112 protein-coding genes, 1 tRNA gene and 2 pseudogenes (2 of these 115 running past the window's edge) are annotated in these 112914 nt (G+C 62.0%); 73 read left to right on the top strand and 42 right to left on the bottom strand.

Translation table 11 applies throughout. From position 1 onward, the window contains the following. From KCG44_RS12955 to KCG44_RS12935, 5 genes are all read left to right on the top strand, one after another. A protein-coding gene (locus tag KCG44_RS12955) for a peptide MFS transporter (protein ID WP_218446529.1) crosses the window boundary here: on the top strand, nt 1–568 show its 3' end. Its footprint begins 1049 nt before the window's first position; 568 of the gene's 1617 nt are visible here — the last part of the coding sequence; its start codon lies off the left edge, out of view; its stop codon occupies nt 566–568. Further along, a complete protein-coding gene (locus KCG44_RS12950; RefSeq protein ID WP_218446528.1) occupies nt 568–1995 on the top strand; it encodes an amidohydrolase in 1428 nt (475 codons plus the stop codon). The genes KCG44_RS12955 and KCG44_RS12950 overlap by 1 nt, the downstream gene beginning before the upstream one ends. Next, complete coding sequence (locus tag KCG44_RS12945; protein WP_218446527.1) at nt 1992–3308, top strand: amidohydrolase family protein; 1317 nt, start codon at nt 1992–1994, stop codon at nt 3306–3308. The genes KCG44_RS12950 and KCG44_RS12945 overlap by 4 nt, the downstream gene beginning before the upstream one ends. A gap of 43 nt (nt 3309–3351) precedes the next feature. Continuing rightward, the gene (locus tag KCG44_RS12940) at nt 3352–3747 is read left to right on the top strand and encodes a DUF805 domain-containing protein (RefSeq protein ID WP_369411989.1); all 396 of its coding nucleotides are present in this window, start codon (nt 3352–3354) and stop codon (nt 3745–3747) included. Between the two features lie 69 nt (nt 3748–3816). Beyond that, nucleotides 3817–5217: a UdgX family uracil-DNA binding protein gene (locus KCG44_RS12935; protein WP_218446526.1), complete on the top strand. Its 1401-nt coding sequence runs from the start codon at nt 3817–3819 to the stop codon at nt 5215–5217. Nucleotides 5218–5362: 145 nt separating this feature from the next. Here the strand turns inward: KCG44_RS12935 and hemB are convergent, their stop codons facing one another. Then, the gene (hemB, locus tag KCG44_RS12930) at nt 5363–6367 is read right to left on the bottom strand and encodes a porphobilinogen synthase (RefSeq protein ID WP_218446525.1); all 1005 of its coding nucleotides are present in this window, start codon (nt 6365–6367) and stop codon (nt 5363–5365) included. 37 nt (nt 6368–6404) lie between these two features. Continuing rightward, nucleotides 6405–6857: a GNAT family N-acetyltransferase gene (locus KCG44_RS12925; RefSeq protein ID WP_218446524.1), complete on the bottom strand. Its 453-nt coding sequence runs from the start codon at nt 6855–6857 to the stop codon at nt 6405–6407. A 53-nt stretch (nt 6858–6910) separates the two neighbouring features. Here KCG44_RS12925 and murI point away from each other — a divergent pair, with 53 nt between their 5' ends. From murI to hemA, 4 genes are all read left to right on the top strand, one after another. Continuing rightward, entirely contained in the window at nt 6911–7705 is a 795-nt protein-coding gene (gene murI / locus KCG44_RS12920; RefSeq protein ID WP_218446523.1) for a glutamate racemase, read from the top strand. Between the two features lie 18 nt (nt 7706–7723). Continuing rightward, on the top strand, nt 7724–8164 hold the full coding sequence (locus KCG44_RS12915) for a PaaI family thioesterase (protein ID WP_218446522.1): 441 nt from the start codon (nt 7724–7726) through the stop codon (nt 8162–8164). Beyond that, complete coding sequence (locus KCG44_RS12910) at nt 8161–9195, top strand: enoyl-CoA hydratase/isomerase family protein (RefSeq protein WP_218446521.1); 1035 nt, start codon at nt 8161–8163, stop codon at nt 9193–9195. The genes KCG44_RS12915 and KCG44_RS12910 overlap by 4 nt, the downstream gene beginning before the upstream one ends. A gap of 176 nt (nt 9196–9371) precedes the next feature. After that, on the top strand, nt 9372–10586 hold the full coding sequence (hemA, locus tag KCG44_RS12905) for a 5-aminolevulinate synthase (RefSeq protein WP_218446520.1): 1215 nt from the start codon (nt 9372–9374) through the stop codon (nt 10584–10586). A gap of 18 nt (nt 10587–10604) precedes the next feature. On the opposite strand, the gene KCG44_RS12900 is transcribed toward hemA, so the two are convergent. After that, a complete protein-coding gene (locus KCG44_RS12900; RefSeq protein WP_218446519.1) occupies nt 10605–11429 on the bottom strand; it encodes a DUF5694 domain-containing protein in 825 nt (274 codons plus the stop codon). A 163-nt stretch (nt 11430–11592) separates the two neighbouring features. Between KCG44_RS12900 and rpiB the strand changes: the two genes are divergently transcribed. The 5 genes from rpiB (at nt 11593) to KCG44_RS12875 (ending at nt 15082) form a co-directional block, all read left to right on the top strand. Continuing rightward, nucleotides 11593–12036, top strand: a complete 444-nt coding sequence (gene rpiB / locus KCG44_RS12895; protein ID WP_218446518.1) for a ribose 5-phosphate isomerase B — start codon at nt 11593–11595, stop codon at nt 12034–12036. A gap of 3 nt (nt 12037–12039) precedes the next feature. Further along, the gene (gene glyA / locus KCG44_RS12890; protein ID WP_218446517.1) at nt 12040–13356 is read left to right on the top strand and encodes a serine hydroxymethyltransferase; all 1317 of its coding nucleotides are present in this window, start codon (nt 12040–12042) and stop codon (nt 13354–13356) included. A gap of 133 nt (nt 13357–13489) precedes the next feature. Further along, a complete protein-coding gene (gene nrdR, locus KCG44_RS12885; protein ID WP_218446516.1) occupies nt 13490–13987 on the top strand; it encodes a transcriptional regulator NrdR in 498 nt (165 codons plus the stop codon). 13 nt (nt 13988–14000) lie between these two features. Next, entirely contained in the window at nt 14001–14732 is a 732-nt protein-coding gene (locus tag KCG44_RS12880; RefSeq protein WP_218446515.1) for an RNA methyltransferase, read from the top strand. An 86-nt stretch (nt 14733–14818) separates the two neighbouring features. After that, complete coding sequence (locus tag KCG44_RS12875; protein ID WP_218446514.1) at nt 14819–15082, top strand: hypothetical protein; 264 nt, start codon at nt 14819–14821, stop codon at nt 15080–15082. A gap of 43 nt (nt 15083–15125) precedes the next feature. Here KCG44_RS12875 and KCG44_RS12870 read toward each other — a convergent pair whose 3' ends face one another. After that, a complete protein-coding gene (locus KCG44_RS12870; RefSeq protein WP_218446513.1) occupies nt 15126–17096 on the bottom strand; it encodes an alpha/beta hydrolase family protein in 1971 nt (656 codons plus the stop codon). A gap of 213 nt (nt 17097–17309) precedes the next feature. Between KCG44_RS12870 and rpsD the strand changes: the two genes are divergently transcribed. Further along, nucleotides 17310–17924 carry a 30S ribosomal protein S4 gene (gene rpsD / locus KCG44_RS12865; protein ID WP_218446512.1) on the top strand — a complete coding sequence of 205 codons (615 nt, stop codon included), beginning with the start codon at nt 17310–17312 and terminating at the stop codon, nt 17922–17924. Between the two features lie 97 nt (nt 17925–18021). Then, entirely contained in the window at nt 18022–18324 is a 303-nt protein-coding gene (locus KCG44_RS12860; protein ID WP_218446511.1) for a hypothetical protein, read from the top strand. Nucleotides 18325–18385: 61 nt separating this feature from the next. On the opposite strand, the gene KCG44_RS12855 is transcribed toward KCG44_RS12860, so the two are convergent. The 4 genes from KCG44_RS12855 to KCG44_RS12840 form a co-directional block, all read right to left on the bottom strand. Next, complete coding sequence (locus KCG44_RS12855) at nt 18386–19153, bottom strand: hypothetical protein (RefSeq protein WP_218446510.1); 768 nt, start codon at nt 19151–19153, stop codon at nt 18386–18388. Further along, a complete protein-coding gene (locus KCG44_RS12850; RefSeq protein WP_218446509.1) occupies nt 19150–20217 on the bottom strand; it encodes a hypothetical protein in 1068 nt (355 codons plus the stop codon). Before KCG44_RS12850 ends, KCG44_RS12855 begins: the two co-directional genes overlap by 4 nt. A gap of 78 nt (nt 20218–20295) precedes the next feature. Next, nucleotides 20296–21963, bottom strand: a complete 1668-nt coding sequence (gene leuA / locus KCG44_RS12845) for a 2-isopropylmalate synthase (RefSeq protein ID WP_218446508.1) — start codon at nt 21961–21963, stop codon at nt 20296–20298. Nucleotides 21964–22159: 196 nt separating this feature from the next. Next, on the bottom strand, nt 22160–22432 hold the full coding sequence (locus KCG44_RS12840) for a hypothetical protein (RefSeq protein WP_218446507.1): 273 nt from the start codon (nt 22430–22432) through the stop codon (nt 22160–22162). 209 nt (nt 22433–22641) lie between these two features. Here KCG44_RS12840 and KCG44_RS12835 point away from each other — a divergent pair, with 209 nt between their 5' ends. The 3 genes from KCG44_RS12835 to KCG44_RS12825 all read left to right on the top strand — a co-directional run bounded on the left by KCG44_RS12835 (nt 22642) and on the right by KCG44_RS12825 (nt 24914). Further along, nucleotides 22642–23037: a BLUF domain-containing protein gene (locus KCG44_RS12835; RefSeq protein ID WP_218446506.1), complete on the top strand. Its 396-nt coding sequence runs from the start codon at nt 22642–22644 to the stop codon at nt 23035–23037. 78 nt (nt 23038–23115) lie between these two features. Continuing rightward, the gene (locus KCG44_RS12830) at nt 23116–24168 is read left to right on the top strand and encodes a bifunctional transcriptional activator/DNA repair enzyme AdaA (RefSeq protein ID WP_218446505.1); all 1053 of its coding nucleotides are present in this window, start codon (nt 23116–23118) and stop codon (nt 24166–24168) included. Nucleotides 24169–24173: 5 nt separating this feature from the next. Next, nucleotides 24174–24914, top strand: coding sequence for an isocitrate lyase/PEP mutase family protein (locus tag KCG44_RS12825; protein WP_218446504.1), 741 nt, complete (start codon nt 24174–24176; stop codon nt 24912–24914). Nucleotides 24915–24958: 44 nt separating this feature from the next. On the opposite strand, the gene ctrA is transcribed toward KCG44_RS12825, so the two are convergent. Next, nucleotides 24959–25672, bottom strand: a complete 714-nt coding sequence (ctrA, locus tag KCG44_RS12820; RefSeq protein WP_218446503.1) for a response regulator transcription factor CtrA — start codon at nt 25670–25672, stop codon at nt 24959–24961. Nucleotides 25673–25855: 183 nt separating this feature from the next. Between ctrA and KCG44_RS12815 the strand changes: the two genes are divergently transcribed. Genes KCG44_RS12815 through KCG44_RS12800 form a run of 4 tightly spaced genes read left to right on the top strand, consistent with a single transcriptional unit; the run spans nt 25856 to nt 29330 of the window. Beyond that, entirely contained in the window at nt 25856–27004 is a 1149-nt protein-coding gene (locus KCG44_RS12815) for a flagellum-specific ATP synthase FliI (RefSeq protein WP_218446502.1), read from the top strand. Beyond that, a complete protein-coding gene (locus KCG44_RS12810) occupies nt 27001–27315 on the top strand; it encodes a hypothetical protein (protein ID WP_218446501.1) in 315 nt (104 codons plus the stop codon). The genes KCG44_RS12815 and KCG44_RS12810 overlap by 4 nt, the downstream gene beginning before the upstream one ends. A gap of 32 nt (nt 27316–27347) precedes the next feature. Further along, nucleotides 27348–28367 carry a threonine aldolase family protein gene (locus KCG44_RS12805; RefSeq protein WP_218446500.1) on the top strand — a complete coding sequence of 340 codons (1020 nt, stop codon included), beginning with the start codon at nt 27348–27350 and terminating at the stop codon, nt 28365–28367. A 36-nt stretch (nt 28368–28403) separates the two neighbouring features. Beyond that, entirely contained in the window at nt 28404–29330 is a 927-nt protein-coding gene (locus KCG44_RS12800) for a DMT family transporter (RefSeq protein ID WP_218446499.1), read from the top strand. Between the two features lie 49 nt (nt 29331–29379). Here KCG44_RS12800 and KCG44_RS12795 read toward each other — a convergent pair whose 3' ends face one another. Then, nucleotides 29380–30801 carry an amidohydrolase gene (locus KCG44_RS12795; RefSeq protein WP_218446498.1) on the bottom strand — a complete coding sequence of 474 codons (1422 nt, stop codon included), beginning with the start codon at nt 30799–30801 and terminating at the stop codon, nt 29380–29382. A 123-nt stretch (nt 30802–30924) separates the two neighbouring features. Between KCG44_RS12795 and ruvB the strand changes: the two genes are divergently transcribed. From ruvB to KCG44_RS12755, 8 genes are all read left to right on the top strand, one after another. Further along, a complete protein-coding gene (gene ruvB, locus KCG44_RS12790; protein WP_218446497.1) occupies nt 30925–31962 on the top strand; it encodes a Holliday junction branch migration DNA helicase RuvB in 1038 nt (345 codons plus the stop codon). A gap of 87 nt (nt 31963–32049) precedes the next feature. Continuing rightward, entirely contained in the window at nt 32050–32409 is a 360-nt protein-coding gene (locus KCG44_RS12785; RefSeq protein ID WP_218446496.1) for a hypothetical protein, read from the top strand. A 66-nt stretch (nt 32410–32475) separates the two neighbouring features. Next, on the top strand, nt 32476–32670 hold the full coding sequence (locus tag KCG44_RS12780; RefSeq protein WP_218446495.1) for a zinc-finger domain-containing protein: 195 nt from the start codon (nt 32476–32478) through the stop codon (nt 32668–32670). Beyond that, nucleotides 32667–33488: an SDR family oxidoreductase gene (locus KCG44_RS12775; RefSeq protein WP_218446494.1), complete on the top strand. Its 822-nt coding sequence runs from the start codon at nt 32667–32669 to the stop codon at nt 33486–33488. Before KCG44_RS12780 ends, KCG44_RS12775 begins: the two co-directional genes overlap by 4 nt. Further along, nucleotides 33485–35773 carry a xanthine dehydrogenase family protein molybdopterin-binding subunit gene (locus KCG44_RS12770; protein ID WP_218446493.1) on the top strand — a complete coding sequence of 763 codons (2289 nt, stop codon included), beginning with the start codon at nt 33485–33487 and terminating at the stop codon, nt 35771–35773. Before KCG44_RS12775 ends, KCG44_RS12770 begins: the two co-directional genes overlap by 4 nt. Before the next feature lie 237 nt (nt 35774–36010). After that, a complete protein-coding gene (locus KCG44_RS12765; RefSeq protein WP_255536559.1) occupies nt 36011–38056 on the top strand; it encodes a S9 family peptidase in 2046 nt (681 codons plus the stop codon). Between the two features lie 62 nt (nt 38057–38118). Then, the gene (locus KCG44_RS12760; RefSeq protein ID WP_218446492.1) at nt 38119–39336 is read left to right on the top strand and encodes a toxic anion resistance protein; all 1218 of its coding nucleotides are present in this window, start codon (nt 38119–38121) and stop codon (nt 39334–39336) included. 5 nt (nt 39337–39341) lie between these two features. Next, nucleotides 39342–40097: a hypothetical protein gene (locus KCG44_RS12755; protein ID WP_218446491.1), complete on the top strand. Its 756-nt coding sequence runs from the start codon at nt 39342–39344 to the stop codon at nt 40095–40097. Between the two features lie 21 nt (nt 40098–40118). Here KCG44_RS12755 and KCG44_RS12750 read toward each other — a convergent pair whose 3' ends face one another. Then, a complete protein-coding gene (locus tag KCG44_RS12750) occupies nt 40119–41726 on the bottom strand; it encodes a sensor histidine kinase (protein WP_218446490.1) in 1608 nt (535 codons plus the stop codon). A 216-nt stretch (nt 41727–41942) separates the two neighbouring features. On the opposite strand from KCG44_RS12750, the gene KCG44_RS12745 reads away from it, so the two are divergent. The 3 genes from KCG44_RS12745 to KCG44_RS12735 all read left to right on the top strand — a co-directional run bounded on the left by KCG44_RS12745 (nt 41943) and on the right by KCG44_RS12735 (nt 43755). Continuing rightward, complete coding sequence (locus KCG44_RS12745; RefSeq protein WP_218446602.1) at nt 41943–42740, top strand: response regulator; 798 nt, start codon at nt 41943–41945, stop codon at nt 42738–42740. Between the two features lie 88 nt (nt 42741–42828). Continuing rightward, a complete protein-coding gene (locus KCG44_RS12740) occupies nt 42829–42966 on the top strand; it encodes a hypothetical protein (RefSeq protein ID WP_218446489.1) in 138 nt (45 codons plus the stop codon). A 138-nt stretch (nt 42967–43104) separates the two neighbouring features. Then, complete coding sequence (locus KCG44_RS12735) at nt 43105–43755, top strand: sigma-70 family RNA polymerase sigma factor (protein ID WP_218446601.1); 651 nt, start codon at nt 43105–43107, stop codon at nt 43753–43755. Nucleotides 43756–43831: 76 nt separating this feature from the next. Here the strand turns inward: KCG44_RS12735 and KCG44_RS12730 are convergent, their stop codons facing one another. Continuing rightward, nucleotides 43832–44002 carry a NepR family anti-sigma factor gene (locus KCG44_RS12730; protein ID WP_218446488.1) on the bottom strand — a complete coding sequence of 57 codons (171 nt, stop codon included), beginning with the start codon at nt 44000–44002 and terminating at the stop codon, nt 43832–43834. A gap of 143 nt (nt 44003–44145) precedes the next feature. Between KCG44_RS12730 and glnE the strand changes: the two genes are divergently transcribed. The 6 genes from glnE (at nt 44146) to KCG44_RS12700 (ending at nt 50488) form a co-directional block, all read left to right on the top strand. After that, a complete protein-coding gene (gene glnE, locus KCG44_RS12725; RefSeq protein WP_369411988.1) occupies nt 44146–46773 on the top strand; it encodes a bifunctional [glutamate--ammonia ligase]-adenylyl-L-tyrosine phosphorylase/[glutamate--ammonia-ligase] adenylyltransferase in 2628 nt (875 codons plus the stop codon). After that, on the top strand, nt 46770–47240 hold the full coding sequence (locus KCG44_RS12720) for a peroxiredoxin (protein ID WP_218446486.1): 471 nt from the start codon (nt 46770–46772) through the stop codon (nt 47238–47240). The genes glnE and KCG44_RS12720 overlap by 4 nt, the downstream gene beginning before the upstream one ends. Further along, the gene (locus tag KCG44_RS12715; RefSeq protein WP_218446485.1) at nt 47237–48046 is read left to right on the top strand and encodes a ferritin-like domain-containing protein; all 810 of its coding nucleotides are present in this window, start codon (nt 47237–47239) and stop codon (nt 48044–48046) included. Before KCG44_RS12720 ends, KCG44_RS12715 begins: the two co-directional genes overlap by 4 nt. A 116-nt stretch (nt 48047–48162) precedes the next feature. Continuing rightward, nucleotides 48163–49278, top strand: a complete 1116-nt coding sequence (locus KCG44_RS12710; protein WP_218446484.1) for a M23 family metallopeptidase — start codon at nt 48163–48165, stop codon at nt 49276–49278. Between the two features lie 70 nt (nt 49279–49348). Continuing rightward, nucleotides 49349–49675, top strand: coding sequence for a HesB/IscA family protein (locus KCG44_RS12705; protein WP_218446483.1), 327 nt, complete (start codon nt 49349–49351; stop codon nt 49673–49675). Between the two features lie 24 nt (nt 49676–49699). Beyond that, a complete protein-coding gene (locus tag KCG44_RS12700) occupies nt 49700–50488 on the top strand; it encodes an exodeoxyribonuclease III (protein WP_218446482.1) in 789 nt (262 codons plus the stop codon). Between the two features lie 19 nt (nt 50489–50507). Here KCG44_RS12700 and KCG44_RS12695 read toward each other — a convergent pair whose 3' ends face one another. The 5 genes from KCG44_RS12695 to KCG44_RS12675 all read right to left on the bottom strand — a co-directional run bounded on the left by KCG44_RS12695 (nt 50508) and on the right by KCG44_RS12675 (nt 54944). Beyond that, entirely contained in the window at nt 50508–51245 is a 738-nt protein-coding gene (locus tag KCG44_RS12695; RefSeq protein WP_369411987.1) for an RES family NAD+ phosphorylase, read from the bottom strand. Continuing rightward, nucleotides 51232–51624 carry an MbcA/ParS/Xre antitoxin family protein gene (locus KCG44_RS12690; protein ID WP_218446481.1) on the bottom strand — a complete coding sequence of 131 codons (393 nt, stop codon included), beginning with the start codon at nt 51622–51624 and terminating at the stop codon, nt 51232–51234. The genes KCG44_RS12695 and KCG44_RS12690 overlap by 14 nt, the downstream gene beginning before the upstream one ends. A gap of 53 nt (nt 51625–51677) precedes the next feature. After that, entirely contained in the window at nt 51678–53060 is a 1383-nt protein-coding gene (locus tag KCG44_RS12685; RefSeq protein ID WP_218446480.1) for a glutamate--cysteine ligase, read from the bottom strand. Nucleotides 53061–53134: 74 nt separating this feature from the next. Then, on the bottom strand, nt 53135–54193 hold the full coding sequence (gene pyrC / locus KCG44_RS12680; protein WP_218446479.1) for a dihydroorotase: 1059 nt from the start codon (nt 54191–54193) through the stop codon (nt 53135–53137). Nucleotides 54194–54197: 4 nt separating this feature from the next. Next, entirely contained in the window at nt 54198–54944 is a 747-nt protein-coding gene (locus KCG44_RS12675) for a 16S rRNA (uracil(1498)-N(3))-methyltransferase (RefSeq protein WP_218446478.1), read from the bottom strand. Between the two features lie 71 nt (nt 54945–55015). Between KCG44_RS12675 and KCG44_RS12670 the strand changes: the two genes are divergently transcribed. From KCG44_RS12670 to KCG44_RS12655, 4 genes are all read left to right on the top strand, one after another. After that, nucleotides 55016–56074, top strand: a complete 1059-nt coding sequence (locus KCG44_RS12670; RefSeq protein ID WP_218446477.1) for a serine hydrolase domain-containing protein — start codon at nt 55016–55018, stop codon at nt 56072–56074. Beyond that, on the top strand, nt 56067–56969 hold the full coding sequence (gene ubiA, locus KCG44_RS12665) for a 4-hydroxybenzoate octaprenyltransferase (RefSeq protein WP_218446476.1): 903 nt from the start codon (nt 56067–56069) through the stop codon (nt 56967–56969). Before KCG44_RS12670 ends, ubiA begins: the two co-directional genes overlap by 8 nt. Before the next feature lie 171 nt (nt 56970–57140). Then, nucleotides 57141–58484: a TldD/PmbA family protein gene (locus KCG44_RS12660; RefSeq protein WP_218446475.1), complete on the top strand. Its 1344-nt coding sequence runs from the start codon at nt 57141–57143 to the stop codon at nt 58482–58484. Continuing rightward, on the top strand, nt 58481–59296 hold the full coding sequence (locus KCG44_RS12655) for an inositol monophosphatase family protein (RefSeq protein ID WP_218446474.1): 816 nt from the start codon (nt 58481–58483) through the stop codon (nt 59294–59296). Before KCG44_RS12660 ends, KCG44_RS12655 begins: the two co-directional genes overlap by 4 nt. A gap of 158 nt (nt 59297–59454) precedes the next feature. Here KCG44_RS12655 and KCG44_RS12650 read toward each other — a convergent pair whose 3' ends face one another. The 3 genes from KCG44_RS12650 to KCG44_RS12640 all read right to left on the bottom strand — a co-directional run bounded on the left by KCG44_RS12650 (nt 59455) and on the right by KCG44_RS12640 (nt 62108). Beyond that, the gene (locus KCG44_RS12650; RefSeq protein WP_218446473.1) at nt 59455–60573 is read right to left on the bottom strand and encodes an NADH:flavin oxidoreductase; all 1119 of its coding nucleotides are present in this window, start codon (nt 60571–60573) and stop codon (nt 59455–59457) included. Nucleotides 60574–60657: 84 nt separating this feature from the next. Then, nucleotides 60658–61083 (bottom strand): CoA-binding protein, encoded by a 426-nt coding sequence (locus KCG44_RS12645; protein WP_218446599.1) that lies wholly within the window; start codon nt 61081–61083, stop codon nt 60658–60660. Next, complete coding sequence (locus KCG44_RS12640) at nt 61083–62108, bottom strand: Mrp/NBP35 family ATP-binding protein (RefSeq protein WP_218446472.1); 1026 nt, start codon at nt 62106–62108, stop codon at nt 61083–61085. Before KCG44_RS12640 ends, KCG44_RS12645 begins: the two co-directional genes overlap by 1 nt. A 102-nt stretch (nt 62109–62210) precedes the next feature. Between KCG44_RS12640 and hflK the strand changes: the two genes are divergently transcribed. The 5 genes from hflK to KCG44_RS12615 all read left to right on the top strand — a co-directional run bounded on the left by hflK (nt 62211) and on the right by KCG44_RS12615 (nt 67727). Then, on the top strand, nt 62211–63284 hold the full coding sequence (gene hflK / locus KCG44_RS12635; RefSeq protein WP_218446471.1) for a protease modulator HflK: 1074 nt from the start codon (nt 62211–62213) through the stop codon (nt 63282–63284). Beyond that, complete coding sequence (gene hflC, locus KCG44_RS12630; protein WP_439651450.1) at nt 63284–64123, top strand: protease modulator HflC; 840 nt, start codon at nt 63284–63286, stop codon at nt 64121–64123. The genes hflK and hflC overlap by 1 nt, the downstream gene beginning before the upstream one ends. Before the next feature lie 13 nt (nt 64124–64136). After that, entirely contained in the window at nt 64137–64325 is a 189-nt protein-coding gene (locus KCG44_RS12625) for a DUF2065 domain-containing protein (RefSeq protein ID WP_218446469.1), read from the top strand. A gap of 64 nt (nt 64326–64389) precedes the next feature. After that, nucleotides 64390–65970, top strand: a complete 1581-nt coding sequence (locus tag KCG44_RS12620) for a Do family serine endopeptidase (RefSeq protein ID WP_218446468.1) — start codon at nt 64390–64392, stop codon at nt 65968–65970. A gap of 101 nt (nt 65971–66071) precedes the next feature. Beyond that, nucleotides 66072–67727 (top strand): helicase HerA-like domain-containing protein, encoded by a 1656-nt coding sequence (locus KCG44_RS12615; protein WP_218446467.1) that lies wholly within the window; start codon nt 66072–66074, stop codon nt 67725–67727. 221 nt (nt 67728–67948) lie between these two features. Here the strand turns inward: KCG44_RS12615 and KCG44_RS12610 are convergent, their stop codons facing one another. Genes KCG44_RS12610 through ileS form a run of 3 tightly spaced genes read right to left on the bottom strand, consistent with a single transcriptional unit; the run spans nt 67949 to nt 71773 of the window. After that, nucleotides 67949–68392, bottom strand: coding sequence for a DUF3035 domain-containing protein (locus KCG44_RS12610; RefSeq protein WP_218446466.1), 444 nt, complete (start codon nt 68390–68392; stop codon nt 67949–67951). Further along, complete coding sequence (gene lspA / locus KCG44_RS12605; RefSeq protein ID WP_218446465.1) at nt 68385–68882, bottom strand: signal peptidase II; 498 nt, start codon at nt 68880–68882, stop codon at nt 68385–68387. Before lspA ends, KCG44_RS12610 begins: the two co-directional genes overlap by 8 nt. Further along, entirely contained in the window at nt 68879–71773 is a 2895-nt protein-coding gene (gene ileS / locus KCG44_RS12600) for an isoleucine--tRNA ligase (protein ID WP_218446464.1), read from the bottom strand. The genes lspA and ileS overlap by 4 nt, the downstream gene beginning before the upstream one ends. Nucleotides 71774–71907: 134 nt before the next feature. Here ileS and KCG44_RS12595 point away from each other — a divergent pair, with 134 nt between their 5' ends. Together KCG44_RS12595 and KCG44_RS14605 are read left to right on the top strand one after the other, a co-directional pair. Further along, nucleotides 71908–73116, top strand: coding sequence for an FAD-dependent oxidoreductase (locus KCG44_RS12595; protein ID WP_218446463.1), 1209 nt, complete (start codon nt 71908–71910; stop codon nt 73114–73116). Between the two features lie 28 nt (nt 73117–73144). Further along, nucleotides 73145–73291: pseudogene (locus KCG44_RS14605) on the top strand (hypothetical protein); the annotation flags it as partial. A 41-nt stretch (nt 73292–73332) separates the two neighbouring features. Here the strand turns inward: KCG44_RS14605 and KCG44_RS12590 are convergent. Then, the gene (locus tag KCG44_RS12590) at nt 73333–74163 is read right to left on the bottom strand and encodes a class I SAM-dependent methyltransferase (protein WP_218446462.1); all 831 of its coding nucleotides are present in this window, start codon (nt 74161–74163) and stop codon (nt 73333–73335) included. A gap of 40 nt (nt 74164–74203) precedes the next feature. Here KCG44_RS12590 and KCG44_RS12585 point away from each other — a divergent pair, with 40 nt between their 5' ends. Further along, nucleotides 74204–74680: a helix-turn-helix domain-containing protein gene (locus tag KCG44_RS12585; protein WP_369411986.1), complete on the top strand. Its 477-nt coding sequence runs from the start codon at nt 74204–74206 to the stop codon at nt 74678–74680. On the opposite strand, the gene KCG44_RS12580 is transcribed toward KCG44_RS12585, so the two are convergent. Further along, the gene (locus tag KCG44_RS12580) at nt 74677–75228 is read right to left on the bottom strand and encodes a DUF924 family protein (protein WP_218446461.1); all 552 of its coding nucleotides are present in this window, start codon (nt 75226–75228) and stop codon (nt 74677–74679) included. The two genes, KCG44_RS12585 and KCG44_RS12580, sit on opposite strands and share 4 nt — an antisense overlap. After that, nucleotides 75210–75935 carry a class I SAM-dependent methyltransferase gene (locus KCG44_RS12575; RefSeq protein ID WP_218446460.1) on the bottom strand — a complete coding sequence of 242 codons (726 nt, stop codon included), beginning with the start codon at nt 75933–75935 and terminating at the stop codon, nt 75210–75212. Before KCG44_RS12575 ends, KCG44_RS12580 begins: the two co-directional genes overlap by 19 nt. Before the next feature lie 29 nt (nt 75936–75964). On the opposite strand from KCG44_RS12575, the gene dapF reads away from it, so the two are divergent. From dapF to KCG44_RS12555, 4 genes are all read left to right on the top strand, one after another. Beyond that, nucleotides 75965–76768: a diaminopimelate epimerase gene (gene dapF, locus KCG44_RS12570; protein ID WP_218446459.1), complete on the top strand. Its 804-nt coding sequence runs from the start codon at nt 75965–75967 to the stop codon at nt 76766–76768. A gap of 17 nt (nt 76769–76785) precedes the next feature. Then, on the top strand, nt 76786–78078 hold the full coding sequence (mtaB, locus tag KCG44_RS12565; protein ID WP_255536579.1) for a tRNA (N(6)-L-threonylcarbamoyladenosine(37)-C(2))-methylthiotransferase MtaB: 1293 nt from the start codon (nt 76786–76788) through the stop codon (nt 78076–78078). Next, nucleotides 78071–79045 (top strand): signal recognition particle-docking protein FtsY, encoded by a 975-nt coding sequence (gene ftsY, locus KCG44_RS12560; protein WP_218446457.1) that lies wholly within the window; start codon nt 78071–78073, stop codon nt 79043–79045. Before mtaB ends, ftsY begins: the two co-directional genes overlap by 8 nt. Before the next feature lie 134 nt (nt 79046–79179). After that, entirely contained in the window at nt 79180–79800 is a 621-nt protein-coding gene (locus tag KCG44_RS12555) for a septation protein A (protein ID WP_218446456.1), read from the top strand. Between the two features lie 27 nt (nt 79801–79827). Here the strand turns inward: KCG44_RS12555 and KCG44_RS12550 are convergent, their stop codons facing one another. Then, a complete protein-coding gene (locus KCG44_RS12550; protein WP_218446455.1) occupies nt 79828–82185 on the bottom strand; it encodes a TonB-dependent receptor in 2358 nt (785 codons plus the stop codon). A 113-nt stretch (nt 82186–82298) separates the two neighbouring features. Between KCG44_RS12550 and KCG44_RS12545 the strand changes: the two genes are divergently transcribed. Further along, nucleotides 82299–82913, top strand: coding sequence for a TetR/AcrR family transcriptional regulator (locus tag KCG44_RS12545; RefSeq protein ID WP_218446454.1), 615 nt, complete (start codon nt 82299–82301; stop codon nt 82911–82913). 10 nt (nt 82914–82923) lie between these two features. Here KCG44_RS12545 and KCG44_RS12540 read toward each other — a convergent pair whose 3' ends face one another. Next, complete coding sequence (locus KCG44_RS12540; protein WP_218446453.1) at nt 82924–84546, bottom strand: FAD-dependent oxidoreductase; 1623 nt, start codon at nt 84544–84546, stop codon at nt 82924–82926. A gap of 114 nt (nt 84547–84660) precedes the next feature. Between KCG44_RS12540 and KCG44_RS12535 the strand changes: the two genes are divergently transcribed. Beyond that, nucleotides 84661–86487, top strand: coding sequence for a sensor domain-containing diguanylate cyclase (locus KCG44_RS12535; RefSeq protein ID WP_218446452.1), 1827 nt, complete (start codon nt 84661–84663; stop codon nt 86485–86487). Nucleotides 86488–86499: 12 nt separating this feature from the next. Here the strand turns inward: KCG44_RS12535 and KCG44_RS12530 are convergent, their stop codons facing one another. After that, complete coding sequence (locus tag KCG44_RS12530; protein ID WP_218446451.1) at nt 86500–86928, bottom strand: hypothetical protein; 429 nt, start codon at nt 86926–86928, stop codon at nt 86500–86502. A 507-nt stretch (nt 86929–87435) separates the two neighbouring features. On the opposite strand from KCG44_RS12530, the gene KCG44_RS12525 reads away from it, so the two are divergent. Beyond that, complete coding sequence (locus tag KCG44_RS12525; RefSeq protein WP_218446450.1) at nt 87436–88248, top strand: amidohydrolase family protein; 813 nt, start codon at nt 87436–87438, stop codon at nt 88246–88248. Between the two features lie 160 nt (nt 88249–88408). On the opposite strand, the gene KCG44_RS12520 is transcribed toward KCG44_RS12525, so the two are convergent. After that, a complete protein-coding gene (locus KCG44_RS12520) occupies nt 88409–89275 on the bottom strand; it encodes a LysR family transcriptional regulator (protein WP_255536578.1) in 867 nt (288 codons plus the stop codon). 67 nt (nt 89276–89342) lie between these two features. Between KCG44_RS12520 and KCG44_RS12515 the strand changes: the two genes are divergently transcribed. From KCG44_RS12515 to KCG44_RS12505, 3 genes are all read left to right on the top strand, one after another. Beyond that, the gene (locus KCG44_RS12515) at nt 89343–90083 is read left to right on the top strand and encodes an FMN-dependent NADH-azoreductase (RefSeq protein ID WP_218446448.1); all 741 of its coding nucleotides are present in this window, start codon (nt 89343–89345) and stop codon (nt 90081–90083) included. 264 nt (nt 90084–90347) lie between these two features. Continuing rightward, a complete protein-coding gene (locus tag KCG44_RS12510) occupies nt 90348–91577 on the top strand; it encodes an amidohydrolase family protein (RefSeq protein WP_218446447.1) in 1230 nt (409 codons plus the stop codon). 40 nt (nt 91578–91617) lie between these two features. After that, nucleotides 91618–93753 (top strand): TonB-dependent siderophore receptor, encoded by a 2136-nt coding sequence (locus tag KCG44_RS12505; protein WP_218446446.1) that lies wholly within the window; start codon nt 91618–91620, stop codon nt 93751–93753. A gap of 268 nt (nt 93754–94021) precedes the next feature. Here the strand turns inward: KCG44_RS12505 and KCG44_RS12500 are convergent, their stop codons facing one another. The 5 genes from KCG44_RS12500 to KCG44_RS12480 are packed head-to-tail and all read right to left on the bottom strand — an operon-like array spanning nt 94022 to nt 100009. Beyond that, nucleotides 94022–95272, bottom strand: coding sequence for a DUF3526 domain-containing protein (locus KCG44_RS12500; RefSeq protein WP_218446445.1), 1251 nt, complete (start codon nt 95270–95272; stop codon nt 94022–94024). Then, the gene (locus tag KCG44_RS12495) at nt 95272–96708 is read right to left on the bottom strand and encodes a DUF3526 domain-containing protein (RefSeq protein ID WP_218446444.1); all 1437 of its coding nucleotides are present in this window, start codon (nt 96706–96708) and stop codon (nt 95272–95274) included. Before KCG44_RS12495 ends, KCG44_RS12500 begins: the two co-directional genes overlap by 1 nt. Next, nucleotides 96705–97424 (bottom strand): ABC transporter ATP-binding protein, encoded by a 720-nt coding sequence (locus KCG44_RS12490; protein WP_218446443.1) that lies wholly within the window; start codon nt 97422–97424, stop codon nt 96705–96707. Before KCG44_RS12490 ends, KCG44_RS12495 begins: the two co-directional genes overlap by 4 nt. Nucleotides 97425–97440: 16 nt before the next feature. Continuing rightward, a complete protein-coding gene (locus tag KCG44_RS12485; RefSeq protein ID WP_218446442.1) occupies nt 97441–99636 on the bottom strand; it encodes a TonB-dependent siderophore receptor in 2196 nt (731 codons plus the stop codon). Further along, complete coding sequence (locus KCG44_RS12480) at nt 99623–100009, bottom strand: MerC domain-containing protein (RefSeq protein WP_218446441.1); 387 nt, start codon at nt 100007–100009, stop codon at nt 99623–99625. The genes KCG44_RS12485 and KCG44_RS12480 overlap by 14 nt, the downstream gene beginning before the upstream one ends. A gap of 100 nt (nt 100010–100109) precedes the next feature. Here KCG44_RS12480 and KCG44_RS12475 point away from each other — a divergent pair, with 100 nt between their 5' ends. Continuing rightward, on the top strand, nt 100110–100763 hold the full coding sequence (locus KCG44_RS12475) for a DUF1826 domain-containing protein (RefSeq protein ID WP_218446440.1): 654 nt from the start codon (nt 100110–100112) through the stop codon (nt 100761–100763). On the opposite strand, the gene KCG44_RS12470 is transcribed toward KCG44_RS12475, so the two are convergent. From KCG44_RS12470 to KCG44_RS12455, 4 genes are read right to left on the bottom strand one after another with little or no spacing between them, the layout of a single operon-like run. Continuing rightward, a complete protein-coding gene (locus tag KCG44_RS12470; protein ID WP_218446439.1) occupies nt 100760–101269 on the bottom strand; it encodes a DUF3299 domain-containing protein in 510 nt (169 codons plus the stop codon). The two genes, KCG44_RS12475 and KCG44_RS12470, sit on opposite strands and share 4 nt — an antisense overlap. A 21-nt stretch (nt 101270–101290) precedes the next feature. Beyond that, nucleotides 101291–102643: an ABC transporter permease gene (locus KCG44_RS12465; RefSeq protein ID WP_218446438.1), complete on the bottom strand. Its 1353-nt coding sequence runs from the start codon at nt 102641–102643 to the stop codon at nt 101291–101293. Beyond that, nucleotides 102640–103299 (bottom strand): ABC transporter ATP-binding protein, encoded by a 660-nt coding sequence (locus tag KCG44_RS12460; RefSeq protein ID WP_218446437.1) that lies wholly within the window; start codon nt 103297–103299, stop codon nt 102640–102642. Before KCG44_RS12460 ends, KCG44_RS12465 begins: the two co-directional genes overlap by 4 nt. A 2-nt stretch (nt 103300–103301) precedes the next feature. After that, on the bottom strand, nt 103302–103640 hold the full coding sequence (locus tag KCG44_RS12455) for a hypothetical protein (protein ID WP_218446436.1): 339 nt from the start codon (nt 103638–103640) through the stop codon (nt 103302–103304). Nucleotides 103641–103876: 236 nt separating this feature from the next. On the opposite strand from KCG44_RS12455, the gene KCG44_RS12450 reads away from it, so the two are divergent. Further along, entirely contained in the window at nt 103877–105967 is a 2091-nt protein-coding gene (locus tag KCG44_RS12450; RefSeq protein WP_218446435.1) for a TonB-dependent receptor plug domain-containing protein, read from the top strand. Nucleotides 105968–106213: 246 nt separating this feature from the next. On the opposite strand, the pseudogene KCG44_RS12445 reads toward KCG44_RS12450, so the two are convergent. Both KCG44_RS12445 and KCG44_RS12440 read right to left on the bottom strand, forming a co-directional pair. After that, nucleotides 106214–106624: pseudogene (locus tag KCG44_RS12445) on the bottom strand (transposase); the annotation flags it as partial. A 449-nt stretch (nt 106625–107073) separates the two neighbouring features. After that, the gene (locus KCG44_RS12440; protein ID WP_218446433.1) at nt 107074–107544 is read right to left on the bottom strand and encodes a hypothetical protein; all 471 of its coding nucleotides are present in this window, start codon (nt 107542–107544) and stop codon (nt 107074–107076) included. A gap of 349 nt (nt 107545–107893) precedes the next feature. Between KCG44_RS12440 and KCG44_RS12435 the strand changes: the two genes are divergently transcribed. From KCG44_RS12435 to KCG44_RS12425, 3 genes are all read left to right on the top strand, one after another. Beyond that, nucleotides 107894–108331, top strand: a complete 438-nt coding sequence (locus tag KCG44_RS12435) for a hypothetical protein (protein ID WP_218446432.1) — start codon at nt 107894–107896, stop codon at nt 108329–108331. Nucleotides 108332–108462: 131 nt separating this feature from the next. Beyond that, complete coding sequence (locus KCG44_RS12430; RefSeq protein WP_218446431.1) at nt 108463–108906, top strand: 3-keto-5-aminohexanoate cleavage protein; 444 nt, start codon at nt 108463–108465, stop codon at nt 108904–108906. Next, entirely contained in the window at nt 108885–109235 is a 351-nt protein-coding gene (locus tag KCG44_RS12425; protein ID WP_218446430.1) for a hypothetical protein, read from the top strand. The genes KCG44_RS12430 and KCG44_RS12425 overlap by 22 nt, the downstream gene beginning before the upstream one ends. A gap of 89 nt (nt 109236–109324) precedes the next feature. On the opposite strand, the gene KCG44_RS12420 is transcribed toward KCG44_RS12425, so the two are convergent. Continuing rightward, a tRNA-Ser gene (locus KCG44_RS12420) sits at nt 109325–109413 on the bottom strand. Between the two features lie 178 nt (nt 109414–109591). On the opposite strand from KCG44_RS12420, the gene hspQ reads away from it, so the two are divergent. From hspQ to obgE, 6 genes are all read left to right on the top strand, one after another. Beyond that, on the top strand, nt 109592–109990 hold the full coding sequence (hspQ, locus tag KCG44_RS12415; RefSeq protein ID WP_218446429.1) for a heat shock protein HspQ: 399 nt from the start codon (nt 109592–109594) through the stop codon (nt 109988–109990). 161 nt (nt 109991–110151) lie between these two features. Then, nucleotides 110152–110706 carry a 50S ribosomal protein L21 gene (gene rplU / locus KCG44_RS12410; RefSeq protein ID WP_218446428.1) on the top strand — a complete coding sequence of 185 codons (555 nt, stop codon included), beginning with the start codon at nt 110152–110154 and terminating at the stop codon, nt 110704–110706. A gap of 15 nt (nt 110707–110721) precedes the next feature. After that, nucleotides 110722–110991, top strand: a complete 270-nt coding sequence (gene rpmA / locus KCG44_RS12405) for a 50S ribosomal protein L27 (protein ID WP_218446427.1) — start codon at nt 110722–110724, stop codon at nt 110989–110991. A gap of 116 nt (nt 110992–111107) precedes the next feature. Beyond that, the gene (locus tag KCG44_RS12400; RefSeq protein ID WP_218446426.1) at nt 111108–111668 is read left to right on the top strand and encodes a GNAT family N-acetyltransferase; all 561 of its coding nucleotides are present in this window, start codon (nt 111108–111110) and stop codon (nt 111666–111668) included. A 50-nt stretch (nt 111669–111718) separates the two neighbouring features. Beyond that, nucleotides 111719–112234, top strand: a complete 516-nt coding sequence (locus KCG44_RS12395) for a GNAT family N-acetyltransferase (RefSeq protein WP_218446425.1) — start codon at nt 111719–111721, stop codon at nt 112232–112234. 21 nt (nt 112235–112255) lie between these two features. Then, nucleotides 112256–112914: the 5' portion of a GTPase ObgE gene (gene obgE, locus KCG44_RS12390; protein WP_218446424.1), read on the top strand. It continues 379 nt past the right edge of the window; the window shows 659 of its 1038 coding nt (coding positions 1–659); it begins with the start codon at nt 112256–112258; the stop codon falls past the right edge of the window.

Genomic DNA, 112914 nt, shown 5'->3' with positions numbered 1-112914 from the left:
ATTCGCCATCGTCTGGACGTGGCTGGGGCAGAAGGGCATGGAGCCCTCCGCGCCCCTGAAGTTCGGCCTTGGCGTCGTACAGGTCGGACTTGGCTTTCTGGTGCTGGTATGGGGCGCGGAGGCCGTGGGCCTCGACGTGCCTGTACCGGTGATCCTGATCTTCCTGATCTATCTTTTGCACACGACCGGTGAGCTTTGCCTTTCGCCGGTGGGGCTCAGCGCCATGAACCGGCTTGCCCCAACCCATATGGCCAGCCTGATCATGGGCACCTGGTTCTTCGCTTCTGCGGCGGGTAATTTCGCGGCGGGCCTGATCGCTCAGGCGACGGGCGGCGAAGGGCTTGAAGGCGCAGAGGCCGGCAAGGAGGTCGTTCTGGGCGTCTATGAGACCGTCGGTCTTTTTGCCGTCGGTGTGGGCGTGGCCGTGATGATCATCTCGCCGCTCATAAAGAAACTGATGCACCTCGATACGCTGGCCGACGACGATGTCGATCACGCATTGGCAGGCGAGGCCGGTCTTGCCGAGCCGCAGGCCGCGGGTGTGAACACGACGACGGAGACACGTTAATGTCCAGGCTCAGAATGGCGCTGGCCTTGGCAAGCGCCGCGGCGCTCACCGCCTGTGCGACCGCGCAGGCGGATACGGCCGGGCCGAAATCGGCTTCATCGTCCGAACTGCCAAAACGGGCGGAGAATCCCTACGCGTCGACCTATGCGCCCTACGGATCGCAGACGACCGTGATCGAGAACGCCAATATCTATGACGGCGCGGGCGGAAAGATCATGGGCGGCACGCTCCTGATCGAAGGCGGCAAGGTCGCCGCCATTGGTACCGCCGTCGACGCCCCCGCCGATGCCCTGCGCATCGATGCGGGCGGCAAGTGGGTCACGCCGGGCATTATCGATATCCATTCGCACCTCGGCAATTATCCGTCGCCCAGCGTCGATGCGCATTCCGACGGCAATGAAGTCACCGGCCCTGTCACATCGGAGGTCGAGGCACAGCACGGCGTCTGGCCGCAGGACCCCGGTTTCAGCCGCGCGCTTGCCGCCGGTGTCACGACGCTGCACATCCTGCCGGGATCGGCGAACCTGTTTGGCGGGCGCGGCGTGACGCTGCGCAATGTCCCGGCCCGCACCGTGCAGGGCATGAAATTCCCCGGCGCGCCCGACAGCCTGAAAATGGCCTGCGGCGAGAACCCCAAGCGTGTCTATGGCAGCCAGGGGCGCATGCCCGGCAGCCGCATGGGCAATTTTGCGCTCTATCGCATAACCTGGCAAAAGGCGGTCGAATATGACCGCCAGTGGGACGCCTGGGACGAGAAGGTCGAGAATGGTACCGCAAAAGCAAAGGACATTCCCAAGCGCGACCTGCAGCTTGATACCTTGCGCGGTGTCCTCGACGGCGAAATCCTGGTGCAAAATCACTGCTACCGCGCCGATGAAATGGCCGGAATTCTCGATCTGGCGAAGGAATTCGGCTATAAGGTCAGCGCGTTTCACCACGCTGTCGAGGCCTACAAGATCGCCGACCTGTTGAAGGAGAACGGCACCTGCGCGGCCATGTGGGCCGACTGGTGGGGCTTCAAGATGGAAAGCTATGACGGCATTCGGGAGAATATCCCGTTCGTCCACGCCGCCGGTGCCTGCGCCATCACGCACTCCGATGACGATATCGGCATCCAGCGTCTCAATCAGGAAAGCGCCAAGGCGCTTGCCGATGGCAATCGTGCCGGTCTCAATATCCTGCCCGAAACAGCATGGACATGGATCGGCATGAATCCGGCGAAGGCACTTGGCATCGACGATGAGGTTGGCAGCCTGGAAGTCGGCAAGCGCGGCGATGTCGTTCTATGGAACGGCGACCCGCTTTCCGTATATGCCCGGCCGGAGAAGGTCTGGCTGGACGGTGCGCTGCTGTACGACGCCGGGAGCGGCATGCGCCCCGTCAGCGACTTTGAACTCGGCCAGCCCGGTGAAGGGGACACGAAATGAAGACGATCCACTTTTCCGGCGCAGCCGCCATCGCCGCGGCCATTGCCGTTACCGCACCGGCGGCGGCGCAGGACTTCACCATCGTGAATGCGCGCCTGATCGACGGCACCGGCGCCGCTGAACGCAGCAACACCACGATCACCGTCCGCAATGGCCGCGTCGCGAACGTCGGTAGCGGCGGCGCGGCCGGCGGCACGGTCGTGGATGCGCAGGGGGCCTATGTCACCCCCGGCCTTGTTGCGGCAGGCAGCGTGCTCGGCCTTGTCGAAGTCGGCGGAGTCGCCTCCACCAACGAAACCCGCTCGTCGAAAAGTCCGTACTCGGCCGCGCTTGACATGGCCGATGCGATCAACCCGGCCAGCACGGCGATCGGTGTTGCCCGGATCGAGGGGGTGACGCGCGCCGTCGTCAGCGGCTCTCCATCCGGTGACCTGTTCGGCGGCTTCGGCGCGGCGATCAGTCTGGACGCGACCGACCCGACACCGCTTATGAACGCAGCCGCCTTTCAGGTCATCGACATGGGTGAAAACGGCGCGCGCCGTGCAGGCGGATCCCGCGCCGCCGCCTTTGCGCGTCTTGAAGACGCCCTGTCGGAAGCCGCCGCCTATGCCCGCGCCCCGGCGCGCTACGGCGATGGTCGCAGCGAGGATTCACTGCTGACGCGCGCGGACGCCGCGGCATTGTCGCGCGTCATCGACGGCAGCGCCCAGGCAATGATCAATGTCGACCGCGCCAGCGATATTCGCCGCGTGCTGCAATTGCGCAGCGACTATCCGCGCATGAAGATCGTTCTGGCAGGCGTTGCGGAGGGCTGGCTTGTCGCCGACGAAATCGCGGCGGCGAATGTTCCGGTCGTGGCCGTCCCGATGCGGAACCTGCCCGCTTCCTTCGAAACGCTGGCGGCGACGCAGTCCAATATTGGACGCATGGTCGCCGCGGGTGTCAAGGTCGGCGTCATTGATGCGGGCGGCCCATCGGTCAGCCCGCAACTGCCGCAGCAGGCGGGACAGCTGGTGGCGCAGGGCCGCATCCCGGGTGCGACCGGCCTTAGCCACGAGCAGGCCATCGCCGCGATCACAAGCATACCGGCGGACATTTTCGGCCTGACGCGGTCCGGGCGGATCACGCCGGGCGCGCGTGCCGACATCGTCATCTGGGACGGCGACCCCCTGGAGACGGCCAGCGCCCCGACGGCGATCTGGATCGACGGCAATGAGCAGCCGATGACCAGCCGCCAAACGAAGCTTGCGGAGCGCTATAATCCGGCAAATGCGGATACGGGCCTTCCCAAACATTACACGCGGCCACGTTAAGGCAGGCAGCAAGCCGCAACGAAGATAGATGAAGGGAGAAGCGATGATGGAATGGATGTTGATGCCGCTGAAGCGCTATGCGGATTTCAACGGTCGCTCGCGCCGCAAGGAATACTGGATGTTCCTGCTTGGCTACATCGTTGTCTATGTGGTGCTTGGCCTGCTGACCGGTGGCTTTGGCACCGACCCGAATGTGGTCGGGTCCATGCTGCTGTTGATTTTCAGCCTGGGTCTGCTCATTCCATCGCTGGCTGTCGGCGTTCGCCGACTACATGACCTCGATAAGTCCGGCTGGTTTCTGCTGATCGGGATAATCCCGATCATCGGGAGCCTTATCCTGCTTTATTTCTTCGTTCAGGACGGCACGCCCGGTCCGAACAAATATGGCCCAAACCCCAAAGGGCCCGACAACGAAGCGCTGCAGGACGCGTTCAGCTAGAACCTCTCGCCCTCCACCAGCGTCAAAAAGCGCGGGAACGTCAAGCGCATCCCGCGCTTTTTCTATCTCATGCACAGTGCCAGACTCGCCCATGAAGAGGATTTCGATGGCTGGCGCAGCGCTGCGCGCCAGCTTGCGCTCGGCGGCGTTCACCCCGCGGACATCATTTGGCAAATCGGTGATACCGCGCAAAACCTGTTTGGCAGCGAGGCGCCGCCGGCGGCGACTGCCAAGGGAGACTTAAAGGTCCCCAAGGCCTTTATCGATCTGGCGCGCAACGTGATCTGTCACCGCGATCCAGAGCGTTTCGCCCTGCTCTATACGATGCTGCTTCGCCTGCAGGACGAGCGCGGTGCGCTTGACGATCGCGCCGATCCGCTGCGCAAGCGTCTGCATGATCTGCGCAAGGCGGTCGCGCGGGACATTCACAAGATGCGTGCCTTTGTCAGGTTTCGCGAGATCGACACCGATGGCGATAGCCGCTTCGTCGCCTGGTTCGAGCCTGACCATCACATCGTGCGCACGAACGCGCCGTTCTTCCAGCGGCGGTTCGCCAATATGAACTGGTCGATCCTGACGCCGGACCTCTGCGCGCACTGGGACACGCAGGGTCTTAGCTTTACGCCAGGGGCAACAAAGGCGGACGCCCCGGACGGCGATCCCGTCGAGGACACGTGGAAGACCTATTTCGCCTCGATCTTCAACCCGGCGCGGGTGAAGGTGAAGGCGATGACGGCGGAGATGCCAAAGAAATACTGGAAAAACATGCCGGAAAGCGCGCTGATCCCGGAGCTGATCGCGGGGGCCCGCGCGCGGGAGACGGTCATGGTCGATACCGCGCGTCAGGCCATGGTGATTGCAGGAGACAATCGCACGAAGTCATTTTCCGCACTTCGCGAAGAAGCGGTGGGCTGCCGCGGATGCGATCTGTGGAAGCCGGCAACGCAGCTTGTGTTCGGCGAAGGGCCGGTTGACGCCGACCTGATGTTTCTGGGCGAACAACCCGGCGATCAGGAGGATCTTGCCGGGCGGCCGTTTGTCGGCCCTGCGGGACGCCTGTTTGACCAGATCCTGCGTGAAGTCGGGATCGACCGGACGACCGCCTATGTCACCAACGCGGTGAAACATTTCAAATATGAGCAGCGCGGCAAGCGGCGTATCCATGCAAAGCCGTCAGGACCGGAAATCGAAGCCTGCCGCTGGTGGGCGGACCAGGAACGCGATCTGGTGCAACCCAAAATCACCGTCGCCCTTGGCGCCAGCGCTGCGCGGTCGATGTTGGGGAAAGTCGTGACAATCACGAAGACGCGCGGATCGCCGATTGCGCTGCCGGACGGATCCGAAGGCTGGGTGACGGTCCACCCGTCCTACCTGCTGCGTATTCCGGACCGCGCAAAGGCCGAGGACGAAACCGCCCGCTTTCGTGACGAAATCGCCGCTGTGAAGGCCCGTCTGGCGGAGCTTCACTAGCGCAGTACCGAAAATATGGCTTCGAAATCGCCGGTTAACGGCTTTTAAAAGGCGGCGACGAAACACCAGTCCGGCGCAGAGGGGCTGGACCCGCATGGGCAATCAAATGGATGCACCAGTCGAACCGGTCGCCGCTACAGTGTCGTTATCCCCGGTTTCCCTGGTGCATCAGGCGGGCCGCGTCACGCGCGAAATAGCTGAGCACCGCGGAACATCCGGCGCGTTTGAACGCGGTCAGCACTTCCATCATGCCGCGGTCCCGGTCCAGGATCCCGGCGTCCATCGCCATGCGCATCATCGCATATTCGCCCGACACCTGATACGCATAGATCGGAACGGCGAATGTGGACTTCACCCGCTCGACAATGTCGAGATATGGCAGGCCGGGTTTCACCATGACGCTATCGGCGCCCTCGGCGATATCGAGCGCGACTTCGCGCAGGGCTTCCTCGGCATTGGCGGGGTCCATCTGATAGGTTTTCTTATCGCCAACCAGCCGCCCGCCGGAGCCGACGGCATCGCGGAAGGGTCCGTAAAACGCGCTGGCATATTTGGCGGCGTAGGACATGATCTGCACATCCTTGAAGCCCTCGGCCTCAAGCGCGGTCCGGATGACGCCGACGCGGCCATCCATCATGTCGCTGGGCGCGATGATATCGGCGCCATGGCGCGCCTGGTTCACGGCCTGCGCGGCGAGCACCTCCAGCGTCTCGTCATTCAAAATACGGTGGTCGTCCGACAGCAGCCCGTCATGACCGTGATCGGTATAGGGATCGAGCGCAACGTCGGTCAGTATGCCCACATCAATGCCGGCATCGCGGATCGCGCGGCTGGCGCGGCACATCAAATTATCGGGATTGACCGCTTCCCGGCCATCGTCCGACCGCGCAGCCGCCGCCGTGTTCGGGAACAGCGCGACCGCAGGAATGCCAAGATCCGCAGCTTCCCGCGCCGCCTCGACGATCAGATCGACCGACAGGCGCTCCACACCCGGCATCGTGGCCACCGGCTCCCGGTAGGCCTTCCCCTCCGCAATGAACAGCGGCCAGATCAGATCGGCGGGCGACAGGACGGTTTCCGCATGCATGCGGCGGGACCAGTCATGGGCGCGTGTGCGGCGCAGGCGAAGCGAGGGAAAGCCGGGCGTCATATCGCAGCTTGTGACAGATGCGGCGGGCAGGTTCAATTCAGGCGCGCGGCGGCCGCTGATACCTTATGAATTTCGTCAGCGTGCCGATCCGGTCGTAAAGACGCCGCCCGGTGTGATTGTCGCTTTCCGTCAACCAGTAGACGTTCGGCGCATCCAGCGCATCGGCCTCGGCATAGACGGCCTCTATCAGGCGGCGCCCGACGCCCATGCCGCGCATGTCCGGGTCCGCATAAAGATCCTGCAAATAGGTCACGTCCTCGACGCGCCAGGCATGGCTGTGCAGCAGGAAATGGACGAGGCCAACGAGCCTTTCCCCGCTGAAGGCGAGGAGGCCGCGCGGGCGATACCGGTCGCCATCCGCGAGCAGTCGAGACCAGGTCGTACGGTAAACCTCCTCGGGGACACTGGATTCGTAGAACCGCAGATAGTCCGTCCACAATTGGCGCCACGCGGCCTCATCGCGCGGTTCAGGGGCTCGTATCTCGATCATGTGGCGCAATCATCCCGTTGCCGCATCCAAACCGCCAGTATACAGCGCGCGGCATGCCCGGCAATCCTATCCTGATCTTCGATTCCGGCATTGGCGGCCTGTCCGTCGCCGATCCCGTCATGCGGGTCCTGCCCCGCGCGCCCATCATCTATGCCGCCGACAATGCGGGATTTCCTTATGGGTCGAAGACGGAAGCAGAGATCGCGGCGCGTGTTCCTGCCATGCTTGGGCGGCTGGTCGAGCGCTACCGTCCGGCCCTTGTCGTGATCGCCTGCAACACCGCCTCGACCATCGCGCTTTCGCATGTCCGATCCGCCCTCGATCTGCCCGTCGTCGGGACGGTGCCCGCCATCAAGCCCGCAGCGGAGCAAACGAAATCCGGCGTGATTGGCGTGCTTGGCACGCCCGCGACGGTCCGGCAGGCCTATGTCGATGATTTGTCGGCCCGCTTCGCGCCGAACTGCACGGTGCTGCGTCACGGCGCGCCCGACCTTGCCGCCAATGCGGAGGCGGCACTGCGCGGCGATGAAGTGCCGACGAGTGCCTTCGCCGCCGCCATGGAGGGCCTCCTTATCCAGCCGCGCGGCGATGTCATGGATGTGGTTGCCCTTGCCTGCACCCATTTCCCGCTGGTGCAGGATCAACTGGCGGCGGCGGCCGGACGCCCGCTGACCTTCGTGCATGGCGGCGGCGGCATAGCCCGCCGGACGGCGCATCTGCTGGCGGATGTGCAATGGCCAGATATATCCCTGTCACACCGGGCAGTGTTCACGCGCGACGATCCCGCGCTAGAGGCTCTTCGTCCGGCATTCTCCGCGCGCGGCTTTGCCAATATCGATGTGTTATAGGAAAAGCGCCTTATGGTCATGACCAATGAAGAAGTCCGCGAACGCATGAACCGGTTTGCGCCGCCAACCGCCGCGTTCCTGAAAACCGAATTGCTGGCGGTCGACCAGGATGCAGGTACGGTTCGCATGGCCTTCACCGTCGGCCCGGAACTCTGCAATCCAAATGGCAGCGTGCAAGGCGGCATCGTCGCGGCCATGCTGGACGATGCCGCCGCCTATTCGGCCATCGTCTTTTCGAAGCGCAAGATCTTCGTTCCCACACTGGAAATGAAGGTCAGCTTTTTTGCCGCCGCGAAGACAGGCCGCCTGTACGCCGACGGACGCTGCGTCAAATTCGGCAGGACCATCGCCTTTATGGAGGCGGATCTGACCGACGAGGACGGCAAGCTGCTGGCACGCCTGTCCACCACCAGCGCGCCGCGCGACCTCCCCAACCCCAAACTCGTGGAACGCAAATGACCGACGACGTCCTGTTCGAAACCCGCGGCCGCCTTGGCCTGATCACGCTGAACCGCCCCAAGGCGCTGAACGCGCTCAATCGCGCCATGTGCAACGCGATCTACACGCAGCTTGGCGAATGGGCGGACGACGACGGCGTCAACGTCGTAGCGATTACCGGCAGCGGCGAAAAAGCCTTTTGCGCCGGCGGCGACGTCGTCGGCCTGTACAATGGGCGCGGAGACGGATCGTCGGACTGGGAAGATTTCTTCGGCGACGAATACCGCATGAACCACCGCATCGGCACGTTTGAAAAACCCTATGTCGCCATCATCGACGGTATCACCATGGGCGGCGGCGTCGGCCTGTCGATCCACGCACCTTATCGCATCGCCACCGAAAGAACGCTGTTCGCGATGCCAGAGACCGGCATCGGCCTGATCCCCGATGTCGGCGGCACGCATGCCCTGTCGCATATGCCGGGCGAGATCGGGACATATCTGGGCCTGACCGGCGCGCGGCTGAAGGCGGAGGATTGCCTATATGCAGGCATTGCCACGCACTACACGCAAAGCGGCAATGTCGAAGGATTGATCACGGCGCTGGCGAGCGATGTCGACAGCGTGACCGATGTGATGGTGCAATTCGAAAGGCCGCCCGGGCAACCGCCCGCTCTTAAGACCCACCGCGAGAGCATCGACAGGCACTTCGCCAAGACCAGCGTCGAAGAGATCATGGCCTCGCTAAGCATGGGCGACGACTGGGCGGAGGCGCAGCGCGACCTGTTGATGCGCATGTCGCCGACCAGCATGAAGATCACGCTGCGCGCCCTGCGCGAAGGCGCGGATGACGATCTGGCGGGCTGCCTGAAACGGGAATACCGCCTGGTCGGCAATATCAAGGCGGGGCATGACTTTTACGAGGGCATTCGCGCGCAGCTGATCGACAAGGACCGGAAACCGCGCTGGAACCCGTCCAATCTGCGCGACGTCACGGCGGATATGGTCGACAGCTATTTCGCGGTGCCGCCGCATGGCGATCTGCGTCTCTGATCCACATTCGGCGGCTTGTGCCTGAAATGCCCGGTTTCCACCGGCGTGCGCTTTCTGAAATTGAGAACCATTCTCAATAATAGTTATACGTCAATAACTTGCGACAAAAAGGAGGATGCCACAACCTGCCGCATGCGCTACAGGGCACGAAAATCGACGAGCAGCGGGTGCGGAACGTGAACTATAATATGATATTCGAAAAGGCGATCGACCGCCTTCACGAAGAGGGCCGCTACCGCGTCTTTATCGACATCCTGCGCAATCGCGGCAATTTCCCCAATGCGAAATGCTTTGCCGGTCATAACGGACCGAAACCCATCACCGTATGGTGCTCGAACGACTATCTCGCCATGGGGCAGCATCCGGCGGTGATCGAGGCCATGGAGGCGGCGCTGCACGATGTCGGCGCGGGCTCTGGCGGCACGCGCAATATCGGCGGCAACACGCATTTGCATATTCAGCTTGAGCGCGAACTTGCCGATCTGCACGGCAAGGAAGGCGCGCTGCTGTTCACATCGGGCTATGTTTCCAACGAGGCGACATTGTCGACGCTGGCAAAGCTGCTGCCGAACTGCATCGTTTATTCCGATGAACTGAACCATGCGTCGATGATCGCCGGCATTCGCAATTCCGGCTGTGAAAAGCGCGTTTTCCGGCACAATGATCTGGAGCATCTGGAAGAACTGCTTGCCGCGGACGATCCTGAAGCGGCCAAGCTGATCGCCTTTGAAAGCGTCTATTCCATGGACGGCGACGTGGCCCCCATCGCAGCCATCTGTGATCTCGCCGATAAATACAACGCCCTTACCTATCTGGACGAAGTGCACGCGGTGGGCATGTACGGCGCACGCGGCGGCGGCATTTCGGAGCGCGACGACTGCGCGGACCGGGTGACGATCATCGAGGGGACGCTGGGAAAGGCGTTCGGTGTCATGGGCGGCTATATCACCGCATCCAAGACACTGATTGATGTCATCCGCAGCTATGCCCCCGGTTTCATTTTTACCACCAGCCTGTCGCCGGTCCTGGCCGCCGGTGCCCTGGCCAGCGTCAAGCACCTGAAGGCATCCTCGGAAGAACGCGAAGGGCAGCAGAAGGCGGCCACGCGCCTGAAAACGATGATGACGCAGGCCAATCTGCCGGTGATGGAGTCGACGACGCACATCGTCCCGCTGCACATCGGCGATCCGGTGAAAGCGAAAAAGATCAGCGACATTCTGCTGATGGAATACGGCGTTTACGTGCAGCCCATCAATTACCCGACGGTCCCGCGCGGGACGGAGCGCCTGCGCTTCACCCCCGGCCCGCACCATGACGAGCTGATGATGACCGAACTGGTGAAGGCACTGGTTGAAATCTGGGGCCGGATGGCGATGAAGCTGGCAGCCTAGGCCGGTAGCCGCGCGGGCCTATTCCGCCAGTTTCAGATAGGGTGTCGCATCGACAAGCCGGAAACCCGGCGTGTCGCGAACCAGTGTGTCCAGCCAGTATTTATGCCCCGAACCGACCAGTACGAATATGCGCTCGCCGGGCTCTGCGATCAGGCCGATCTTTGCGAACATCTTCGCGTTTCTCAAAAACCACATGGCGTTCAGATCAGCCCCGGGCTGCGTATCGGCATCGCCGATCTGCAACACGCCGAAATAGAAATTGCTGTGCTTCTCGGCGATTTTCCCGCTGTCATTATGCGGCAGGAGCGACGTCGCGATTGACTGGGTTTTCTGTTTCTCGCCTTCCGCCGCCGCAAAAGCCTGGGCGTCCGCGATTTTCGTATCCAGAACCGGTGTCATGCCATTCGCATCGGCATAGGCCGTCAAGGCTGCAAACGGAAAATAGTCGGGCTCGTCATCAGAAGGCTGTTCATCAAATCCGTAAACAGCCTCATGGCCAAGCATATGCGCGAGCCGGTATCCGATCTGCACCGTTTCGTTACGCCGCTCGGATAGCTGCGCAGGGGTGAAGTCAGCATAATCGCTGACCTCGAATGGCGGCGCGATCTGCGTTTCGACGAGCACGCGATCAGGCTTCCACCCGGCAAGCGCAGCCCCCAGCCGCGCCAGTTCCGCCTGCCGCGAGGGCGTCGTCACATCGTCGACCTCGATATTGACGACATCGAGCCCGGGATTGGCAAAATGGTAGGTCCCGAACACCATGACCTCGACATCAGGCGTCTCTTGAGCGGCGACGGGAAAAGCCAGAACGAGCGCCGCCATTGCGGCCAGAAACATCTTCATTGTCGCCTCCGATTTAGTGTCATATATCACTAACGCAATGCGGTCGCGCCCGTCAACGTGGATGCGCATGACAACAGGATCAGGCGAATATGCCCCGTAAAAGCCCCGATATGGGGAAACTCCATGGTAGCACGCGCGCGCGTCATCCACTAGATGTAGCGCTATGCCCACGCCGCTTCGTATCGCTCTCGCCGCCGACCATGCCGGCTACCTCTTGAAGGATAAGATCAGGATTTGGCTGGAGGAAATGGGGCATGAGCCGATCGACCTCGGTACCAATAGCAATGATTCGGTGGACTGGCCGGACTTTGGCCGTCGCATCGGCCAGGCCGTCGCGTCCGGCGAGGCGGCGCTCGGGGTCGCCATATGCGGGTCGGGCATTGGCATTTCCATCGCCGCGAACAAGGTCGCGGGCGCGCGTGCGGCGAACTGCACCAGTGGTCTGATGGCGCGGCTGTCGCGGCAGCATAATGACGCGAATATCCTGTGTCTTGGCGAGCGTCTGATCGGCGAGGCGACGGCGCGTGATGCCCTGAATGAATTCATCTCAACCGATTTTGAAGGCGGGCGGCACCAGCGGCGCGTCGACATGCTTGACCAAGGATAAACCATGAGCAGCAATCCCGACACCCGCCTGCCCGCGAACGATTATTCCGGATTCTTTTCAACGACTCTGGAACAGGCGGACCCCGCCGTTTTTGCCGGCATCGCGGCGGAGCGGCACCGCGAGCAGACGGAAATCGAGCTGATCGCGTCGGAAAACATCGTATCCGAGGCTGTGCTGCAGGCGCAGGGGTCGATCCTGACCAACAAATATGCGGAAGGCTATCCGGGTCGCCGCTATTATGGCGGCTGCGGCCCATCCGACACGGTGGAAGAGCTGGCACGCGAAAGGGCGAAACAGCTGTTCGATTGCGCCTATGTCAATGTGCAGCCGCATGCTGGCGCGCAGGCAAATGGCGCGGTGATGCTGGCCCTGGTGAAACCGGGCGACACGATCCTGGGGATGAGCCTGGATGCAGGCGGCCATCTTACCCACGGCTCGAAACCCGCACAGTCGGGAAAATGGTTCGACGCGGTTCAGTACGGTGTCGACGAACAGACGCAGCTGATCGACTATGACAGGCTGGAGGCGCAGGCGATCGAATGCCAGCCAAAGCTGATCATCGCCGGCGGCAGCGCCTATCCGCGCCACATCGACTTCGCGCGGTTCCGCGCGATCGCCGATAAGGTCGGCGCCTACCTGCATGTCGACATGGCGCATTTTGCGGGTCTGGTCGCGGCGGGCGAGCATCCGTCCCCCCTTCCCCACGCACATGTCGTCACGACGACGACCCACAAGACACTGCGCGGCCCGCGCGGCGGCATGATCCTGTCGAACGATGCCGACCTGGGGAAAAAGTTCAACAGCGCCGTTTTCCCCGGCCTGCAGGGCGGCCCGCTGATGCACGTGATCGCGGCAAAGGCGGTAGCCTTTGGCGAGGCGCTGCAGCCTGATTTCAAGACATATGCGCAGAATGTGATCGCGAACGCGAAGATCGTTGCCGCCACATTGAAAGAGCGCGGCTGTGACATCGTTTCAGGCGGCACCGACACGCATGTCGTTCTTGTCGACCTGCGTCCCAAAGGCCTGACCGGCGCGGACGCCGAAGAGGCGCTGGAGCGCGCCAACATGACCTGCAACAAGAACGGCGTTCCGTTCGACCCGCTACCCCCTGCGAAGACCAGCGGCATCCGTATCGGTTCGCCGGCCGGCACGACGCGCGGCTTTGGCCAGGCCGAGTTCCGCGACATTGGCGAGATGATGGCGGACGTCCTCGATGGCCTGGTTGACAATGGCCCTGAGGGGAATGGCGCCGTCGAAGACGCGGTGAAGCAGCGGGTGCTGGACCTCTGCGCACGCTTCCCGATTTATCCGGAGCGGTGATACGGTCGATGCAGCCCTTTATGTTTGATCATCCCGGGCGAAATCGAGGGACGCACTTAAGTTGCTGCAAGACCATGGTACGTCCCGCGACTTCGCCCGGGATGATCTGGTTTGGCAAAGGGCACAATTTTTAGTGCGCTGCCCTTTCTGCCTCAATGCCGACAGCCAGGTGAAGGATTCGCGGCCGACCGAAGACGGGTCCGCCATTCGCCGCCGGCGCCAGTGTCCGGCCTGTGCCGCGCGCTTCACCACGTTCGAACGCGTGCAATTGCGCGACCTCTCCATTGTCAAGAAATCCGGCGACAAACAGCCCTTCGACCGCGACAAGCTCGCCGGATCAATCGCCATCGCCTGCCGCAAGCGCCCCGTATCGGAAGAGCAGATCGAGCGCCTCGTTTCCGGCATCCAGCGCCAGCTGGAATCGTCGGGACAAAGCGAGATCGAGACCGACAAGCTGGGTGAATATGTCATGGAGGGCCTGCACGCGCTCGATGAGGTGGCATATGTGCGCTTCGCCAGCGTTTACCGCGAATTTCGCGAAGCCAGGGATTTCGAGAAGCTGATCGGCGACATGCCCGACGAGAAAGCCGCCAATGGCGAGCGGCCGGTTCCCAAGGACACGCTGTTCTAGACGGCACCCGCTTATGTCAGCCCCCATCATCATCCTCGTCCGCCCGCAATTGGGGGAGAATATCGGTGCGGCGGCGCGCGCCATGCTGAACTTCGGCATCAGCGAGCTGCGCCTCGTCAGCCCGCGCGATGGCTGGCCCAACCCGAGTGCCGGTCCCGCCGCAGCGGGTGCGGATGAGGTGTTGATCGGAGCGAAAGTCTATGACAGCGTCGCCGAAGCCATCGCCGATTGCGCCCATGTCTATGCGACGACAGTGCGAAAACGCGGCATCCTGAAGGACGTCAAGACGCCGGAGCAGGCGGCCACGGACAGCATGAAGCGGCCGGGCCGGACAGCGATTTTGTTCGGCGCGGAGGCCACCGGCCTCGACAACGCTGAAGTGGTCTGTGCGCAGGAAATCATTACCGTGCCGGTGAATCCGGAATTCACATCGCTCAATCTGGCGCAGGCCGTCATCCTGTGCGCCTATGAATGGTCGCGCCACCGTACCGACCTGATGGCGGGCGAGGGCCTGGAAGCGGCCGCGCCGCAGGCCGAGGTCGAGGGTCTGGTCGGGCAGGTCCATGACGCTCTGACCGGTGCCGACTTCTTTCGCACGGCAGACCGTGCCCCCACGGCGCGTCAGACCGTGCGCAATCTCCTTACCCGCCCTGGCTATACCAGCCAGGAGGTGCGCACGCTGCGCGGCATCATCAGCGCCTTGACGAAACCGCGCCGCGCGGCGGCGTCTAGAGACGAACCGTAAGCTAAACCTGTTCAAACACTCGTCATAATTGACGGCTATCCGGTGCAATTACGAAATGACTTGAGATGATAGTCTAGGAATTGAACATGATTACCGAATATCTGTGTGCGGCGGCGCTTTCCATCTCCGTCCTGCCGGTTAGCGTTCATGCTGCCGACCAGATCGTCAGCGACGATTCTGCCAAGGAGGAACGGGTCTGCCGCAGGCAGCAGCCGGAGATCGGCAGCCGCATCGCCAAGAAGCCCGTCTGCCGGACGGCTGAAGAATGGGCTGAAATCGACCGTGCTCATTCGGACGAACACGGACGCTGGGAACGAAACCGCCGTTCCATGGGCACGATCGACAATTGAGTTTCGCAAGGGTCGGCGGGGGCCTCTTGCCCCCGCCGTCCGCCTAGCGCAGCGCGTCTGACAGGAACCGTTCCGTACGTGTCAGCATGTCCGTGCGGGCAAAGCTGCTCGGCAGTCCGTGATCGAGATCCTCATACTCGATATAGGTGACCGGTTTTCCGGCATCCTGCAGCGCGTCTTCCATCGCGCGCGAATGTCCGACATCCACATTCAAGTCCTTATCGCCGTGAAACAGGAGGACAGGGGCCTGAAACAATGCGGCCCGGCGCTTTGGCGACCCCTCTTCGATATGCGGGCCCGAGCCGACCTGCGCAGCCACGATGCGGTAATTGGTAAATCCACGCGAATCCTCTTTCAGCTGCCCAAGATCAGCGACCGGGGCGATGGCGACAACGGCTTTGTACAAGCCGGGATCGACTGTCGCGGCCTGAAGGGCTGCGTAGCCGCCATATGACCAGCCAAGAATTGCCATTTTACCGGCATCCGCCAGCCCCGACCGGGCCGCCCAGCGCGCACCATCGTTAATGTCATCAATCGACGTCCTCCAGGCGCGAAACGCGTTGTCGCCGAGCCAGGTGGCGCCGAAGCCCGCAGACCCGCGATAGTTCGGCTGGAGAACCGCATAGCCGTTCGCCGCAAGCGACTGCGCAAGCCAGTCGAAACCCCATGTGTCACGCGCCGAAGGTCCGCCATGCGGCAGGACGATGAAGGGAAGGTTCCTGGCATCTGCGGCGGTGCCCGGAGGAAGCGTCAGATATCCGGGAATCTGCGTGCCGTCGGCCGCAGGATAGCTGATCGGCGTGACTTCGGACATCGCGGTGTCCGAAAGCGCCAACCTGACCGCGCTCATCTTGATCAACTGCTTCGTTTCTTGATCGAAAATATAGTAGGTGCCTGGATCTCGATCAGACGAAGCATTTAGCAGAATACGGTTTCCGTCCCAGCTATCCTCCAGTAATTGCACGGAAACATCGCCGCCAAGCGCGCCCGTCAACGCGTCTGTAAGCTGTTCAAGCTCCGGGTCGAAAAATTCGATATGTGGGTATTCGTCCGACCACGATACACCCACTGGACGCCCCCATCGTCCGAACTTGACGAGACCGTCTACATCGACGGCGTCGTGGGCAAATACGAGTTCGGGCGTGCCCTTGCCCGACGCCGGTTCCTTAAAAAGCGCCTGCCGACCTTTATGTGGCCGCAGCATATAGATAAATTGTCCGGTCTCGTCGAAGCCTTCGAAGCTTACACCGGCAGGATCATCATACTGCGCTTCGGCAAACGTGACCCAGTTTTTCTTGTCGGCCTCACTCACAAGATAGCGGTAGGTATTACCAATATTCCCCCGCGGGGCGGATTGCCGTTGCAGGATTACACGCACATTGCCGCGACCATCTGTTCCAAACCGTGCGGCATTCTGCGTCGGGCTGAGGGCTGTGCGCATCCTGCCGGAATAGATATCCACTTTCTGGACGCTCAATCCTTTCCGGGTGTCCGCAAGCAACGTGCTTCCTGTTCTTTCGGGCAGCAACTCGATTTCCATCAGCACATGGCGCGGCTCATCCGGTAAAATATCTATAATGTTGCCAGAATACTGATTCATGCCAACGGAACGAAACCTGTTCCTCTGGCCAAGCTGCACGACATCGCTGCCATCAAGGCTAAAGGCGAGCATGCGGGTAAATCCAATTAACTTCCCGTACTCGTCGGACTGACCGTCCGCCAGACATGCCAGACGCTCTACATTCAGCCAGCGGCAGTTATGAAAGTCTACATTCTTGTCGGATCTTAGTACCGGTCTCTTCTCCCCAGACGCTACGTTCGCGACGTACAGTACCGAAAATGGTCCCGAGCGATCCAGATAGCTGACGTGTTTCCCGTCAGGTGCGAGTCGCATATTGGTGACATCCGGCATGCGGCCGAACTTGATCGCGGTGTCGCTGAAATCCTGAGCCGCAGCCGGCCCCAAGGACAGCGCCGCAGCACCCAACGCCGCCATCAACAGACTCTTTACCATATTCATGATCCACCCGGTTTCGTCGAACGCACCTTAGATATCCCACGTGCGTTACAAAAGTCACCCTTGACTCCCGCCGTGGTACCATTAGTGCGCGCCCTTCGTGATTTGGCCCTGCATGCCCGGTGAAGCAGGTGCCGCGCCCGGCGCAAAGGCTGGACGGTGCGAGCCCGGGCAATGACATAAGCAACTTACCCGAAAGGAGCGCCGACCATGTCGAAGCGCCAGTCCTCCAAGTATAAACTCGATCGCCGTATGGGCGAAAACATCTGGGGCCGTCCAAAGTCCCCGGTGAACAAGCGCGAATATGGCCCTGGTCAGCATGGTCAGCGCCGCAAGAGCAAGATGTCCGATTTCGGCATCCAGCTGCGCGCGAAGCAGAAGCTGAAAGGCTATTATGGCGACGTCACGGAAAAGCAGTTCCGTGGCTATTACAAGGAAGCCAGCCGTCTGAAGGGCGATACATCGCAGAACCTTATCGGCCTTCTCGAACGCCGCCTCGACATGATGGTCTACCGCGCAAAATGGGCACCGACGATCTTTGCCGCGCGCCAGCTCGTCAGTCACAACCACATTCGCGTCAATGGCGTGAAATGCAACATCGCCAGCCGCCGCATTGATGTTGGCGACGTCATCGAACTTCGCAAGAAAGCGAAAGAGATGGCGCTGGTGATGGAAGCACAGACGCTCGCTGAACGCGAAGTGCCGGAATATGTGGCCGTTTCCGAGGACGGCAAGGCGGAATATGTCCGCGTTCCGACCCTGGACGAAGTGCCTTATCCCGTGGTGATGGAGCCAAATCTGGTCGTCGAGTTCTACTCGCGCTAGTCCGCGCCGCATTATCATTATCTGAAAAAAGGGGCTGCATCCTGGTGCAGCCCCTTTCTACCGATTGCTTGACTGCTCTGGAGAAATCCGGTGTATCATGGACAATTATCAAACCAGTTTAATGACGGTAGGGAGATATAAGATGCGCGTTTCCGTTTCAGTTCTCATCAGTGTTGCCATTTTGGGAACGACGTCCGCTGCTACCGCCACCGAACCGACGGCCGTGGTTACAGAGCAGGCAGAAGAGAAAAAGTGCAAACGCGTCAAACTGCCTGGTTCAATGATTAAGAAGAAATATTGCTACACAGAGGCAGAGTGGGAATATCTGAGCACAGTCTCCAAGCGCGATTACCTCGACGCCGAAAGAGGGCTTCGCGCACGAAATAGCGCGAGCAACTAGTCAGAATTACATTCTCCTGGCGTTCGCCGCTCAGGTTACGTCAGTGCTGACCCGCTTTGAGCTAGAATGTGCGGGCGGGCGTGTGTTCTGCCAGGGCCCGATAGAGCGTCGCAGGCACGACAGCCAAAAGGCCAAATGCGCATATAGCGGTGAGCTGTATGACCCAAAAACCAGTGGTCGCCGGGCCGAGAGAAGCCAAGGCCGCGCGCACTTCCTCTAGATTTGCACTGTCGCTCAACACCACGACCTTCAACAGGAGAAGAACGGGCACGAGAGCCAGGATCGCCGTCAATAACACGCAGAAGACCTTGAATTGGCTAGGTAAGACAAGTCGCCAGGACTGCCGGAGGGCCGCAATAGGAGCGACGCCAAGCGCGGCGGCAACCGGCATGGCCACGAGCCAGAAGGTCATCAGGGCCAGAATTGCCGGCAAGGCGAGGATCGCAGCGGCCGGGACCACGAACAGCGCCAGAAGCTGTCCGAAAATAAGCATGACAACCGCCATCGCCGCGATCAACAGGCCGGTCACCAGCGGTGGCTGGATCCGCTTCAGCCCCGCAAGAATATAGGTGCGCGTGTCAAGGCGCGCGGCGCTCGCGAGCGTCGCCGCCATCACTGCGCTGACAAACATCAGCCGTGTCAGTGCGCGGATCGTCGTGGCCAGCGTGGACGTGCTGGATGCCCCCGATTCCGTTGCGCCCAGCATCTGCATGATGACTTCCGGACCGACGACAAGGCCAAGCCCCAAAATCGCGATGGGGGCAAAATCGCGCCACCATGTCATGACCGCCGCCTGGAGAATGGCGGGAACGTCAAGCCGTCCTGTCACGGCGCGGTGACTTCCCGCGCACGGCCACGGCCGACGGCGTGCAGCTTGCCGCTACGCCTGACCAGCGCAACATCGGCGAGCTTGCTGACGGCCAGCAGTTCGATGGGGCCATCCCCCGGCACGTTAATGCGCCTTTCGCGCCATTTCGGCGAGCCGACGCGCACATCGATCAGCCGATCGCCCGCAGCCCCCCGAAGCTGGACGAAAAGCCTGTCACGACCGCCCCTCGCCCTTTCAATGCCGAACCCCGCTGGCGGGACATAGGCCTGCTCGGGAATTGTCAGGCGTTTTGGCCCCATCAGGGGGCCCATGGGATAGGACGCAAGGCCTCCCGCCGGGATACCGTTCCACGTTGCGCCCAGAAGGGAAATGGCACGGCCTTGGAAAAAGTCCTGAAATGTAAACCGTGCGGGCAAGCGGGACCGGACGAAATTCTGTGCCCAACCGAAATGGAACAGCATGTCCGTTCCGGTTTCGTCCTGCAGCGTCGCGGCATGGAAAAGCCCGCCTGTGGACACATCGAATATCGGCGTCATATCAGTGCTGCCTTCGACCAGTGCGAGGATGGTCTGGGCGGTGTTCAGCTCGGTTCCGCGCGTCCATAACTTCAGCAGCCGCGGCGTTCCCGCCAGCGTCAGCGTACCAGCGCCGCTATCGCCCGCAAAGAGGATCCGCCGGTCATCATACCATGACGCCGCATTGGGGCCGAAATCGGTCTGGAAGCCGCCCTCTATGGCGGTGCCGCTATCGACATCGATTTCGAGAATCCGCGTGCCCTGGCGGCCCGCCTCGCCGGGCTGGCGCAGTGTCAGCAGGCAACGGGAGAAGGACGGCGGCAGACATTGCGACCGCTCGATCAGATTCGGCGCCGCATCGAACACCGTGCGCCACGCAGTCCGACCGCGCAGCACGGACGATAGCGGCGCACGGCGCAGCGCGGTGCCGCTCGTCATGGTCAGTTCCTCGCCATCGAAGACAGCGGTGCTGGCGTTGGCAGGCACGGTAAAAACCGTCGGCAGCGCGGCGAGCAGGAAGAGGGCGGCGGCAAGGACTGTGCGGATCATCGCGATCAATGTGGGTCAGAGTCGCGCCGGACGCAACCGGCGATCACCGCGCCTTGCCGTTCAAGACGTGCCGTATGTCTAAGCCGCCGCGCTCGCGGCGCTCAGCACGGCGCGAACGGACGCCGTTGCGATATCCTCGTCCATGCCCACACCCCACACCGTCTCGCCATTGGCGTCGGTGCATTCGACATAGGCGGCCGCCCGCGCATCCGTGCCGCCGGTCATGGCATGCTCGGAGTAGTTCACCACGTCGAGCGCCACGCCGAAGCTATCGGCAAGCGCGGACACCACACCCGAAATCAGGCCATTGCCGCGACCTGAAATGCTGCGCTCGGTGCCCTGATCGAGGATCTTGCCGGTGAAGATGCGCGTGCCATCGCTGGCCCGGCTTTCTTCATAGTCAACCAGACGGAAGCGCTTGGGCGTCCTGCCGATCCGATATTCCGCTTTGAACGCCTGCCAGATATCGTCGGCGTTCAGCTCTCGGCTGCTGCGATCGGCCAGTTCCTGCACGGCACGGCTGAAATGCGCTTGCAGGCGCTTGGGCAGTTTCAGCCCCTTGTCCTGCTCAAGCACCCAGGCGACCCCGCCCTTGCCGGACTGCGAATTCACGCGAATGACAGCCTCGTAATCCAGCCCGATGTCGCGCGGGTCGAGCGGCAGATAGGGCACATCCCAGATTTCGTCATTGCGGGCGGCCTGCGCCGCAAATCCCTTTTTGATCGCATCCTGATGCGACCCGGAAAAAGCGGTATGAACGAGTTCGCCCGCATAGGGATGCCGCGGATGCACGGGCAGCTGGTTGCAATATTCCGCCATCTTCACGATCCGCTCCATGTCGGAAAAATCGAGCCGGGGCGAAAGGCCCTGCGTGTACATGTTCATGCCAAGCGTCACCAGGCAGACATTCCCGGTGCGCTCGCCATTTCCGAACAGGCACCCCTCGACCCGGTCCGCGCCCGCCATCATGCCAAGTTCCGCCGCGGCAACACCGGTACCGCGATCATTGTGCGGGTGCAGGCTGATCGCAACGCGGTCGCGGTCGCGGATATTCCTGCCGAACCATTCGATCTGATCGGCATAGATATTGGGTGTTGCCGCCTCCACCGTGGCTGGCAGGTTCAGGATGATCGGCCTGTCCGGCGTCGGTTGCAGCACGTCCATGACAGCCTCGCAAACCTCCAGACTGAAATCCAGCTCCGCTGTCGAGAAAGTCTCAGGTGAATATTCGAAATGCCACTCGGTATCCGGCTGTTTGGCGGCTTCATCCCGCAGGATCTTCGCGCCGTCGACCGCGATCTGCTTGATATCCTGCCGGTCCATCTGAAACACGATCCGCCGCCAGGCCGGGCTGACGGCGTTATAGAGATGTACGATGGCGGCGCGTGCCCCCCGCAGACTTTCGAAGCTCTTTTCGATAAGGTCCCGGCGAGACTGGGTGAGCACCTGGACGGTGACATCATCCGGGATCGCATCCGACTGGACGAGGCCAGAGATGAAATCGAATTCGGTCGCGCCCGCCGACGGGAAGCCAACCTCGATCTCCTTCAGGCCGATTTTCACGAGCATATCGAAAAAGCGGCGCTTCTTTTCGGCATCCATGGGGTCGATGAGGGCCTGATTACCGTCACGCAGATCGGTGGAAAGCCAGCGCGGCGGTGCCGTGATCGTCTTTGAGGGCCATTCGCGATCTGGCAGGTCAACCTGCGGAAAAGCGGTATATTTGCGGGAAGGATCGGTCAGCATCGTCATATCATCCGGAAGAAGGGCGCAGGATCAATCGCTGCGCATTGTTGGTCTGTCAGGTTCGGATGGCCCCCAGACGGCGGAGGCAGATAGCGCCCGCGTTCACGCCTGGGGGCGTGTAAGTCGCAGGAGAAGAAGGCCCAGAGTCTTGATCATCGCCGATGACGATAGAACGCGACGCCCAGGCAGGCAAACCCTAAATGAAGCTGTCTTCGCGTCTGTTTGTTTCCCGGGGCAGGCACTCGATCTCGATATCGCCGCGCAGACCGGGCACGTCCTCGTGGGCGACGGCGGTACCGTCGGCATGAATGGCCCAGCAGCGATCGCCCATCGCCTCAAGAAACTGCCGCAGGTTTATCGATGGCGCAAGCGAAGGCGCGGCCGCGATATCGACATCGGCCTCTGCCGGGATGTCCGCATTTCCTGCCGCCATCAGTCCGGCGATCAAAAGGATGTTTGCGATCGGCATATTCGGGCTGCCTTGCTCTTCATTGTTTCTTGCCAAGCAGGATCAAGCAAACACCGTGCCGGAACCATATTCTCCAGCCTGCTCAAAGGCGCGCAGGGTTAACCGGAGCCCGCTGCCCGCAAAGGTGTAAAATCCGCCGACAGCTACCCTTGGTTAACGCATTGTCACTATGCTCATCAGCGGCGTTTATCGAAAGGTCATTTCAGGCGATGCGGCAACTGATCTACATCAGCACGACCCAGGGCGACCATGCGGACGGCGAACTCGAAGCCATCCTGTCGTCGGCGCGGTCGCGCAACCGCGCTGACGGCATTAGCGGGCTCCTGCTGTTCAATGGCCTGCGCTTCCTGCAGGTTCTGGAGGGTTCGGCAACGGCGATCGAGCGGACCTATCGGCGCATCGCCGAGGACAGGCGACATCGCAGCATCGTTGTCCTTGGCGACCGCACCATTGAGAGCCCCGAGTTTGGCGACTGGTCCATGGCGTTCGAGCGGTCGGACAATAGTGCTGAATTCGCCGCTCTTGCCGAGCAGATCGAGACCGCCCTGATCGCCGCGACCCCGACCACGACCGCCCTGTTCAGGAACTTCGCCAAAGCGGCATAGACGCCCGAGGTCCGCTATTTGGCAATAGCTGCCCGTTTTTCGTCGGCACGGTACGGATCGCGCTGCTAGACAATCCGAATGTTACTTACCGAATTCGACGACGACACATTATATCAGGCGTTGACCGATCGCGATCCCGCTTTTGAGGGGAAAGCATGGGTGTGCGTCACGTCGACCGGCATCTTCTGCCGCCTGACCTGTCCGGCGCGAAACCCGCTGCGCAAGAATGTGATCTTTGAAACATCGCTGCAGGCCTGTGTCGATTCCGGGTTCCGCCCGTGCAAGCGCTGCCGCCCCCTCGACGCGCCAGACCATCCGGTCATCGGTCCCCTCTTGCGAATGCTCGACAGCGAGCCGCAGCGCCGCTGGCGAGAAGACGATGTGGTGGAACTCGGCCTCGACCCGTCCACCATTCGCCGCGTCTTCCGCCGTCATTTCGGGATGACTTTCCTTCAGGTTGCGCGCGCCCGGCGTCTCGGTTCCGCCGCAGGAAAGCTGGCGGCCGAGGAGAAGGTCATCGACGCCCAGCTTGATGCCGGCTATGAAAGCGGTTCGGGATTTCGCGCGGCCATCAAGAAAATTCTCGGCACCCCGCCGACCAGGTTTCGCGGCCAGGGCGTACTCAGCGCGGACTGGATCGAGACGCCTATTGGCCCCATGCTCGCCATTGCCGACGAACATGTCCTGCATCTGCTCGAGTTCAACGACCGCAAAACCCTGCCCGCTGAAATCGAACGCCTGCGCGAGCGGCAGGGAAAGCCGGTCATCATGGCGCGCACAGAGCCGCACAAACGGATTGCTGAATGCCTGGCAGACTATTTTGCCGGGACGGCGGGCCTGCCGCCACTGCCCGTCGGAGATCACGGGACCGCGTTTCAAAAATCGGTCTGGGCCGAGCTTGTCCGCATCCCCCTTGGGGAAACGCGCAGCTATGCGGGCCTCGCCAAGGCGCTTGGCAATACGGGTGCCGTCCGCGCCGTCGCCCGTGCAAATGGCGCGAACCAGCTTGCGCTGCTGTTTCCCTGTCACCGCGTCATCGGGTCCGACGGATCCCTCACGGGCTATGCGGGTGGTCTGTGGCGCAAGAAATGGCTTCTGCAACATGAGCAGCGCATGGCTGCGAAAGGATAGGCTTCATGACCGGATTTCACGATCTGCACATCAAGGGCGAACCGCTCGTCCTGTTTAACGTCTGGGACGCTGGAAGCGCGCGTGCGGTCGCCGCATCAGGTGCGGCGGCCATCGCCACGGGCAGTGCCGGGGTCGCCATGGCGCAGGGCTTTGAAGACGGCGAAAACGTCCCGCTCGACATTGTTCTTGCAAATGCGAAACGTGTCGTCGCGGCGGTGGACGTACCGGTCACGATCGACTTCGAAGGCGGCTATGCAAAGGACGGTGCCGCCCTGACTGACAATGTCGGCCGTCTCGTCGCTACGGGCGCGGCCGGCATGAATTTCGAGGATTGCGTTCCGGGCACAGCCGACATTTACCCGGCGGATGTTCAGGCACGCCGGATTCAGGCCGCGCGCCAGGCCTCGGCCGATCTCTTCATCAATGCCCGAACGGATGTCTTCCTGAGGTCCGATCCGGCAACGCATGCGGATCACATGGAGGACGCCCTTGGCCGCGCCGCACAATATGCCGATGCGGGCGCGGACGGTTTCTTCATTCCGGGCCTTGCGGACCGGGCGCTGATTGCGCGAATCTGCGCAGGGACTGGGCTACCCGTGAACGTGCTGTGGCGCCCGGAGCTTGGCAGTGCCGCCAAGATGGCCGCGCTTGGTGTCGCCCGGATCAGCTACGGTTCTCTCCCGTATCGCGACGCGATGGCCGCTTTGGAGGCCGCGGCAAAGGCAGCTCTTGGCGGGACATCCTGACCGCTGAAACCGGCCGGGGCGCCCCGTTCCAGAAAAAGCCGTGACTACGCGGCGACGGCTTCGTCGGCGGTCTGCTCGTCACCTTCCGGATCGCGCAGCACATAGCCGCGGCCCCAGACGGTTTCGATATAATTGTCGCCCTCGCACGCTGCGGACAGTTTCTTGCGCAGCTTGCAGATGAAGACGTCGATGATCTTGAGTTCGGGTTCGTCCATGCCGCCATAAAGATGGTTCAGGAACATCTCCTTGGTCAAGGTCGTGCCCTTGCGGAGCGACAGCAGCTCCAGCATCGCATATTCCTTGCCGGTGAGGTGCACACGGCTGCCGCCGACATCGACCGTCTTGGTATCGAGATTGACCGCCAGCTTGCCGGTCTTGATGATCGACTGGCTGTGCCCCTTGGAACGGCGGACGATCGCCTGGATACGGGCGACCAGCTCATCCTTGTGGAACGGCTTTGTCAGATAGTCGTCCGCGCCGAAGCCGAGACCGCGGATCTTCGATTCAACATCGTTCGCGCCCGTCAGGATCAGCACCGGCGTACCGACCTTGGCGAGCCGCAGCTTCTTCAGGACGTCATAGCCATGCATGTCAGGGAGGCCGAGATCGAGCAGGATGATATCATAGTCATACAGCTTGCCGAGGTCGATGCCCTCCTCGCCAAGATCGGTCGCGTAGACATTGAACCCCTGACCTTCGAGCATAAGCTCGATGGCTTCGGAGATGTTCTGGTCATCCTCGATCAGCAGTACCCGCATTGTGATGTTCCTCGTCCAAAAAAGCGCAGCAGGGCGACCTCGCCGTCGCTCCTATCCGTTAACCATGACACTTATCATCAATAAAAGTTAACGGCGGGTAAAGGGTTAACGCCGCATCCATATTGTGCTTTGCGGGTCACAGGTTAAGGGGTCGCTAACCACCCCCGGTATAGGGTCCGCGGCATGACCCGACCGACCCATGCCGCGACATTTCGCGCTCTGCCTGCAAACAATCTGCCTGCTGCGGCCCTGCTATCGCGAATTTCAGACGAAGATGAGGAAATCGCGCCGTCCGATGAATGGATCGGACGGGTGCTTTGCCCGTCGGGCGGATCGCGCGATGGACGCCCCGCACCGGCCGCCGGGTCCCTGCACCGCGTCCTGCGCCCCGCGCAGCCGGTTCGGCAGCAGGCCGCGCCCAAGGGGCAGCCATTGGACACCGGCATTGCCGCGATCGACCTGTTCGCGCCCATGACGGGCGGCCAGCGTATCGCCATGCTCGCGCGCGGCGGGGCAAGCAGGGCGGGCCTGTTCGGCATGCTGGGGCGCTTCACCGATCGCGACGTCGTGGTGATCGGCCTCATTGGACTGGCCGAACGCGACGTGCGCGAACTCGTGCAGAACCAACTGGGGGCCGAAGGCATGTCGCGCGCCGTCGTCATCGCCGCGTTCGATGAGGATGGTCCCGTAATGCGCCGACGCGCGGCATGGGCCGCGCTCACCATCGCCGAACATTTCCGCGACGCGGGCAAGCATGTGCTGTGCCTGCTCGATTCAATATCGGAATTCGCCGATGCGTGCCGGGAGCTTTCCGTCGATGCCGGTGAAGTAAGGAATGCGTTCGCATATACGCCCCATATCTTCGACGAGGTGCACAGGCTGATATCCCGCGCTGGCATCTTGCCAGGTGGCCCCGGCGAGATGACCGGAATCTTCGCGGTTTCGGAAAGCGCAGACCGGCCCGACGACCTGCTTGTCAGCGCCGTTTCCGAAATGGTCGATGACCGGATCGTGCTTGATCGCGAGATCGCCGCGAAAGGCCGCTTCCCGGCGATTGACCTGCTCGACCGTGCCCATCGCGACCCGCCCGCAATCGAAACCGGCACCGATCATGAGAAGACACAGCTCATCGCGGCCGCCCATGCCGAACTTTCGCTGTGCAGCAATATGGAGGAACTGGTCAGGCTCGGTGCCTACACGCCCGGCCGAAATGCCGAAGTCGATCGCGCCCTTTCATGTGCCCCGGCCATAGAAAATCTGATGAAACAGTCGCGCCGGGAGCGGCGGGACTCCGCGGCGGCGCTTGCCGAACTGAAAGGATGTCTGTCATGAACGGCACGGTAATCAGCGGCAACGCGTCCGCGCCGCAATTCGAGCTGGCGACCATTGACGATATCCACGACCGAATTTCCGTATTGCAGCGAAATCTTGCGATAAATGCCGCCGATTTCGACCGCTCGGCCGACAGGCTGGAGGTGGAGCTTCGCCTGGCCGCGGAATTGCCAAGTGTCGATACCGCCGCCTTTGCCGCCGCACAGCGCCAGCGACTTGGCGCGCTGCAACATGCGCGCGCGGGCATGATCGCTGAACTGGCCGAACTGAAGCGCCGTATGGGAGGTACATTCATGCGCGCGCCGCGCTAGACGCGCCTTTTCGCATTTGTCATGGGAACGGCATGCACTTCTTATCCGACAATGCCGCGCGCGCCTGCCCGGAAGTCCTGCAGGCCGTTCTCAATGCCAATGACGTCGTTGACGGCGCGTATGATTCCGATTCCATATCGGCGCGGCTCGACAGTGGCTTCAGCGACCTGTTCGGTATCGATTGCCGCGTGTTTCCGGTGTCGACAGGCACGGCCGCCAATGCGCTCGCACTGGCCGCGATGTTGCCGCCATTTGGCGCCGTGGTCTGTCATGAGGAGGCGCATATCCACGTTGATGAAGCAGGGGCACCGGAGTTTTACACCGCAGGTGCGAAGCTGCTACTCGCCGACGGCGACGGGGCAAAACTGACGCCGGAAAGTGTCGCGAAAACCATGGCCCCCATGCGCGGCGACGTTCATCAGGTCGCTGTCCGTGCGCTCTCCCTGACGCAGGCCACGGAATATGGCCGTGTCTACACGCCCGATGAAATCATGGCCCTGTCGGCGGATGCGGCGCGGCGCGGCTGGCACGTTCACATGGACGGCGCGCGGTTTGCCAATGCGATCGCCACACTCGGCTGCCATCCCGGGGACGTCACATGGCGTGCCGGTGTGGACGCGCTGAGTTTTGGATTCATCAAGAATGGCGGCATGTCCGCCGAGGCGCTCATTATCTTCACGTCCGAACTGGCGGAGACCATTCCGCTGCGGCGCAAGCGCGCAGGACAGATGCCCTCGAAGGGACGTTTCGCCGCTGCCCAATTGCTCGCCATGATCGAGGACGACGTCTGGCTGCGCAATGCCCGCAGGGCGAATGCCGGTGCGCAGCGCCTCGGCGCGGCGGCAGCTGACCGGCTAATGCACAGGGTCGACGCGAATGAAGTCTTTCTGCGCATCGGCGTGCCGGGGGCCACCTTGCTGCGCGAGCAGGGCTTCGACTTTTACGACTGGGGCGACGAGGGCGCGGGCGAAGCCCGTTTCGTGGTCGCATGGGACACGCCGGACGGCGATGTCGACGCGCTCGCCAAAGCCATTGGCAGCCTCCCGATCTAGCTCGACAGCGGTCGTTTTCCTGCTAGGCGGCGCGGCATGCCCGTTCGCGTCCTCCTACCTCTTGCCATTGTCACCCTGATCTGGGGAACGACGTGGTATGTCATCAAGACGCAGCTTGGCGTCGTGCCTGCGCCGTGGTCGGTCGCCTATCGCTTCACGCTCGCGGCATTGCTGATGTTTGTGCTGTGCTTTGCGCGCGGACGCTCGATCGCGTTTCCGGCAAAGGCCCATTTTTTCTTCCTGATGATCGGCGTGTTCCAGTTTGCCGGGAATTTCAACCTCGTCTACCAGGCGAGCAGGTTCGTCACCTCAGGCCTGATCGCGGTCGCCTTCGCGCTGCTGGTGGTTCCGAACGCGATTTTAGCACGGATTTTTCTTGGCCATAGGGTCGACCGGCAATTCATGATCGGCAGCGCGCTTGGTATAATGGGGGTCGCCCTGCTATTCCGCCAGGAGCTGCTTGCGCTCGCCGATGCCCCCGATCTCGCGCTTGGTATTGGCGCGACGGTGCTGGGTATTCTGTGCGCCTCTGCTGCCAATGTCATGCAGGCCGCGCCGCAGGCCAGGGCATATGGCATGTCTGCCATGCTCGCCTGGGCGATGACCTATGGCTCGGTCATCAATATCATTTTTGCATGGCGCACGTCAGGCCCGCCGGTGATCGACGCGGCACCGCTCTATCTCGGCGGCATCGCCTATCTGGCGGTCTTCGCATCGGCCATCGCGTTCGTGCTGTATTTCGGTGTGATCCGCGAAATCGGCCCGGCGAAGGCCGCTTATTCGAGCGTCCTCATCCCCTTTGTCGCCATGACCATCTCAACGGTTTTGGAAGGGTATCAATGGACGCCTTATGCGATTGGCGGCGCTGTGCTGACGGCGCTTGGTCTGGTCATCGCGCTTCGCGCAAAGAAGCGGGTTGTGACGGCCCCGCCTGCGGCGGCTCCTGCGATCAAGTCCGGCTGAACGCCGCCGCCTGTTCAGCTGTGTTCCTGGGCGGTGTTTCCCATACCTCCTAATCCCGGTAATCCAGCGGCGGATCGCGGTCGCCCAGCAGCGCACGATATTCATATCCTTCGGGCTGGCGGCTGATGAATTCCGCCTTTGCTGCGGCAATCACATCGGGGCGCTGGTAAAGTTCGATCGCGGTCAGTGCGAGGATCTTCGCTGCATTCTGCATGCCCTTCCAGCCAATCGACATGCCGCCAGCCGCGACGGCCTGCCAGCTATGTGCAGGCGTGCCCGGCACCCACGTCGCCGTGCGGAAGCCTGCGGTCGGAACGGCCCATGACACGTCGCCGACATCGGTCGAACCCGCGCCGTGATTTTGGGACAGGGGATCAATCGTCACGGCATCCGACAGGTCCACGTCCTTGCGTCCAAGTGTCGGGACAATGTCCTTAGCGAAAGCTGTTTCTTCCGCGGTATATTCGACGCCGCCGACCTCGGTCATCTTGCCATGAACCAGCTGTTGCAGCGTCTCGTTCGGCAGCAGCGGCATCGCACCGTGAATGACTTCGTAATCGACCTTCGTCCCGGTCCCCATCGCCGCGCCCTCGGCGACCCGGACAAGACGTTCGAACGTCTCACGAACGACCTCCGCATCGGGGTTGCGGACATAATAAAAGGACTCGGCAAAGTCCGGCACCACATTGGGCGCGCGGCCGCCATGGGTGATGACATAGTGCATGCGGCTTTCCTGCGGCATGTGCTCGTGCATCATATTGGCCATCACATTCATGGCCTCGACCCCGTCGAGAGCGGAGCGGCCATATTCAGGCGAAGCCGCGGCATGAGCGGACGTACCGCGAAACCGGAATTTCGCGCTCTTGTTCGAATTGGAGGTCGCGATGTCGGCGCTATTATTGCTGCCCGGGTGCCAGTGCAGCGCGACATCGACGTCCTCGAACAGGCCGTCCCGGACCATATAGACCTTGCCCGCGCCGCCTTCTTCGGCGGGCGTGCCGTAAAAGCGCACGGTCCCCGTGGTGCCGCTCGCCTCAAGCCAGTCTTTCACGGCGATGGCCGCACTGGCGGAGGCCGCACCGAACAGATGATGTCCGCAGGCATGGCCCGCATCCGCGCCCGCTATGCCCTGTTTTCTTGCCACAGCCGCCTGGCTGAAACCGGGCAGCGCATCAAATTCGCCCATAATGCCGATCACCGGGCCATCGCCCGTCGTGAAGGTCGCGGTGAACGCCGTCGGCGCGCCTGCGACACCCGCGACGATGGCAAACCCCTCATCCTTCAGACGCCGCTGCAAAATGCCGGAAGATTCGGTTTCCCGGTAACCAAGCTCAGCCAGATTCCAGATCGACTGCGCGACATTGATATTGATGTCACGGTCAGCCTCGATACGGTCGAGCACGACGTCGGCATCTGCCGCCATCGCAGGCATGGCCAGCATCGCCGCCATCGGAACCAGAAACACACGCATCGGCCTCTCCCATCATGAATTTCGCACCGACCCTGCCCCGCCGCGCATCGTCCGTCACCCCCAGACATCAGTGGAGGATCAGTTTCATTTTCATTGGCACGATCCTTCGCTACACCGGCGCGCATGTCCAAAACCGCCACCCCAGATCCAGAGCGCGTCATCGCGCCTGACCGAAAACCGGAAGACATTGACGCCGCACTGCGCCCGCAGCGGCTGGAGGAATTCGTCGGCCAGGAATCGGCACGCGCAAATCTGCGTGTCTTCGTCGAGGCGGCGAAATCCCGCGGTGAGGCGCTGGATCATGTCCTGTTTTTCGGACCGCCGGGGCTTGGCAAGACAACCCTGGCGCAGATCGTCGCACGGGAACTCGGCGTGGGATTTCGCGCCACATCCGGCCCCGTTATCGCCAAGGCGGGAGACCTTGCGGCGATCCTGACCAATCTTGAACCCAATGACGTCCTGTTCATCGACGAAATCCACCGGCTCGCGCCCGCCGTTGAGGAAATTCTTTATCCCGCCATGGAGGACCGCGCGCTCGACATCATGATCGGCGAAGGGCCATCGGCGCGCAGTGTGAAAATCGACCTGCCTCCTTTCACGCTTGTCGGCGCGACAACGCGGTCCGGCCTGCTGACAACGCCGCTGCGCGACCGGTTCGGCATTCCCATCCGTCTGAATTTCTATACGCCGGAAGAACTGGAACAGGTGATCGCCCGCGCGGCGCGCCTGCTTGTGATGCCACTGGAGGCAGATGGCGCCGCGGAAATCGCGCGCCGGTCGCGCGGAACGCCCCGCATTGCGGGACGCCTGCTGCGCCGCGTTCGCGATTTTGCCAGCGTTGCGGGCAATGCGCGCATTGATGCCGTCGCCGCCGATCGCGCGCTGATGCGGCTGGAGGTCGATGCCCTTGGCCTGGATGCGATGGACCGCCGCTATCTGGGTGTCATCGCCGGCGACTATGCGGGCGGCCCGGTGGGCGTCGAAACCCTCGCGGCGGCGTTGTCCGAGCCGCGCGATACCATCGAAGAGGTTATCGAACCCTATCTGATCCAGATCGGTCTTCTTGCCCGCACCGCCCGGGGGCGGCAGCTGAACGGCAAGGCATGGGCCCATCTTGGCCTCGACGCGCCCCGGCCGGCGACGGACCAGCTTCCGCTCTAGCGCTGGTAATCGGATTGAAACCATCACGGTCCTAGGGTCGCTGCCTTCGCGCCAGCGGAGTGTATGCGACAATAGAAAGATATCATCATGGGTGCGTTTGGCCGGTTCGTGGAAGTCGCCGAAAGGCTTGAGGCTGTGCTCGCCGACGAGGGCCGCATGATCCAGGCCGGGTTCCGCATCGATGAACGCAGCAAAATCAATGACACCAAGGCGGCGTTGACAGCCGAACTGGAAAACACGCTCAACGAGCTGAAATCAGGCGATCATTCCCTGTTGGCAGGCTTGCCGCCCGCCGAGCGTCAGAGCTTTGCCGGGCAATTGTCGAAACTTCAGACGGCAATGGTTGAAAACGAAGCGGCGCTCTGCCGCGCCCGCCAGGCCGCGCACCTGCATGACGGCCTTGATGGCCAGGATCGGAACTCGCCCCCGGCGGCGGCCGCGGGCTGACACCCACCCATGCCGCACCTGTAGAAAAGACTTGGGCCACACGCCCGCGCGCGCTATTTCGGCCCCATGAGCATCGATCCGGACAATCCCGAAACCGTCTACGTCAACGCGACGCGCACCTCCTGCGAAGGCGAGGGCGGCGCGCTGGGTCATCCACGCATATTCCTGCAGATGGGCGGCGAGGGTTTTGTCGATTGTGGATATTGCGACCGTCGTTTCATTCTGGAGGGCGGCCCCGCTGACAAACGCGGCACTGCGTGACTGGTTCGCCGCCTCCGCAATTACTGATCTTCGGCAAAGGCTACACGGCGACCCATCTGGCCAATCGCCTGCGCAAGGAAGGCTGGGGAATTTCAGCGACGGGCAGCCAAGCGCGCCCTTGTGTCCTTGCCCTCGATGATCCGGCAATACCGGACCTGATCGACCGCGCGACACATATTCTGTCATCAACGCCGCCCGTCGGCGACACCGACCCCGTCCTGGACCTGTATGAGCACCAATTGTCCCGCCGGAACCTCTGGACGGGATATCTGTCATCGACCGGTGTTTATGGCGACCGCCAGGGCGCGTGGGTCGACGAGACTGCGGAAATCGGCACCGGCCGCCGGACGGCGCGTTCGGTCGCGGATCAGCGGTGGCAGGATCTTCACGGGCGCGTATGCATCTTCCGCCTTCCCGGCATTTACGGCCCCGGCCGGTCGGCCCTTGACCGCCTGCGGCAGGGCGATGCGCAGCGCATCGACGCGGGCGGACAAGTCTTCAGCCGGGTCCATGTCACCGATATCGCGAATGCCGTGCGCGCCGCAATGCAGCGCCGTGCCGTCGGCGTCTACAACATCTCGGACGACCTGCCCGCGCCCGGCGAACAGGTGCTTGCCTATGCCGCCGGACTATTGGGAATGGACCCGCCGCCGCTCGTCCCCTTGGAGAAAGCACAGCTATCACCGATGGCGCGCGGATTTTACTCAGAGAACAGACGCGTCGCGAATGGCAGGATGAAACGTGATCTGCTGCAGCGACTGCATTATCCCGACTACCGGGTGGGCCTGGCGGCGATCCTTGCGGAGGAAAAAGCATGAAATTCGGTGTCGGGCAAAGCCCAAAACGGCTAGAAGATGAACGGCTGATCACGGGCGCGGGGCGTTTTACGGATGATTATCAGCCGGACGGCTGCACCTTCGGCGTCACGGTACGCTCCCCCTATGCCCATGCCAGGATCCTCGGCATCGACGTCAGCGAGGCGCGGGCCATGCCGGGTGTCCTGGCGGTTTACACGGCGGACGACATTGCCGATTATGGCCGCATTCCCTGCCTGGTCCCGCTGTCCGGTCCGGTGAAGGCGGAACGCCCGCTGCTGACGGGCGACAAGGTTCGCTTCGTGGGCGACGGTGTCGCCTTCGTGGTGGCCGAGACACGCGAACAGGCGCGGTTCGCCGCCGAAGCGGTCAATGTCGACTATGAAGAGATCGAGGCGGTCCATTCCATCGACCGGGCTCTGGAAAACGATGCGGCCAGGGTCTGGGAGGAGGCGGAGTCGAACAAGCTGTTCGACTGGCAGGTGGGCGACAGTCAGGCAGCGGACGAAGCCTTCGCCAATGCTGCGCATGTCACGACCCTCCGTCTTGTACAAAATCGCGTCGCGCCGACATCGATGGAGGTCCGCAGCGCCGTGGGGCAGTGGGATGCGGCCGGCGCCGACGGCAAGGGCGCGTTCCTGTTTCACACGGGCAGTCAGGGCGTCGCCAACATGCGCCCGCACCTCGCCAAGACGATCATGAAGGTCGAGCCTGAACAGATGCGTATCGTCACCGGCGATGTCGGCGGCGGCTTTGGCATGAAAAGCTTCTGCTATCCCGAATACGGCCTTGTCCTGCATGCCGCGCGCGCCCTTGGCCGCCCGGTGAAATGGACCGGCGAACGCGGCGATGCTTTCCAGACCGACCTGCATGGCCGTGCCATGGTCACGGATGCGCAGCTCGCGCTTGATGACAAGGGGATGATCCTGGGCCTGAAGGCGGAGACATGGTCCGACCTTGGTGGCTACCAATCGCAATATGGCCCGGCGATCCAGACCTTCGCGGGCGGCAGGATCATCGGCGGCGTCTACCGCATCCCGGCGATCCACAATGTGGTGCACGGCGTTGCGACCAACACGGCGCCTACAGACGCCTATCGCGGCGCGGGACGGCCAGAGGCGGCCTATATTATCGAGCGCCTGATGGAGGCCGCGGCCCGGGAAACCGGCATGGATGTTATCGACATCCGCCGCCGGAATCTGCTGCGTCCCGATGAACTGCCACATGAAAACGGCCTTGGCCTGAACTTTGACGTAGGCAACTACCCGGCTCTTCTCAACGCGGCGGTAAAACGTGCCGACTGGGCCGGTTTCGATGTCCGCCGCGCAGAAGCGGAGGCGCGCGGCATGCGCTATGGCCGCGGCGCCGCCTTTTACGTCGAGATCGCTGGCGGCGGTTCAACGGAGGAATTCGCCGACGTCAAGATCCGCGGCGGCAAGGTTCATGCCGCCATCGGGACCCAGTCGAACGGACAGGGCCACGAAACCGCCTATGCGCAGGTCATCGCGGAAAAGCTGGGCATCGACCTTGAAGACGTCATTATCGAGCAGGGCGACACGGATCGCCTGGACGTCGGAAACGGGACCGGTGGTTCGCGCTCCATGGTCTGGGGCGGCGCTGCCGGTCTTGAGGCGGCAGCGGATGTGATCGCAAAGGGCCGTATATTTGCCGCGCAGGATCTGGGCGGCGAAGTCGATTTCGACGCGGGCGTCTACCGCGCGCGCGGCACCAATGAAACGCGCGGCCTGATGGAAATCGCCGCCGCGCATCCGGGCGAGCTTGATGTCCGCGCCAGCTACAAGCCTGAAAATCCCGGCCCGACCTACCCCAATGGCTGCCATATCGCGGAAGTTGAACTGAACCCCGACACTGGCATCCTGTCCGTCTCGAAATATACGGTCGTCGATGATTTCGGCACATTGGTGAACCCCATGCTGGTCGAGGGACAGGTGCAGGGCGGCGTGGCGCAGGGCCTGGGCCAGGCCGTGATGGAGGATGTCGTTTACGACGAAAACGGCCAGCTTCTGACCGGCAGTTTTATGGATTATGGCATCCCGCGCGCCGACGATATGCCGCTCGGCATGACGTTCGATACCGAACCGGTGCCGAACCCGAACAACCCGCTGGGCGCGAAGGGGTGCGGTGAGGCCGGTACGATCGGCGCCATGCCATCGATCATGAATGCGCTGGTCGATTGCCTGGGCGGTCAGCATGTCGACATGCCCGCAACGCCGGAGAAACTCTGGCGGCTCGCACAGGGTCTGGAGATGCGTCAGGCGGCGGCGTAGCGGCGCCATGGCAGCCGAGACCATAGCCAAGATGAACTGCGCCGAATGGCTCCACCGGATCCGCACCACCGCCCGGAGCACTGCCAAAGCCGAGCGGCGCGCATGCCGACGTCGCGGCGGCCTGCCGCGAAGATTGTGATGCGATGAAGGCGCAGGCACTCGGCGGATAACATCTGTGTTGTTTATATAATACACCTCTGCTAGAACAGTTTCAGATCAAACCAAATCGGAGACCTTATGCGTAGCTCGATCACCACCCTCACCGCCGTCGGCATCGCCATGACCATGGCAAGTGCGGGCACCGCCGCATCGGCAAAGACCGCCGCGCAAAATGCCGACCTCATTCCGCGCGAGGCGCTGCTGGGCAATCCGACAAAGTCGCAGGGCCGGATCAGCCCCGATGGAAAATGGCTCAGCTGGCTGGCGCCGAAAGACGGCGTGATGAATGTCTGGGTCGCCCCCGCGGCAGACCCTGCGGATGCGCGCGCCGTTACCGACGATGCCAAGCGCGGCATCAACTCGCACATGTGGACACCCGACAGCCTGTTCATCCTGACGCAGCAGGACAAGGGCGGCGACGAGAATTTTCATGTCTATGCGACCGATATCGCCAATGGCGCGACCATCGATCTGACACCGGCGGCAGAGGGCGTTCGTGCGGTAATCCAGAATGTCAGCCGCGAACGCCCCGGTGTCGTCCTGATCGGTATGAACGACCGTGATCCGCAACTGTTCGACCTTTACGAAGTAAATTATTCCAATGGCGAAAAACGCCTCGTTGCGGAAAATCCGGGTTTTGGCGGCTGGGTCGTCGACCATCAGAACCGCGCACGGCTTGGCATGATCAGTCAGCCAGGCGGCGGCGCAGACTATTTCCTCGTCGAGCCTGATGGCACGCAGGGGGAAAAATTCATGTCTGTCGGTACAGATGATTTTTTCAACACGCAGCCCTTTGCCTTCTCGAAGGACGGCGAGCGCCTCTATCTCGGCGACAGCCGCAACCGGAACACCAGCGCCCTAGCCTATATCGATCTGACCACGGGTACGCAGACGACCCTTGGCGAGCATGAGAATGCCGACGTCTCCGACGTCATGTTCCACCCGACGACCTATGAACCGCTGGCCTATGCCGTGAATTATAAGAAGGAAGACTGGACCGCGCTGTCAGACGACGTCGCGGGCGATCTCGAATTCCTGAAATCCCGGTTCAAGGGTCAGATCAATCTCGCATCGGCAACGGACGACAACCGGAAATGGGTCGTTGTCGACGACGCCGCGGAACAGCCCGGCACCTATATGCTGTACGACCGCGATACGAAAAGCCTGACGGAGATGTTCACGACGCGCCCTGAATTGGCCGATGCGCCGCTGCAGCCGATGCACCCGCTGGTCATCAAGGCCCGCGACGGTCTTGAACTGGTTTCTTACCTGACTCTGCCGCCGGGCAGCGATCCCGATGGTGACGGCCGCCCCGATGAGGCTGTGCCAACGCTTCTGTGGGTGCATGGCGGACCATGGGCGCGCGACGGATATGGCTATGACACCGTGCATCAGTGGATGGCGAATCGCGGCTATGCCGTGCTCAGCGTCAATTATCGCGGCTCGACCGGCTTTGGCAAAGACCACGTCAACAGGGCCATTGGCGAGTGGTCCGGCGCGATGCATGATGATCTGATCGATGCCGTCGACTGGGCCATTGAAGAGGGCATTGCCCAGGCCGACAAGGTCGCGATCGGTGGCGGTTCCTATGGCGGTTATGCGACACTGGTGGGCGTGACATTCACACCCGACAAATTCGCATGCGGCGTCGACATTGTCGGCCCGTCCAACCTCATCACGCTGATGGAAAGCTTCCCGCCTTATTGGCGCCCGATCCTCGAAGGCACCTTCTATCGCCATATTGGTGATCCGGCGGACGCCGAAGCGCGCGCCGATCTGGTCGCACGGTCACCGCTGACGCATGTCGACAAGATCAAGGTTCCGCTGCTGATCGGTCAGGGCGGCAATGATCCGCGCGTCACAAAGATCGAATCGGACCAGATTTCGGACGCCATGCAGGCAAAGGGCCTGCCAGTGACCTACATTAATTATCCCGATGAGGGTCACGGCTTCCAGGAGCCTGCCAACCGCCTCAGCTTTTTCGCGGCGATGGAGGGTTTCCTTGGTCAGTGCCTTGGCGGACGCGTGGAACCCATTGGCGATGACTTTGACGGCAGCTCCGCCGAAGTCATCGCGGGCGCGGAATATGTCGAAGGTCTCGCCGAAGCCGTATCGAGCGACTAGAGGATAACACACTGTAGGTGGCGGCGCTCCTTTCGGGGAGCGCCAGATGAAAGAAAGACGATATGGCTGACCCGACGACCGGAACCGAAAATGCTGGTGCCCCGACGGCATTGAAGCTCGATGCGCCCGACCCGGTGATCAAGGTCGAAGCGGCAAAGGCGGCAGGTCTTGTTCCGATTGAAGACGAAAAGAAGACCCAGTTGGAGGATAATGTCGACAGCTTCATCGCGGAGCTGACCGAGCAGGATTCCAACAGCCCGGAATTCGGTCGCCGTATCGACCAGCTTACCGCGCTTGGCCGTGCGGAAATCGAGGAGGCGGCGAATTATTCCAACCGCTTCCTCGACCGGCCGACACGCTCGATGAATAGCGAGAGTGATATCGGCAAGGACCTGACGGAACTGCGCCGTACCGTCGAGGATCTCGATCCCGGCAAACGCGGGAAGATGCTGACCAAGAAGAAGCTGTTCGGCCTCATCCCCATGGGCAGCAAGGCGCGCCAGTATTTCGCGGGCTACGAATCGGCGCAGGGGCATATCTCTGCGATCCTGAAGCGGCTGGCGTCGGGCAAGGACGAGCTGCTGCGCGACAATGCCGCGATCGACGTCGAGCGTCAGAACCTGTGGAAAACCATGGGCAAGCTGGAACAGATGATCTTCGTCGCCAAGACATTGGACAGCAAGCTTGAGGTGAAGGCCGCGCAACTCGATGCGACCGACCCCGCCAAGGCGAAGGCACTGCGGGAATCGGCGTTGTTCTACACGCGGCAGCGCGTGACCGACCTGCTGACGCAGATGGCTGTCACCGTGCAGGGCTATCTTGCGCTCGATCTGGTGAAAAAGAACAATATCGAGCTGATGAAGGGCGTGGACCGCGCGTCCACGACGACAGTGAGCGCACTGCGTACCGGTGTGACCGTGGCGCAGGCGATGACGAACCAGAAACTCGTCCTCGACCAGATCACCGCGCTCAATACGACGACGGCGGGTGTGATCGATTCGACCGGCGAGATGCTGCGTACCCAAACCGGCGAAATTCATCGCCAGGCCGCATCTTCCACCATTCCCCTCGAAACGCTGAAACGCGCATTCGAGAATGTTTATGCCACCATGGATGAAATCGACACCTTCAAGGCCGAAGCGCTCGGATCCATGAAACAGACGGTCAATCTGCTGACGGACGAGGTCGAGAAAAGCCGCGGCTATATCGCCCGCGCGGAGGGTGTGGAGCAGGCCAAGCTTGAACATGCCAAACCCGCCTTCACTGCGATCGAGGGCTAGGCCATATGGTTCAGTCGGTTGACCAGGTGCTCGCGAAGTTCGACGACATCACCGCCCGCGCGGACCGCCAGCTGCGGGAGCTTCGTCAATCCGACGCCGGCCGGGCCGCGGCACGGCGCATGGAGGCGCGGGAACGGTCACCATGGCTGACAAAACTGAAGCGATCGGGCATGGCGGTCGCGGGGGTCGCCGTCGCCGCGCTGATCCTGGCCATGATCATCGGCGGGATCGGTATTGACGGGTTCATCCTGCTGGTTCTTGCATTGGGTGCGGCCGCGCTCGTGCCGCTGTTCCTGCCGCTTCGCGGGGCCGCGAAAAAGGAACCTGAGCCGACGGTGGATAACATCATCAACGCCGAACTTGGCGCGCTGCCCGTACGCGTCGAACGCTGGCTGGCCGCGCGCAGGCACGAACTGCCCGCCCCTGCCCGCATTCAGGTCGACGAGTTGTTGCTGCGCCTCGAAATTCTCGCGCCGCAGCTGGAGAAAGTAGAGGCCGACGCGCCCGTGGTGACCGATGCCCGGCGCCTGATCGGCGATGAGCTACCGCGCCTTGTGACATCCTATGTGGACGTGCCCCTTTCCTACCGCGAGGTCGGGGGCGAGGCCGACACCAAGCTGCGCGAGGGTCTTGCCACCATTTCAAACGAACTAAAGCGCCTCTCGGAACAGCTCGCCCGCGGCGATCTCGACCGTCTTGCCATTGAAGGCCGTTTCCTCGAAATCAAATATAAGGACGGCGAGTCCGCGCCCGGCATGTAATCGCCGTTCTGCACACACCGGTTAATCGACCGGGCGTATCCGTTTCGATTTCCTTTCGTCGGCGTCGTCGGCGACAGCGATCTTGAAACTATATATTCCTTTTTCCGCATCGTGGTGCAGCTTCGTCCGAAGCTGGCGAACCATGCCCTGCACGATGCGCGCGCTTGGGGTCGTCTGGCCCTGCACGAAGGGGTCGTCGCCGGCGAACGCCTGACCGCCGATCTCCATAATGGCGCGGCCCTGCTCCACCTCCCGCAGCGTGACCTGAACGGTCATGTCCTGCGCTCCGGTCATGTGCGCGGCCGTTCCGGCGATGATTTCCGTCACGAGAAATGAGAGGGGAACCGCAGCGTCCTGTCCGACAAACATCCGCGCAAGCCGGGTTTCTATCGTGGTCGCCACACCTTCGACAGCGCGAATGCTGCCTTCGAGGCCAGAACACAAATCTGTGAAGAGGGCCGCCAGATCGACGCCGCGCGACAGATCATCGGCATGTAACCAGCGGTGGACATGCGCCAGCGCGGTCACACGCATCTGAATGGTGCCATAGGCGCGGTGCTCGCCCCGATCGTCGGTGCCGCGGCCTTTCAGACTGATCAGGCTGGTGATGATCTGCAGATTGTTTTTCACCCGGTGATGCACCTCGCGCACCAGGCGTTCCTGCGCGGCGAGCGCCGCTTCACGGTCCTGCCGGTCGAGCCGCTGCTCGGCGGCAAGCTCGTCAAAGGCCTCGGCAAATTCCGCCAGCTCCCGCGTATTGCCCGCGCGCGGTGCCAGCCCAGCATCATCATCACCATCGGCCCGCGCCATCAGTCCGCGCTGCATCGACGCCAGCGGAACGACAACCAGTCTGCGCAGCGTCAGCCAGCTGATCAACATGGCTGCCAGCCACATGACCGGCGGGGCGAATATGGCCGCCACCTCGCCTATCCGAAGCGGCGGCAAGTCTTCTTCATAGCGAACTGACAGGCCAGGCAGGCGCGTCGATGCGATCATCGCATGAGCGCCGCCACGCGACGGATTGACGACATCGATATCGCCCCCGCCGCTTTCGCCATTCGCGACCTGAACGTTCAGGTGGCTGTTCAGCGGCCGAACGACACCGCTCAGTTCCTCCTGAAGCGCAGAAACCGGGATCATCGCGACAACGCTGCCGCGCGCGGCGGCCGGTGTCGCGCTTTTGACGGCATAGATAAGATGGCCGCGTGTCTCGCTGAAAAACAGGGCCGAGCCAACACCTGACGAACGCGTGTCGATGGCCATGACGCTCGCTATGTCCTGGTCCGAAAGGTCCTGCCCCGCCCCGCCTGCCCCGCCACTGGAGCGGCATAGCGTTCGGCCCGATTCGCCGATCCGGAACAGCCGTCCGAAAAGCGGATCGAGATCAGCGAAACGCGTCAGTTCATCATCGCACACTTGCCGCGAACTCAGACTATCGAGTGACCTTGCCGCCAGGGCACGCAGCGCCAGTCCGTGATCGGCCAACACATTGTCGACCTCCAGCGCGAGCGCCGCGCCGCGCGCTTCGACACGGATGACCGCCTGCTCACGGGCGTCGCGAAAACTGTTGATCGACAGTGCGACGGCGATGATGCCAATCGGCAGAAGCGCAAGGCTGATCGCAGCCATGAAGCGACGCGAAAGGGGGTGCCGATCGGCCGTCGGAGAATGCGCGTTATCTTGATCCATGGTCATCTCTCAACACGCGGGACCACACCCCGTTCCCATCCGAGTTCGCGACATAAGATAGCTGGCTGACAATTGCCCCTTGCCCCGGCGAGGGAACGCAGGTCTAAGACCGGCGTTCAGCCCTCATACGCAAGCCTGACAGGAGTCATGAGCAAAATGTCGCTCGCCACCGAAATCGCCCCGCACCTCCCTTATTTGCGCCGGTATGCGCGCGCCCTGACCGGCGCGCAGACCGCTGGCGACGCCTATGTCCGGGCAACGCTCGAGGCCATTGTCGAGGCACCGGATTCCTTCCCGAAGGATGTCGAAGCGCGGCTGGGCATTTATCGCACCTTTCACGCGATCTGGAATTCCGCCAACGTTGATTCCGGCATCAGCGCGAATGAGGGTTCCGAATTCGAACAGGTGGCGCATGAACGGCTTTCGGGCATCACGCCGCTTTCGCGTCAGGCGCTGTTGCTGACGGCGATGGAGGGGTTTTCCAACGAGGACACCGCCTATCTGATCGACAGCAGCGAAGACGAGGTGGACGCTCTGGTCGCCGAAGCCATCGCGGAGATCGACCGCCAGACGAAGACGAGCGTGCTGATTATCGAAGACGAGCCGATTATCGCCATGGATATCGAGAGCATCGTCCTTGATGTCGGTCATCAGGTGACCGGAATCGCAACCACTCGTGACGAGGCCGTCGCGGCCGCCACGGAACAGCAGCCTGGTCTGATCCTGGCTGACATTCAGCTGGCCGACGATTCCAGCGGCATCGATGCGGTGAAGGACATTCTGGAAAAATTCAGCGTCCCGGTGATTTTCATCACCGCCTTTCCGGAACGCCTGCTGACCGGTGAACGGCCGGAGCCGACCTTCCTGATCACGAAGCCTTTCCAGCGATCGACGGTAAAGGCAGCCATCGCACAGGCGCTGTTTTTCCGGTCGAGTGCCGCTATACCCGCTTAGGTACGGCATAGCTCCGAGCGCTCGTCTGTTTGCGGAAACGGGCGTTTTTCCGTATTGCAGAACTTAATCGACGCAGGAGTATATGAGTATGGACGAGAAGCATGAAGAAGTCGGCAAAGAGGACGCACGCGGCGGCGAGACCCCCGGAATCGGTCGCTATGTCCTGCTGATCTCCGTGGTGCTGGTCGTGGTTGGCATGGGCGTATTGCTGGGCTTCGCGGGATAATCGCATGACCATCAGGGGGGACGCATGATGGCAGACTCAGCCATTGATCCGGCAGGCGACGGCAAAGTCAGCGTTGCCGATGTCGGCGGTTTTCTACGCTCGGTATTCGCAGCGCCCGCCGCCGAAGCGATTCCGCCTATGTTTCAGGAACTGCTCGACCGCCTGCATTCCACCCCCGCCAAGGCGCCCAAGCCGGACACCGAGCAGCTTTCCGATACGGATTTCAAGGCGGAACTGGCACTTGTCATCTCGCATCTGCGCGCATTCGGGCGATCGCTTTCGGGAAATGCCGACACCGCCGATGATCTGGTGCAGGAAACGCTGCTAAAGGCTTGGGCAGCGCGGCACCGCTTCCAGGCCGGCACGAACATGCGGGCGTGGACGTTCATCATCCTCAGAAACCTCTTTCTAAGCCAGATGCGCCGCGCGCGCTTCAAGGGGGAATGGGACGATTTCACGGCGGCGAAGATCCTCGCCGCTCCCGCCGGACAGGATCAGCAGATCGAGCTGGCCGACCTGCAACGGGGACTGTTGGAATTGCCGCAAGCCCAGCGCGAGGCGCTGATACTGGTCGGTGCCGGCGGGTTTGCCTATGAAGAAGCGGCAAATATCTGCGGCTGCGCCGTTGGCACGATCAAAAGCCGTGTCGCCCGGGGCCGCGCGGCACTTGAAACGTTACTTGCGGAAGGCAATTTGCCGTCCCGTACCAATTCTCAGACCGCCGGAAATGGCGAAGGCGCACTTAACGACATTATGGGACAGGTGGACGAGCTTTCCCGCCAGAAGTGATCGGACCACAGGCAGTTCCCGCTGAAAGCGCTTCGCCGGGATCACCTGACCGCCGTCACGCGGCGTCGGCCGCACGCTATTTCAGCTTATCGAGAAGGTCCTTGAATTCGTCATCGAGCGGCTCGTTGAGCGTCTGCCCATATAGACGGCGTAAAGACGCACCAAATGATGCGCCGCGCATGTCGTCCGCGCTTCCAACACGGCGCTTGGCCTGCCGCTTACCGGCTTCTGGTGGCTGGGCCGACATGGTAGTGATAACGCGATGCCCCCCGCTACGTTCCCGCCATGAGTAGTTCCCTGCCGGAAAACCTCGCTAAGTGTGGCCTTTCTGCCACATTTCTTTCTGCTGCGGAGCGCGCCTGGCAGCACGCACCGTTTCTGCGCGGGATCATGAGACGTGATCCGCAATGGCTCGACGAAATCGGCCGCACGGGACTGGACGGGTTCATCGCCGCAACGATGGCGGGGGTCCATGCCGGTCAGGATGTTCCGCTCGCGCTGAGGCACGCCCGCCGCCGTATCGCGCTTGGGACCGCGATCGGCGACCTCGCAGGGGCGTTCGATCTCAGCCAGGTTGTTCACGTTCTGTCGGATTTTGCCGACCTTGCCATCGACAGCGCCATCCGCAGCGCGTTTCACGACCGCGTCCCCGGCGCATCGCCCGACGGCTTCACGGCGCTGGCGCTTGGCAAGCTGGGCAGCCGCGAGCTCAACTATTCCAGCGATGTCGACCTGATTTTCCTGTATGATGGCGACCGTATCGCCCGGCGTCCGGACGAAGACCCGGAACGCGCAGCCGTGCGCATTGCCCGGCGCACGGCCGAGATCCTGCAGCAGCCGACCAGGGACGGCTATGTCGCCCGCGTCGATCTGCGCATTCGCCCCGACGCGGAGGTCAACCCCGTCGCCATCCCGCTCAGGCGGGCGGAAATCTATTACCAGTCGGAGGCGCTGACCTGGGAGCGCGCCGCCTTCATTCGCGGACGGGTGGTGGCCGGCGACATGGCCATGGGGGAAGATTTCCTCACCCAGATCGCGCCATTCATCTGGCGCCGCTCGCTCGATTACACCGCCGTCGCCGACATCGAGGACATGAGTCTGCGCATCCGCGACCATTATGACGAGCGACAGACGTTCGGTCCCGGCTTCGATCTGAAGCGTGGCCGCGGCGGCATCCGCGAAGTCGAGTTCTTCGCCCAGGTGCAGCAGCTCATATTCGGCGGCCGCGACCCGTCATTGCGGGCGTCCGATACACGCTCCGCCCTGACGGCGCTGCAACAGGCCGGCCATGTCGAGCCCGCGCTCGCCGCCAGCCTCGCCGCGCACTATGAGCGCCTGCGAAACGCGGAACACCGGCTGCAAATGCGCGAAGACGCGCAGACCCATTCCATTCCAACGCGCAAGGATGACCGCGCGGCGTTCGCAGCCTTATGCGATGCGGCAGGTTACAGGGCCTGGGCGAGCACGGTCATGCCTGGCCTCGCGCTGGCCGCAGAAGCCTATGACGAGTTGACGGAGCGTGCGGAGCGGCCGCCCGTTCCGCGCGGTTCCGCACTGGCGGATTATGTCGCCTCATCCGGCGCGACACCGCGCGGGGAAATCGTGAAATTGATCGAGAAATGGCGCACGCGGAAGTATCGCGCGCTGCGCAGCGATGCCGCCCAGCGTGAATTCGAACAGGCCCTGCCGCTCCTCATCGAGGCGTTTGCGGGTCTGCGATCCGCTGCCAATGCACTTCGCCGGTTCGATGATTTCCTGGCGAAGCTGCCAAGCGCGTTCCGGTTTTTCGCGCTGATCGCTGCGAACCCTGCCCTTGCCGGCCTGCTTGCCCGCGTGATGGGCCATGCCCCGCTGCTTGCCGGAAAACTTGCGCGGCGTCCGGACCTGTTCGATGCCATGCTCGGCGGTGCGCGCCAGGCGCTTGGGACGGCGGAGGAGTTTCACATCGCGGCCGCGCGGATCATCGGCCGCGCGGCGGACTTCGAACGCGCACTCGACGCGGCGCGTCACTGGGCCGGTGAGCAACGCTTTCGTATCGGCGTCGCCCTGCTGGAGGGTGTCGCAACGCCTGCAGCCGCGGCCCGCGCCTATGCCGATACGGCCGACGCCGTGGTGTCCGCGCTGACCAGCGCCGTTTTCAACGCATTCTCCCGCGATCACGGGAAAGTACCGGACGCGGATCCGATCATTCTGGGCTTTGGGCGTTATGGCGGCCGGGCGCTGACCGAACATTCCGATCTCGACATCGTATTTCTGTTCAGCGGCGATCACACGGTGCGCGCGGCGAACGGCACGGGGGAGGCGCTGACCGCCGCGGGCTGGTTCAACCGCATGTTCCAGAGGCTGGTCTCGGCGCTCACCGTGCCGACCGCCGCCGGTCCGCTTTACGAGGTCGACACCCGCCTCCGGCCCTCCGGCGCACAGGGGCTGCTGGCGGTCAGCCTCGACACATTCGCGGCGTATCAGGCGAAGGAGGCGTGGACATGGGAACATATGGCGCTGACCCGCGCGCGCATCGTCATCGGCCATGACCATGCGGACGCCATTCAGGATATCATCGACACCGCGCTGCACCGCGACCGCGACCCGAAGCGCCTGCGGGACGAAGTGGCCGATATGCGCGCGGATATGATGCGCGCGCACCCCGGCACCGGGCCTTTTGATGTCAAGCATGGGCGCGGCGGGCTGATCGATCTGGAATTCATTATTCATTATTGCCAGCTGAGGTCGCACCGGGGTCTGTTCACCGATCTTGTCGAGGCATTGACCGCCCTTGTCGACGACGGCCAGCTTCCAAAGGCGTTGCTGGGCGCCCATCGCAGTCTTGCCGACTATCTCATCATCTCGCGGCTGGTGGAGGGGGCGACCAAGGGACCGGGCGGTGCGGCGACACGTGCGCTTGTGGCCGCGCGCTGCAACATGAAGGACTGGGCGGCGTTGAAAGCGGATATCGCCTCGGCCCGCCGCATTATCGCGGCGGAATGGAAACGACAGTTCGAGAAAGGATCGACGACATGACGAAGGCACCGGAAGAGGGCGACACCGCCCCTGATTTTTCATTTGCGGGAGAAGACGGCCGGACCTTCAGCCTGTCCGATTACGATGGCAGAAAACTGGTTCTGTATTTCTATCCGAAGGACGATACGCCGGGCTGCACGAAACAGGCCATCGGATTCACCGAAATGGCGGACGGGTTTGCCGCTGCGAACACCGCCATTCTTGGGGTCTCGAAGGACACCGCCGCAAAGCATGCACGGTTTCGGGAGAAACACGACCTTGGCATCGACCTTGGATCGGACCCGGATGGTGAGGTGATCGAACGCTATGGTTCCTGGGTGGAAAAGAATATGTATGGCAGGAAATATATGGGTATCGATCGGTCCACGTTCCTGATCGGCACGGACGGAAAGCTCGCCCGGATCTGGCGCAAGGTGCGCGTCAAGGGGCATGTCGAGCAGGTCCTTGAGGCTGCAAAAGCGCTTTGAGTCCCGCGCCGCGCCCGACCGTCTCCGATGCTGCGCGCGCTGTTCTGCTGACCGCGGACCCGCACGCCAAGGCGGCTGAAAGTCAGGCGCAGGCAAGCGCGTGGCGGGCTGGAAAGATCGACTGGCATTTCACAGGGACGCTGCCGGACCGCCCGGCCCGCCCGGGGCGGCCGGAGCTTCTCGCGCCAGGCCGGATGCCGCGCCGCGGGCGAGCGGGGTCCGAGCGCTCGCGCATTGCGCTGATGCACGCACTTGCGCATATCGAAATGAACGCCATCGACTTGGCCTGGGACGCCGCGGCGCGTTTTGGCGGCGACATGCCCCGCACCTTCACAACCGACTGGATTTCGGTTGGCGATGACGAAGCCCGCCATTTCCTGCTGCTCGCCGACCGGCTGGCGGCTATGGGGGCGGCCTATGGCGACCTGCCGGCGCATGACGGCCTATGGCAGGCGGCGGAGGAAACCGCCGACGACCTGCTCGCGCGGCTGGCGATCGTGCCGCAAGTGCTGGAGGCGCGGGGGCTCGATGTATCGCCCGCGACCGTCGACCGGCTGGAAAAAGCGGGCGATGCGGACAGCGCGGCTATCGTCGACATCATCTATCATGATGAGATCGGTCATGTCCGAATCGGCAATCACTGGTTTCGCCACGTCTGCGCCTTGACCGGCAAACCGCCGGCGGAAACCTTTCGAAATCTTGTAGAAACCCGGTTTCGCGGTCGATTAAAACCTCCGTTCAACGACTCGGCGCGGGAATCTGCCGGTCTGACGAGAGATTTCTACGCGTCCCTTGAATCGCATTAACCAAAAGAGCAGATTTGTTTCGTAAGCAAATCCACATGCGGGTTCATCTTGCTTCGAGATCAGAGGAACGCACCGACATGGGCCAGTCCGGGTCGGTGACAGGGGGTTATTTGTATATGCGTCAGCGTCTTTCCGCGATCATTTCCAGCGTGTTCCGTGAGCGCGAATTTATGCATTATGACGAGGAAAAGGGCATGCGCGTCGTCAAGCTGACCGTGCGGTCCCAGATCATCGCCAGCGCGGTCTTCGCGGCGATGATCGGCTATACCGGCGTGGCCACTGGCGCCGCGGTGATGGCTGCCCCTGATGGCCATTTGGAGCAACAGCTCGCAGACAGCCGTTTGGAGGCGAAGAAGATGCGCACCCATGTCGCTGCCCTTCGCAACGACATAGACATGCAGGCTGCGCGACTGGCCAAACGGCAGAATTTTCTGGCCAGTCTTTACGAAGGCAAGGCAGACCTTGGCGAACTCGCGATGATCCTTCCCAAGGAAGGCAGCAACGACGTATCGTCGCCCTCCCTGATGCAGGCCTTTACCCGTCTGGAAGAAACCCAGCTGGCATTCGTCGATGAAGCTTCGACAGCAGCCGAGGCGCGTTACCGCGATCATCAGGCGACGCTGCGCTCGCTGGGCCTGCGCCCGGAACGTTTCGTCCGGCAGTCGGTACTTGGCGGCGTTGGCGGACCCGATATCGGCGCGACCGCAGACGGTAGCCCGCTGAACGACGCCGACCCTCATTTCGCGCAGCTGTTCCTCAGCTGGAAGAAATTGGATCTGCTTGAAAAGGGCCTGAATGCCGTGCCCAGCTACAAGCCGGTGAAATCCTATACATATACGTCAGGTTACGGCGTTCGTTTCGACCCCTTCAAGGGCACGACGGCCATGCATCAGGGGGTCGATATGTCCGGCCCCGTCGGTGAGCCCATTTATGCCGCGGCGGAAGGCACGATCGTACGTTCGGGTCGCCATGGCGGCTATGGCAAGCTGGTCGAGATCGATCATGGCAGCGGCCTGACCACACGCTACGCGCACATGTCGCGCCTCGACGTACGCGTCGGCGATCGCGTCGCACGCGGTGAAAAGATTGGCGGCATGGGCTCGACCGGTCGTTCGACCGGTTCGCATCTGCATTACGAGGTGCGCATCGACGGGCGCGCGGTCAATCCGATGCCGTTCCTGGAAACCGCCGATATCGGTGCGATGCCCAGCAGCATCGTCGGCGCGAAGTAAACGCGCCGCGCGGCAGCTTCCTGCGCCGACTGACGTTGCGCGCAACCCTGACACGCCCTACATTCCCTCTATGGCTTCCGTAACTCTTTCATCGAGCGCGGCAGAACGTGTCGCGACCATCGCCGCAAGGCAGGGCGCGCCGGCGATGCTGCGCCTGTCCGTGGAGGGCGGCGGCTGTGCCGGTTTTCAGTATAAGTTCGGCCTGGAAACGGCGCTGGAAGATGACGATATCGTCACCGAAACCGACGGCGTGAAGTTGATCGTGGACATGGTCAGCCTCGACCTGCTGGATGGTTCGGAAGTGGATTTTGTCTCCAACCTTGGCGGCGCATCGTTCCAGGTTAAAAATCCGCAGGCGGCATCCGGCTGCGGCTGCGGCACGTCCTTTTCCGTCTAGCCGCGCGAAAAGGCTCCAGGCTCCGTGCGCATCGCGACCTATAACGTCAACGGCATCAAGGCGCGCCTGCCGCGCCTGCTGGAATGGCTTGAAGAAACCAAACCGGACGTCGCCTGCCTGCAAGAGATCAAATCCGTAACGGAAGGCTTCCCGGTCAGGGAGGTGGAGGAAATCGGCTACCACTGCCTTGTCCATGGCCAGAAGGCGTTTAACGGCGTCGCCATTCTCAGCCGCAAACCTGCCAGGCTCGTCATGACCGGCCTTCCCGGCGAGGATGGCCTTGAATCCGGCGCGGAGGATCAGGCACGCTATATCGAGGCGGACTATGAGGGCGTTCGCATTGCCAGCATCTATCTGCCCAATGGAAATCCCCTGCCAGGACCCAAATTCGACTATAAACTGCGCTGGATGGAACGGCTTCGGAAACGCGCGGCGGAATTGTGGGATGCGGAGATCCCGGCGGTCCTCACCGGAGACTATAATGTCGCGCCGGAAGACCGCGACGTCTTTTCCGCGAGCGCAATGGCGGGCGATGCCCTGATCGAGCCTGAAAGCCGCGCCGCCTGGCGCGCGATCCTTGCGCAGGGATGGCTGGAAGCGCTGCGCGCCGTTCATCCGCAGGATGACGGGCTCTACACATTCTGGGATTATCAGGCGGGCGCATGGCCGCGCGACGCGGGCCTGCGTATCGACCACCATCTGCTCAGTCCCACCATCGCCGATCGCCTGATGAATGCCCAGGTCGACAAGGAATATCGCGGCCGCGACCGGGCCAGCGACCACACGCCGGTATGGATAGACATCGCCGACTGACGGCGCATGATGTCAGGCGTTATCGCTTGCTTTCGCCGTGAAAGACCACGGTTCGCCGCGCCGGAAACGCCGCCTGCGCGGTCAGCCGGTCTCCCTCGAAACGGAAGTGCCAGGTCGTTCTTATATCGGGTTCGCCCGCGAACGCCCGCGGCGCCAGAATGGCGGCATTCCTTCCGCCGGAATCGTCCCTGACGCTGCGATACACGATGATTTCCGTATCGAGCGCGCGGGCATGATCGGCAAAGCGCTGGCAGGGCGCATAATCATCCTTGCGCATCCATAAGGCGTCTCCCGCATCTAGCGGCGGTGCCGTGAGATCAAGGCTTTTTGCGGTACGCACGGAAACGGTGAACGCGCTATGCTCGCTCGTCGCCTGCGGCCGGGTCATGGCGGGCGCAGCCGCAAAGAAGCGCAGCCGCCAATAGGCCGTTTCCGCAAGCGCTGTCTCTTCGGTTTCCGACGCGTAGAAAATGCCCGGCTTCACGCCCGCGCGGCGAAACCGCGTGCCCGCCGCGTGCCAATAGCGAAATGGCGATGCGAGCAGGAAGTGCAGCCCCAGCGCCGCGTCCGGCATGGTTGGCTTTACATCCTCGACAAGCTGCTCCAGCCGCGCCTGCGCCGCCGGATCATCCGCCAGCCTGTTCGTTGAAATCCGGTGCTGCGCCTCGACGATACGCCATACGGGCCGCGCATAAGAGCGCAGCATCGTTTCATCGGGGACAGGCGCGCGGACCCGCTGCGTGTCAGCTGCGGCCACGATATCCATCGACATAGGCCGTCAGGTCGAGCAGGCCCCTGATCGTCGGCAGGCGCTCGATCGGTTTGCCGCCCAGTTCCCGATTATCGCTGCGCAGCCAGCTTTGCGCCGCCGCATCATCGGACCCCAGCAGCGCGTCCAGCCCGCGGAACAGCCGCACAACATATTGCCCCAGCTCAAACGGTTTGGTTCCCGGCTGCACATCATATGTCCGGTTCTTCAAACGCGATGCGGATGCCGCCGACAGTCCCAGCGCCTGCCCCAGTTCGGCATTGGACAGCTTCCAGAACACCGCGACACGCGCCAGCGCCTCGCTCAGGATCGCGGCGTTGTCGCCATGGTCCACATCCGGAAATTCAGGGGCAAATATCGTCGCCATATCCATTCTCCTGAACGAATATATACACAATCGATCATCAGATTGCAATAAGGCTAGAAACTTTCCTCTTCATAGACCTTGCTGACATCACCGTTCCAACGGCCATGATAGGCCTCCAGCAGCCGGTCCGCAGGCGTCATGCCGCTTTCGACGATCTCGAACAGCGGTGCCAGGAAACCGGCTTCATTGTCGCCCATCGTGTTGAGCCGCCTGCGTGCGACCAGCCCCGCCTCCGCGATCTTCAGCACTTCGTTTCCGACATCGCGCAGCGTGCCCTGTCGGCCATTGATGGGCGCACGCGTTTTCAGCCCGTGTTGCGGCACATCGTTCCGCATGATCGCCAGATCGTCGATGGTCCAGTCGCGAATCAGATCGGCGCACGCATCCAGCGATGTCTGGTCGTACAACAATCCGACCCACAATGCAGGCAGCGCACAGATACGCCCCCACGGTCCGCCATCCGCGCCGCGCATTTCCATGAAGCTCTTCAGGCGCACCTCGGGGAACGCCGTCGACAAATGGTCATTCCAGTCGTCGGCGGTGGGCCGCTCACCGGGAAGTTCCGCCAGCCTGCCGTCCATGAAATCGCGAAACGATTTTCCGGCCAGGTCGACATAATCATCGCCGCGCACCGCGAAATACATCGGCACGTCCAGCATATATTCCGCCCAGCGTTCGAACCCGAACCCGTCTTCGAAAACAAATGGCAGCATGCCCGTGCGGTCGGGATCGGTGTCGGTCCAGATATGACTGCGATAGGACAGATATCCGTTAGGCTTTCCGTCGGTGAATGGTGAATTCGCAAATAGCGCCGTTCCCAGCGGCTGCAGCGCCAGCGATACGCGGAACTTCTTCACCATGTCCGCTTCACTGGAATAGTCGAGGTTGGTCTGGATCGTGCAGGTTCGCAGCATCATGTCCAGCCCCAGCGCGCCCACCGTGGGCATATAGCGCCGCATGATGCCATAGCGCCCCTTCGGCATGACCGGCAGTTCTTCGCGCGACTTGTCCGGCCACATGCCAAGGCCAAGAAATCCCAGGCCAAGCTCAGCACCGACTTCCTTCGCCTGCTGCAAATGCCGCCCGGTCTCCGCACAGGTGTCGTGCAGGCTGTCAAGCGGCGCACCGGACAGTTCCAGCTGCCCCGCCGGTTCCAGGCTGACATTCCCGTCATCGCCTTTCAGGGCGATGACATTGTCTTTCTCGTAAATCGGTTTCCAGCCAAAGGCTTCCATGTGCTTCAGCACATCGCGAATGCCGCCCGGGGCATCATAAGCGGGCGCGGAATGATCGCTCAGGCGATAGACGAACTTTTCATGTTCCGTACCGATGCGCCATTCGGCCTTCGGTTTGCAGCCATTTTCAAAGACGGCGAGCAGGTCTGCACGCCCCCGGATTGTCGGTGCGGCGGCACCAGTGTTCTCGCGCGTGCTCATTTCTGGGACTTAGCGCCGCTCTTTGGCCTGAGTCATCCTCGAATTTCCTTCACTGCGCAAAAGCGCAGTTTTTCCTAGGCGTCGTGAATACCCGCAAAACGCCAGGCAAGCTCAGTCCCCGCATGATAGGGCACCACGGCACTTCCCGCCGCCGGAATCGTATCGGGAACCGCCGCGGACGCGCGCTCCAGAACGACACGCTCGTTATTGACCGGCAGTCCGTAGAAACGCGGCCCGTTCAGCGACGCAAACCCCTCCAGCAGGTCCAGGGCCCCTTCTTCATCGAATATCGCCGCATAGCTTTCCAGCGCATGCGGCGCATTGAATAGCCCGGCACAGCCACAGGCGGACTCCTTGGCCCCCTGCTCGTGCGGGGCGCTATCGGTGCCCAGAAAGAACTTCGCCGACCCGCCCGTGGCCGCTTTCCTCAGTGCCAGCCTGTGCCGCTCCCGCTTCGCGACGGGCAGGCAGTAATAATGCGGCCGAATACCGCCCGCGAAGATCGCATTGCGGTTGAACGCCAGATGATGCGGCGTGATCGTCGCCGCGACATGGGTGCCGGCGGCGTCCACAAACTGCACCGCATCGGCCGTGGTGACATGCTCGAAGACGATCCTCAGCTCCGGAAAGTCCTTCACGATCCCCGACAGGACACGGTCGATGAACACCGCCTCCCGGTCGAAAATGTCGATCTCGGGATCGGTGACCTCGCCATGTACGAGAAGCGGCATGCCAATGGCCTGCATGCGCTCCAGCACGGCATGGATGTGCCTTACATCCGTCACGCCATGCGCGCTGTTGGTGGTCGCGTTGGCCGGATACAGCTTGGCCGCCGTCCACGCCCCTTCGGCATGTCCCCGCGCAATCTCCTTCGCGTCGATATCGTTCGTCAGATAGGCTGTCATCAGCGGCTCGAACGAAACACCGGCGGGCACCGCCGCCATGATCCGCGCGCGATACGCGTCCACCGCGGCAATTGTCGTCACCGGCGGCGACAGGTTCGGCATCACGATGGCCCGCGCAAATTGCCGCGCGGTATAGGGCGTCACCGCCGCCAGCATCTCGCCATCGCGCAAATGCACATGCCAGTCATCTGGACGCCGGATTACCAGCCGTTCGGTTGCATCGCTCATGTCGTCACCTTTGTTCATGCGCCGCCTGCCACAATGCCAGAGCGGCGACCGCCGCCGTATCCGCCCGCAGGATACGCGGTCCTAAGCTGATCCGCCGCGCCTGCGCCACCGCTGAAATCGCTGCGCGTTCATCATCTGAAAAGCCGCCCTCCGGCCCGATCAGGATCGCGGCCGGAGCGGGACACGCCTTCAGGGTTTCAATCGCATCCGCGCCGTTTTTCCCGGCGCTCTCTTCATCGCAAAAGATCAGCGCACGCTCCGCCGGCCAATCCCGCAGGAATTGCGTCAGCCGCACCGCGTCCCCAAGTTCCGGCAGCGCCGTACGCCCGCATTGCGCCGCCGCCTCGATCATATGCGCCTTTAGCCGCTCCGGTTTCGCCTGCTGCGCCTCGACCCCGCCCGTCCGCGCGGTCAGCAGCGGCACCAGCCGCGCGGCACCCAGTTCACAGGCCTTCTCCGCAATCCACTCATAGCGCGCGCGTTTGATCGGCGCGGCGCACAGCCAGACATCCGGCACGGTCTCGCGCTGCGATACCTGCCTTTCGACGCGAACGATGACATCACGCTTTGACACCGCGTCGATATGCGCGGTCCATTCCCCCGTGACATCGTCGAACAGCCGCACCTCGTCGCCCACTGCCAGACGCAGCACGCTCGCCAGGTGCCGCGCGGCGTCCGCGCCAAGCGCGACGGCCTGGCCCGCGCCCAACGCGTCCGCGCAGTAAAGTCGAGAGATATGCCTGCCAGCCATGACCGAATGACGTAGCCTCGCACGCGCGTACCCGCCATAACAAATCGCGATGGAAAAGGAGTCACGGAAAAATGCTCAAGATCGCCAATGTCCTCTGTGCCCTGCTTCTCGGGTCTGGCATCGCGGCGCCTACGTTCGCCGCCGAAGAGCACTTCACCGAACTCAGCAGCGCCGTCGATGCGGGTGAGTATCGCAAGATCGAGGCCATTATCGTCGAACGCGGCGGCAAGATTGTCTATGAGAATTATTTCGGCAAATCGGACGCCGATAGCCGCATCGACGCGCGCTCCGCCGGAAAATCCATTACGGCGCTGGCGGTCGGCATGGCTGTGGACGATGGCAGCATTCCCGACATCTATGCGCCCGCCTTCACCGCGTTCGCCGCCGAGGCGCCTTTCAGGCATGACGGCCCGGAAAAACAGGCGATCACCATTGCGGATCTTATGAACATGTCATCCGCGCTTGAATGCGATGATTGGGATGATGCCAGCCCCGGCAATGAGGAGAGGATGTATCGGAAACGCAACTGGACCCGCTTCGCGCTCGATATCCCGATCGACCCGGATTATGTCCGCTCGGACAAGGGTGTCGGACGGTTTTCCTATTGCACGGCGGGGGCGTTTCTTCTCGGCCGCATTGTCGAGCGCGCCACCGGGATGCCGTTCGACGACTATGTGCAGCAGCGCCTGTTTACGCCGCTCGGAATCTCGAACCCCGAATGGACGCGCTCTCCTTCCGGCGAAGTTCAGTCCGGCGGGCAATTGTCGCTGACGGCGCGCGATTTCGCCGCCATTGGCCGCCTCGTTCTCAGCGGCGGCCAGCATGAGGGGCGGCAGCTGATATCGAAAGACATGCTTGGCCTGATTGGCACCCAGCAACTGAACGCAACGCCCACCGACGGCTATGGCTGGTTCTGGTGGCGACGCCTTTTCCAGGCGGAGGGCCTGCCGCCGCAACCGGCGGCCTACATGTCCGGCAATGGCGGTAACAAGGTCGCGATCTTTCCCCAGCTCGACACCGTCATCGTCATCCTGTCGACGAACTACAACCGCAAGGACATGCACAGCCAGACGAACGACATTATCGAACGCCATATCCTTCCAGGCCTTGTAGAGGCGGGGGATGAGTGAGGCGGTCACACCTGACGCAAAGCGGCGCTCCATCGTCGGCCTGCTTCCGGCGGGATGGCGGCCCTGGGCACGGCTCGCCCGCCTCGACCGTCCCATCGGCACATGGCTGCTTTTCTGGCCATGCGCCTGGGGCGTATTCCTGGCCGGGGCGCCGCTGCGCGACGCCTATCTGATCCCGCTGTTTCTGGTGGGCGCGCTCGCCATGCGCTCGGCGGGATGCGTCTATAACGATATCGTCGACCGCAACCTCGACGCGAAGGTTGAGCGCACGCGCAGCCGCCCGCTCGCATCCGGCGCGATCAGCCTGCGCGGTGCGTGGATCTTCCTCGCCGCGCTCTGCCTCATCGGTCTCCTCGTCCTTATCCAGCTCAATCTGTTCGCCGCCCTGGTCGCAATGGGCAGCCTTGTCCTCGTCGCTGCCTACCCCTTCATGAAACGCATCACATGGTGGCCGCAGGCATGGCTCGGCCTTACCTTCAACTGGGGCGCGTTGGTGGGGTATGCCGCCGCGACGGGCACGCTCAGCTGGGGCGCGGTATTCCTGTATCTCGCCGGTGTGTTCTGGACCCTGGGCTATGACACCATCTACGCGCTGCAGGATGTCGAGGACGACGCCCTCGCCGGCATTAAATCCAGCGCCCGCGCTCTGGGAGCGCGCGCGAATATCTGGATCGCGCTGTTTTACGGCGCGTCATATATTTGCGCGCTGATCGCGATCATCCTCGCCATCGATCCCTGGACGCAGGGCTGGCTCGCCGTTGTTTTCGCCGGTCATTTGATGTGGCAGGTACAGGATCTCGATATTCATGATCCAAGGCAGGCGCTTGGCCGCTTTCGGAGCAATAGCGTCGCCGGTGCCCTCCTTGCCGCCGGAATTCTGATCGCCGGTTTATAGCGAGCGCAGGGGCGCGGCCCGCGCGCTTCGCGTCAGGGACTGGATCTGGTCGGCGGCGAGCTGGCCTGCGGCATGTTCCCCGGTCAAAGCATGTCGTCACATATAATTTTCGATGCGCCGCCATGCCAGGCGCACTACCCATTCGCGCCGTGCATCCCTAAGTGCGCGCGGGTGATTACCGAAACAGACGCCCTCGCCCATCTCGAAACCGTCCTCGCCGCTTTGAAGCGCGCCGGGGCCAGCCATGCCGACGCGGTCTATGTCGGCGGCGACAGCGCCTCCGTCTCCGTACGTCTTGGCAATGTCGAGGACATCAGCCGTTCCGAAGATGCGGAGATCGGCATTCGTGCGTTTGCGGGCGACCGCAGTGCGAGCGTTGCGCTGTCGGACTTCGCGCCCGCCGCCATTGCAGAGGCGGCCAGGCGCGCCGTTGCCATGGCCCGGCTCGCCACGCCCGACGAGCATGCCGGGCTCGTGCCGGAGGAGATGCTGGCAAAGACGGCGCTGCCCGATCTCCAGACCGATGATGGCGGCACAGTCGACCTCACCGCCCTCGAAGCGAACGCGCTCCAGTGCGAGGATGCCGCACGCGCGGTCCACGGCGTCACCAATTCCGGCGGCGGCGGTGCCAGCGCCAGCCGCGGCACCTTTGCGCTTGCCACCAGTCACGGCTTTGCCGCGGCCCGTACCGGCACGTCATACAGCGTCTATGCCAGCGTCATCGCGGGTGAAGGTGAAAATATGCAGCGTGACTATGCCTCGCACAGCGCGCGCCATCTCGCGGATCTGGAGGATGTGTCAGAGGTTGGCAGCCGCGCCGGAACGCGCACGGTCGCACGCCTCAATCCCGTAAAACCGAAAAGCGGCGTCATGACTGTCCTGTTCGACCCGCGCGTATCGCCCGGCATCGTCGGTCACCTGATCGGGGCCATTAATGGCGGCGCCATCGCCCGCGGCACCAGCTTCCTGACCGAACCCGATGCGCAGGTTTTTGGCGCCGGCGTCGCCATTCTGGAAGACCCGCACCGCGCGCGCGGCCACCGCAGCCGCGCCTTTGACGGGGAAGGTATCGCCACGACCCGGCGCAGCATCGTCGAGGATGGCCGCCTGACAGGCTGGCTTCTCAACAATGCCGCGGCCCGCCAGCTTGGTCTTGCCACGACCGGCCATGCCGCGCGCGGCACGGGCGGCCCGCCGGGAATCGGCCCTTCCAATCTGCACATGGCGGCGGGCACGCAATCGCGCGAAGACATGATCGCCGCTATCGGCTCCGGTATCCTGATCACCGAATTGATCGGCCAGGGCGTCAGCATCGTGACCGGCGATTATTCCCGCGGCGCGGGCGGTTTCCTGATCGAAAATGGCGAGATAACCCGTCCGGTCAGCGGCATCACCATCGCCGGCAATCTGAAGGACATGTTCGCCCGCCTCATCCCCGCCAGCGATCTTGAGTTTCGCCATGCCACCAATGCGCCGACCCTGCTTGTCGAGGGCATGACCGTGGCCGGGGAATGAGCGCCGACGACCTGGCTCTCATGACCGCGGCTGCGCGCGAGGCGGGCGCGCTCGCCCTCGACCTTGCGAAGGGCGGCGTTGAAAAATGGGAAAAATCGCCTGGCAATCCGGTGACCGAAGCCGACGTCGCGATCGACGGGCTGCTCTCAAGGCGGCTGCTCTCAAGGCGCCCGGACTATGGCTGGCTGTCGGAGGAACGCGCGGACGACCTTACCCGCCTGAACCGCGACCGTGCGTTTCTGGTCGATCCGATCGACGGCACGCGCGACTACGTCCGGGGGCGCAGCGGCTGGTGCATTTCCATCGCCGTCATCGATGGCGGCATCCCCACCGTGGGCCTGCTCTACGCGCCGGTTCCCAACCTCCTCTACACCGCACGCCTTGGAAAGGGCGCCTATCGCAATGGCGAAAGGATAAGCGTCAGCGGCAAGGCTGAACTTTCCGGCGCGCGCTTGCCCCTCGACGCCGACACGTTCCGCTCGAAATATTGGCAGGGGCCGCCGTGCGCGCCCGTCGCCAAGCCAAATTCCATCGCCCTGCGCATGGCCCGTGTCGCCGAGGGAGAAGCCGACGCCATGTTCGACGGCCGCCCCAGCCGCGAACTCGACATCGCCGCCGCCGCCCTCATCGTGATGGAGGCAGGCGGCATCGTCACGGACAGCAAGGGCGCGGCGCCAAGCTTTAACAAACCCGTTGCCCGCAATTTAAACCTGGTCGCCAGCGCCACCCAATCCCTGCATGAAGAAGTCCGCGCGGAAATGACCGCGATGATCGACCGCTGGCGCGCGGACCGGGCGGCGAAGAGGAATTAGCGCAGCGGATGGTCGGGGGTGATTGGCGCTGCCTCGCGCAAGGTCCGCCGCCCCGGCGAATGAGGAAACGGCGCGCGAAGGAAGGACGACGCCTGTCAGTATCGAACAGTCCGCAACATAAAAACGCAACCAGCCGGGACCGCGTGACAGTCCGCGCGCTAGCTCAGCGTCGCCAGCGACGCCGCATCGAACGGCCGCAGTTCATCATGCCGCCCGTCCTTTACCTTCGCGGCCCAATCGGCATCCTGCAGCAGGGCGCGGCCCACGGCGACCAGATCGAACTCGCCTTTCTCGACCCGCTCGACGATGTCCGCAATGGGGCGCGTCTTCGATCCTTCACCGCCGAAACTGCCGATGAAGTCCGAGGAAAGTCCGACCGATCCCACGGTGATCGTCGGCTTCCCGCTCAGCTTCTTGGTCCAGCCGGCAAGGTTCAGTCCCTCATCTCCATCGATCTCGGGAAACTCCGGCTCCCACCATCGCCGCTGCGAGCAGTGGAAGATATCGACGCCTGCATCGGCAAGCAGCGTGACGAACGCTTCCAGTTCCTGCGGCGTTTCCGCCAGCCGCGCGGTATATTCCTGCTGTTTCCACTGGGAGAAGCGCAGGATCAGCGGCATATCGTCATTCATCGCGGCGCGCGATCCACGAATGATCTCGGCGGCGAAGGCGGCCCGCTCGGTCAGCGTTTCGCCGCCATATTTTCCATCGCGCCTGTTCATCATCGACCAGAAGAACTGATCGATCAGATAGCCATGCGCACCGTGCAGCTCGACCGCGTCGAAGCCCAGCCGCGACGCGTCCCCGGCGGCCTTCGCAAAGGCCGCGATCATATCCGCGACTTCGGAATCGGTGGGAACGGGCTGAACTTCCTTGCCCTGGTGGGTCACGCCAGAGGGGCTGTCGCTGACAGCCTCGGGAACAGGTCCCGTGCCAGGTTTGCGAACCATGCCGACGTGCCACAGCTGCGGCGCAATCGCCGCGCCCTCGGTCTTGTGCACCGCTTCGACGACATCGCCCCACGCGTCGAGCGCTTCGGGCGCATGGAAATTCGGAACGCGCGGATCGTTCGAGGCCCCGCCCCTGTCCACGGTGGTGCCTTCGGTGACGATCAGGCCGACATCGGCGGCGGCGCGCCGGCCGTAATAGTTTTTGACATCCTCTGTCGGCACACCGCCCGGCGACTGGCTGCGCGTCATGGGCGCCATGACAATCCGGTTCGGAATGGTCATTCCGCGGCAGGTGAACGGGGTGAAAAGCGCGTCCGCTGAAGTCATGACGTGATCCTGAAAAAGAAAAGATGTCGAGGCGGCGCCTAACCCGCTTTGGGGGCGGCACTCTGCCTGTTTGAACCGATAGCGTCAGCGCGGCTGAACGCCGAGGCGTGGAATTTCAATCTTCGGACACCGGTCCATGACGACCGCCATGCCCGCCGCTTCGGCCTTTGCGGCGGCCTCATCGTTCACAACGCCCAGCTGCATCCAGACCGCCCCGGCCTCGACGGCAATCGCGTCGTCAATCACGGCGGCTGCGGCGTCGGAATTGCGGAACACATCCACCATGTCGATAGGCAGCGCGACATCGGCAAGCGACGCGACCACGGTCTCGCCGTGCACCTCTTCACCCGCAATCACGGGATTTACCGGGATCACGCGATATCCCTGACCTTGCAGAAATTTCATCACCCGGTTCGAATCGCGGCTCGCTTTATTTGACAGGCCCACCAGCGCAATCGTTCGCACACTCTCCAACAGTGCCTTTATGTCGGAATCCCTGGTCAGCGGCATCATCTCGTCTCCTGTTTCATAAGCAGCCGTCCGGCGACCTGGCGCAGCGCATCGGCCGCTTCGCCATCACCAAGAACGGCTGGTAAACCTGCATCCGCACTCTTCCTCAGCGCCATCGTCAGCGGGACTGCGCCCAGAAACGGAACGCCGCGCGCCTTCGAAGTTTCCTCCGCGCCGCCATGTCCGAATATATCGGTCGCCGCGCCGCAGGCGGGACAGACGAATGTCGACATGTTCTCGACAATGCCCAGAACCGGAATGCCGACCTTGCCGAACATCGCGATGGCCTTTTCCGCGTCAATCAGCGCCAGATCCTGAGGCGTCGAAACGATGACCGCCTCAGCCCCGGCGATCTTCTGCGCCAGGCTTAGCTGAATGTCGCCCGTGCCCGGCGGCATGTCGATGATCAGCGTGTCAAGCTCGCCCCAGTCGGCATCGGTCAGCATCTGTATCATGGCCGCCGCCGCCATCGGCCCGCGCCAGATCACCGCCTGGCCGGGTTTCGTGAGGGCGGCGATGCTCAGCGCCTTGATGCCATGCGCGTGCATCGGCTGGATCCTGCCCTGCACACCCTCGGCGCGCCCCTCCAGCCCCAGCAGCATGGGCACACTCGGCCCGTAAATATCCGCGTCCAGCAGCCCGACACGCTCACCCGCCTGCGCCAGCGCCACGGCCAGGTTGGCGGATATGGTCGACTTGCCGACACCACCTTTTCCGGATGCGACGGCGATGATCCGGCCAACATTTTCCAGCTTCGCAGCGGGTACGTCATGCGGCGCGGCAGCTTTCTTCGGGGCCGCCTTCATCTCGGACGTCGTAATGACCCGCGCACCCGGCGCGGCCTGATCCAGCGCGGATTTCAGCGCGGCGACATCGCCCTGTGACAATCCGCCAGTGTCCAGCACATAGCCCGCCTGCCCGCCCCTGATCATGACGCCCGACACCCGTCCGCTGGCGATCACGTCCGCGCCAGCCGCCGGATCGCGCACTTTGGACAAGGCCGCGCGCAGTTCTGTTTCGGTCATCTTTCACGTCCCGTCCGGCAAAAATAGCGCACCTATAGGAATGCGCGCGTGGCCTTCATATATAGGCGTGACATATTCATGCGTAAGGGCGGGTTAGTATATATGCCATGGGATAAGAACGAAGGCGGCGGCCCCTGGGGCAATGGCGGCGGGAAAGGTCCGCGCAATCCCTGGGGCCAGAGGCCATCAGGCGGCGATGACCAGAACAAGGGCGGCGGCGGTCGCGGCGGCAATCCCGACTTTGACGACTTTATCAAGCGCAGCCAGGAACGGCTGCGATCCGGCCTGCCCGGCGGCGGCGGCGGAAAAGGCGGCGGCGGGTCGGCCCGTGCCCTCCCGTGGAACTGGATCGTTGCAGCGCTGATCCTCATCTGGGTGGGCGCGACCAGCATCTACCGCGTCGAGCCGGATGAGCGCGGCGTCGAACAGATGTTCGGCCGCTATCTCAAGACCAATGGGCCCGGTACGCATATAAAATGGCCCTCGCCGGTGGTGACGGTCACCAAGCCGAAGGTGGAGCAGGTCTCGACCATCGCGATCGGATCGGACAATGCCAACGATCAGAACCTGATGCTGACCAGCGATCAGAATATCATCGATATCGCCTATCAGGTGCGGTGGAAGATCAAGGACCCTGAACTGTTCCTGTTCCAGATTGCCAATCCCGAAGGGACGATCCGCGAAACGGCCGAGAGCGCGATGCGTTCTGTCGTGGCGTCGGTGGAGCTGGATGCCGCCATAGGCCCGCAGCGTGAGCAGGTCGCGGCGGAAGTCCGTTCGCGCACACAGGCGCTTCTCGATGAATATCGTGCCGGCGTCGATGTGGTCGGTGTCGATATCCGTCAGGCCGACCCTCCCGCGGCCGTCGACGATGCGTTCAAGGACGTGAGTGCCGCGCAGCAGGACGCGGAAAGCCTGATCAACCAGGCGCGCGCCTATAATCAGCAGCTTATCGCTCAGGCGCAGGGTCAGTCCGCGGCGTTTGACGCTGTCTATGAACAATATCGCCTCGCACCGGACGTGACCCGCAAGCGCATGTATTACGAAACCATGGAACGTGTGCTTGGGAAGGTGGACAAGACCATTTTGGAGTCCGGCGGAAACGTCGTGCCCTATCTCCCCCTACCCGAATTGCAGAGGCGCGCCCGTAGCGCCGCGCCGAATGGAGGTGAATGATGAGCCTGAAAAACCCGATCATCCTGCTCGCCGCGCTGTTTCTGTTGCTGGTTCTCGTGGCGACCAGCTTCTTCACCGTCACGGAATCCCAACAGGCAATCGTGACACGCCTTGGTGAGCCGGTGCGCATCATCAACGCCTATGACGAGTCAGAAGTCTATGGCCGCACAGGTGCGGGCATCAATATGAAGATCCCGTTTCTTGAGGATGTCGTCTACATCGACAAGCGGGTGCAGGATCTGAACATGCAGCCGCAAACCGTGCTGAGCACGGACCAGCTGCGTGTCGTTGTCGACGCATTCGCCCGGTTTCGCATCACCGATCCGCTGCGCATGTATCAGGCGGTCGGAACAGAAGCGCGCGCTGCGGATGAGCTTGGGCAAATCCTGACGTCGCGGCTCAGGAACGAGCTTGGCCGCCAGACCTTCGCTGCCCTGCTCAGCCCGGAACGTGCCGACCTGATGCAGCAGATTCAGTCCGCGATCAGCAGTTCCGCCGCAAATTACGGCGCGGAGATCGTCGATGTGCGGATCAAGCGTGCCGACCTGCCGACGGGTCAGCCGCTTGAATCGGCGTTCACCCGCATGCGCACCGCGCGTGAGCAGGAGGCGCGGCGCATTCGCGCAGAAGGCGACCGCGAAGCGCGCGTCGTGCGCGCTGAGGCCGATGCGGAAGCCGCGCGTATCTATGCCGAGAGTTTTGGCCGGGATGAAGGATTCTATGAATTCTACCGGGCCATGCAGGCCTATGACGAAGCGTTCAAGGACGGCAATGCCAGCATGGTCCTGTCATCCGATAATGAATTCCTCGAGCAGTTTCAGGGGAACGTCCGGCGCTAGGGCGTAAGAGGCTGTGACGCTTGTCCTCGCCATCGGGCTTGCCATCGCGTTGGAGGGTGCAGCTTATGCGCTGTTCCCCGAGGCGATGAAACGAACGCTGGACATGATTTTCGCCGAAGGCGTTGATCGTGTGAGGATAATGGGTGCGGTCAGCTTTGCCATTGGCGCGGCGATCGTGCTCGCAACGCTCAATTTCTCTTGATGCGCGGCAGAATGGCGCGCAGATTCGAACGATAGACTGTCAAACGTCAGGAACGAAGCAAACGATGCCCACAATTCGCACCGCAGCTACCACCATCACCTCCTATGTCGCCGCCGGGCTGCTTTTCGGCAGCGCGGCGACGCTTGCCCTGCAGGCGTCCAGCAATGCGCAGGCCGAGGCCGAGCCGCAAAATGCCGTATCGGCTGTAGAACAGGTCATGCCGCCGGCCGGTGCGCCGATGAGTTTCGCCGACCTCGCCGCCCGGTTGCAACCGGCGGTCGTCAACATCTCGACGACACAGCAGGTCGAGGTCCGGCGGATGCCGTTCCCGCGCATCGGTCCGGGTTCGCCGCTCGACGAGATGTTCCGCCGGTTTCAGGATCGTGAAGAGGATGCGGAACCCGAAACGCGCGAGGCATCCTCGCTCGGTTCCGGCTTTATCATTTCGCCGGACGGCTATGTCGTCACCAACAATCACGTCGTCACCGCGCGCTCTGGCAATGATGCCGTTGAGAGCATTACCGTCACCCTGGGTGAGGACCGCGAATATGAGGCAAGGGTCGTTGGCCGCGATCCGCTGACGGACCTGGCACTACTCAAGGTCGACGGCAAGGACCTGCCCTACGTTCGCTTCGGACGCTCCGACAGCGTTCGTGTCGGCGACTGGGTTGTCGCCATCGGCAATCCCTTCGGCCTTGGCGGCACTGTGACCGCCGGAATCGTTTCCGCCCTGCACCGCGATATTCGCGCAGGCCAGTTTGACCGCTTCATCCAGACCGATGCCAGCATCAATCAGGGCAATTCAGGCGGTCCGATGTTCGACCTTGCCGGTAATGTCATCGGTATCAACACCGCGATCTTCTCGCCCACGGGCGGCAATGTGGGGATTGGTTTTGCCATTCCGGCAAGCCAGGCGCAGCCGGTCATCGACCAGCTCCGCAAAATGGGCCGCGTTCGCCGCGGCTATCTGGGCGTCTCGATCCAGCGTCTCGACGACGACCTTGCATCGGGCCTGGGCCTTGAAAGCGATGCCGGCGAAATCGTCGCTGGTGTGGAGCCGGGCGGCCCTGCCGACAAGGCGGGCATCAAGCAGGGCGATGTCATTGTAAAGGTCAACGGCCAGGACGTGACGGCACGCAATAATCTGAGCTTCCTCGTCTCGAACAGCGCAATTGGCAGCCGGGTTCCGATCGAGCTGATCCGCAGCGGCAAGCGAAAGAAGCTGACCGCCACGCTGGCGGAGCGCCCGTCCGAGAACCAGATTGGCGCGAACGCCAATGGCGATCCTGATGTGGAGGCCGACGATTCCGCGCCCGGCGCGGAAAGCGCGCGCAAATCACTCGGCATTTCGCTCGCCGACCTGACACCGGAGATTCGCCAGCAACTGCGCCTTTCCGACGATATTGAAGGCGTCGTCGTCGCAGGTGTCGACCGCCGCAGCGATGCTGCGCGCAAGGGCATTGGCCGGGGCTCCATCATCATCTCCATAAACGACCAGACGACACGAACACCGGCAGAAGCGGCCGCGGCCGTGGCCTCCGCGCGTGAAAGCGGCAGAAACACCGTCGCCATCCTCGTCAAGCGACGGGGTGACAATGCGCCCATCTTCATCGGCGTCGAGATGATGGCGCAGGACAAGGAATAGGCCGCGCACTACCCTTGTCAAATGGCGTAATCCTGACATTGCGTTGACAGGCGCCGGTTCCTACAACCGGCGCCTGTTACAGGTTCAGGGATAGTGTCATCATGGCGGGCAGCGACAGCATCATCATCGGCAAGGGCCATGAGAGCCTTCAGAAAATGCTGCTCGGCCGCGTCAACCGTCATGGCCTGATCGCGGGCGCGACCGGCACCGGCAAGACGGTCACACTACAGATCCTGACCGAAGGTTTTGCCAGGGCGGGCGTCCCCACCTTCCTGTCGGATGTAAAGGGCGACCTGTCCGGCCTTGCGATGCCCGGAACCACATCGTTCAAGCATCACGACAAGCTGATTGAGCGGGCCCGTGAAATCGGCCTCGATAATTACACATATGAGCCGATGCCCGTCACGTTCTGGGACCTGTTCGGCGAGCAGGGCCATCCGGTACGGGCCACGATCAGCGAGATGGGACCGCTGCTGCTTTCGCGTCTAATGAACCTGAACGACACGCAGGAGGGGGTGCTCACCATCGCCTTCCGCATCGCCGATGAAGAGAAAATGCTACTCCTTGACCTCAAGGATCTGCGGTCGATGCTGACGTGGCTTGGCGACAATGCCAGCGAGGTGAAGACCAGATATGGCAATGTGTCCAAGGCGTCCATCGGCGCGATCCAGCGCCGCCTGTTGCAGCTTGAGGAGCAGGGCGGCGACAGTTTCTTCGGCGAGCCCGCGCTCGATATTGCGGATTTCCTGCGTACTGCGGATGATGGCCGCGGCATTGTGAATATCCTCGCCGCCGACAGGCTGATGAACAGCCCGCGCCTTTATGGCACATTCCTGCTGTGGCTGCTCAGCGAACTGTTCGAGATGCTCCCCGAAGTCGGCGATCCCGATAAGCCCAGGCTCGTCTTCTTCTTCGACGAAGCCCATTTGCTGTTCGATGAGGCCCCCAAAGCGCTTATCGACAAGATCGAGCAGGTCGTGCGGCTGATCCGCTCCAAGGGTGTCGGCGTCTTTTTCATCACACAGAACCCGGCCGACGTGCCCGACGAGGTGTCGGGCCAGCTCGCTCACCGCGTCCAGCATGCGCTGCGCGCCTTCACACCCAAAGAGCAGAAGGCCATCCGCGCCGTCGCCGACACATTCCGCCCAAACGAGAGCATCGACGTGCGCAAGGAAGTGACGGAGCTTGGTACCGGCTGGGCGCTGACCTCCGTCCTTACCGAAGACGGCGCACCCACGCCCGTCGAGCGCACCATGGTCCGCCCGCCGTCAAGCCGCCTTGGCCCGCTGACCGATGCCGAGCGCACCGCCGTCATCGCATCGAGCACTGTCGGCGCGAAGTACAGGGACACGGTCGACCGCGAGAGTGCCTATGAACTCCTCGCCGCGCGCGCTGCCGATGCCGCCGAAGCGGACGCGCTGGAAAAGGCGGAAGCCGAAGCCGCGGCCAGCCGCAAGCCAGGGCGCAAGGCCAAATCAGGCGGCCTTGGCGGCCTTTTCGGCGGCGGTATCATTGGCGGCATCATCGCGAAAGTCACCGGCAATCTGGTGGCGAAGCAGGCCAGCGATTTCGGTGCACGCATGGCTGGTCAGGACACGTCCCGTCGTCAGTCGGGCACACGCGCCGCCGTGGGCACAGTCGGCAGCGAACTCGGTGCCGAGATCGGCCGCGCGCTTGGCGGCAGGACCGGCGCCAGGATCGGCCGCGGCGTTCTTGGCAGCTTCAGCCGCACCATGGCGAAGAATCTCAAGCTTTAGCGTCGCGCGAGTCCTGAACATTCGTCATTCCGGCAAAGGCCGGGGTGACGGATCAGGGAAATCATAACCGGGAAGAGCGTCCTGACGCCCTTTTCTCCTCCCTTTCGGGAAGGGTGAGCGAGCGCAGCGAGACAGGGGATGGGCGATCCCCATTCGCACGGCCCAACCCCGCACTCCCCTTCGCGCCGTGTCGCCCTTCCCGAAAGGGGAGGGAAAAAGCGTCAGCCCCCGACGGTCGCTGCTGCGATCGCGGCATCCTGCGTCGCGGCCGGCGCAGCGATGATGTCGCGTGTCTGCGCGCCCTTGTTCACTGTCATCGTTTCCGGATCGCCCGCCGTGGAACGCGCGCTTGCGTCGGGCTTCGACGCGCCGGCATCCTCCAGCATCAGCGTCTCCGACTGGCTTTTCGCTGGCGGGCGCACACCCGGGCCGAACAGGGCCTCCATGGCCTGCGTCTGCGCATCCGCGCTCAGCGCGCGCGGCGCACCGGGGCGCGGCGGCTCCAGGTTGAAATCTGGCGGGACCACCAGCGGCGCATTGCGGCTGATGGCAAGCTCGTCCGGGGCATCCCGATTGCCAAGATTCAGCAGGCCGCCACCGCCGCCGCATGCCGACAGGGCGAGGGCCGCACTGAGCAGGCTTCCGATTGCAATCAATTTACGCATGTTCTTCTTCCTTTTTCGCGTGCGCGTCTTTTCCAAAGAATGCGCGCAGCAAGAGCAGACCCACCCCTATCGAAATTGCCGCGTCCGCGACATTGAAAACGTAAAAACTCCATTCGGCCACATAAAAGTGGACGAAATCGATGACATAGCCCAGTCGCACCCGGTCGATAATATTGCCGATGGCACCGCCCAGGATCAGTGACATGGCGAACAGATCGGCGCGGTCGCGTTCTGAATTGATCCACCAGATGACCGCAGCCGATATTCCCGCGGTCAGCACCACAAGCAGCCAGCGCGAGATATCGCTGCCGCCGGCATCAAGCAGGCCCATCGCGACGCCCCGGTTTTCCACCCATGTCAGGTTGAGCGACGGTATCAGCGGAATGCTGCCAAGACGTTCAAGCTCGATGACCGATACCATCAGCCATTTCGTCAACTGGTCCAGCAGCAGCACGATACCGGCGATCACATAGGCAAGCGTGCGCGTCATGGTTTCACCACGTCCCGGCACCGCCCGCACAGCTGCGTCCCGGTATCCACATCCGGTGTATGCCGCCAGCAGCGGGCACACTTCTCCAATTCGGTAGGATCCACTCTCACCCATGCCCCGTCATACGCGGGCGCGGCTTCCGCTCCCCCGATGGCATCGGCACGCACATCGACCCGGCTGACGATCGCCAGTTCGGCAAAATCGACGCTTTTCACATCGCCCAGCGCCTCGGCGTCGGACAGCACCAGGGCCACGTCGGCCTCGTTCGAAGACCGGATGGTCTTTTCGCGGCGCAGGGGCTCAATGGCCTCGGTGACGACCCCGCGCAGCGCGCGCAGGCGTTCCCACTTTACCGCAAGCGCCTCATCCGCCCAGGCCGCATCGATCTCCGGCCATTCCTTCAGATGCACACTGTCATCGTCACTCGGGAAGCGGCTCTGCCAGACTTCTTCCGCCGTGAACGCCAGGATCGGCGCGGCGTAGCGCACCAGGGCGTGGAACAGCGTGTCCATCACCGAAAGGCATGCAAGCCGCTTCGGATCGTCCAGCGCGTCGCAATATAGCGAATCCTTGCGCACATCGAAATAGAAACTCGACAGGTCCGCGCCGGCAAACTGCTCCAGCGTGACGAGGTAAGAGGTCCAGTCATACGCCTCTGCCGCCGCACGCAGCTTCGTATCCACCTCGGTCAGCCTGTGCAGCGCCCAGCGTTCCAGTTCCGGCATCCGATCGGCGGGCATGACGTCCGGCGTGGTATCGCCCAGCGCGCCCAGCAAATAGCGGAACGTGTTCCTCAATTTGCGATACCGGTCGGCAATGCCCGTGATGATCTCGTCGCCGATGCGGTGATCCTCGGTATAATCCACCGCCGCGACCCACATGCGCAGGATATCCGCGCCCTGCGCATCGATGATCTTCTTGGGATCTGTCGTATTGCCAAGCGACTTCGACTGCTTCCGCCCGTTCTTGTCCAGCGTCATGCCATGCGTCAGCAGCGCCTTGTACGGCGCATGTCCGCGCGTCGCACAGCTTTCCAGCAGCGAGGACTGAAACCATCCGCGATGCTGGTCCGACCCTTCCAGATACAGGTCGGCAGGCGAGGACAGGTCCGGCCATTTCCCGGATTCCAGCACGAACGCATGCGTCGTCCCACTGTCGAACCAGACGTCCAGAATGTCCGTCACCGGCGTATAGTCAGCGGCCTTATAGGCATCGCCCAGCAGCGCCTGATGATCGGCCGCGAACCATGCATCCGCGCCGCCCTCACGCACGGCTGCAACGATGCGCGCATTGACCGCGTCATCCTGCAGGAACGCGCCGCTTTCCTTATGGACGTACAGGGTCAGCGGGACGCCCCATGCGCGCTGACGTGACAGCACCCAGTCCGGCCGTCCTTCAACCATGGATTTCAGGCGCTTGTGACCGCGCTCCGGCACGAAGCGGGTCTTGTCGATTTCCGCAAGCGCGATCTCGCGGAGGGAGCGCGTGTCAGGGCCTGCATCGCCATCCGCACCAGCCTCCGCGTCCATGCGCACGAACCATTGCGGCGTACAGCGATAGATCAGTTTCGCCTTTGACCGCCATGAATGCGGATAGGAGTGCGTGTAATCCGCCGTCGCCGCCAACAGTCCGCCCGCGCCGCTCAGCGCGGAACAGACGGGCCCGTCGACCGCGTTGACCTTATAGACGTGATGGCCGCCCACGACCGGCCAGTCGGTGTGATAGACCCCTGCCTCGTCGACGACGAACATCGGATCGATACCATGTTCCTTGCACAGCCGGAAATCATCCTCGCCGTGATCGGGCGCCAGGTGTACCAGCCCCGTGCCGCTTTCGGTGGTCACGAACTCGCCCGGCAGGAACGGGCGCGGTTCCGCATAGAAACCGCCAAGCTCATGCAGCGGGTGGCGCGCGACGGCGCCTTCCAGCGCGGTGCCCTTGATCAGGATCGGAGGCGGGACGTCCGCGATCTTTCCGAACAGCAGGTCTTCAAGCGACGGCGGGTCGCCATCTTCATTGCGGGGAAATACCTCCGCCCTCTTCAGAAACGCGCCCACAAGGGGCTCGGCAACGATGTAGCGACAGTCTTCCTTGCCGATGACAAGATAATCGAACGCTTCTCCATAAGCGATCGCCCGGTTTACCGGGATCGTCCACGGCGTCGTCGTCCAGATCACCGCTTTCGCGCCGACCAGTTCCGGCACCTCGGGAAATTCGCTGATCTCGAAAACCACGTCGATCTGCGTACTGGTCACATCCTGATATTCGACCTCGGCCTCGGCAAGCGCCGTCTGTTCGACCGGCGACCACATTACGGGCTTCGCGCCCTGGTACAGGCGGCCCGACCCGGCAACTTTCAGAAACTCTTCGACGATGACCGCTTCGGCCTCGTAATCCATGGTCAGATAGGGCTGGTCCCACGTTCCCATGATCCCCAGGCGCTGGAACTGCGCGGACTGCACGTCGACCCATTTCTGCGCGAACTCGCGGCACTCGCGGCGGAATTCGATGGGGTCCACCTCGCGCTTGTCGCGCTTCTTCTTGCGATACTGCTCCTCGATCTTCCATTCGATGGGCAGGCCGTGACAGTCCCAGCCGGGCGTGTACGGCGCATCGAACCCGCGCAGCGTCGCCATGCGGACGGCGATGTCCTTCAGCGTCTTGTTGAGCGCATGACCGATATGGATATCGCCATTCGCATAAGGCGGCCCGTCATGCAGGATCCAGGTTGCCCGCCCCCTGCGCGCGGCGCGCAGCCGCTCATAGACCTTGGTATTTCTCCAGCGGTCCAGAATTCCCGGTTCCTTCTGCGCCAGCCCCGCTTTCATGGGAAAGTTGGTCTTTGGCAGGAACACGGTGTCGCGATAGTCGGGCGGTGTAGCGTCAGTCATAGACGCAGGCGTCTAGCGGCGCGAGCGCCAGGTTGGAAGCTCTTGCTTGTGTCCTCACAATTGTCAGAACACAATCTGGCTACGCTTTACTATCCGCTGGTCGCGATGGCGCCCTAGCGCTAACCGGCGGGCGCATGAGTATAAAGCTCGATATCGCGGTCGCGGGATGCGGCATTTCTGGCATGGGCGCAGCACTGCTGCTCGCCCGCGAAGGCCACCGTATCACCATTTTTGAGCGGTTCGATCAGGCCCGCCCTGTCGGCTCCGGCCTGATGCTGCAGCCGACTGGCCTTGCCGTCCTCAATCATATGGGCCTGCGCGGTGCTATCCACGCCAGCGGCGCGCCTATTACTCGCATATTGGGTAGGACAGCCGACAAAAGACGCCTCGTCCTCGACGTCAATTATAGTGCGTTGAAAAACGGCAGTGGCGTTGCGGTCCACCGCCCCGTGCTTTTCAACGCCCTGTTCACGGCGGCGCAGGTCGCCGGTGCGCAGATTCAACCCGGCCACACGATCGCTGGCACTGAACTCGTATCCGGCGGAAAACGCCGTCTGACCTTCGCGAACTGTCAGCCTTCCGCCGCCTTCGACCTCGTCATCGACAGCCTTGGCGCCTTCTCTCCGCTGCGGCCGGTCGCGCCCGAACCACTCGACTTCGGCGCCTTATGGACGACGGTTCCGTGGGAAGAGGCGGACGGCTTCACGTCCGACTGGCTGGAACAGCGCTATCGCGGCGCGCGGCAGATGGTGGGTATCCTGCCGTGCGGCGACACGCTTGAGGGGCGGAACAGCGCAACATTCTTCTGGAGCCTGCGCGGCGCCGACCTGCCCGCATGGAACGCGCAGCCTTTCGAGGCTTGGAAGGCTGAGGCCACCGCACTTTGGCCGCGTATGGCACCGCTGCTCGCACGAATCACCAACCGCGAGATGCTCACTTTCGCCCGCTACGCCCATGCCACCACATGGGCACCCGCAGCGCCCGCATTTGTTCATATTGGTGACAGCTATCACGCCACCAGTCCGCAGTTGGGCCAGGGCGCAAATTTCGGTCTGATCGACGCGGCAACGCTGGCGCACAGCATCGAACAAACGCCAACCCTGCCGGACGCGCTTATCCAATACACTCGCGCCCGCCGCCTGCACATCGCACTTTATCAGACGCTCAGCTATCTGTTCACGCCTGCTTATCAGTCGGACAAGGCGTGGCCCGCCTTCATCCGCGATCATGTGCTGTCGAACTTACTGAACGTCTGGCCCGCTCAGCCTTTCATGGCCGCGCTGGTTTCAGGGGTGCTGTGCGGCCCCTTGGGCAAGATCGGCTTGCGCGGCTTGGTGCGCTAAACCTGGCAGCCATCATCCAGGTCCGTTTATCCCAGCTGCAATCGATGGCCAGGTTCGCCAGGCCGATCGTGCGCTATGGTTTGGCAAGGATGATGATTTCGATGCGCTGATCTGTCAGCGGTTCGGCGATTTACACGCGGAACTGGCCAAAGAGGTTCCCGGTGCGTGGCTGGGCACGCGCGAGGGGGTGCTGGCGGCGATCATCGTGCTGGACCGTTATGCCCGTGCCGTGACGGACCAGCAGGCCATATTCGCCCGCGCGACGTCGCCGTCAACAAACGGTTCAAAGGCGGCCCCGACCGCAGTGAGCACATCGCGGCGTAGGTCTTCGTCCAGGTCCGGCAGCAGCGGTCCCAGAACACCGAGGCGTGTATAGTAATTTTCAAGCTGGCGTGCGGGAAAGGCGAGCGCTTCGTCGACCGGAACGCATTCAACGCCGTGCCACCCGGCTTTGCGTAAAAGCCCGACCACGAAATCGCGGTCCGCAAAAGCAAACTGTCCCGGCGCATTCGGAACATAGGCGGGGATGTTGGGGACAAGCGGTGCCGCCGCGCGTGCCGCCGTGGTCATGAATGGGTTTTCGTCCGGATCGCGCCATGCGCAGAAATGCAGCGATCCGTGCGCGGCCATCGCATCTCGCAAATGCCGGAACGCCGAAACGAAATCTTCAAAGAACATGACACCAAAGCGTGATACCATCATGTCGAATTTCTGGCCGCCGAAAGCATGCGTTCCGGCATCGCCAATCCTGAATTCAGCATTGCTGCCCGCGGCAAGCGCACGTTGCCGTGCCGCCGCGATCATCGGCTCGGATATATCTATGCCGACGCATTGCATCGCTCCGTCCCATGCACGTTCGATTGCCACTGTGGTCCCGCCCGTTCCGCAGCCAATATCGAGCACGCGGGCCGGGCGCTCGATCATGGTGCGCTCGACAATGATGTCCAGAAACGGCGAGAGTACGCCGTCCATCAGATCCTGCATCGCCACCCAGGCCTTGCCTGCCCGGCCATTCCACTGACCGGCGGCATTGTTCTGTTTCGTCATGAATTCACTCCAGTGATTGCCGTTTTGCGATTGGGCATGCATGATGCCACTTAAAGTCGACTTGAGGTCAAGACGAAAATTCATGGATATTTCGGAAGTGTCCCGCCGCGCGGGCGTCCCGGCATCGACGCTACGCTATTATGAGAGTGTCGGACTGATTAGATCGGCGGGGCGGCACGGACTGCGGCGTCAGTTTTCACCAGCTGTCCTCGAACGTCTCGCTCTTATCACCCTGGGACAAGCCTCGGGATTTTCATTGGGCGAGATCCGCGACATGTTCTCAGAATCGGACGATCTAACTCTTGATCGAACGCGACTATTGCAAAAGGCGGAGGAGCTGGAGATCAGGGTTGCCCGCCTGAATGCGATGCGCGACGGGTTGCTCCACGCAGCCGCGTGCCCCGCGCCGCGCCATCTCGACTGTCCCACATTTCGCCGACTTATGACGGTCGCTGCTCGTATCGGACGAAGGAACGGACCGGATCGAGGGTTCGCCGCGGCGGGATCAGGCGATTAAAATCCGCCGCCATCATCCAGATAGGCCTGCTCCGGAGCGCTGTTCTCACGCCCCAGCGCGGCATTGCGACCGGGAAAGCGCCCGAATTCCAGAATGACATCCCGGTGTTTCCGCGCAAATTCGGCGGGCTGCTTCAGCTTGGCGGCATCGTAAAGTTCGACAGCCCGGTTCTGTATATCGATATGCTCGCCGTGCATGAAAGGCATGTAGAGAAACTGTTTTTCATCATCCGCGTACGTCCCGTCCCAGCCGCGATCGATGGCCAGGTTCGCCAGGCTGAGCGCATCGGCGTCCTGCGCATAGGACCGGCCATCGCCGCGAAACAGGTTCCGGCTGAACTGGTCCAGCACGATGATCGCCGCCAGCACCCCCTCGCGCGTGCCCAGCCAGGCACCCGGAACCTCTTTGGCCAGTTCCGCATGTAAATCGCCGAACCGCTGACGGATCAGCGCATCGAAATCATCATCCTTGCCGAACCATAGCGCGCGGTCCGCCTCCTCGAACCAGAAGGCGAGGACGTCCTCGGGCGCTAACGCGGATTCTGGCATGGTCTGATATCCTGCGGCGCTGGTCGGGGGTTCTTCGCCCGGAAAATGGCGACATAGGCCGAGCCGTCCTTGAGCGGGGCCTGCGCCACCTGCACGAAACCAAGGGCGCTCACTTCGCATTCCAGCAGTTCCGGCGGCGTACCGTGCTGGCTGGTGATGCGGTCATCGTCGACGATGGCGATCGTCGCGCCCGGCTTCAGGCTCTCACGCAAATGCCACAGCAGCGCGTAAGGATTCTCGATCTCGTGATACATGTGCACCAGCAGCGCGTGATCCAGACTTTCCTTTGGCAATTTGGGGTCGAATGGCGTGCCGAGCACTGCCTCCACATTCGCAAAACCATTGGCGCTCGCCCGGACGCTCAGATCCTCGACGACGTCGCCGAAAATGTCCTGCGCGTAAACAAGACCCTCCGGGCCAACCGCTTCAGCGAGCCGTTGCATGTAAAAGCCGCGTCCGGCGCCAATATCCGCGACGGTTTCGCCCGGCTCGACACCCAGCACGCTCAGCACGGTCTCCGCTTCGCCGGTGCCTTCGCGCGCTTCCTCATCGGAATATTGATTCGAAATGATGGCGGATACCGGCCGCTCGACGGGCGGGAACGGTGTGATATCGGCTTCAGGCTCTTCAGGCGGGCCGTCACAGGCCGAAAGCAGGGTCAGGCACGCAGCGATCAAACAGAAAGGCGCAAGTCTGATATTGGACATGGGGAGATACTAAACCTACATCGCGGACGATGACACGCTCCTTTGTCAAAATGCACGGCCTTGGCAATGATTTCGTCATTTTCGATGCCCGAAGCGAGCCGCTCACGCTGTCACGCGCGCAGGTGCGCGCGCTGTGCGACCGGCGCACCGGCATCGGATGCGACCAGTTGTTCGTCATGGAACCCAGCGAAACCGCCGATGTCTTCATGCGCATCTGGAACGCCGATGGCGGCGAGGTCGGGGCCTGCGGCAATGGCGCGCGCTGCATCGCCAGGCTGGTCAACGACAGCGGCCGCGACGTCAGTATCGAAACCGTCGCGGGCATATTGACCGGCAACGCGGCGAAGGATGTCGTCTCGGTCGATATGGGCATACCCGGCCTGGACTGGGATCAGATCCCGCTGGCCTACGCGATGGACACCGCCGAATTGCCGGTCGGCTGGGAAGACCTGCAGAACCCCGGTGCCGTGAACATGGGCAATCCGCACGTCGTTTTCTTCGTTCCGGACGCCAATGCTGCCGACCTCGCCCGCCTTGGCCCTCTGATCGAAACCGATCCGCTGTTCCCGGAACGCGTCAATGTCGGCATCGCGCAGGTCAATGCGCGCGATGACATCACCCTGCGCGTTTGGGAGCGCGGTGCGGGCCTGACGCGCGCCTGCGGAACAGGTGCCTGCGCCGCCGCCATCGCCGCCATGCGCCGCAACCTCGCGGACCGCACCGTCACGGTCCACCTGCCGGGCGGCGACCTCAGGGTCGAATGGCGCGCCGACGACCATGTGATGATGACCGGCGATGCCAACATCGCCTTTACCGGCGAGGTCGACCTGTGAGCGCGCAGATCGTCAATATGGGCTGCCGCCTCAATATCCATGAGGGCGAAATCATCCGCCAGCATATCGCCGGGCAGGACGATCTTGTCGTCGTCAACAGCTGCGCCGTCACGAACGAGGCGGTGCGCTCCACCCGCCAGACCCTCCGCCGCCTGCGCCGCGAACGTCCGGACGCGACCATCGCCGTCACCGGCTGCGCCGCCCAGATCGACCCGGCCAGCTTTGCGGACATGCCAGAGGTCGACCGCGTCATCGGCAATGCCGACAAGCTGACGCCGGAAGCCTGGCGGCGTGAAGGGCGCGCGCGACGGGGCGACCAGATTTCCGACATCATGTCTGTCACCGAAACCGCGCCGCACCTCGTCGCCGCGATGGGCGCCAATACGCGCGGTTTTGTCGAAGTGCAGAATGGCTGCGATCATCGCTGCACCTTTTGCATCATTCCCTATGGCCGCGGAAATTCGCGCAGCGTCCCCGCCGGCCGTGTCATCGAACGCGTGCGGGCGCTGGTCCAGGGCGGCCACCGCGAAGTCGTCCTGACCGGCGTCGACCTCACGAGCTATGGCCCCGACCTCCCCGGCAGTCCAACGCTCGGCAGCCTGATCGCGCGCATCCTGAAGCACGTGCCCACGCTCGAGCGCCTGCGCATCTCCTCCATCGATTCGATCGAAGCGGATCAGGCCCTCGTCGACCTGATAGTGAGCGAACCCCGCATCATGCCGCATCTGCACCTCAGCCTGCAGGCGGGCGACGACATGATTCTGAAGCGCATGAAGCGCCGACATGACCGCGATCAGGCCATTCGCTTCGTCGATACCATCAAATCCCGCCGCCCGGACATCGCCATCGGCGCGGACATCATCGCGGGCTTTCCCACGGAAACCGACGCGATGTTTGAAAACAGTCTGAGACTGGTGGACGACTGCGACATCGTCTTTGGCCATATCTTCCCCTATTCCGCCCGGAGCGGCACCCCCGCCGCGCGCATGCCGCAGGTACCGATGCCAATCCGCAAAGCGCGCGCAAAGGCCCTGCGTGCGGCGTGCGCGGCAAGACGGGATCGCTGGTTCGACACGCTGGTGGGAACGGAGCAGGCGGTGCTGGCGGAGCGCGGCGGACAGGGGCATACGGATCATTTCGCACCTGTGCGGCTGACGAGTTCCTGCGAACCGGGCGAGATCATTTCTGCCAGGATCACTGGCCATGAAGCGGGCCGATTGCTAGCAGACACCGCAACTTATCCCGCCGCCTCGCTTGAGGCAGGGGAACTGAATGGCGCGCGCATCATGTCGAAAACTACCCATGTCTGACACCGCCCCCCCCACCCCGAAAACATCCTGGCTCGGCCGCCTGAAATCCGGCCTCGGTCTCTCGTCGAGCAAACTCAGCGAGAATCTGGCCGTCCTCACCAAACGCCCGCTCGACGACGACATGCTGGAGGAGATTGAGGACGCGCTCATTGCCAGCGACCTTGGCCCCGCCATGGCCGCGCGCATCACCGCGAAACTCGCAGCCGAAAAATACGACCGGCAGGTCACCGACATGGATATCAAGCTGCTGGTCGCGGACGAGGTCGAGGCGGTCATGACGAAGGTCGCAAGGCCGCTCGACATCACCGCTTTCCCGCGTCCGCACACGATTCTGGTCGTTGGCGTCAATGGCAGCGGCAAGACGACCACCATCGCCAAGCTTGCGCACCTCTATCAGGAACAGGATTACCGCGTGATGCTTGCCGCGGGCGACACGTTTCGCGCCGCCGCCATCGAACAGCTGAAGGTCTGGGGCGACCGGCTGAATATCGATGTGATCCACAAGGATGTCGGCGGCGACGCGGCCAGTCTTGCCTATGATGCGCTGACGCAGGCGTGGGAACTTGGCTCCGACGTGCTCATCATCGATACGGCGGGCCGCCTGCAAAACAAGCAGGGCCTGATGGACGAACTCGCCAAGATCAAACGCGTTTTGAAACGCCGCATGGAATCCGCGCCGCACGACGTTCTCCTTGTCCTCGACGCCACGACCGGCCAAAATGCCCTGACCCAGATCGACGTGTTCAAGGAAGTCGCGGGCGTCACCGGCCTCGCCATGACCAAGCTGGACGGCACCGCGCGCGGCGGCGTGCTGGTCGCGGCCGCGGAACGCAGCGGCCTTCCCGTACATGCCATCGGCGTCGGCGAAAAACTGGGCGACCTGCGCCCCTTCGACCCGCGCGCCTTCGCTGAAGCGCTAGCCGGGATTGCGCCAACCGACGCGAAACACCAACCCCCAGCATCCTGAGCGCAGTCGAAGGACGCACCTAGGCTGCTGCAATACCATCGTGCGTCCCTTGACGTCGCTCGGGATGAGAAGATCAGGAAAGCTGCATCAACTGCCCCCTTCCCGCCTCCCTCATCCCCCGGTAAGGCCGCGTCATGACCAATCCCCCGCTTCCCGACCCCGCCGCGCCCGCGCGCGCAGAGCTATCCCCCACCGTTCGCTTCATCATCGATTTCGGCCCGCTGCTGATCTTCTTTGCAGTGAACAGCCTCGCGCCCGGTGACGATATCGACCAGGCGGTCTGGGCGACGGGCGCGTTCATGATCGCCATCGTCATCACCATGGCATACAGCTTCTGGAAGACCCGCCGCGTCACCCCGATCCAGATCGTGACCGGTGTCATCGTCGCGGTGTTTGGCGGACTTACCATCTATCTGCACGATGAAACCTTCATCCAGCTGAAGCCGACCATCGTCTACGCGCTGTTCGCGGGCATTTTGCTCACCGGGCTGCTGACGGGCAAACCCCTCCTGAAAATGGTCCTGGAAAGCGGTTTTCCGGACATGACGGAGCGCGGCTGGAACCTGATGACGCGCAACTGGGCGCTGTTCTTCCTGGCCCTTGCCATTCTGAATGAAATCGTGCGCCACCAGTTCACGTTCGACCAGTGGGTGCAGTTCAAGGTCTGGGGCGTTACCGCCCTCAGCTTCATCATGGCCCTCGCGCAGGCACCTATCCTGATGAAGCATTCGGAAGGCGGCGAGGCTGAAAATTAGCCTCCGCCGCCTGCCAAAAAGTAGGACCTAGAACCCGATCTGGGCGCTGACGAAGACGCGGCGCGGGTCACCGTAAAAGCCCGTCAGCGTGCCTTCGCGGCCCAGGGTCCGCGTGACGGGGCCGCCGATGGGCGCACTGACGAAATTGTAACCGGCGACGACATAACGCTTGTCGAACAGGTTCTTGCCATACAGGCCGATGCGCAGGCGGTCGTCATCCGCGGTCCAGCTGATGCTGGCATCCACCAGCGCGAAACCGTCCTGATCGAGGAAACGGTTCGGCGTCTCGAACTGGCTGGCATCGCTGCGGAAGCTGATCTGGGAACCGATGGCCAGCTCACCCTCGCCGTAAAGGCTCATCGGCAGACCAAGGTCGATGCGCGCGCTTGCGGTCACATCCGGCGTATTCTGGAACACGCGCTGATCGGCGACATCATTGCCCGACGCATCGATGAACTCGTCATATTCCGCATCCAGAATACCGAGCGACCAGCCGAAATCGAGGCGGCTGCCACCGCCCGCGAAATCGCGGCCAACCTTCGCCGTACCTTCGAATTCCAGGCCCTTGATGGTCGCGGCACCGGCGTTCGTCGTGACGCCGACAAAGGTCTCGTTGATACCGTCATTATTCGCATCGACGCCGATCGATCCCGGAATCTGCACATCGGTATAGTCGGCGATGAACGCGGCCAGGCTGAAGTTCAGCCGGTTGTCGAGCAGTGACGCCTTCCAGCCAAGCTCATAGCTGTCGACCTTTTCAGGGGCGAAGCGGAGGAATGCGAACTGGTCATCGCCGTCAATGTCGCCATCACCGTCGATATCGGGGGCAAGCGTCGTCTGTCCGCGCGGATCGAATCCGCCGCCCTTGAAGCCCTTGGAATAGGTCGCGTAGACATTATGATCCGGGGTCGGCGTCCAGCTGACCGAAGCGCGCGGGGTAAACTCCTTGAAGGTTTCCGAGCCGTCGAAATCGGACGTCGTCGCGATCGGTACGCCCGGACCGTCAAAAGCATCCGAAAGCCCGCCGATAAATGTGCGTCTCAGGACCGTCGACGACCTTTTGTCATTCGTGTAGCGACCGCCAACCGACACGCTGAACTGATCCGAAATGTCATAGGTGAAGTCGCCGAAGACCGACCAGGTCTTCGTACTGACGTCGCCCGCCGTCTGTGCGTTCAGGCCGGGCAGGCCCACAATATCCCCCGTCGTCGCCAGCAACACGTCGAAAACCGTGACAGCATTCGCGTCGAGATAATAGAATCCGAGCAGGCCGGCGAGATTGCCGTCGTCGTAGAGAAGCTGGAATTCCTCGGAAAACTGGTCATTCTCATAAATCGCGGGCACGTCCAGATCCGCGGCGGGCAGGCTGTCAAAGTCGATGGGCGTCGTCGAACTGTCCTCGCGATAGGCGAGGATGTTCTTGATCTTCAGCGTGTCGGAAACCTCCAGTTCCACGGACAGCGCGCCGCCATAGGCTTCGACCTCCTGATCCGGCGCGGACAGGCCCGACCGCGTATCATAGACATTGTCCAGGACCGGCGCGCCCGACAACAGACCCGGCAGGAAACGATGCCCCTGACGCGGGTCGCTATTGTCCTTCACATAGTCGCCGGACAGGCGGATGAAAATGGTATCGGCGGGCTCGATCTCCAGCGTCCCGCGCGCCGCCCACACGTCCTTATTATAGTTCTCGACGCCATCCTGAACCAGATTGTCGCCAAAGCCGCCGCGGCTCAGGCGCGCGACCGAACCGCCGATACGCACGGCATCGCCAATCGGCGTCGATGCCGTCAGAACAGCTTCCGCCTGATCGTAACTACCAAAAGTCCCGCGCAGTTTGACGCTGGTATCGCCCGGCAGGCGTGCGGTGACATATTTGATCGCGCCGCCAATGGTATTGCGCCCATAAAGCGTGCCCTGCGGTCCGCGCAGCACTTCGATGCGCTCGACATCGTAAACATCGAGGACGGATGCCTGCGGCCGGTTCAGGTAGACGTCATCGACATAGACACCGACGCCCTGTTCAAATCCGGCGACGGGATCCTGCTGGCCGACACCGCGCATGAAGGCGGTGAGTGTGGTGTTGGTGCCGCGCGACACTTCCAGCGTCACGTTCGGCACGGACTGCGCCACCTCGGTGATTTCCAATACCCCCTGCTTTTCAAGCATGTCGCCTGACAGGGAGGTGATTGAAATCGGCACATCGATCAGCCGCTCGTCACGGCGCCGCGCGGAGACGATGATCACATCGTCCTCATCCTCGGCCGATATGCCGTCATCGGGTGCGCCCGCCCCGGCATCCTGCGCGGCGGCGGGCATGGCGAGTGCAAGGGCCGTCACGGAAACGGCAAGGCGGAAAGCAGTAGAGCGAGTGGGCATGTGCATGATCGATAATCCCCAATGGTTGACCGCATGAATGCGTCATCAAAAGCGCATTAGTGAAAGTTGAACCATCTTTCAACTTTCACTAATGCACATACTCGCTAAAGGGACAGGTCATGGGCGAAACGGGTAAGATGATGGTGCGCAGACCGCGCACGGCACGCGGCGAGCGGACGCGCCGAACGCTGCTCGACGCCGCGGCGCTGGAATTCGGAACACTAGGCTTTCAGGGCGCATCGATCAGCGGCATCACGCGCCGCGCAGGCACAGCGCTTGGCAGTTTCTATACCTATTTCGAATCAAAGGACGAGATCTTCCGCGCGCTCGTCAACGACATGTCGGCACAGGTGCGGGGCACGATCGGGCCAAAGATCCTTGCCGCGCCCGACCGTCTGACAGGCGAATTGGCCGGCCTTACCGCCTTCATCGAATTCGTACGTGAACATCAGGAACTGTACCGCATCGTCGACGAGGCTGAATTTGTCGATCAGGACAGCTACCGCGGCCACTACCGCCGCACGGTCGATGGCTATCTGACCAGCCTGACCGAGGCGGCCGAACGCGGCGAGGTGCGCAGCGACATCAGTGAAGTCCACGCCTGGGCGATCGTCGGCATGAACGTTTTTCTCGGCCTTCGCTACGGCGTCTGGTCGGACGAGGAGGCGCCCGCGGATGTGGCGGCGCAGGCCTTCGCGCTTCTGAGAGACGGCCTGAAACCACAGTCCGGTTGATCTGCGGCGGTCATGGGGCGTCGCCGCCGTTCACATGCGCCCAGACATGGGAGATGACGACCGAGCCTTCACCGACACCGGAGGCGACCCGCTTTATCGACCCCTTGCGAACGTCTCCCACGGCGAAAATCCCGGGCATCGAAGTCGCGAACGGAGTGTCCTGGCCAGCATCTTCGCCCGTCAGGACAAAGCCCCTCTCATCAACGTCAATCAGGTCCGCGATCCAGTTCGTGTTCGGTGCCGCGCCAATCATCACGAAGACACCGCCGACAGGCTTGCGTTCGACATCGCCCGTCTGCCGATTGCGGATGTCGACCGCGTCCAGCACGCCATCGCCGTACAGGCTGGACAGTTCCGCATGCGGATGGACGGTGATGTCAGGGTCGGCGTACAGCCGGTTCGACAGGTAGGAGGACATGGAATCGGCCAGGCCCTCGCCGCGAACAAGCACATGTACATGGCTGGCCACCCGGGACAGGAACATGGCGGCCTGACCGGCGCTGTTGCCGCCGCCCACGATGACCACTTCGCTATTGCGGCAATAGCGGGCCTCGATCTCGGTCGCGGCGTAATAAATTCCCGCCCCCTCGAAGTCCTTGAACCGCTCGATGGGAAGGCGGCGATACTGGACGCCCGATGCCACGACCACGGTGCGGGCATTGACCGTTTCGCCGTCATCGAGGGTCAGGCAATATCCCGCGTCACACGGCGCGACGGTGGTCACGCGGCGCGGCATGATGAAACGCGTTCCCAGCCGCATGGCCTGGATCTCCCCGCGCCAGCAGAGATCGGCACCGCTAATGCCGGTGGGAAAACCCATATAGTTTTCGATGCGCGATGAGGACCCGGCCTGACCGCCGATCACCTGATCCTCGATCACCAGCGCGGAAAGCCCCTCCGCCCCGGCATAGACGGCGGCGGCGATACCCGCAGGCCCTCCCCCGACGATCACGGTGTCGAAATGCTCCGCGCAGGACAATGACAGGTCGAGCCCCAGCAGTCTGGCAATCGCACGTGGGTTCGGGTCGTCGACCGCCTCCGCTCCAAACAGAACCGCAGGCCGATCCAGCGGCAGCCCCGCCGACCGCAGAAGGGCGTCCGCCTGCGACGTGCCAAGGTCAAGGCGCGTGACAGGAACGCGGTTCCGGTCGGCGAAGGCGGCGATGCGGCGAATGGCGCGGTCGTCATCGCCGCCAACGAGCGTCAGCGAGCTCTTCTCGTCTTCGAAAACCCGTCTGCGGCGCCCGGCGAATACCGTCACCACACTGTCCGACAATTCCGGAATTCTCGCCATCAGGTCCAGCATCTCCTGCCGCGGGACCACCAGCGTGTCGGTATCGAGCGCCGCACGCATGCACATCGTCCAGCTGCCACCGTTCAGAAAGGCGATCTCGCCGATATACTGACCGGGACCCAGAGTATGCGGCAAGGTTCGCTCACCCGTCGAGACATCGACAACCTCGATCTCGCCGTCGTCGATGAAGACAAACTCATCCATCGGGTCGCCCGGCCGCACGATGATGGTACCCGCCGGATATCTGCGCGATGCGGCGATCTTGCGGATCGCGCGAACATGCGCCTCCGCAAGCGGCTGGCGCGGCGTGGTATTCAGATCGATTGCAAGCTGTTCCATGCCGTCGGCGCTCCCATGGTCGGTACGTCGGAACCACCTAACCGGAAAATCCGGATTGCACATCCGGGACGATGGTTTAGCCGATCTTAACTACGGACGCTTTATGTCGATCCCATGTCGCTCCGGAACACAGCCGCTTTACATGCCATTCATGGCCCGTTCGCTTTTCTGGTGGCGTACTGCCTGACGGCGGCATTCTCGGTCGCCTTCACGCAGGGTACAGAAGGCCTCGCCGCAACCTGGCCTGCGAGCGGGCTCGCTGTCGCGTGCCTGATGCTGACGCAGCGAAGATATCGGGCAAATTATCTGGTGGTGATCTTCGTCGCGACCGTCATCGCCAGTATCGCGACGGGTGCGACGACACGGACGGCAATCCCGTTCGGGATCGCAAATACCGTGGAATCCTGGATCGCCATCCTCATCATCGAGCGCACGGGCAAGCCCCGCCTGCGTTTCGACAATATTGTCGACGTGGGCCGCATGTTCCTCGCCGCCATATCGGCCTGCCTGATCAGCGGCACCATTTCCGCGACGCTGACACAGAGCGGGATCACCTTTGCCCTGACCTGGTGGACCGTCGATGCGCTCGGCATTCTGATCGTGACGCCGATCATCATCTCGCTCGTCAGGTTGAAGAATGAGGGATGGAGCGACGAACCTGACTATCCGACGCCTGTCGAGGCGCTCCTGTGGATCGCGGCGATCGTGGCAATCACCGCCAGCGTATTCGCACAGGCCGACTATCCGTTACTTTTCGTACCGCCTGCGGTTATCGTCGCGGCCACCTACCGGCTTGGTCATTTCGGGGCGAGTCTCGGCATCTTCTCCGTCACGGTCGTCAGTTCGATCTACACCGGCGTGGGCGCAGGTCCCGCGCATTTCGTCGACGGGGGCATGGAAAGTGCGATCAAGTTTCTGCAATTCTATCTGACCGTACAACTTGTCAGTGTCCTTCCGCTTTCCGCTGCCATGAGTGCGCGCAAGCGTCTTTCCAACGAACTTGAGCAGAATGTGCGTCTCCTGCGGCAGGCCGAAGCGACGACGAATGTGGGACATTGGCGCCTGCATCTCGAGACGGGCGAGCTTAGCTGTTCTGATGAAGTATACAGGATCCATGGGACGGAGCCGGGCCAAAAGATCGTGCCTGAAAAAAGCTTCCGGAGCTATCGTGCGCGTGACGAGGAAAAAATGCGCAGGGTCATGCGGCAATGCATCAAGACCCAGAAGGACATTGGCTTCGACGCCGTCATCCGCCGACCGGACGGTGAACTGCGCCACATCCAGATGAAGGTATCGGCAGAGGTCGGCAAGGACGGACGCACGGCGGCAGTCTTTGGAACGACACAGGACATTACGTGGCATGTCGAAGCCGCCACCGCCGTTAAAGAGGCCCGCGACGCCGCCGAAGCGGCCGCACGGAAAGCAACGGACCTTGCCAATACCGATCAACTCACCGGCCTGCCCAACCGGCGCCGCACGATGCAGGCGCTGGAAGAAGCGATCGAGGAAACGCAGGCCCTTGATGAGCCCTTGTCCGTCGCGATCTTCGACATCGATCATTTCAAGGCGATAAATGACAATTTCGGCCATGCCGTCGGTGACATGATCATTCGCTGCGTGGGGCAGACAGCGGACGCCGCCGGGCGAGAGGATGACTTTGTCGGGCGTATTGGCGGCGAGGAATTCGTTATGCTGCTGCCGACGGCAAACGCGCATTTCGGAATGGTCGCTGCCGAACGTGTCCGCGCGAAAGTACAGGAAGCGACGAGGGCCGCGAACGAAGAGGCCGCGGCGACAGTCAGCATCGGTGTTGCGACCTACAAACCGGGCATGAGCGCGCAGCAGCTGCTCGATATGGCCGATAGGGCGCTCTACGCCGCCAAGGACAGCGGGCGCAACGCCGTCCATTTGTTCCAGGGGCTACCCGCTGAGGCGGTCTAAACCGCACCCTGGTCAGCGGGCCGTTCCGTCGATCCGCGCCCGCTGCGGCCGAACCCGCGCGCAGGATGGCCGTATTGTCATCGCGGCCTTGTCGTAGGTGAGGCTGGAGCCGTCCGCCAGGTTTTCAGTGCCGATCACGATTCCATGCGTCGCCGTCTTCTTGCGGTTGCCGGTGACGACGATCTCGTTCGGGTCGTGATCGTCGTCCGGGATGCCGCGCGTGGAGCCGGTATCGCGCGTTCTGACGACGACATTGTGTAACGCGAACTGACCAATCTGGATCGGACGTTCGACGTCCATTTCGCGCACGGACCGTTCAAATCCCATTTCCAGATTGACCGGTCTTGGGTCGCCGACCATTCGGCCCCGATAGGTGTGTGCCAGCACGGCTCCCGTCGATGCCGTCACCATTGTTTCGGGACTGTCGAATGTGAAGATCACCGGCACGTCTTCATCGGAAAACAGAAGAGAACCCGGAACAACAATATAAAATATTGTAAATACTGCCCTATTTTATCGACCCTCGGCGTGCAATCCATCAATCTTACCATAAAGTCAATGGAACGTAATGTTTCGACACCACACTACGAAATTTGACAGTATTTGATCCTATATTTTTTGGTAATTCGTGGTTGCAATGTAAGCAGTATAATAAATTCATCACCGCTATGTGGATATTATATTAGTTTCATTCGAGTCTATCTATTTTTTAAGAATTCGCAAGAAAGGATATAATCACTCTGATTTATGAATCTGGCCGCTATCCAGTGTAATTTGTCAAATCTGCGGCCGATTTCAGTTCGTCCTTAGCCCGGTTTCACAATTAATGGGCCGTTAATCGCAGGAAAAGTATAATTTATTCTCTAAATTTGACATCATATATTGCCATTATTAATAAAAATCTTCGAATAATACTGTATAAGCATTTTAATCCACGAGGAGCATCAAATGCGCACCGTAGATGTTTGGTCACAGATGACAACCGAACGAATGGCAAAGGCCCCATGGCTAGAAACCCTTCTCCGATGGACCAATCAGACAGCTGAGCCGTTGATACCGTCAACGGCATCAACGCTGCGTGCGATGGATGCAGCCAATGTCGATATTTCCCTGCTTTCCGCCTGGCATGGACCGCAAGGATCGTTGATCTCCAATCAGGAAGTAAGCGATCAAATTGATTCAGCGCCAGACCGGTTTCGCGGACTGGCGACAGTTGATCTGACCAATCCTATGGAGGCGGTTCGCGATATCCGGAAATGGGTTGATGGCAATAAATTTGTGGGCGTTCGCGTTGTTCCTTGGCTTTGGAATTTGCCTCCGAATGATCGCCGCTATTATCCGGTTTACGCGGCATGTGTTGATCTCGGTGTGCCGTTTTGCACGCAGGTTGGCCATACGGGACCGCTATTGCGGTCTGAGACTGGAAGACCGATTCCATATTTGGAAGACGTGCTGCTCGATTTCCCGGAACTCGTCGTTGTTGGCGGGCATGTCGGCTTCCCGTGGATTGATGAACTCATTTCGTTGACGATCAAGTTTCCCAACTTTCATGTCGACACTTCGGCTTACGCTGTGCACCGACTGCCGGTGAATTTTGTCGAATATATGAAAGGCATCGGTTCAAAACGTGTGATGTTTGGTACCAACTGGCCGATGTTAACTCCGTCGCAATGTCTTGAACATTTGGAAAGCCTTGAGTTGTCCGAGATGCAGGAAGAGGCATTTCTTTCCGGCAATGCCAAGCGGGTATTCAAGCTCTGAGAATGAAAGGGCGGATCGATAAGATGAGCGAGATGATCGTCCACTAATGGTGGACCGGGACGACTATAAAACGCCTGAGCGTCTTCACAAACAGCTCGAACCGGTCATGGTGCAGCCAGTGACCGGCTTGCTCAAACTTCTTCACCGTCAGCGTCCGTCGTCAGTTCACAAGTTCTTTTGAAAGCTGTTCGATCAATCTGGCGACCTCCAAACTTTCCCCTCTTGGCTCGGGCATGACGAGCCAGAAGGACGGCGCGGGAATTTGGAGTTCGCTTACCCTTATCAGCTCTCCGCGCGCGATCCTCAGGTCGACCAGAGTCTCCGACAGCAGCGCGACACCAACGCCCGCTATCGCAGCCTGGATTGCATGGCTTTCCTCCGAGAACGAAGCGACGAATGGTCGTATTGGTCGCTTGATTTTGGCGAGGTCGAACCATCGCTTCCAGTCGAGGTTCACGCGATCGGGGGACGCCCATTCGAAGTGGATGAGGGGCGCTTTCGCGATGTCTTTCGTCGCAGCCGGGATCGTTTTAAACGATTTGGCAAGAGTTGGGGCCGCCACCGCGATCAGTGCATCCTGTCTGAAGAGATTCCATCTTCCATACGACCCGGGCGTTTCCTGTGACCGGATGGCCAGATCGGTCACTCCGCGCTCTACATCCACGGGTGCATTGTCGGCCTTGACGATCAAGTCGAGGCCCGTCGCCTCCCGTATGGAGGGAAGCCGGGGCGTAAACCACTCGTTCGCAAAAGCCAATGTCATGGAGACGGTCAGCGGACTTCGCTGTCCTGGGCTAATCTGCACGATCGCGTCAGCGACGCTGTCGAGCGCATCGCGCAGAACGGGATAGAGCTTCTCGCCAGCCGGGGTCAGCCGGATCGGTCGCGGCGAGCGCTGGAAAAGTGCGATGCCGAGGAAGCTTTCGAGCTTGCGCACCTGATGGCTGACGGCTGTGGGATCCAGATGCAATTCCTCCGCGGCATTTGCGAAATGGAGGTGTCTGGCGGCCGCTTCGAATGCTCGCAACGAATGTAGCGGCGGCAGACCTCGCAATACTTTCCTCCATAGCGACAGGATGAATCTCGTTCATGGTATGAACGAGAAATCGCCCTTCGCCAATCATTCGCTGCGCCCCTACCCGACCATCTTCCGCAATCCGAATGAGGAATATCACCGTATGACTACGCTGTTGAACGTAAATGCGAGTGCGCAAACTGAGGAGCGCTCGATAACGAGGCGCTTGACGCAAAACTTCATAGACAGTTTCGTCTCCGTCTGTCCCGCCGCACAGGTAGTCGAAAGGGATCTCGGTCGCTGCCCACCTCCCTTTGTGAATGCCAAGTTCATCGAAGCGGCGTTCACCCCCGCCGATGACCGAGCGGAATGGATGATCGAAAAACTCTCCGTATCGGACCATCTCATCGACGAAGTCATCAGGTCGGATGTTATCGTCCTGGGTGCCCCGATGTACAATTACGGAATGCCGGCGGCTTTGAAGGCCTGGTTCGATCAGATCGCAAGGATTGGAAGAACCTTCTCCTTCGATCTCGTTCGGGGCGATCATCCTATCCGTCCGATGCTCAGCGGAAAGAAGCTCGTCGTCCTTTCCTCGCGCGGAGAATTCGGCTTCGAGCCGGGCGGCATCAGAGCCTCTTCCAACGCGCTCGACCCTGCGATCGCAGCCTGTGCCCACTACCTCGGTGCTGAGCGGGAGGAAATCGAGACCGTCGCAGTTGAATATCAGGAGTTCAAGGACGAGCGGCATCGGCGATCGCTCGAAGCAGGACTTAATCAAACTGTCGAAATCGCGCGTCGGCTCGCCACCTCAGCATGACGTGCCATACAGCAAGGAGAGGTATCTGTCGCGCCAAGCTGCGCCGACCGCCGCCGTTTCCGGCCCATCTTGGTCGGCAAGCTCCATGCCGAGGAGGCTCGGGCGGGAGTCGGGGCGCAAATATGACTGATATGCCTCGGAAGCCCCCCTGACAAAAAGCTGCTTGTCTGGCATGAGACAATATCACATACGGTGCGCATGTCGCCCCATCTCGTTCGCCTTCTGACCATCATCCTTTTCATTGTACTTCCCGTACAAGAGGCAATGGCGAACCCCGTGGCCATCGTGGATGTCAAAGTCTTCGATGGCGAGATGGTGATACCAAAAGCCACGGTGATATTCGACAATGGGATCGTCACGTCCGTCAGTCCGGGCGCGGCGAGTGAGGACGTCAGGCGGGACGATGCGCTCACCGTCGTCGACGGACAAGGCATGACACTCCTGCCCGGCTTGATGGACGGACATTATCATACCAGCGGCGAGCTTGGCGGATTGCAGGCCTCCATCCGCATGGGCGTGACCAGCGTATTCGATACCTATACGCCGGAAGACAAGCTGGCGGCCCTGCGCGCTCAAATCGGCGAAGAGCCTGATGCCTCCTACGCGGATTTCTGGTCGGCGGGACAGGCCGGCAACGTCCCCAATGGCCACGGGACGCGGGACCCGGAAGCCGACGCCATCGGGAGCGTCGGAGACATCGACCGCTGGCTCGCCAACAGGCTTGCTGCCGGCGTCGATTATATCAAGCTGATTGCGGAACCGGGATTTTATCCCGGGATGAACACGCCGAGCATGGATGCCGAGCTACTGCGTGCAGCGACCACTGCGGCGCAGGCCAGGGGCCTGCCGGTCATTGCGCATGTGAGTGAGCGCAGGACGGCAATCTGGGCCATTGATGCCGGGGTCGATATTCTCGCCCACCCCTGGAGTGGAGGCGTGACCCCGGGAATGATCGAAAAAATGAAACGCGGGGGCATCACCGTCATGTCGACAATCGGGGTCTACACCGGGATGTACGATCCTGAAGGCCCCCGCTCCATATTGCAGGATCCGCGCCTGCGGACTGAACTTGACGATACCGGCGTCGGCAGATTGACCGAGGTGTTCGAGGTGCCCGCCTCTTCGCCGCGCAACGGACCGGAACTGCTCGCCCTGATCGGGACCCTTCACAAATCCGGAGTTCGTATCATCGCGGGCACCGATGCGGTGAACTGGTGGGTCTGGCCCGGGGTCAGCATGCACCGGGAACTTGAACTACTCGTCGATAGCGGGCTGTCGCCGGTCGCGGCCCTCCATGCCGCCACGGCTGCGGTCGCTGATACGTTCGCCATCGCCGACCGCGGCCGGATCGCTGCCGGCAAACGAGCGGATCTTCTGCTGGTGGCGGGCGACCCAATTGCCAATATTCGCGATACGCGGAACATCATCGCCATCTGGAAAGCGGGACAGCGCGTCGACCGTTCCGGACCACCGCCGACCCTTTCCACAAATTAGGCTCCCCGCCGTCAATCCAACAAACAAACAGGACCGACAAATGCCACGGTATTACATCTCATTATTCCTCTCTGCGTCGTTTCTAACCTCGCCCGTTCTCGCAGACGGCAGCGCCAGACCGGATGGTGAGGCGCGCGCGCAGGTCGAGGAAAGTGCGCCGCATGAAGGCGGCGCCTTCGAAGACGACAGCATTCTCGTGATCGGACGCTCCATTCAGGACTATATCGCAATCGATGCGCTCACCGGGAACAAGAACGCCGCATTGCTGATGGATACGCCGTCGACGGTCGTCGTGGTATCGAAAGGCCTGATCGAGGATCGCGGTTTGCTTCGGCTCGATCAGGCGCTCGACACGGTATCGGGCGCGCAGGCCAAGGCGGGCTATGGCGGGACGCAGAATTTCGGCACTTTCCTGCGCGGCTTTGACCTTGGTCAGGTGACCTTGCGGGACGGGTTTCGCGATCCGGGTTTCTATAGCCTGCGCAACACCGCCAATACCGAGCGCTTCGAGGTTCTCAAGGGCCCGGCGTCCCTTTTATACGGGGCGATCAACCCCGGCGGGATCGTCAATACCATCACCAAGACGCCGCTGGACGAGGCCCATCTCGACGCGACCGCCATTATCGGCAGCTTTGATTTCTACCGGGCAGAGATCGATGCCGGTACACCGATCGCACAAGGGGTCAATGCCCGCCTGAACGCGGCATATGAGGATGTCGGCAGCTATCGTGATCTGGTCGACAGTCATAGCCTGTTTCTGGCTCCGGCCATCTCTCTTCAGCTCGGCGACAAAACAAGATGGCTGGTTCGCGGCGAATATACGGATAGCGAGTTCGTCTGGGATCTCGGCCTTCCCCGCATAGCCAATTCCCTGCGCGTGCCGGTGAGCCGCTTTCTCGGCGAGGAGGACGGCGTCAACAATGTCAAATCCTATTTCGTCAGTTCGCTGCTCGAGCATGAATTGTCCCCGGATTGGCGCATCCGCCAGAATCTCAGCTACAACGTCACCAACGGAGACTACCAGCTCCGGTCATTCTTCGCCGTCGCGCCGGATGACCGTACCGTGCGGCGTGCTGCTTATAATACCGACGAAGGTCAGCGCAGCTTTATCGCGCAGCACGAACTGCTTGGTGATTTCGATTTCGCGGGCATGCGCAACCAGCTTACATTCGGGGCGGAATATTACGACACGCAGCAGGAATATGCGTTCGAATTCCAGAATCTGAACGATATCGATCTGTTTGAGCCTGTTTACGGCGCTGTCGCTGGCGACCAGTTTGCGTTTCCGCTCTTTTCCTCGGATATTCGCCGTGAAGGTGTGGCGCTTTATGCGCAAAATCTGATGCATCTTTCGGACAATCTGAAATTGCTGACCGGGCTGCGTCAGGAATGGCTGCAGGACGAGAATTTTGACCGCCTGGCGGATACGCAGTCACGCGACACCAGGGATGCCGCGACCACGCCTCAGGTCGGCGTCCTGTTCCAACCGGCGGAAACCACCAGCCTGTTCGCAAGCTACAGCAAGAGCTTCACGCCCAGCACCGCGCGAAGTGCGGACGGCACCTTCCTCGATCCGGAGGCGGGACGGCAGTTCGAACTGGGATGGAAGCAGACCTGGCTCGATGGCCGCATATCGCTTTCGCTGGCCGGGTTCGAGATCACCAAAAGCAATGTCGCGGTTCGCGACCCGGAAAATCCGACATTCAGCGTCCAGTCAGGTGAACAACGAAGCCGGGGCATAGAGGTCGATATCGCCGCCAACCCGCTGCCGGGCCTGGCCATCACACTGGCCGGTGCGCATATCGACACGGCCGTCACGGAAGACACCCGGTTTCTGGTCGACGCACAGCTCGCCGGCGCGCCCCGCTGGAGCGGCAGCCTGTGGAGCCGGTATCGCCTGCAGGAAGGCCCGCTCGAGGGACTCAGCGTGGGCGCCGGTATTTTCTACTCCGGCGAGCGTGAAGCGCTGCTGCGTACGCAGGCCAGTCCCGAAGACGGCTTCCTGCTTCCCTCCCATGTCCGCCTGGATGCCATGATCGGCTTTGAGAGGGACGGATGGCAGCTCCAACTGAATGCGGGCAACCTGACGAATGAAAAGATCTATCTTCTGTCAGGCGTCGCAATGATGCCGCAGGCGCCGCGCAATGTGCACGTCAGAATTGGAAAGAGCTTCTGAACCTGCCGACGGGCAAGAAGGCGCGGGTTCGTTGGCAAGGTTTATCCGGAGTCCGGCCAACACGGATGCGACGAAGCCGAACGGAAGGCCTCTCACACCGCGCCTTGCGTGTAGCCTTGTGATGAAGCTGCCTTCGAGGATGGGACGCAGATCGCTCGGCAGACGATAGCCGCTTTCATACCCGGGCTGCTCCGGCGGCGGCGCGCTCCCTCAGGGTCGCGGGAGCATGTCGGTGACGGACGGAAAGAGACGCGCGCCGTATCGTGGCTTAACCATTCGCATCATAGTCCGGCAGCTTCTTCAACACGTCCGCATCATAAGGCTGCTCGAGGAACATGAGCGGATAGTAGAAGGCCCTAAGTTTCGCATGATATCTGCGAACGCGGTCCTCATAGCCGATCATCGACAGGGCGTCGGTATCGGCCAGTCTCTCGAACGCGCGTTCGACCAGAGACGTCGGGGACAGAAGAGCCGCCAGACCAGCCTGCCGGTCGCGCGCGATCCGCGCCGCACGATATTCGCTTACAAGCGGCGCGGCGGTCTGGTCGCCGACCTGCTGGAAAGCGTAATACCATTTCCATTCAAAGCCTTCTTCGATCTCGGCATGGTCGGCGAGTTCGGGGTGTTCGGCGACGAACGGCTTCATCGTCGCCGCCTTGGGCAGGTCCCAGGCATCGTTGACGGTCTCGCGCTGTAAGAGAAGGATTTCGCCGCCGTCAGGGACGGGGTTCGCCGCCTCGATGCCGGCCTTCGAAACGGCGGGCATGACGATGGCCAGTGCGAGCCAGAGGCCGATCAGCGAGGTGAGGAGCACGGACGCAGAGGCATCGATACGGCTGACCAGCTCAACGATCAGCCACCACAGGAGGAGCGCGCCGATCATGATGCCACTGGCCGTGACGGAAATGACCATCGACGTCCCCTCGACCGCAGCGCCGATCCAGAGCGGGATGAGGAGGAGAAGCGCGAGCGCGGTCACCCGGACCAGCGCGCGCGGGAGCCACATTGAAAATGGCGACCCCGCCGTCGCGACCAGAAGATCGTGCCGCCGCGCCGTGCGCTCGGACGCGCGCAGGTCGTAAAGCAGCAGGATCAGGAGCAGCGGCGCGACCGACGCGGCGAGAAAGGCGAAGTCAAACCGTCCCACGAGGCCAAAATCGGCGTTGCGCGTGTCCGCCTCATGGATCTGGCCCTCGAGCGCCAGCATCCGCACCCGGTGCTTCCACGGGCTGCTGTCCCGCTGGCCCATCGCGGCAAATGCGAAATCTGACGGCGGCGCGTAGGTCAGGTGAAAGGCGTAATAGGCCGCGCCGCCCCAGTCTTCCTGCGTTTCGAGCGCATTGGCACGGTCGGCGGCATCTTCCTCGATCAGCGCGGCGATGGTCTCGCGCTGTTCGCGCACTTCGGCGATGCCGAAGGACACGGCCGCGCAAGACAGGAAGAAGGCCAGTATTAGCCAGAACAGCGCGCCCCGATCCTTCGCAAGAAAGCGGGCTTCGCGGGCGAGGCTCGCAAACATCAGAGCCGCACCCGGCGCGCCGCGACAAGGACGATGCCGCCCGCCGCGAGGAGCCATGCGAGAAGGATGCCGAGCGACCCTCCCGCGCGTCCGAGCCGTTCATCCGCGCCGTCGGGCGCGAAACGGAATTCGTCCAGCACCTGCCACGCGCTCGCATTGACCCGTGCACGAAGCCGAGCGGCTTCGTCGGCATTGCGGTTCATATCGATCGCATAATCGAGTTCGGCGGCGTGCTTTTCGTTCAGCGCCTGCACGAAGCCGAAGCGTAGCGCCTCGCTCTCACGCAGGAAGCGGTGGTGGGTGGCAAGGTCCGTGCCCGCAATCGCGCGCGAGGCGGAACTGACGGCGATGGTCGGCGACAGAAGTCCGAACAGGCCAAAGATGCGCGACTGGCTCGCCTCCAGCCGCATGCGCTCTTCGGCATAGCTGTTCAGAAGGTCGGTCAGCTCGGCCTCGGAATAGGCGGCGACGACGCCGCGCCAGTTGATCGGCAGCTCTTCAATGGTCTCGACATCATATTGCTCAAGGACTTCGGCCTGCAGCTGCATGAAGGCCGGGTCGGCGGCATTGTGACCATCGCCAAGCTTGCGCTGCTCCGCCAGCATGATGAGGTCGCTTTCGATCTTGCCCGGCGCATCGACGGCGGCACTGCTGGCGTTGATGGCGAAGCGCGGGACGATCAGAGCGGCGAACAGCCAGACGAAGATGAGGACGCCAAGCGATACCGCGCGCTGCGTTAAAAGTACGGACGCCGCCAGAACGATCGCGCCCCAGGCGCAGAGATAGACGAAATAGCCACCGACGAGCGAGAAAGCGGCAAGCATGCGTTCTCCAAGAGTGACCGAATAAGCGGCAACGGCGATCAGCGGGAGCATGAACATGGCGATGACGGCGAGAAGCGCGGCCGCCTTGCCCAGCGCGAGTTTCGTGCCCGGCAGCCCCTGCGCAAGTATGACGGCAAGCGTGCCGCTCTCCCGCTCACGCAGGAACAGCGCATGGCCGAGTACGATGAGAAGGAGCGGCAGAAACAGTTGATAGAGGCTGGCAGGCGTCAGGGCCGCGAAACCGCCAAGATCGGCTGCCGCCTTCGTGTCGGCGAACATGGCCGTGTTTTGCCGATGCCCTTCCAGAAAGATCGATTGACCCGTGACAGCGTCCACGCCGGGCTCGAATACCGCCAGCGGCGGCGGCGGGCGGAAGGCATAGTGGCCGTAATGCACCATGCGGTGCGGATGGCGGTCGGGCTGGGCGAAGAAGGTCTGCTCGGCGGCGACCTGCTGTTCGACGCGCTGCGCCTGTTCGTTGGCGATGCGGTTCGCGGTAAGAATGCTGGTCACCGCGATAAGGACCGCGACAATGAGCGCCGCGGCGACAACGACTTTGGAGCGCAGCCAGAGCCGCCATTCCTCGCGCGCGATACGGCGAACGCTGCTCATGCCGCCTGTCTTTCGGCAAAGGCGGCGTGCACGGTCTCGGTGTCGATGCGCTCGCCATTTGCGGCGGAGAAACTACCGACGAGCTTGCCGCCTCTAAGAAGGCCGACGCGGTCGGCGACCTGGCACGCGCCGTAAACATCGTGCGTGACCATCAGGACGGTCTGTCCGCCGCCGGCAAGCGCCTTCACCAGATCGTGAAATTCGTCGATGGCGACCGGATCGAGGCCGGAGGTGGGCTCGTCGAGCAACAGGATCGGGGTCTCGCGCAGAAGGGCGAGTGCGATGGCGGTCTTCTGCCGCATCCCCTTTGAATAGGACCGCAAACGGCGCGTGCGGGCCTCTGCGGGAAGGGCGACCCGGTCGAGCGCCGCGTCAAGATCGGCGCGGCCCGCGGGTTTCCCCGCCAGATCGAGGAAATAGTCCAAATTCTCGTAAGCCGTCATATGGCCATAAAGCGACGCTGCCTCAGGCAGATAGGCGATCGCGCCGCGCGCCGCCGCGACATCGCCGGTGACACTCTGTCCGTTCACCAGAACCTCACCGCCCGACGGTTTGAGAAAGCCGAGGAATGTCAGCAGCGTACTCGACTTGCCCGCGCCATTGCCACCGAGCAGCGCGAAGATCTCACCCCGTGCGACGGTGAAGGAAACACCATCGAGAACGGCATTTCCTTCCCGGACGAGGGACAGCGATTTTGCCTCAAGTGGCGATGTCATGAACGATCCCTTCGGGTCAAAAGCTGAACCGTGCCGAGACCTGGACCGTTCTTGGAGCGCCTGGCTGTACCCAGACGTTCGCGAAAGAGTCGGTGTAATATGTCTCATCGAACAAATTATCGATATCGAGCTGAACGGTAATGTTCCTGGCGGGTTCGATCTGACCGAAAATACGGATTATGGTATAATCCGGCAGATCGAAACTGCCGCCCACTTCCCCGTTTCGTTCGCCAACGTGAAGCATCCCGCCGCCGATCCGCGCGCCGAGGTCGGCGATGGCAAAATCGTGCGATACCTGCAGGCTCAATTGATGATCGGGCGAGCCGATCAGCGGCTCGCCCGGCGCGAACGTTGTGAAAGTCGCGGAATCCGTGCCGCTATTGGTATATTCAGCGTCGACGTAAGCGTAGGAAAACCAGATATCGAGACCGCTATCGAAGCTGGCATTGGCGTCCAATTCTATCCCGCGGCTGCGCGCTTCACCGGCAGGGATCAATTCACCGGCGGCCTGGGGACGCGGATCGAAGACGAGAATATTGCTTTGATCGACATCGAAGACGGTTGCGGTGGCAGCGCCCTGGACGCCATCGAAAACCGAACCCAGATCGAGCTTTATCCCGGCCTCGAACGACGTCGATTTGTTCGGATCGAACGATGTGCCCTCGAAATCGGCGCCCGAAAGCTGGCGGATGCCTTCGCCGTAGGACGCGTACAGGCTGATATCGCCAGTCGCGCGAAAGACCACGCCTGCCTGCGGCGAGAACGCACTGTTGGATGATTCGCTCACGACCGCAGGGCTGCTGCGCCGGTTGATCAGCTTTTGATCGAAATCGTCAAACCGGCCGCCGAGACGAACCTGAAGCCTGTCGGTCAGATCGATCTGGTCCTGAATGTAGAAACCGAACCCGCTGGTCGTTTCCAGCCGGTCGATCTGCGGCGCTGCGTCTGGTCGCGGGAAGATGCCATATTGCGGGTTGTCGGGGAAAATCAGCAGATAGGTCTCCGGGTCGAGTGCGCTGCTCGGCGCGCCGCCAATACCACCCTGACGGAAACGACTGGCGACCTGGTCGTTATCGAACTCATCATAATCCACACCGGCGATCACGCGATGGCGAATGCCGCCGGTGTCGAATTTACCGAAGACTTCCGCGCGCAGGGCGAGATAGTCGGCTTCATAGTCCCTGAACCGGAAAAACCGCGAAATGGCTTTGCCATCGACCAGGTAAGGCTGGCGACTGCCGAAATTATTCTCATACGCATCCCCGAAGAGAGACGTCTCACGGTATCCCGCACCGACGAGGATCCCCCAATCGCCGCTGAATTCGTGCTGAAATTCGAGTTGGTGACCCGTCACCTCAGTGTCGATGAGCGCATCGGGTTCGCCGGTGAATAGTCGGCGCGGCGAAAATCCAAACTGCTCGGAAAAGACGACACCACGATCCTGGGGCAGTTCCTGCGCGGTGTATTCCAGTTCGTAGATAAGACGCGAATGCGCGCCGATGTCGAAATGCACAGACGGGTAGAGGCCGAATTTTTCTGTCTCCTTGCCGCGGCGAAAGCTTCCCGCATCCTCATAGAAGCCCGCGACCCGGATACCGACATTTTCACCAATCACCGTTTGCAGATCGACGTCGCCGCGATAGAAATCGAAGGACCCGCCCTGAACCTGGAGGTAACCCGACGTCTCGAATTGCGGGCGTTTGGTGGTGAGGTTGATGGTGCCACCGGGCTCACCGCGTCCGAAGAGCGCAGAGCGCGGCCCCTTCAGGACCTCGATCGCCTCGATCCCTGAAATATCGCGCGGCCCGCCGAACCCGCGACCGGCGTTGAAGCCGTTGACGAGAAAGCCGCTCGGCAAATTGATGTCGCCCGAAAAGCCGCGAATGGAGAAGCTGTTCCACAGCCCGCCGAAATTATTCTGGCGGGCAACCGACGCGGAAAGGTCGAGAGCGGAATTGAGGTCGAGCGCATTGGCATCCCGCAGCAGCCCCTCGTCCAGGACGAGGTCCGCATTTGGCGTTTCCAGCAGGTCGAAATTGCCGCGATAGGCACGGCGACCGGTGACGACGATGCCTTCCTGAGCACTGTCTGCCGCCTCAGCATCCTGCGCCAGGGTATCCTGCGCCAGGGCATCCTGCGCCCACACAGGCATCGCTAGCGTCGAGCCCAGCGCAAGCACCGATACCGATGCGACAAATTTAGTCAATTTCACCCTGATTTCCCTGTTCGTGCTGATGATTGAAAAGGCGATAAATGTGCGCGGCGGCAAGAAACAGCCCACCGATGACCGTCAGGACGGTCTCGTCCTGCGCCAAGCTTTCGGCGTTGAGGCCGCCGAATAGAAAGAGGCAGCCAAGCATCGCCGGCACCACAAATGATACGCGGCGCGCGTCCCGGGCGCGCAACATGACCGCCACTGCAAGGCCAATCGCGACAGTCGCCAATATAATATGGACGGCTTCAGAGCCGAGTGCCGCGCCGAAAGCAGGCAAGGCCGCGGATGCGAGCGGCGCGGCAAGGCAATGCACCACGCACAAACCGCTCGTTACAACGGCGGCGCGATCGGCTGCACCGATGGCAAACATCTTGATTCCGATAAATGTTATGTTATTACATATACCGATAGATTGGGCAGTTCACAGGGTCAACCGGAATATTGGGCGCGCTCTGAAAGAGGAGGATTTTGTGACGGATTATGTGCGCTGCGCGGACTCTGCGAAGGGCCGGCATGGCTCGCCAGAAAAACTCGCTTCTTCTTTCCGCGATGCGGGGCGGGCGCTACGGGCACCGCTGCGCGACATGGCCCAGATCGAACGCAGCAATCCGCTTGGCGACGCCGATGCACGGCGATTGCTGGCCGCCGCGCCTTTCACGGTTCTGGCAGAAGGTTCGTGCGACAATCTCGAAGATCAGCTGGGCCGACTGCCGCGCGTATTGCGGGACGATATTCTCTCACTTGCGGTAACGTTTGCCGCGCTGATGAGTGTCAAGGCGGTTCGCGTAAAGCTGAAAGCCGTGACGACGAATGCCTGCCACAAATTACATTCCGACCTGACCAACCTGCGCCTGATTACGACCTATGCCGGGCCAGGAACCGACTATCTTGCCGACGCGGACGACGAGGGGAGCCTTGCGCGCCTGCCCACCGGACATATCGGACTGTTCAAGGGGCGCACCTATGGCGAGGGCCACGGTGCGTGCCTGCACCGTTCGCCGCCGGTCGAGCATACCGGCGAGCGCCGCCTGCTTCTCGTCATCGATACGCCCGAATTCGGAACGCAGCTCATCGATCCCGCCTATCCCGACCCTGAGGCCACAGCGGCGAAGCGCGCGGCCTAGCTGCGTTCCGGGCGCGCGTCGCGCAGGCGGTAAAATATCCCGCTTTCGTCCTGCCCGGTTAGTTCCAGAACGCCGGACACTATGAAAATCTTTTGCTCGTCAGTGGGAAAAGGCGTGTTCGCATAGACTTCGATAAACTGCGTCGGCGCGGCGTGGAAGTGGAACGGGCACCCGGGTGGATAGCCGAGCAGCACAAAGTAGGACTGCTCGCTGGTCGCCTCCAGCGGCATCATCCAGCCCGCAATCTTAATCCGCTTGCCTTCGAGCGCCTTCACCTTCTTCGTGAAGACCGGCTTGGCATAAATAATGCCGTCTTCGAGCCGCTGGGTTTCCTGCGTGGCTTCCAGCGTCGCCCATGACACACCGCCGCGCGGTGTCGCCGCCGGTTTCCACACATCCTCGACCTCGGCAGGCGCGGCCCGCTCCTGAATGGCACCGGCGCTGCTCGCCCCCAGTGGCGCGGCAAACAGAAGGACGGCTGTCAGCAGGGGTTTTGCGATGGACATGGCGAGGCTATCTCCGCTTTTTCAGGTGGCGCGCGCGAGCGTGCGCGCAAGGTCTATTGAGAAAATCCTCGCCGCCGGAATGACCGCAGCGACCGCTCCGATGCCGAGGACGGCGAAGAAAATCACGCCCTCAAGCGGATCGAAGGCGAACGGTTCGATACCAAGATCCCCGATGGTCGCAAACGCGTTCGCTGCCAGCCCGATCAGCAGATGGGCGGCCGCAATCCCCAGCAGCGCCCCGGCGGCAGCGGTCAGCACGCCCTCCAGCAATATCGTCCCGAAAATGCGCATTTTTCCCGCACCCATGACACGCAGGAGAGCCAAATCGCCCTCCCGCGCGCGGGCCACATTCAGCAGCGCGACAAAAATTGCGAGCCCTCCCGTCGCGGCGAGCAGCCAGGCAAACAGGCGCGCACCATCCAGGCTGGCCCCGAACAGGCTCAGCAGCCGCGCCGTTTCGATGGCGGGAACAGCGGCCTGCATCTCCGTCTGCCGATTGATCATCGCAGGCACGCGGATCGCCGCCGAGGCATTGCGGTACTGAACGAGCAGCGCGGTCAGCTCCCGCTGCGGCCCCGCGCTGCGCGCCTGTAGCGGGTTTGTACCGGGCAAGCCGACGGCAGCGATCTCTTCCTCACCATGATCATCGGCATGTTCGTCATCATGTGCATGGCCATCAGCACTGTCATGAGCATCGCCCTCATGCGCGTGCCCGTCATCGTCAGCATGCTCTTGGCTGCCATGATCGTGCGCGATACCGTGGACGTCCCAGACACTTTCGACGGAGGTGAGGATCAGACGGTCCAGCACGGTTCCCGTCGGCGCGAGGATGCCGACCGTCTCAAAGGCGGCATGATCATGGTCGGAGCCGCCATTCTCCGCATCGCCGGACAGGCCATGGCTGCCAAGGAATTTCTGTCCCAGGGTCGCTTTCATCTCTGCCGCGACCGATGCGCCCAGGACGGCCTCCAGCGGCGCATCGAAGAGGCTGCCCATTTCAATGCTACCACCGTAAAGGCCGAGCAGACCCTCGTCTGTGCCCACGATGCGATAACCGCGAAAATTGTCGCCCAATGCGAGTGGGATCACCCTTTCCACCGCCGGGTCTCGCTTCAAAAGCTGCTGGCTGGACAGCGGAATATTGCCTGTCGGCTGGTCGACGTGAAAGACACTCGACAGGATCAGTTGCAGCGGCGACCCCTTCGCGCCGACGACCAGGTCGATGCCCGCCGCATCCTGCTCCAGCCGGTCGCCCACCTGCCGTCCGAACTGCAACAGCAGGACCAGCATCGTGACCGCGATGCCCAGCAGCAGGATGTTGAGCGCCGTCGTCAGCGGGTGCGCGCGCAGATAGGCGAAAGCGAGACCGATCATGCCACGCGCCGCTGCGCGCCGGGCGGTGTCAGTTCGACGACGTTCGGCATGACGTCCTTCAGCCGCTCGTCATGCGTGGCGATAAGGAGCGTTGTGCCGGTCCTTTCAGCATTTTCAAGCAGCAGATCCGCCACCCGCCGCATATTCTCCCCGTCAAGCGCCGAGGTCGGCTCGTCCGCAACCAGAAGGGCGGGCTCCCCGACCAGCGCCCGCGCAATCGCTGCGCGTTGCGCCTCGCCCTGGCTAAGCTCGGCCGGGCGCGCCTTTATGCGATGTTCTATGCCGAGCGCTGCCACCAGCGCGCGCGCGGTCGCCGGGTCCTTCCCCCCGCGCTGAAGACGCTGCGCCAGTAACAGGTTGTCGAACAGCGACAGCGCCGACACCAGCCTTAGCGTCTGGAACACGATGCCGACATGACGGCGGCGAATATCGTCGGCTTCGCTGCCCCGCGCCGCGCCCATATCCTCACCGCAGATGCGGATCGTCCCGCACTGCGGTGTCAGCAGGCCACAGATGAGGTTGATAAGCGTCGTCTTGCCCGATCCTGACGGGCCGAGCAGCAGGCTGTGCTGCCCCTTGCCAAGTGACAGGTCGATTTGGCTGAGCGCCGTCCCGCTGAAATAGTCATGGGCGAGCCCTCGAATCTCCAGAACCATGTTCAATAATCGTCGGAACCGTCGCCTGCGTCATAACGCGATCCCTGCCCCCGGACGCCTTCATCCTGAAAAAGCGCGCCGCGAACTGGCGCGCTTTCGGTCGTCACGTCCCGCGACCAGACGGGCGCACGGCGAACGGGTGCCTCATCGACGGCCGCGGCTGCGGCGGCGTCGACTGGAGTGCTCATCGGCCCGGCGGGCTCTGCCCGCTGCGCCATCATGTCCATCTGGGCGAACGGGCTGAACCGGAAACCACCCGCACCGTGGAATTCGCACGCGGCAACGGAGGCGACCGGGATCATGGTCGATACGGACAGAAGCGCATAAATCGTAAATTTCATTGCGAGAGGTTACAACATATCGGCGCTGGAGTCACTATGTTTCCCCGATGACTGGCTGCGGCGATGACAGGGTATGCGCCTTGCGAGCCCGCTGCAAAGATGGCCGGCCGGCACATCGTACCCATATTGACTGTTTTGTTATAGTATAACATATCGCATAAGCGTCAAAAATTCAGATCGACAGAGGGGGGAATCACGATGATCGAATATGTGCGCTTCGCGCTTGGAGACACGGCATGAGCGCGAAGACGCGGCCAAGCCCGGCCGCGCCGCGTGCAGCTGCGGCTGTGCTATTCGCGATGGCTCTGCTTCACACAGACACTGCAGGGGCACAGGTCACCGCAGCTGCCGCGCCGCCAGTCGATACGCAGATTTACGAGCATGATTTCTTCGCCCGTTTCAGCCCGCAGAGCGCGCGCGACATGATTGATCTCCTGCCGGGCTTTTCCCTCGATCTTGGTGACGAAAATCTGCGCGGCTTCGGCGGCGGCGCGGGCAATGTCCTCGTCGACGGCCAGCGACCGTCCTCCAAATCCGGGGGCATCGAAGACGCGCTGGATCGCATACCTGCCACGCAGGTGCAGCGCATCGAACTCATCCGCGGATCGGCCGGTCTCAGCGAGGCGGCGGGGCAGGCCGTCGTCGCCAACGTCGTGCGCGTGCGCGGCGGCGCATCTGGAAGCTGGGAAGTCGAAATCGAACGCGCGGCCGACGGTATCGTTTACCCGAGTGCTGAACTGACCGACGCGCGCAGCCTCGGCGCTTGGGAGACCTCGACCAAGATCAATGCCTTCTGGGAACGTTTCCCACTGTCAGGGCCGCGCATGCGGTTTGACGCGAACGGCGCTCTCGTCTCGTCGCAGCTGGAGGACCGACCGAGCACCTTGTGGCAGGCCTTCATCTCCAGCGAGGCGAAACGCCCGGCATGGGGCGGTACGCTGACGCTGAACGGCCGCTTCGGGCGCAGCGAGTTCCTTCCGGATACCGAACGGCTCGGTTTCGACGGCCGTTTTCCGGACGCCAGTCCCGACGAGCGGTTCGCGATCGACTTCGATAGCAAGCTTTGGACGGGCGAGTTCGGTATCGACTGGGCGCGTCCGGTTGGCGACGACTGGACCGTGAAGCTTCTGTCCCTCTCATCTTTCGATGTTCTCGACGATGAGCAGATCGTGACTGTCGAACGTCCGGTCGGCACCGAAGTGTCTGGCTCGACCTTTCTTCTGGAGGAGAACAGCTTCGAGACGGTCTTCCGGGCCACGGCGACCAAGGGCGGCAACGGTCGCCTTCGTCCGGAAATCGGCAGCGAGATTGCCTATAACCGGCTAGACAGTGCGCTTGCGCTGGAAACCCGCGACGGGGACGATGTTATCGTCATCGATTTGCCTGCTGCGAATGTCCTGGTCGAGGAACTGCGCGGTGAAGCGTTCGCGAACCTGATCTGGCGCGTATCACCGAAAGCGACGCTGGAAAGCGGTCTCGCCGTCGAGGCTTCGCGCATCTCGGTGTCCGGAGATGCGTCGAATACGCAGACGTTTTTCTTCCTGAAGCCCTCCGCCACGTTCATCTACGACGCCGCGGACGGTTTGCAGCTCAGGCTTGGCGTGCGGCGCACCGTCGGGCAGTTGGACTTCAGCCAGTTCGCCGCGTCCGCCGAAGCGGCCGACGATCGCTTTCTGGGCGGCAATCCCGAACTCGGCCCGGATCGGACGACGCGCCTTTCTGCCACGCTGGACCTGAGGTCCGACACGCGCGGCGCGCTGAATGTGGAAGTCTTTCACGAATGGCGGGACGACGTGATCGAACAGGTACTTCTGCCGTCCGGCGCGTTCGGTTCGGCAAATGCGGGGGACGGACGCGTCTGGGGCGTGACCGCGAACGGCAGCCTACCCCTCGCGCCTCTCATTCCCGGCGGCCTCGTCGAAATTGAAGCGGAGTTCCGGGATTCGACGTTTCTTGATCCCATTACGTCAGAAAAACGCGCTATTTCCAACGTTTCCTCGCCAGATATTCTCATCGAATTCCGTCAGGACCTGACAAAGCTCAAATTCGCCTGGGGCGTCTCCTGGCGCGCGGCGGAGAAGAGCCGGTTCTTTTTCGGCGATGAGGAGAGCTTCAAGCGCGACGGCGAACAGTGGAGCGCCTTTATCGAAACCACCCGCATCGAGGGCGTCCGCGCGACTTTGGCGATCCGCAACATCGGCGCGCGCAATTTCCTGCGTGAACGCCGGTTTTTCAGCCCCAGCCGTGCGGGCGCGTTCACGGGTTCCGAAATCATCGATCATGATCGCGGCTTCTTCACGACATTGACGTTGACGGGCCAGTTTTAACATCGCTCGCCGGCGGACGCGCTGGGGTGATGTCCGCACTGGCCTGCGCATGATTGGGGTTACGCCAATCATCACGGTCAGGCGTTTACACCTCCGAAAATCCGGTGGGAGCGCCTGCGTGAAAAATCAGCGCTGACAGCGCACAAAGAAAACCGGCAAGAACGCGAGGGCGCACCCAGTCTCGCCGACTTCGCGGAACTCAACATGGCGGGAGAGTTCGAAACGAAGTGCTAGCGCGTGATGACCTTAGCTTGAAGCGTATCCGGCGTTGACGAGGTAGTTGGCGCATTCCTGTTCAGTTAAGCGGTCCAGCAGGGTTCCGATTCTGCGCCAACTTGCCTCCATCGTCCGTTCGGAGGCGTCGCGGAGCATATGCTTGAGTTTGGCGAAGACCTGTTCGATGGGGTTCAGGTCCGGGCTGTAGGGCGGGAGGAACAGGAGGTTCGCTCCGGCCTTTCGGATCGCGGCCCGGACGGCATGGCCTTTATGACTGCCGAGCTTGTCCATCACCACCACGTCGTCTGGCCGCAAGGCCGGGACGAGCACCTGCTCGACATAGGCCCGGAAAGCCTCGCCCCCTTCGACTGCCTGCCTGCGGCAGTCGCTCAGGACAGGATTGACCGGGCCGTCGAGAACGAAGGGCGCGTCGATCCGGTCCCGCAGCCACGCCTCGTGCGCGCCGACGATCTTGCGCGGTGGATGCCCGCCCGTGCCAGCCGGCGCGCAGCTCCCGGTCGTACGTAACCGCTGAGACCACTTCACTACGCTGGACGGTGCCACATCCAGTGCCGACGCCACCCGACCTACGCTCTCCCCCGCCGCAAGCCGCGCCATCGCCCGCTCCCGAAGGTCCATCGAAAGGGCCTTGCCCACTGCTCACCCTCCATCCTGTGCCTGCACAAAATGAATCAGCAAAATGCAGCTTTGGGAATCCCCAATCGATTCAAAACAAAATCATCCCGCTTTAGGTGCCAGAACCCCCGTACCAGACAAGTGGTTCGTCCGTCCTGGGATCGTGCATATCATGCGCAGTCAGCATTTCCGACTCTGAATTGAGTATAGTGTCCCTGCAATCCTAGTGTCCCTGCAATCCCATTTGGCATTTCTTAGTACCCCAAGTAGCGAAATCTAATGTGTTCGTCGAAATGAGTGATTTCGAGACAGTTCGTGATTGCTGGCGTTGGCCCAATTTGATTTCTTTTTTCTTCGTTTTCTGGATAGAAAAAAACATTCTTCAGTACGGCGATTTTCCGATTTTCAAAAAATAGGTACGTATATGTCACTTCTATACCAGTAGGCTTATGATAATCTGGAATATCGGCCTGTTTTAAGAAATAACCTAAATCTGATATCTTTTTCTGACTGTCATAACTCAGCGTGCTTTTGTCTGATTGGATATCGTCTACAATTTGGACGTAGCGTTCCCACGCATCAATATTTAATATTTGAAATAAATTTTCATTATTACAAATTTTTTTTCTGAATTCTTTTCTTTCTGTGGTTTCGAAATCAACTGGCGGAGCACAGCTGATAACCAGAATAAGCAGAAGAGATGCGAGAAATTTTTCGCTATTCACCGCCCCCTCCCCGCTTCACTTGTCGCCATCGACATTGGCGACAAGAAATAGTCGATGATCCGGCGCTGGTCTGTTTTGATCTCTGCCGTCGCCGTCGTGCTGGCTGACATCGCGCGGCATAGGGCGGCGGTCTTGGGGGTCAGCCTATCAGGGGACGACGGACATGCCCCAGTTTCCAAGCTCATCGATTGCCCCCGCGAATCCAACATGAAACATGCTTAGCATCATCCACATAACTATCATATGACATGGAGCAATCCGCACGCAGACAATCGCCGCACCGCCCCCGACATCGCCGCGGCCCCGCATCAATGGCAGCATGAATTAAGTATAGTGTCCCTGCCCCTTATTGGTCGGGCGCTACGCTGAAATCATCCCGGTATCGTTCGATGACCCGCCGCCGACCGACTTCGACCCGATGGCATTGCCGCTATTCGTTTCGGTCGAACAGGCGGCGGAACTTACGCTGCCCGACGTTGCCGACGTTGGCTTTCCGTTTGGCCAGCTTCGCCCGGCGTTCCGGCTAGGGACTATCGCGGGCCGGGTCGAAGACGCCGCCATTGCCCACAAGACGCCGTGGCATGGCAAGGACGGCAGCGGAATGCCGGTCATGGCCCTAATCGGCCTCACCGACCCGCTACAGCCGATTTCAGCGGCAGTCAGCGCCGCCGGGGGCGACGCGCTGGACCTAGGCGCGGTTCCGGTCATCGCTGCCCCTCTGTGGGAAATGAGCGATAAGGAAATCGCCGAAATTTTGACCAAGCTTCCATTTCTGCCGAACAGCTAAGACGGGGCGTTTCCTTCCGCTCCCCGTCTAGCCCCGACCCTGCAATGAAGTGCCGTAGGGTCGGGGCTTTTTTTTCGTTGAATGTTTTGACGTATATCGCGAACGCCTCGTTTGGATGCTAGGCGTAATGAATGCCGACCGACGTTGAACAGCAACTAATCACCATGCTTTCGAAAGAACGGGGACTGCCAGCCGACCGCATAAAGCCTTCGTCGCGCCTATTGGACGACCTTGGCATGGATGGTGACGACGCCGTAGAGTTCTTCATAGACGTGAAGGAAACATTCGGCACCGATATTTCGTTGCTAGAAGAGAACTGGAACCGGCATTTTGGGCCGGAAGGATTGTCATGTTGGTTGGGGGTCATAGTGGTCCCTGTCGCATTCCTCACAGGAATGATTTCGGCGCACTTCGGTTTGCCCAATTGGGCGACGTTCATCGCCGCGCTTATCGCGATTGTCGCCGGAGTTTGGGCGTTGAACAAAATTCCGTCGAAGAACCCGCATATTCCGATTACGGTTGATGAACTGGTTGAAGCTGTGAAGGCGGGGGCATGGTTGAAGTCATACAATTGATAACGGCCTTCGGCCTTGGTTCCATCGTCACGGCGCTTATCCAGTCGTGGCTTTCACGACGCACGATTAAGGACGAACGTAGCTTCAAGGAAAAGCAAGCCGCCTATGTCGGACTGCTAGAAGCATATCACCGCGCCGCTGTCGAAGGCACTGACGAAACATCGAAGCTGTTCGCCTATTGGCAAATGCGGTGCGAGTTGGTCGGGTCGGCAGACGTGCGGGACGCCATTCGCCGTATCGTTGAAACGAACGATGACCGCGCCGGGCGTCAAAAAGCCGACCACGACATGAAAGAAGCTATGCGCGCTGATTTGGGCGTAACGTCGTAATTACGCCAATCCTACCGCCAGCCGCATGTGGTAGTTCATGTGGTAGCTTTGCCGCCGAAGCGGTTAAGTCACTGACTTCAATGAAAAATTGGCGGAGAGGGTGGGATTCGAACCCACGGTACCCAGAAGGCACAACAGTTTTCGAGACTGCCCCGTTCGACCACTCCGGCACCTCTCCGCGCTCGGTCGCCAGGGCGTCAACGCCCGTGCGGATCGAAGGGCGGCGATATAGGCGCGGGGGCGCACCTTTGCAAAGCATAAAGACAGCGCCGCTATGTTATGCACTTTGCAGCGCGCGGGATGGCTCCCTATATCTGCCATTGAGCGCAGCGGGACCGAAGAAAGGAGCGTGTAACATGGCGGACACTCCAGACCGGAACCCCCGGTCGAACGAGGAATCCCGGAACAGGAAGCACGGCGAAAGCGCGATCGTGCGTCAGGCTGCCTTCGGTCTTGGCGATATTGTGCGCCACCGGCACTTTCCGTTCCGCGGCGTGATCTTCGATGTCGATCCGGAATTCGCCAATACCGAAGAATGGTGGCAGGCCATTCCCGAAGATGTGCGTCCGAAAAAGGAACAGCCCTATTACCACCTGCTCGCCGACAATGGCCAGGATGCCTATGTCGCCTATGTCAGCCAGCAGAACCTGCTGTTCGACGATGACGGGGCGGAACTGCTTCACCCCGCGGTCAGCGACCTGTTCGAGCGGGACGATGGCGGCCGCTTCCGGTTGAAGCCGGGGCACGCCAATTAGGCGGCGGGCCACCCGTTAAAAGCCTGGCTGAAGGCGGCAATCCATCTTGACGCCGACATCGCGCTATCCTAGGTGGCCCTCTCGCTCAGCGGCGCGGTGGATCGTTGATTCGCCTAGGCGCTGCACTTTTGCGTTTGATATATATTCGTTTGGAAGACCCGATGTTCGCGATCGTTCGCACGGGCGGCAAGCAGTACCGCGTTGCCGCCGACCAGAAAATCACCGTCGACAAGATTGACGGCGAAGTGGGCGACAAGGTCGCACTCGACGACGTCCTGATGATGGCCGATGGCGACAAGGTGAAGGACGCCTCAAAGGAAGTCGTGCATGCCGAAATCATCGAGCAGGCCAAGGCGAAGAAGATCAAGGTCTTCAAAAAGAAGCGCCGCCAGGGCTATCGCCGCACGCAGGGCCATCGCCAGCGTCTGACGGTGCTGCAGATTACCGCGCTGGGCGGCAAGGCACCGGCCAAGAAGGCTGCGGCTTCCGCGAAGACGGCCGAGGAAGCGCCTGCGAAGGAAGAGGCCAAGGCCGCTCCCAAGAAGGCTGCACCCGCCAAGAAGGCGACCCCGAAGGCCGCCGCCGCTGACAAGAAGCCCGCGGCAAAGAAGGCGGCGCCGACAAAGACGGCCGACGACGCCAAGCCCGCTGCGAAAAAAGCGCCGGCCAAGAAGGCCGCCCCGAAAAAAGCCGCTCCCAAGAGCGATAAGAAGTAAGAGAGGACCTGAACGATGGCACATAAAAAAGCAGGCGGCTCCTCCCGTAATGGACGCGACAGTCCGGGTCAGCGCCTTGGTGTGAAGCGTTTTGGCGGTCAGCATGTGCTGGGCGGCAATATCCTTGTGCGTCAGCGCGGGACGAAGTTCTACCCGGGCCAGAATGTCGGCATGGGCAAGGACCACACGCTGTTCGCGCTTGTCGAGGGCGAAGTGAAATTCCACGACGGCGCCCGAGCCCGAAAATATATTTCGGTCCTGCCAATGGCAGAGGCAGCCGAATAAGCGTGGTGATCCGCAAATAGGTCGCCGGAGAGGTGACCCAGGGTCGAGAGACCCGTGAAAAGGGAGACGGGTCACCGCCTCCCTTTTTCGTTTCTCCCGGGATTGGAACCCCGGACATGTTCATGGTCACTGACAGACTGTTCCTGCGGCCGTTATGGCCGGAAGATGCCGATAGCCTGACCGCGCGGATGGGGGTGAAGGCCGTCGTCCGGAACCTGGGCACGGCACCCTGGCCCTATACCCGCGCCGATGCGGAACAGAAGATCGCGGAGGATGGGAGCGGCTGGCCCGCAAAGGTCAGCCTCGGCATATTCCTGCGCACCGAAACCGGCCCCGAACATGTCGGCGGGATCGGCTTCGGCAAGAGCCCGGTCCGGGCCCGGGAAACCGAACTCGGCTACTGGATCGCGCCCGATTATTGGGGTCAGGGCATCGCCGCCGAGGCAGGCCGGGCAGTCCTTGAACATGCCTTCATGGCCCGGGGCCACGAACGGATGTGCGCCGGACATTATGTCGACAATCCCAACAGCGGGAAGGTGCTGCGAAAGCTCGGCTTCCGCCCTACCGGCGAGATGACCATGTACGCCAGTGTCGGCCGCGGCTGCGATGTCGAGTGCATCGAATATGAACTCAGCCGCACCGACTGGTCCGGCGATTATCTGCGCGCCGCTGCCTGAACGGGTGGCGGCGCGCGTCTTTAAATCATGTCTGACAGAGGACATCTACCATGCCGTCAGCAGATGAGGATCTCATGCACATCCGCCCCGCACAAGGCGCGGAAGACCGTGATTTTATCGAAATACTCAACCCGCGATTGCATTCGGTCATACGCGCGCCTGCACATTCGCAGGCGGACGTTATCGCATTTCAGGAACGGTTCACGAAGGGTGTTCTGGACGATACGCGGACTCCCGGCGCAACGCTCATCGCCATCTCAAGCAAGGGGCACCGCCTCGGCTATGTCCATGTCGGGCAAGGGTCCGACGATGTGACCGGAGACCCCTGTGCCTATGTCGCGCTGCTCGCCATCACGCCAGCGGCGGAAGGCCGAGATATTGCCCGCACCCTCATGGAGAGCGCGGAGGCCTGGGCGGTGGATCAGGGATATCGACGGATCGCGCTCGACGTCTTCGCAAGCAACGACCGCGCACGCAGGTTCTACGACCGAATCGGTTTCGCAGAAGAGAGCATCAGATTGGCAAAACGCCTGGAGCGGCCTCCTATCGATAGCCAGCGTCCCTGACGCCCGTTAAGGCCTTTCAGCATGCAATTTCTCGATCAGGCGAAAATCTATCTGAAGTCCGGCGCGGGCGGCCCGGGCGCGGTCTCGTTTCGCCGTGAAAAATATATTCAATATGGCGGCCCGGATGGCGGCAATGGCGGCGATGGCGGCGACGTCATCTTCCGTGCTGTCGCGGGCCTCAACACCCTGATCGACTTTCGCTACCGCCAGCACTGGCGGGCTCCGCGCGGCAAAGGCGGCGCTGGTTCCAATCGCACCGGCGCAGGCGCACCCGATCTGAAGATCAGCGTGCCCGTCGGTACGCAGGTCTGGGACGATGAGCGCGAAACCCTGCTCGCCGACATGACCGAGGTCGGGCAGGAAATCACCATCCTGCGCGGCGGCATGGGCGGGCGCGGCAATGCCAGCTACAAGACATCGACCAACCGCGCCCCGCGCCAGTCGCAGCCCGGTGAACCGCCAGAGGAAATGTGGGTCTGGCTGCGCCTCAAACTGCTGGCGGATGCGGGCCTTGTCGGCCTGCCCAATGCCGGTAAGTCCACCTTCATGTCCGCCGTCACGAATGCCGATGCGAAGATCGGCGCCTATGCCTTCACGACAACGAAGCCGCAGCTTGGCGTGGTCGAACGTCACGACCGCAGTTTCGTGCTGGCGGACATTCCCGGCCTGATTGAGGGGGC

It is taken from the genome of Pacificimonas pallii, assembly GCF_019204005.1.
Classification (GTDB): Bacteria; Pseudomonadota; Alphaproteobacteria; order Sphingomonadales; family Sphingomonadaceae; genus Pacificimonas; species Pacificimonas pallii.
The sequence above is the reverse complement of the archived record's forward strand: the minus strand, read 5'-3'. Positions and strand labels throughout refer to the sequence as shown.

What these genes read in the sequence shown, in the direction of transcription:
- KCG44_RS12950 (WP_218446528.1), top strand. Translation starts at nt 568, where the DNA reads ATGTCCAGGCTCAGAATGGCGCTGGCCTTGGCAAGCGCCGCGGCGCTC.
- KCG44_RS12945 (WP_218446527.1), top strand. Translation starts at nt 1,992, where the DNA reads ATGAAGACGATCCACTTTTCCGGCGCAGCCGCCATCGCCGCGGCCATT.
- KCG44_RS12940 (WP_369411989.1), top strand. Translation starts at nt 3,352, where the DNA reads ATGATGGAATGGATGTTGATGCCGCTGAAGCGCTATGCGGATTTCAAC.
- KCG44_RS12935 (WP_218446526.1), top strand. Translation starts at nt 3,817, where the DNA reads ATGCACAGTGCCAGACTCGCCCATGAAGAGGATTTCGATGGCTGGCGC.
- hemB (WP_218446525.1), bottom strand. Translation starts at nt 6,367, where the DNA reads ATGACGCCCGGCTTTCCCTCGCTTCGCCTGCGCCGCACACGCGCCCAT.
- KCG44_RS12925 (WP_218446524.1), bottom strand. Translation starts at nt 6,857, where the DNA reads ATGATCGAGATACGAGCCCCTGAACCGCGCGATGAGGCCGCGTGGCGC.
- murI (WP_218446523.1), top strand. Translation starts at nt 6,911, where the DNA reads ATGCCCGGCAATCCTATCCTGATCTTCGATTCCGGCATTGGCGGCCTG.
- KCG44_RS12915 (WP_218446522.1), top strand. Translation starts at nt 7,724, where the DNA reads ATGACCAATGAAGAAGTCCGCGAACGCATGAACCGGTTTGCGCCGCCA.
- KCG44_RS12910 (WP_218446521.1), top strand. Translation starts at nt 8,161, where the DNA reads ATGACCGACGACGTCCTGTTCGAAACCCGCGGCCGCCTTGGCCTGATC.
- KCG44_RS12900 (WP_218446519.1), bottom strand. Translation starts at nt 11,429, where the DNA reads ATGAAGATGTTTCTGGCCGCAATGGCGGCGCTCGTTCTGGCTTTTCCC.
- rpiB (WP_218446518.1), top strand. Translation starts at nt 11,593, where the DNA reads ATGCCCACGCCGCTTCGTATCGCTCTCGCCGCCGACCATGCCGGCTAC.
- glyA (WP_218446517.1), top strand. Translation starts at nt 12,040, where the DNA reads ATGAGCAGCAATCCCGACACCCGCCTGCCCGCGAACGATTATTCCGGA.
- KCG44_RS12880 (WP_218446515.1), top strand. Translation starts at nt 14,001, where the DNA reads ATGTCAGCCCCCATCATCATCCTCGTCCGCCCGCAATTGGGGGAGAAT.
- KCG44_RS12875 (WP_218446514.1), top strand. Translation starts at nt 14,819, where the DNA reads ATGATTACCGAATATCTGTGTGCGGCGGCGCTTTCCATCTCCGTCCTG.
- KCG44_RS12870 (WP_218446513.1), bottom strand. Translation starts at nt 17,096, where the DNA reads ATGGTAAAGAGTCTGTTGATGGCGGCGTTGGGTGCTGCGGCGCTGTCC.
- rpsD (WP_218446512.1), top strand. Translation starts at nt 17,310, where the DNA reads ATGTCGAAGCGCCAGTCCTCCAAGTATAAACTCGATCGCCGTATGGGC.
- KCG44_RS12860 (WP_218446511.1), top strand. Translation starts at nt 18,022, where the DNA reads ATGGACAATTATCAAACCAGTTTAATGACGGTAGGGAGATATAAGATG.
- KCG44_RS12850 (WP_218446509.1), bottom strand. Translation starts at nt 20,217, where the DNA reads ATGATCCGCACAGTCCTTGCCGCCGCCCTCTTCCTGCTCGCCGCGCTG.
- leuA (WP_218446508.1), bottom strand. Translation starts at nt 21,963, where the DNA reads ATGCTGACCGATCCTTCCCGCAAATATACCGCTTTTCCGCAGGTTGAC.
- KCG44_RS12840 (WP_218446507.1), bottom strand. Translation starts at nt 22,432, where the DNA reads ATGCCGATCGCAAACATCCTTTTGATCGCCGGACTGATGGCGGCAGGA.
- KCG44_RS12835 (WP_218446506.1), top strand. Translation starts at nt 22,642, where the DNA reads ATGCGGCAACTGATCTACATCAGCACGACCCAGGGCGACCATGCGGAC.
- KCG44_RS12830 (WP_218446505.1), top strand. Translation starts at nt 23,116, where the DNA reads ATGTTACTTACCGAATTCGACGACGACACATTATATCAGGCGTTGACC.
- KCG44_RS12825 (WP_218446504.1), top strand. Translation starts at nt 24,174, where the DNA reads ATGACCGGATTTCACGATCTGCACATCAAGGGCGAACCGCTCGTCCTG.
- ctrA (WP_218446503.1), bottom strand. Translation starts at nt 25,672, where the DNA reads ATGCGGGTACTGCTGATCGAGGATGACCAGAACATCTCCGAAGCCATC.
- KCG44_RS12815 (WP_218446502.1), top strand. Translation starts at nt 25,856, where the DNA reads ATGACCCGACCGACCCATGCCGCGACATTTCGCGCTCTGCCTGCAAAC.
- KCG44_RS12810 (WP_218446501.1), top strand. Translation starts at nt 27,001, where the DNA reads ATGAACGGCACGGTAATCAGCGGCAACGCGTCCGCGCCGCAATTCGAG.
- KCG44_RS12805 (WP_218446500.1), top strand. Translation starts at nt 27,348, where the DNA reads ATGCACTTCTTATCCGACAATGCCGCGCGCGCCTGCCCGGAAGTCCTG.
- KCG44_RS12800 (WP_218446499.1), top strand. Translation starts at nt 28,404, where the DNA reads ATGCCCGTTCGCGTCCTCCTACCTCTTGCCATTGTCACCCTGATCTGG.
- KCG44_RS12795 (WP_218446498.1), bottom strand. Translation starts at nt 30,801, where the DNA reads ATGCGTGTGTTTCTGGTTCCGATGGCGGCGATGCTGGCCATGCCTGCG.
- ruvB (WP_218446497.1), top strand. Translation starts at nt 30,925, where the DNA reads ATGTCCAAAACCGCCACCCCAGATCCAGAGCGCGTCATCGCGCCTGAC.
- KCG44_RS12785 (WP_218446496.1), top strand. Translation starts at nt 32,050, where the DNA reads ATGGGTGCGTTTGGCCGGTTCGTGGAAGTCGCCGAAAGGCTTGAGGCT.
- KCG44_RS12780 (WP_218446495.1), top strand. Translation starts at nt 32,476, where the DNA reads ATGAGCATCGATCCGGACAATCCCGAAACCGTCTACGTCAACGCGACG.
- KCG44_RS12770 (WP_218446493.1), top strand. Translation starts at nt 33,485, where the DNA reads ATGAAATTCGGTGTCGGGCAAAGCCCAAAACGGCTAGAAGATGAACGG.
- KCG44_RS12765 (WP_255536559.1), top strand. Translation starts at nt 36,011, where the DNA reads ATGCGTAGCTCGATCACCACCCTCACCGCCGTCGGCATCGCCATGACC.
- KCG44_RS12760 (WP_218446492.1), top strand. Translation starts at nt 38,119, where the DNA reads ATGGCTGACCCGACGACCGGAACCGAAAATGCTGGTGCCCCGACGGCA.
- KCG44_RS12755 (WP_218446491.1), top strand. Translation starts at nt 39,342, where the DNA reads ATGGTTCAGTCGGTTGACCAGGTGCTCGCGAAGTTCGACGACATCACC.
- KCG44_RS12750 (WP_218446490.1), bottom strand. Translation starts at nt 41,726, where the DNA reads ATGGCTGCGATCAGCCTTGCGCTTCTGCCGATTGGCATCATCGCCGTC.
- KCG44_RS12745 (WP_218446602.1), top strand. Translation starts at nt 41,943, where the DNA reads ATGTCGCTCGCCACCGAAATCGCCCCGCACCTCCCTTATTTGCGCCGG.
- KCG44_RS12740 (WP_218446489.1), top strand. Translation starts at nt 42,829, where the DNA reads ATGGACGAGAAGCATGAAGAAGTCGGCAAAGAGGACGCACGCGGCGGC.
- KCG44_RS12735 (WP_218446601.1), top strand. Translation starts at nt 43,105, where the DNA reads ATGTTTCAGGAACTGCTCGACCGCCTGCATTCCACCCCCGCCAAGGCG.
- KCG44_RS12730 (WP_218446488.1), bottom strand. Translation starts at nt 44,002, where the DNA reads ATGTCGGCCCAGCCACCAGAAGCCGGTAAGCGGCAGGCCAAGCGCCGT.
- glnE (WP_369411988.1), top strand. Translation starts at nt 44,146, where the DNA reads ATGAGACGTGATCCGCAATGGCTCGACGAAATCGGCCGCACGGGACTG.
- KCG44_RS12720 (WP_218446486.1), top strand. Translation starts at nt 46,770, where the DNA reads ATGACGAAGGCACCGGAAGAGGGCGACACCGCCCCTGATTTTTCATTT.
- KCG44_RS12710 (WP_218446484.1), top strand. Translation starts at nt 48,163, where the DNA reads ATGCGTCAGCGTCTTTCCGCGATCATTTCCAGCGTGTTCCGTGAGCGC.
- KCG44_RS12705 (WP_218446483.1), top strand. Translation starts at nt 49,349, where the DNA reads ATGGCTTCCGTAACTCTTTCATCGAGCGCGGCAGAACGTGTCGCGACC.
- KCG44_RS12690 (WP_218446481.1), bottom strand. Translation starts at nt 51,624, where the DNA reads ATGGCGACGATATTTGCCCCTGAATTTCCGGATGTGGACCATGGCGAC.
- KCG44_RS12685 (WP_218446480.1), bottom strand. Translation starts at nt 53,060, where the DNA reads ATGAGCACGCGCGAGAACACTGGTGCCGCCGCACCGACAATCCGGGGG.
- pyrC (WP_218446479.1), bottom strand. Translation starts at nt 54,193, where the DNA reads ATGAGCGATGCAACCGAACGGCTGGTAATCCGGCGTCCAGATGACTGG.
- KCG44_RS12675 (WP_218446478.1), bottom strand. Translation starts at nt 54,944, where the DNA reads ATGGCTGGCAGGCATATCTCTCGACTTTACTGCGCGGACGCGTTGGGC.
- KCG44_RS12670 (WP_218446477.1), top strand. Translation starts at nt 55,016, where the DNA reads ATGCTCAAGATCGCCAATGTCCTCTGTGCCCTGCTTCTCGGGTCTGGC.
- ubiA (WP_218446476.1), top strand. Translation starts at nt 56,067, where the DNA reads ATGAGTGAGGCGGTCACACCTGACGCAAAGCGGCGCTCCATCGTCGGC.
- KCG44_RS12655 (WP_218446474.1), top strand. Translation starts at nt 58,481, where the DNA reads ATGAGCGCCGACGACCTGGCTCTCATGACCGCGGCTGCGCGCGAGGCG.
- KCG44_RS12650 (WP_218446473.1), bottom strand. Translation starts at nt 60,573, where the DNA reads ATGACTTCAGCGGACGCGCTTTTCACCCCGTTCACCTGCCGCGGAATG.
- KCG44_RS12645 (WP_218446599.1), bottom strand. Translation starts at nt 61,083, where the DNA reads ATGCCGCTGACCAGGGATTCCGACATAAAGGCACTGTTGGAGAGTGTG.
- KCG44_RS12640 (WP_218446472.1), bottom strand. Translation starts at nt 62,108, where the DNA reads ATGACCGAAACAGAACTGCGCGCGGCCTTGTCCAAAGTGCGCGATCCG.
- hflK (WP_218446471.1), top strand. Translation starts at nt 62,211, where the DNA reads ATGCCATGGGATAAGAACGAAGGCGGCGGCCCCTGGGGCAATGGCGGC.
- hflC (WP_439651450.1), top strand. Translation starts at nt 63,284, where the DNA reads ATGAGCCTGAAAAACCCGATCATCCTGCTCGCCGCGCTGTTTCTGTTG.
- KCG44_RS12620 (WP_218446468.1), top strand. Translation starts at nt 64,390, where the DNA reads ATGCCCACAATTCGCACCGCAGCTACCACCATCACCTCCTATGTCGCC.
- KCG44_RS12615 (WP_218446467.1), top strand. Translation starts at nt 66,072, where the DNA reads ATGGCGGGCAGCGACAGCATCATCATCGGCAAGGGCCATGAGAGCCTT.
- KCG44_RS12610 (WP_218446466.1), bottom strand. Translation starts at nt 68,392, where the DNA reads ATGCGTAAATTGATTGCAATCGGAAGCCTGCTCAGTGCGGCCCTCGCC.
- lspA (WP_218446465.1), bottom strand. Translation starts at nt 68,882, where the DNA reads ATGACGCGCACGCTTGCCTATGTGATCGCCGGTATCGTGCTGCTGCTG.
- ileS (WP_218446464.1), bottom strand. Translation starts at nt 71,773, where the DNA reads ATGACTGACGCTACACCGCCCGACTATCGCGACACCGTGTTCCTGCCA.
- KCG44_RS12595 (WP_218446463.1), top strand. Translation starts at nt 71,908, where the DNA reads ATGAGTATAAAGCTCGATATCGCGGTCGCGGGATGCGGCATTTCTGGC.
- KCG44_RS12590 (WP_218446462.1), bottom strand. Translation starts at nt 74,163, where the DNA reads ATGACGAAACAGAACAATGCCGCCGGTCAGTGGAATGGCCGGGCAGGC.
- KCG44_RS12585 (WP_369411986.1), top strand. Translation starts at nt 74,204, where the DNA reads ATGATGCCACTTAAAGTCGACTTGAGGTCAAGACGAAAATTCATGGAT.
- KCG44_RS12580 (WP_218446461.1), bottom strand. Translation starts at nt 75,228, where the DNA reads ATGCCAGAATCCGCGTTAGCGCCCGAGGACGTCCTCGCCTTCTGGTTC.
- KCG44_RS12575 (WP_218446460.1), bottom strand. Translation starts at nt 75,935, where the DNA reads ATGTCCAATATCAGACTTGCGCCTTTCTGTTTGATCGCTGCGTGCCTG.
- dapF (WP_218446459.1), top strand. Translation starts at nt 75,965, where the DNA reads ATGACACGCTCCTTTGTCAAAATGCACGGCCTTGGCAATGATTTCGTC.
- mtaB (WP_255536579.1), top strand. Translation starts at nt 76,786, where the DNA reads ATGGGCTGCCGCCTCAATATCCATGAGGGCGAAATCATCCGCCAGCAT.
- ftsY (WP_218446457.1), top strand. Translation starts at nt 78,071, where the DNA reads ATGTCTGACACCGCCCCCCCCACCCCGAAAACATCCTGGCTCGGCCGC.
- KCG44_RS12555 (WP_218446456.1), top strand. Translation starts at nt 79,180, where the DNA reads ATGACCAATCCCCCGCTTCCCGACCCCGCCGCGCCCGCGCGCGCAGAG.
- KCG44_RS12550 (WP_218446455.1), bottom strand. Translation starts at nt 82,185, where the DNA reads ATGCACATGCCCACTCGCTCTACTGCTTTCCGCCTTGCCGTTTCCGTG.
- KCG44_RS12545 (WP_218446454.1), top strand. Translation starts at nt 82,299, where the DNA reads ATGGGCGAAACGGGTAAGATGATGGTGCGCAGACCGCGCACGGCACGC.
- KCG44_RS12540 (WP_218446453.1), bottom strand. Translation starts at nt 84,546, where the DNA reads ATGGAACAGCTTGCAATCGATCTGAATACCACGCCGCGCCAGCCGCTT.
- KCG44_RS12535 (WP_218446452.1), top strand. Translation starts at nt 84,661, where the DNA reads ATGTCGCTCCGGAACACAGCCGCTTTACATGCCATTCATGGCCCGTTC.
- KCG44_RS12525 (WP_218446450.1), top strand. Translation starts at nt 87,436, where the DNA reads ATGCGCACCGTAGATGTTTGGTCACAGATGACAACCGAACGAATGGCA.
- KCG44_RS12515 (WP_218446448.1), top strand. Translation starts at nt 89,343, where the DNA reads ATGAACGAGAAATCGCCCTTCGCCAATCATTCGCTGCGCCCCTACCCG.
- KCG44_RS12510 (WP_218446447.1), top strand. Translation starts at nt 90,348, where the DNA reads ATGGCGAACCCCGTGGCCATCGTGGATGTCAAAGTCTTCGATGGCGAG.
- KCG44_RS12505 (WP_218446446.1), top strand. Translation starts at nt 91,618, where the DNA reads ATGCCACGGTATTACATCTCATTATTCCTCTCTGCGTCGTTTCTAACC.
- KCG44_RS12500 (WP_218446445.1), bottom strand. Translation starts at nt 95,272, where the DNA reads ATGTTTGCGAGCCTCGCCCGCGAAGCCCGCTTTCTTGCGAAGGATCGG.
- KCG44_RS12495 (WP_218446444.1), bottom strand. Translation starts at nt 96,708, where the DNA reads ATGAGCAGCGTTCGCCGTATCGCGCGCGAGGAATGGCGGCTCTGGCTG.
- KCG44_RS12490 (WP_218446443.1), bottom strand. Translation starts at nt 97,424, where the DNA reads ATGACATCGCCACTTGAGGCAAAATCGCTGTCCCTCGTCCGGGAAGGA.
- KCG44_RS12480 (WP_218446441.1), bottom strand. Translation starts at nt 100,009, where the DNA reads ATGTTTGCCATCGGTGCAGCCGATCGCGCCGCCGTTGTAACGAGCGGT.
- KCG44_RS12470 (WP_218446439.1), bottom strand. Translation starts at nt 101,269, where the DNA reads ATGTCCATCGCAAAACCCCTGCTGACAGCCGTCCTTCTGTTTGCCGCG.
- KCG44_RS12465 (WP_218446438.1), bottom strand. Translation starts at nt 102,643, where the DNA reads ATGATCGGTCTCGCTTTCGCCTATCTGCGCGCGCACCCGCTGACGACG.
- KCG44_RS12460 (WP_218446437.1), bottom strand. Translation starts at nt 103,299, where the DNA reads ATGGTTCTGGAGATTCGAGGGCTCGCCCATGACTATTTCAGCGGGACG.
- KCG44_RS12455 (WP_218446436.1), bottom strand. Translation starts at nt 103,640, where the DNA reads ATGAAATTTACGATTTATGCGCTTCTGTCCGTATCGACCATGATCCCG.
- KCG44_RS12450 (WP_218446435.1), top strand. Translation starts at nt 103,877, where the DNA reads ATGAGCGCGAAGACGCGGCCAAGCCCGGCCGCGCCGCGTGCAGCTGCG.
- KCG44_RS12430 (WP_218446431.1), top strand. Translation starts at nt 108,463, where the DNA reads ATGCCGACCGACGTTGAACAGCAACTAATCACCATGCTTTCGAAAGAA.
- KCG44_RS12425 (WP_218446430.1), top strand. Translation starts at nt 108,885, where the DNA reads ATGGTTGAAGTCATACAATTGATAACGGCCTTCGGCCTTGGTTCCATC.
- hspQ (WP_218446429.1), top strand. Translation starts at nt 109,592, where the DNA reads ATGGCGGACACTCCAGACCGGAACCCCCGGTCGAACGAGGAATCCCGG.
- rplU (WP_218446428.1), top strand. Translation starts at nt 110,152, where the DNA reads ATGTTCGCGATCGTTCGCACGGGCGGCAAGCAGTACCGCGTTGCCGCC.
- rpmA (WP_218446427.1), top strand. Translation starts at nt 110,722, where the DNA reads ATGGCACATAAAAAAGCAGGCGGCTCCTCCCGTAATGGACGCGACAGT.
- KCG44_RS12400 (WP_218446426.1), top strand. Translation starts at nt 111,108, where the DNA reads ATGTTCATGGTCACTGACAGACTGTTCCTGCGGCCGTTATGGCCGGAA.
- KCG44_RS12395 (WP_218446425.1), top strand. Translation starts at nt 111,719, where the DNA reads ATGCCGTCAGCAGATGAGGATCTCATGCACATCCGCCCCGCACAAGGC.